The sequence below is a fragment of the Vineibacter terrae genome (genome assembly GCF_008039615.1).
Taxonomy (GTDB): Bacteria; Pseudomonadota; Alphaproteobacteria; order Reyranellales; family Reyranellaceae; genus Vineibacter; species Vineibacter terrae.
The window spans coordinates 56,082-147,147 of record NZ_VDUZ01000016.1 but is presented as its reverse complement, the minus strand read 5'-3'; the positions used below and the strand labels follow the sequence as shown (position 1 = coordinate 147,147).

Below are 91,066 nucleotides of genomic sequence, written 5' to 3'. Positions count from 1 at the left end.
CAACGGCGCGACCAGCCGCGAGAGCCGCTACTACCTGCTCAGCGCCGCCCTGGCGCCCGAGCAGTTCAACGCTGCCGTCCGCAGCCATTGGGGCATCGAGAATGGCCTGCACTGGACGCTTGATGTCGTCATGGGCGAAGACAATGCCAGGAACCGCAAGGACAATGGGCCCCAGAACCTCGCCCTGCTGCGCAAAACCGTCCTTAACCTCGCCAAGATCGAGCCCTCAAAGGGCTCCATGCGCGGCAAGCTCAAGCGTGCCGGCTGGGACAACCAATTCCTCGCCACCATGCTCGCTCAGTTCACAAATTTCCAAATGCGATAGCCCTGCGCCCGCGGCGTGCACGAAGGCAAGGTGCACGCGCGGCCCCGGCTTCAGTGCTTCATCTTGTCGTGATCGGGGGCGGGGCCGGACATCTTCTCGACGACGATGTCGACCGTGACCTCGCCAGCCTTCTCGAAAGTCAAGGTCATGGGAAAGCGATCCCCAGCCTTCAGCGGCGCCTTCAGGTCCATCAGCATGACGTGATAGCCGCCCGGCTTCAGCTCGACCTTCGATTTCGGGGCAAGATCGAGCGCCGACACCTCGCGCATGCGCATCACGTCGCCATCCTGGATGACGGTATGGACCTCGGTGCGCGCGGCGGCCGGCGACGAGGCCTTGAGCAGCTTGTCGGGTGTGCTGCCCGTATTCTCGATGGTCATGAAGGCACCACCGGCGCGCGCCATGCGGGCCGTCTCGCGGGCCCAGGGCTTGGCGATCTTCAGGTCGCCGCGCGTGACGTCCTGGGCCCAGGCGACGGTGGGGACGACGAGCAGCGCAGCCAGGCCAGCGGCGCGAAACCGGGACATGATGGACATTGGAACACCTGTCATCTGAAGCACGATAGAATGAACGAAACAGCTTCAGACGGCAGGCGGCCCTCTGGGTTGATTTGCAGACCACGATGCCGAGGCCGGTGACGCCACGGTCTGGACGGCAATCGTCGCGACGACAATCGAACGCATCGGCGCGACGACGCCGACGGGCGGCGTCACGTCGACAGCAGGCGCCGTCCCGCCCTGGCATAGCGGGCAGTCGACATACCTGATCGGTGGCGTGCTGTCGGTGTCCGCCGGCGCTTGAAGGTGGCTCGGCAGACAGAAGGCCGCGGCGTCGATGCGCTCGCCGGTCAGCGCCGCGTGCAGAACCTGCAGGCGGGCATGGACCAGCGGCGAGACGGCCTGCAGGAGCAATGCCAGCAGCACCAGGCCAACCACATGCACGCGCAACGCCCCCACGGGCTTGCGGTCGAACGATGCAGTGACGGAGCTGGCTGAGGGCATGACGCGGCAGGCTTAGTCCAGAGATCCGGCAACGGCAAGCGCAGCAGACCACGCCGGCAGGTTCGGCGCGCAAAAGCCAGCATCGCAGCTGCCGGTCACCGTGGCGCCATCCTTCATACGAAGGACGCCGCTTGCCGCCGCGCATGAGACGCCCGCTTTTCGCATAGACATCGGCACGGCCGGTCGGCCGAGCCCGTTTCCTCCTGTGGCGATCTGATCTACGCTGCCCGCCGGCGAGAGACACAAGCAACGCCAGGGAGAGCACCATGGTGAAAGCCGTCCGCATCCACGAGACCGGCGGTCCAGAGAAGATGGTCTACGAGGACGTCGATGTCGGCGATCCGGCTCCAGGCGAGGTGAAGGTCAAGCACACGGCCATCGGCCTGAACTTCATCGATATCTATACCCGCTCCGGCCTTTACCCGGTGCCGACCCCCAACGCGATCGGCCGCGAGGGGGCCGGAATCGTGCTCGCGGTCGGCAAGAGGGTCAAAGACTTCAAGAAGGGCGATCGTGTCGCCTATGCCGGCAGCGCGCCGGGCGCGTATTGCGAGGAGCGCAATGTGCCGGCGGAGATCCTCGTGAAGGTGCCCAAGGGCATCTCCGATCGTGATGCCGCGGCCATGATGCTCAAGGGCATGACGGCGGAATACCTCATCCGCCGCACCTACAAGTGCAAGAAGGGCGATATCGTGCTGTTCCATGCCGCAGCCGGCGGCGTCGGCCTGATCTTCGGCCAGTGGGCCAAGGCGCTGGGCGTCAAGGCGATCGGCACGGTGTCGTCGCCGGAGAAGGCGGCGCTGGCCAAGAAGAACGGCTACACCTGGGTGATCGACTACAGCAAGGAAGACGTCGCCGCCCGGGTGAAGGAGATCACCAAGGGCAAGGGCGTTCCGGTGGTCTATGACGGCGTCGGCAAGGACACCTGGGACACGTCGCTGAACTGCCTGTCGCCGCGCGGCTTGATGGTGTCGTTCGGCAACGCGTCGGGCGCGGTGCCGCCGATCGCGCCCGTCGTGCTGTCCGCCAAGGGATCGCTGTACCTCACGCGGCCCACGCTCGCGAGCTACACCGCCACGCGCAAGGATCTCGACGACTGCGCCAAGGCGCTGTTCAAGGTGGTGCGGAGCGGCAAGGTGAAGATCCGCATCGACCAGACCTACCCACTGCAGGATGCGGCCCAGGCCCACCGCGACCTGGAAAGCCGCAAGACCACGGGACAGACGGTGCTGCTGCCATAGGCCGGCTGCGTCCCGTCCCCGCAGGTCGATCGCCTATGCTGCCGTTCACCTCTCGCCCCGCGTCAGCGGGGCGAGAGGGGCCCATCGCGAAGCGATGGGAAGGTGAGATACAAGCGATCAGTCCCTATTTTTGCTGCATGGCTTGATCGTTCCTACCCCTCACCTTCCCATGCCTTCGGCATGGGCCCCTTCCTCTCCCCGCTGCCGCGGGGCGAGGGGACGGCGTCGGTGCTCCCGTATGCGAACCCCCTGCCGTCTACCGCGATGTCACAGCAAACGTCGATGATCCGTCTACCCCGCAGACCATCGCGGTGGAGGCAGGCTATGACACGGGTTCTGGTCATCGGCAGCGGATTTGCCGGCATGTGGGCTGCGCTCGGCGCGGCGCGGGCGCGGCGTGACCTGGGCGCGGCGGCATCGAGCATCGACATCGACGTCGTGGCGCCTTCATCGATGCTGTGCCTCAAGCCGCGGCTCTATCAACGCCACGAGTCGGTCTTCGAGGTCGACATTGCGCCGCTGCTGAGCGCCGTCGGCGTCGGCTTCAGCGCCGGCACCGTCGCGTCACTGGATGTCGCGGCCCATACGGCGCGCCTCGTCGGCAACGTCGCCGGGCTGTCCTATGACGCGCTGGTGGTGGCTGCCGGCAGCCACACCACCCCGCCGCCGCGCCCGTGGCGGCCGCATGTTCATGTTCTGGACAGCGCCACCGAAGCCTTCGCGCTGCGGCGGCATGTGGCCGGCCTGCCCCAGCGCCCGCCGTCACCTGGCCGCTACACGGCGGTGGTGATCGGCGCCGGGTTCACGGGGCTCGAGATCGCCACCGAGCTCGGCGGCTGGCTGCGCGACCTGGCGGCCGGATCCGGCGAGGCAGCGCGCGTCCTGATGCTCGACCGTGCCGACACGCCCGGCGCCAGCCTCGGCGCCGGGCCTCAGGCCACGATCCTGGAAGCATTGGCGAAGACCGGCGTGACGTTCCGGCCGTCAACCAGCGTCAGCGACATCACCGCAACGGACGGCGACAACGTCCTGACCTTGGCTGACGGCAGCCGGATCGACGCCGCGACCGTGGTCTGGGCGGCCGGCCTGCGCGCCAATCCGCTGGCGGGCCTCGCCGGGCCGGCAGCCGACGATGGCCGGTTGACGGTCGACTCCATGCTGCGGGTCGCGGGCCAGAATCGCATCTTCGCAGCCGGCGACAGCGCCCGTGCCAGCGCCGCGCCGCGCCACGACACGCTGATGTCGTGCCAGCACGCGATGCCGACCGGCCGCGTCGCCGGCCACAACGCGATGCGTGCGCTGGCCGGCGCGCCTCTGATCCCCTACACCCAGCCGGGGTATCAGACCTGCCTCGACCTGGGCGAGGCAGGCGGGATGCTCTCGCATGGATGGGACCGGGCCGTGGTCTGGAACGGCGCCAAGGCAAAGGCGGTGAAGCGCTTCATAAACGGGCCGGTGATTGCGCCGCCCGCCGCCGATCGGGCGCTGGAGCTGGCCCATGCCACACCGATGCCCGTCGCCACGGCTGAAGAGCTCGCCGCGCGCTGGCAGGCGCTGCTGGGCGACGCGGCGGCGTAGGCGTAGCACCAGCACCTGGAATGCCAGTCATCCCGAGCGCAGCGAGGGATCTCCTGCGGCGAAGGCTACGATGCGCCATCCGCGGGAGATCCCTCGCCTCGCTCGGGACGACAGTTATCCCCATTGATTCCATTGATTCTTTTTGGAATAATCGCATTTCCTTACACGGGAAGTAAGGAATGCGGGAAATCAGCCGACTTACCTCCAAGGGACAAATCACGATTCCCAAGGCAGTGCGCGATGCGCTCTCGCTGAGCGAAGGCGATCTGCTGGCTTTTGCCGTAGCCGACGGCCAGGCGACCATGCGCAAAATCGCCGTGAAGGCGGATGGCGGCGACCGCGACACACTCAACCTGCAGCTCGATGAATGGGGCGGCTCGGCCGACGAGGACGCCTATCGTGATCTGTGACCGGTTCGACGTCGTCGCCGTGCCTTTTCCTGTCGGCGCCGTGACGCCGACAGGCCGCCGGCCGGCATTGGCGCTGACCACGCGCACCCTGAACCTGGCGCAGGGACACACGGTCTTCGCCATGATCACCTCGGCCGAAACAGCCGGCTGGGCGACGGACATCACCGTCGCCGACCTGGGGGCGGCCGGCCTGCCGGCGCCGTCGGTGGTCCGCCTGAAGCTGTTCACGCTGGACAACGCCGTGCCGCTGGGCCGGCTGGGCACCTTGGCCAAGAAGGATGCCAAGGCGGTGCGCCGCGCGCTGCGCGAGGCCCTGGGGGAGGACGATTGATCGCATGTTGATCGTGGGACTGACCGGGTCGATCGGGATGGGCAAGTCGACGGCAACCAAGCTGCTGCGCCAGATGCGGGTGCCGGTCTATGACGCCGACGCCGCCGTGCATGCCGTCCAGGGGCCCGGTGGCGAGGCCCTGCCGGCCATCGAGGCGGCATTCCCGGGCAGCGTCCGCGACGGTGTTCTCGACCGGGCGGCGCTGGGCGCCAAGGTTTTCGCCGATTCGGCGGCCCTGCGGCGGCTCGAGGGCATCGTCCATCCGCTTGTCCAGGCGCGCCAGCGCGCGTTTCTCAAGCGACACGCCGCCCGGCGCACGCCGATCGTGGTCCTCGACATCCCGCTGCTGTTCGAAGGCAACGGCCACCGCCGGGTCGACGCCACCCTGGTGGTGAGCGCCCCCGCCTTCCTGCAGAAGCGGCGGGTGCTGGCGCGGCCGGGCATGACCGAGGCGAAGTTCGAGGACATCGTCCGGCGGCAAGTGCCGGACCAGATCAAGCGCCGGCTGGCCGACTTCGTGATCCTCAGCAATGGCGGCATCGCCCCGACGCGGCGGGCCCTGGTCGAGGCCTTGCGTGCGCTGTCACAGCAGCGCGGCCAGATCTGGCCACCCAAGCCGTGGCGCGAACGCTGGACGGCGGCGCTGGCCCGCCAACGCAAACGATAGGACGGCCATGCGCGAGATCGTGTTCGACACGGAAACGACCGGCCTGGACCCCCGGGCAGGCCATCGGCTGGTCGAAATCGGCTGTGTCGAGATGGTGAACGGCCTGCCGTCGGGCGAGACGTTCCACGTCTACCTGAACCCGCAGCGGGACATGCCCGACGAGGCCTTCCAGGTCCACGGGCTGTCCAGCGAGTTCCTGAGCGACAAGCCACTGTTCGCCGCGATCGCCGAGCATTTCGTGGCCTTCGTGGCCGATGCCCGCCTGGTGATCCACAACGCCCAGTTCGATATGGGCTTCATCAACGCCGAGCTCGACCGGCTGGGCCTGCCGCCGCTGAAGAACGACGTGGTCGATACGATCACCCTGGCGCGGCGCAAGTTCCCGGGCCAGCGCGTCAGCCTGGACGCCCTATGCGAGCGCATGGGCGTCGACAACACGCGCCGCACCAAGCACGGCGCCTTGCTCGATGCCGAGCTGCTGGCCGATGTCTACATCGAGCTGACCGGCGGCCGGCAACGCGGCTTCGACCTCATGGGCGCTGCGGCCGAGACGCAGACCGTCGTCGAAACGACCGCCGTGCGGCTCGTGGTCCGTCCACCGCGGCCGCACGCGGCCAGCGAGGCCGAGATCGCCGCGCATGTGGCGTTCCTGGCCAAGCTCAAGCAGCCGATCTGGCTTCTGGCCGCCGCCGAAGCTGCCAGCTGACGGACTTCATCTTCCTCTCCCCGTCCCGCCGCGGGGCGAGGGGTGAACGGCAGCGTATGATCAGGGGTCCTAGGCGGTGCCCACCTGCTGGCCGGCCTGCTCGAGCTGCTGGCGATAGAGGGCGGCGAAGTCGACCGGCGCGATCTGCAGCGGCGGGAACCCGGCCTCGCGCGTGGTATTGGCCACGACCGCGCGCGCGAAGGGAAACAGCAGCCGCGGACATTCGATCAGCAGCATCGGCCCGACGGCTTCCTGCGGAATCTCGCCCAGGGTGAAGACGCCGCCATAGACGAGCTCGAGCACGAACACGACCTCGCCCTTCTCGGTCTTGGCGTCGGCCTCGACGACCAGCGCGACCTCATAGGTGCTGCCCTCGAGCTGGCGCGTCTTGACCAGCACGTTGAGCCCGAGCTGCGGCTGGCCCTGCTCCATCAGGCTGTGCGGCGAGCGCGGATTCTCGAACGACAGATCCTTCACATATTGCGCGTGCACCGTCAGCGGCGGGAGCTGGGTGTCAGCGTTCTGGGTATCGCTCATGTGAAGTCCTGTCGGCCAAAGGGTGGCGGTCGGTAGCACGCGTCTCACAGCGGCACAAGCGACGCACGATGCGCTTGGCAGCGGCCTCCTGATATGGTGCGGGAAACCATGACAAGAGCAAAACCATGGTCGCGATCGGCAGATACGCCAGCATCGTCTTGCTGGTGTTGCTTGCCACCTGCGGCCGCCTGCCCAACACCGCCGTGCCCGACAGCATGGCCGAGCGATATTATGGCGCCGCCAACGCCGCGACCCCGATCGCAACCCTCATCAAGCAGCGCGACATAAACCCCTGGACCCGGGAGCACACCTGCCCTTGCTCGATCAGGCCGAGCGGGCACTGCGCCGGACCGATGCCGCAGGCCGCCATGCCGGCGTCACGTACAGCCTTTCCAAGGACAACGCGCTCGACGCCGGCTGGCTGGTGCGGACGCCGCGGCTCTGGGATCATGGCGCCGCCGACCTGCCATCCTATCCGCTCGACTGCGCCGGCTGCCTTCCGGACGTGAGCCTGCCGACCTGCCGCAGCGACTCCGACTGCGCTAACGGCGGCACCTGCCGCGCTGGCGAGCACGGCGACGCGCCCGGGAGAGGCCGCCCGCCAGGTCTGCGTGGGACATTCGGACGCTCTGCTGGACCGTATCTATGGCCTGGTTGCGCAGGCACGTCGCATCGTCGACATCACCCTCCTGCAGCCGCCGCCGGACGGCCGCTTCCTGGCTGCCTTGCGCAACGCGGTGACGACCCTCGGACGAAGCGGCCGATCGGTGCAGGTCCGGGTGGTGGTCGGCCATTAGCCGCCAACCGCCAGCCGGCGCCGAGCCCGGACCGCTGCTGACGGCGCTGGCTCGCGACCTGGCCGGGCTGCCGAGCGCGCGCATCACGCTCCAGGTCGCCGTGCTGCGCTCCTGCGCCGGCGAGTCGGGCTGCGGCAGCTTCTCGTGGAACCACGCCAAGATCGTCGCCGTCGACAGGCGCGCCGCCCTGGTGGGTGGCCACAACATGTGGACACGGGACTACCTGCTGGACCATCCGGTCCACGACCTGTCCATGCAGATACGCGGCCCGGCGGCAGCCAGCACGGCGCGCTTCATCGATGCCCTGTGGCAATTCGCCTGCGACAGCACCGGCAGGAGCAATGCCGTGTCGGTGCTGAGCTTGCCGGCAGGTCAGGCCCGGCCGACAAGCGGCTGCCTGCCGATGCCGGCACCGCCGCCATCCGCATCGGCGGGCAACGTGCCGGTCCTGGCCGTGGGCCGGCTGGCGTCGGGCATCACCACCGACTTCGCCAATCAGAGCGACCTGGCGCGCGCTGCTGGGAGCCGCGCGGCGCAGCATCCGCATCGTGCGGCAGGACCTGGCGTCCACCCTGGAGCGGGCCGATCCGCTCTATCCCGAGAGCACGCTGGAACGGCTCGCCGATTTCATCGTCGACTCGCCTGCGGCCGCCGCCGAGATCCTGCGTACGTTCTGGATGCCGCTGTGGCGGTGGTCGCGCCTATCGGCCGTTTCAGGCGAGAACGCGCCGCGCTGCGTGCTCGACACCACGGGCCGGTTGACCCGTCAAGACAGGGAGATCGCATATGACGTAACGCTGCGCTGCCGCCGTTCTGTCATCTCGAGCGCAGCGAGGGATCTCCCGCGAATAGCGCACCAAGCGCCTTGCCGCAGGAGATCCCTCGCTGCGCTCGGGATGACAGAAGGGCCATATGCGATCGCCCTGCGTCTCACGCCGGTGTGTCGTGTGCCATCGCCGCGAGGCCGATGAACGCCGGATCAGGCTTCAGGATCACCCATGCCGGGATGGCCGCAAGATAGCTGCCCATGCGTCCCTTGGCCTCGAACTGGGCACGGAACGTCGAGGCCGCCAAGTGATCGACGAAGCGCGGCACGATGCCGCCGGCGATGTAGACACCGCCGCGCGCGCCGAAGGTCAGCGCCAGGTCGCCGGCCACGGTGCCGAGGATGGCGCAGAACATGTCGAGCGTCTCGCGCGCCACCGGACAGGTGCCGGCACGTCCCGCTTCCGTGATCTGCGCCGGGTCGCGCGGCGGCACCTGCCGGCCATCGACGGCCGCGATCGCGCCGTAGAGGTTCACGAGGCCGTCACCCGACAGCACGCGCTCCGCCGACACGTGGGCAAAGCGCGTGCGCAGATGGGCGATGACACGATCCTGCCGGCCATCGCTCGCCGCCAGGGTCGCGTGACCGCCTTCCGTCGCCAGCGTGATCGGCGGCCGGCCCGGCACGAGGCAGGCCATGCCCAATCCGGTTCCCGCGCCCAGCGCCACGCGCGGCGCGTCGTCGCGGGCCGCCCCGCCGCCGATGCCGAACAGGTCGCCGGACCCCAGATGCGGCAGCGACCGGGCGGTCGCCTGGAAATCGTTGACCACCCGCACCTGCGGGAACCCGAACGCGGCCCGCAACTCGGCGGCATCGACCACCCACGGACTGTTGGTGAAATCCACCCGGCCATCCTCGACCGGCCCTGCCACACCGATCACCGCCCCGGCGATCGAGCCAACAGCACCGTGCCGATCCAGAAAGACCGCAACCGCATCGCCGGACCGGGCATGGTCGGCGACAGCCATGACCTCGATCGGTCCTACGGCACCTCCATCCATCAGGGCGAAGCGGGCATTGGTCCCGCCAATGTCGGCAAGCAGGTATCGGGTCAAGGGCGCGGCCTCATAAGGCGGAGTCCGGGAAATCGGAACCTTTCCAACAAGCTTCCGTTCGATCTACGACGCAATGAGGGCGTCACGAACCCTTGTACAACGGGATCGGACGGATATGGCGACCCATTCCCCGGACACGAACCGGCAGACGCCGCCGGCCACGCTGAGCCCCGATGAAGCCCGCTCCGGCGTCAAGCTGCATGCCATGCGCTACGTGCTGGCGATATCGTTCGCCGCGGTCGTCATCGGCATGATGCTGGCCTGGCTTTATTTCGGTCGATGAAATTCCAGAAAGCAGACGGAAACGGCGATTCAGCCGGCCGCCACGGCGAAGATGCCAACACCGTGATTCCACTCGCCTTTCCTGCAGAATACCTGCTGCGACATTATTTCTGTTCCTGACGTCAATCTGACGACAGGGGTATTGATAATTTTGGCCCTCTTGCCAATATGTGCGGCGATATTCTGGACACGGCGAGAACCCGTGCCGAGGAGGCTACGCATGGCACAATGGGATAACAACACGAACGCCTATGGCCAACAGCGGCCAGCCTATGGCGGCGCAACGACGATCGATCAGGCACAGTTCGATGCCGGTCTGCGCGCGCACATGCTGCGCGTCTACAACTATATGGCCTCCGGCCTGGCGCTGTCGGGCATCGTCGCCATCCTGGTGCACCAAGTCCCGGCGCTGAACGCGCTGTTCTTCACGCTCACGCAGACGGCCCGCGGGCCGGTGATGGGCCTCAGCATCCTGGGGTGGATCGCGGTGCTGGCGCCGATCGGGCTGATCCTGTGGGCCAGCTTCCGCGCCCAGGCGATGAGCGTCGGCACGGTGAAAGGGATCTACTGGGCCATCGTAGCGCTCAACGGCGTCGGCTTCACGATCCTGCTGTACCGCTACACCGGTGTCAGCATCGCCCGCACGTTCTTCATCACCGCGGCTGCTTTCGGCGCGCTGAGCCTCTACGGCTACACGACCAAGCGCAGCCTGTCGGGGATGGGGACGTTCCTGTTCATGGGCCTGATCGGCATCCTGATCGCCGGTGTGGTGAACATCTTCGTGCAGTCCTCGATGCTGCATTTCATCATCGCCTCGGCAGGCGTGCTGATCTTCGCGGGCTTCACCGCCTACGACACGCAGCAGATCAAGGAGCAGTATTCGGAGGCCTACGGGACGGACGTGCAGGAGAAGATCGCCATCTTCGGCGCGCTCAACCTGTACCTGGACTTCGTCAACATGTTCCAGCTGCTGCTCTCGCTGATCGGCGACCGCGAATAGCGCCCAGCAGCGACGCGGCTTCCGCGACGCCCGGACCGAAAGGTCCGGGCGTCTTGCTTTCCGGCATCATCTCCCCGTCCCGTTCGGACGACGCTTCAAGCAGAGGCCGGTTGCCCGTCATGCACCGCACCGTCTACCGATTCCTGCAGTCCGACGCCGCCCCCGGCATTGTGCTGATCGCCGTTGCCGCGCTGGCCATCATCCTGGCCAACACCGCGCTGGCGCCGGCGATCCAGGCCTTTCTCGGCACGAAGCTGAGCCTGAGCTTCGGCGCGCTGGGGCTGAGCAAGCCGCTGGTGCTGTGGATCAACGACGGCCTGATGGCGGTGTTCTTCCTGCTGGTCGGACTCGAGATCAAGCGCGAGGCGCTGGAGGGCGCGCTGTCGCAGCCGTCGCAGATCGCCATGCCGGTCGTGGCCGCGGCGGGGGGCATGATCGTGCCGGCGGCGATCTTCGCGGCGCTGAACTGGAACGACGCGACGGCCCTGCGCGGCTGGGCGATCCCGGCAGCCACCGACATCGCGTTCTCGATCGGGGTGCTGGCGGTCCTCGGCCGGCGTGTGCCGCTGGCGCTGAAGCTGTTCCTCACCACCCTGGCCATCGTCGATGACCTGGGCGCCATCGTCGTGATCGCGGCCTTCTACACCTCTGACCTGTCGGGGCTGGCGCTGGCGCTGGCCGGTGCCTGCATCACGGCCATGGTGGCGCTCAACCTGCTCGGCGTGCGGCGCGCCGGGCCCTACCTGCTGATCGGGATCGTGCTGTGGGTCTGCGTGCTGAAATCGGGGGTGCACGCCACCCTGGCCGGCGTCATCACGGCGTTCTGCCTGCCGCTGCGCGGCGGCCGCGAGGCGCATGACGATCGCCCGTTCATCCGGCTGGAGCACGCGCTGCAGCCCTGGGTCGCCTTCTTCATCATGCCGGCATTCGCGTTCGCCAACGCCGGCGTGTCGTTCGCCGGCCTGACGCCGGCCCATCTGGTCGAGCCGGTGTCGCTGGGCATCGCGGCCGGGCTGTTCGTCGGCAAGCAGATCGGCGTGTTCGGAGCTGCCGCGCTCTTCATCCGATCGGGCCTCGCCGCGATGCCGGCACAGGGCACCTGGGCCAAGCTCTACGGCGTATCGCTCTGCGCCGGCATCGGCTTCACCATGAGCCTGTTCATCGGCACCCTGGCCTGGGACGATCCGGCCTATGCCGCGCCGTTGCGCATCGGCGTGCTGGGCGGCTCGATCCTGTCGGCGGTGCTGGGCTACCTGGTGCTGCGCTGGGCACCCGACGCCAAGCCGGCGTGACCGTGGCGGGACGGCGGGCATCGCCGCCCGGCAGCGAGTCGACAAGCGGCGGGCCTTGCCCTAGTTTCCGCCGCCCATGAGCCGACCGAACCCCGTCTACTGCGCCGTCGACACTGTCGACCTGGCCGAAGCCGCAACCCTGATCCGCCGGATCGCGGGCGGGGCACGTCCGGCCGTGGGCGGCGTCAAGCTGGGACTGGAGTTCTTCCTCGCCCACGGCGCTCCCGGCGTGCGCTACGCCTTCCCCGATCCGGTGCGCCTGACCGGCATCGGCTTCTTCCTCGACCTGAAGCTGCACGACATTCCCAACACGGTGGCCGGCGGCATCCGGGCCGTGGTCGACCTGGCACCGACCTACATCACGCTGCACGCAGCCGGTGGCCGCGCGATGATGCGCGCCGCGGTCGAGGAGACCGGCGCCCAGGCGCTGAAGCGCGGCCTGCCGCGCCCCAGGCTGCTGGGCGTCACCGTGCTGACCTCGCTGGACGACGACGATCTTGCCGCGACCGGAGTCGGCGGCGCGCCCTCGGACCAGGTCAGGCGCCTGGCGCTGCTGGCGCGCGAGAGCGGACTCGACGGCGTCATCTGCTCGCCACACGAGATCGCGCCGCTGCGCCAGGAATGCGGTCCCGGCTTCGTGCTGATGGTGCCGGGCATCCGCCCGCAAGGCAGCGCCGCGGGCGATCAGAAGCGGGTGATGACGCCGCGCCAGGCCGTCGCGCTGGGCGCCTCGCACCTGGTGGTCGGCCGTCCGATCTCACAGGCCAGCGATCCGCGTGCCGCCGCCGAGGCGATCGCCCGCGACGTGGGAGTGAACGATGTCTGACACGCCAGCATTCCGATCGGCAGCCTGACATGGCCGTGGTCGCCAAGATATGCGGACTGCGGACCGAGGAGACGGTTCGCGCCGCCGTGGCCGGCGGCGCCCGCTATGTCGGTTTCGTGGCCTACCCGCCCTCGCCGCGCCATGTCGCGTTTCACGAGGCCGAAGCGCTGGCCGCGCTGGTGCCGCCCCATGTGCTGCGGGTCGGCCTGTTCGTCGACCCTGACGATGACCTGCTGGGCGAATGGCTGGAAGGCGGCGCGCTCGACATGCTGCAGCTGCACGGCACCGAGTCGGCCAAGCGCGTGGCGCGCATACGCGAGATGGCCGAGCTGCCGGTGATGAAGGCGATCCGGGTCGCCACGCGCGCGGATGTCGAGCAGGCGGTCGATGTCTACGGCGCCGTCGCGGACCGGCTGATGTTCGACGCCGCGCCGCTGACGGACAATCCGCAGGCGCTGCCTGGCGGCAACGGCGTGCCGTTCGACTGGCGCATCCTGGAAGGCGTCACCATGCCCAAGCCGTGGATGCTGTCCGGCGGGCTGACGCCGGAGAATGTCGCGGCGGCAGTGCAGGCGACCGGCGCCAGGATCGTCGATGTGTCGTCGGGCGTGGAAAGCGCCCGTGGCGTGAAGTCGGCCGAGCGCATTGCGGCGTTCCTGGCCGCGACGGCGCGCCTGTAATCGATGACAACAAGGGAGTGAACGCAGGATGAAGACCGAGCGACGCCTGAAGGCGCTGGGCATCGAGCTGCCGCCCGTCAGCAGCCCGGTGGCCAACTACGTCAACGCGGTGCGCACCGGCAATCTGCTGTTCCTGTCCGGCAAGGGCCCGGGCTATGGCGCCAACCAGGCGCGCGGCAAGGTCGGCGTCGACATGAGCTGGGAAGAAGCCAAGACGCATGCCCGCTCCACCGGACTGAACCTGATCGCGGTGATGAAGGACGAGCTGGGCGACCTCGACCGCGTGAAGCGCATCGTGAAGGTGCTGGGCATGGTCAATTGCACGCCCGATTTTGGCGATCAGCCCAAGGTCATCAACGGCTGCTCCGACCTGTTCGTGGAGGTGTTCGGCGACCGTGGGCGCCACGCGCGCTCGGCGGTCGGCATGACGGGGCTACCCAACGGCATCCCGGTCGAGATCGAATGCATCATCGAGGTGAGCGGCGCGGCGCCGGCGCGCGCGGCGCGGCCTGCCGCCCGGAAGAAGGCGGCGGCCAAGAAGAAGGTCGCGAAGAAGAAGCGCTGAGTCGCGGCGCAGGCGGCGCCCCGCGGCGCGGTGGAGCGGTACGCCGCCTCGTGCTAAGGCCGGCCCGGACAGGAACGGATGGTCATGAACGTCTTGAACAGCTACCGCGGCGGCCCCGACGAAAGGGGCCATTTCGGCATCTTCGGCGGCCGCTACGTCGCCGAGACGCTGATGCCGCTCATCCTCGAGCTGGACCAGGCCTATACGGCGGCGAAAGCCGATCCTGCGTTCAAGGCCGAGCTGGACAACCTGCTGGCGCACTATGCCGGCCGTCCCAGCCCGCTGTACCACGCGGCGCGGCTGACCGAGCAGCTGGGCGGCGCCAAGATCTATTTCAAGCGCGACGAGCTCAACCACACCGGCTCGCACAAGATCAACAATGTGCTGGGCCAGGTGCTGCTGGCCAAGCGCATGGGCAAGACGCGGGTGATCGCCGAAACAGGCGCCGGCCAGCACGGCGTGGCCACGGCCACCGCCTGCGCGCTGTTCAACCTGCCCTGCGTCGTGTTCATGGGCGCCGTCGATGTGGCGCGCCAGGCGCCCAACGTGTTCCGCATGAAGCTCCTGGGGGCCGAGGTGCGGCCCGTGACCGCTGGCTCGGCGACCCTGAAGGACGCCATGAACGAGGCCCTGCGCGACTGGGTCGCCACGGTGGAGACCACGTTCTACTGCATCGGCACGGTGGCCGGCCCGCATCCCTACCCGGCGATGGTGCGCGACTTCCAGTCGGTGATCGGCAACGAGACGCGCGAGCAGATGATGGCGGCCGAGGGCCGCTTGCCCGACACGCTGGTGGCCTGCATCGGCGGCGGCAGCAACGCCATGGGGCTGTTCCACCCCTTCCTCGACGACCCGGGCGTGCGCATCGTGGGCGTCGAGGCGGCCGGCAAGGGCATCGAGACCGGCGAGCACGCCGCCTCGCTGAGCGGCGGCCGCCCGGGCGTGCTGCACGGCAACCGCACCTACCTGCTGCAGGATTCGGATGGCCAGATCACCGAGGCGCATTCGATCTCGGCCGGGCTCGACTATCCCGGCATCGGCCCCGAGCATGCCTGGCTCAAGGAAGCGGGTCGCGTCGAGTATGTGGCGGCGACCGACGACGAGGCGCTGACCGCGTTCCAGCTCCTGTGCAAGCTCGAGGGCATCATCCCGGCGCTCGAGCCGGCGCATGCGCTGGCCCACGTGATGAAGCTGGCCCCGACGCTGCCCAAGGACAACCTGCTGGTGATGAATCTCTGCGGCCGCGGCGACAAGGATGTCTTCGCCGTCGCCGAGCGGCTGGGGGTGAAGCTGTGAGTCGTATCACCGCGCGTTTCGCGAAGCTGAAGGCCGAGAACCGCGCCGGTCTCGTCACCTATGTCACGGCCGGTGATCCCAATCCCGACGTCTCGTTCGAGATCCTCAAGGGACTGCCCAAGGCGGGCGCCGACCTGATCGAGCTCGGCATGCCGTTCACCGACCCGATGGCCGATGGCCCGTCGGTCCAGGCGGCGGGACAGCGGGCGCTGAAGGCCGGCATCACCATGGACAAGACGTTCGACCTGGTGCGCCGCTTCCGGGCCCAGACCGGCGACCAGGAAACGCCAGTGCTGCTGATGGGCTACTACAACATGATCTACCAGCGCGGCGCCGAGCGGTTCTGCAAGGATGCGGCCGCAGCCGGCGTCGACGGCTTCATCATCGTCGACCTGCCGCCGGAAGAAGCCGGCGAGCTCAAGCCGCATGCCGCCAAGGCCGGCCTCGACACGGTGCTGCTGACCGCGCCGACGACCGACGCCCAACGCCTGCCGGCGATCCTGGCTTACGCGTCCGGCTTCATCTACTTCGTCTCCATCCTGGGCATCACCGGCACCAAGTCGGCGAGCGAGGAGACGGTGAAGAGCCATGTCGCGCGGCTGCGGTCGCAGACGGCGCTGCCGATCGGCGTCGGCTTCGGCATCAAGACGCCGGACCAGGCCGCCGCCGTCGCACGCCATGCCGATGCCGCCGTGGTCGGCTCGGCCATCGTCGATCGCGTCAAGGCCGGCCTCGACGACAAGGGGCAGCCCAAGCCCGACCTGCTGCCCGGCGTCTTCGCCTATATCCGCGCGCTGGCCGACGGGGTGCGAGGGGCACGGGTGTAGCTCCGATGGACGTCATCCGACCATTGCGGTCAGTGTCGTTCAAGCTTATATCAGTGCTGACTTATCCAGACCTGAAGGTGCTGTGGTGAGTGACGCTCTGGCGGACTTCCAGCGGGGGGTGGCTGAGGCCATCCGTGATACGCACGCGCGCGGCTTGCCAGTTTTTCAGGCGCGCGATGGCTGGGTCTACGCAATCTATCCGGATGGTCGACGCGTTGCCGTGGAACGAGCCAAGCCGCCGATGAGCCCATCGCCGTCCAGTCCAGATGACACAGCCGACGCTGCTGGTGCTCGCCGGGCCTAATGGCGCCGGCAAGACCACCCTCGCCTACAGCCACCTCCAACATTTTGTCGCCGCCGGCCTGTTCCTCAACGCCGACGAGACCGCGCGCGACATCAGGCCTGAAAATGTCGAGACCGTAGCGGTGGCGGCGGGACGGCAGGTGCTCGAGCGCCGGCAAGTGTTGATCGCATCACGCGCCAGTCTTTGCATTGAGACCACACTCGCCACGCGAACGCTGGTTCACGCGGTTCATCGGGCGCGAGAGCAAGGGTATCGCTCATGCCTCTATTTCCTCTTCATCTCGTCGCCATCGCTGTGCCAGTTCCGGGTCAAGCTGCGTGTGATGAAGGGCGGGCACAATATTCCAGACGACGTCGTCCAGCGCCGCCACGCTCAAGGCCTTCGACTTCTCCAGACCTACGTGGCGGCGTGCGACGATGTGGAGATATTCCACGCTGACGAATCGCCACTGAAGATTCTCGAGCGCTCCGACAGCGTCTCAAATGTAGTCGATAGCGCGCGGTTTGACATGCTCCAAGCTGCAATCAGGATTGCCGGTGGTCCGCCGATCATCGTTTGATCGGGAAATTCGCTCGCCACCTCGGAAAGAGAAGAGCCATGGACCATCCCGCGCGCGGTGACGTGTCGGCCTACCAGCGCTACTTCGCCGGCATGGATGCGTCGATGGACCAGAAGGCGGCGTTCCTGGCGGCGCACCTGGTGACCGACCCGGGCGCGCGCATCCTCGATCTCGGTTGCGGCTCGGGCGCGTTGTCGGCGCGGCTGGCAGCGCTGGCGCCCGGCGCCGATGTCGTCGGCATCGACATCGACCCGCAGAGCGTGGCGTTGGCGCGCGAAAAATATCCGCTGCCCAACCTGTCGTTCGAGGTCGGCAACGCCACGTCCGTGCACGCAGCGGCCGATGCCGTCGTGTCGTGCTCGATGCTGCATCACGTCTACACCTACGCCGCGCGGCCTTACGACGAGGATGCCGCCGCCGCGGCCGTGCGCGCGCATGTCGACTCGCTGCGGCCGGGTGGGCTGCTGGTGCTGCGCGATTTCTGCGTCGACGGCGGCGCAGAGGAGACCTGCCTGCTCGACGTCGGCGCGGCCGCGGGCGCCGACGGGCGCTCCGATGTCGACATGCTGCGCGACTTCGCCGTGCGGGCGCGGCCGCTCGATCCGCTGGGCAGCGGCTTCCCGCTCGAGGATCTCGGCGCGGCCGGCGACGGCTTCCGCCGCTTCCGCCTGCCGCGGCGCTGGTCGGCGGAGTTTCTGCTGCGCAAGGACTACCGCACCGACTGGGAGATCGAGCTGCGCGAGCAGTACGCCTTCTGGACGGTGCGCCGGTTCGCGCGCATCGCCGAAGCGGCGGGCACGCGGGTGCTGCGCGCCGCGCCGGTGCACAACCCCTGGGTCGTGCAGCACCGTTTCGCCGGCCGCGTGCGGCGCTTCGACGAGCGCTTGCGCCCTCTGCCGTGGCCGGCCACCAACATGGTGCTGGTGGCGCAGCGCCTGTCGCCGGGACGGGCGCTGCGGCTGCGCGAGCAGCGGCTGGACGGGGCGGCGCCGGGCTATCTGCGGCAGACGAGCTGGTCGGCGGCCGGGCAGGTGCACGACCTCATCCAGCGGCCGACGGGCGCCGTCGATTTCCTGCCCTACGCCGTCGTCGACGGACGGCTGCGGGTGCTGGCGCGCAGCGCCTGGCCACGTCCGGCGATGGTGATGATGCGCCGCGGCGGCGATGTCAGCGAGGAGCTGCGGTCAGGACATGCCGTCGAGATGATCTCGCTGGCATCCGATGGCCGCGATCCGGCTGCCGACTTCCAGGCACGTTCCGGCATCGCCGCCCCGGATGCCGCCGATATCGAGCAGCTCCTGGAGTTCCTGCCGTCCGCCGCCATGGTCGACGAGGCAGCCAGGGGCTTCGCGGTCCGCCTCGGGACGCTGCCGCTGCGGCAGCCAGCCCCGTGTCCGCCCGGCCTCGACTTCGATGCCGGCACGCTGCAGTCCTTCGACGCGGCCGGCCTGCTGCGCGCCGCCGAGATCGGCATGCTGCCGGAGGGCCGGCTCGAATTGATGATCCGTGCCCTGTCGCATCGGCTGGGCCTGGTCACCGGCGGCTGGGTCGGCGAAAGCTTCACGCCACCCGCGGGCGACCTGCCGGCCGTGGACTGGAGCGACGTCGCGCGATGCGGCGCCACGCCGTTCATGCCGCATGACGGCGGCGCGGGGTTCCTGCGCCGGGTGCGCTCGGTCTTCAGCGAAGATCTCGCCGGCGCCGATGGGCCGCTGCCGGGCGCGCGGCAGACGCTGGAGATGGCGATCCCCGCACGCCACAGCACCTGGACCCTGTCGGTGCTGCCGGTAGGCCGCGATGCCGACGGCCGCATCCTGATCGGCATCGAGCGTCGTCTCCTGCCGGCGGCGCAGCTGCGTTTCGGCGATGCCGCTCTGCCCTGCGTGCCGGCCTGGCGGGTGGCCGTGCTGCCCGACGATGCCGACCCGCTGCTGGCCGCGGCAGCCCAGGCGGCGGCATGCGATCCCACGGCGCTGGTCCGGCTCGGCGCCCCCTACCACCCCAGCCTCGGCATCACGCCGGAGCGGGTGCAGCCCTTCGTCGTCGCGGCCTCGGCCCTGCCGGCGGCGCGACGCGATTCATTGGCCTTCGTCGCGCTCGACGGCGTCCTCGAGCGGGCCGCTCAGGTCCGTGACGGACACCTGCTGATCGCCGCCTTCCGCCTCGCCGGCATGCTCGCGGCGGCCTGACCGGCCGCGGTCATTCGTCGTCCTCGAAGAGCATGTCGCAGACGAACGGGTTGGTCTTGCGTTCCCACCCGAAGGTCGAGGTCTGCCCGTGACCCGGCACGAAGCTGATATCGTCGCCCAGCGGGAACAGCTTCTTGCGAATCGAATGGAAGAGCTGCTCCTGGTTGCCGCGCGGAAAGTCGCTGCGCCCGACCGAACCCCGGAACAGCACATCGCCCACGAACGCGATCTTGGCATCCTGGTGCACGAAGACGACATGCCCCGGCGTGTGACCCGGGCAATGCACGACGTCGAAGCTGACCTCGCCCAGGCCGACCGTATCGCCGTCCTTCAGCCAGCGGTTCGGGCGGAAGGGCTTGGGCACCGGAAAGCCGTATTTGCGGTTCGACTCGGGCAGCCCTTCGATCAGATACAGGTCATCCTCGTGCGGTCCCTCGATCTCGACGCCGTAGTGCTCGGCGATCGCGCCGGCCGCCGAGGCGTGGTCGACATGGCCATGGGTCAGCATCACCTTGGCGACGGTCATGCCGGTTTCGGCGATGGCCGCCTTCAGGCGCTCGACATCGCCGCCCGGGTCGACCAGCGCGCCCTGATTCGTGGCCTCGCACCAGACGAGCGAGCAGTTCTGCTGGAAAGGCGTGACCGGAAGGATGGCGATCTTGATCATGGCGACGGCGCGTGTGGGGAATGTAGCGTCCTTCCTAAGCCGTGACCCGGGGCTTGCAAAGCCTTTCCGGGCGCTCACCTGCAGACTGCATGCGTGGTTTGCGCTAGAATGACGCAATGCGTCGCCTGCGTTCATCCCTCGCCGCCGTCCTCGCTTTGTCCCTCGCGCTGCCGGTCCTGCCGGCAGCGGCGCAGATGTCGGCGATCCAGACGCCGACCGGCCCGCTGGTCGCCGGGCCGTCCATCGTGGTCGACGCGCAGACCGGCGAGGTGCTGCACCAGCGCGATGCGGGCGCCCCTTTCTACCCGGCGTCCGTCACCAAGCTGATGACGCTCTACCTTCTGTTCGAGGATCTCAAGGCCGGCCGGATCGGGCTGCAGGACAAGATCGGCTTCTCCGACTACGCCTACAACCAGCAGCCTTCGAAGCTGGTGCTGCCGCGCGGCTACGAGATCACCGCCGAGCAGGCCATCCTGGCGCTGATCCTGCGCTCGGCCAACGATGTGGCGGTTGCCGTGGGCGAACGCCTGGGCGGCTCCGAGAGCGCCTTCGCGCAGCGCATGACGAGCACCGCCCGCCGCCTGGGCATGACCGGCAGCGTCTTCAAGAACCCGAGCGGGTGGAAGGATCCCGAGCAGATGACGACGGCGCGCGACATGGCGCTGCTGGCCATCGCCCTGGTGCGCGACTTCCCGCAGTACTACACGTATTTCAGCGCGCACGACGTGGTCATCAACAACGTGCGCATCGGCCACAGCGTCAAGTTCCTGGACATGTATCCCGGCGCCGACGGGCTGAAGACCGGCTTCCTGTGCTCGTCGGGCTTCAACCTGGTCGCCTCGGCCGTGCGTGACGGCAGGCGCCTCGTCGGCGTCGTCGCCGGCTTCCGGCGCGCCGACCTGCGCGACGAGTACGCCGTGCGCATGTTCGACGAAGCGCTGCAGGCCCGCACCGGCGGCAACCGGCCCAAGGTATGGCAGCTCGACAACACAGGCGGCATGCCGACAACGGTGCTGACCGACGGCAGCTGCGTGCCGGCCCGCTACGATTACCCCGGCGAAGGCGCCTGGGTCGGCACCTTCCCGACCTTGCCGGCGGCGCGACAGGCGCATCAGGCGGCGCAGACGGCATTGGCCAAGGCCGGCCGCACCTGGCTCGGCCGCGAATGGATCGTCGATATCGTTGTCGGCAAGCAGCGCAAGTTCGCGACCGTGATCGCCGACCTCGGGGCTGCCGAAGCCGGCCAGCTCTGCGCCCTGTACCAGTCCGGCAAGCAGTTCTGCCAGGTGGTGCAGCCGCAGCAGCTGGTGCGTCCGTTCAACAACCTGTGGCGGTAGATCCGGGGGTCACGCGGCGTCGGGCGGCGGCAGGTCCATATCCGTGGGCGCCGCGTCGAGCGTCATGATGAAACGCGCGCCCCCTTCGGCGCGGTTCTCGGCCGTGATCGTGCCGCCCATCTGGCGCACGATCTGATAGCCCACCGACAGGCCAAGCCCGGTGCCTTTGCCGGTCGGCTTGGTCGTGAAGAACGGCTCGAACAGCCGCGGCAGAACGGCATCGGGGATACCCGGCCCATCGTCCTCCACCGTGATGACGACCTTCCCGGTCGAGGCCAGGTGCCGCGCGCCGATCCGGATCGTGCCGCTGCGCAGCGCCTCGCCGCCAGGCGCGCCGCGCTCGAGGATGGCGTCGCGCGAATTGAGGATGAGGTTGATGATCACCTGCTGCAATCGGCTGTCGTGGCCCAGCACCGGCGGACAGCCAGGCGCCAGGTCAAGCTCCTCCTCGATGCCCGACAGGCGCAGCTGCTCGCGCAGCAGCTGCGCCGCCGCGCTCAGCGTCGCGGGGACATCGAACGGCCGCGGTGCCGCATCCGGCTGCCGGGCAAAGCCTTTCAGCTCCTGGATGATCAGGGCCGCGCGCTCGGTCTGCGAGACGATCCGCGACAGCTTGGCATCGACCAGGCCGCTGACGCTGGCCAGCGGCACGTCCGGCGATGTGTCCTGCAGCTGCTCCAGCAGGCTCTCGGCCGCGAACCGGATGATGGTCAGCGGCTGGTTGATCTCGTGCGCCACGCCGGACGCCATCTCACCCACCGTGGCCAGCCGCGACGTGTCGAAGAGCTGAATCTCCGCTTCACGCCGCTCGGTCGCGTCGACAGCGAGGAAGACGATGTGCTGCACGAGGCCCGCCGTGTCGCGCACGGGATTGGCCGTGACGTGATAGATTCTTCTCCGCCCCTGACGGTCCGTCCGCGCGTTTTCGTACTCCAACCTTTCGACCGGGTCGGACGGCCCGGCAGCGAACCATGCATCGAAGACGCGCTGGTCACCCACGTTCTCGATGAGCGCGCGCAAGGGCTTGCCGATCACATCCTCCGCCGACCTTCCGGGCCACGCGTTGATGAAGCCATTGTTGGCCATGATGATGCGCATGTCGCGATCGACGAGAACGATCGCCGCGCCGGATGACTGCACCACCGAGTCCAGGCGCTGCAGCTCATAGCGCAGCCGCTCGGCCAGCTCGTGCTGGCGCTGCACGTCCCGCACCACGCCGGTGACCGCGAACTCGCCGCCGAGGCTGTCGGCCCGCTCGGTGGCCATCATGCGCACGTCGACCTGCCGGATGGTGCCGTCCTTGCAGAGCCCGCGATGCGCGAAGGCGATCGACACACCGCGGTTCTGGCGCAGCCTCTCGATGCAGGCCTCCAGCCCGGCATGGTCGTCGGGATGCGTGATATCGTGCGGCCGGCGGCCCAGGAGCTCGTCGGGCCGATAGCCCAGCAGCGGAAGCATGGCGCCGCTGACATAGCTGAACCGGCCGTCGCGATCCGTGGAGAAGACCGCGTCGGACAGCGAGTTGACCAGCACGTCGAACCGCTTCTGCGCCGCCAGCGCCTCCTGCTCGCGCTGCTTCAGATCGGAGACGTCCATGCGCATCAGGACCACGCCGCCGCTGGGGATCTGGATCTGGGCCAGCCGGACGACCCGCCCGTTCTCCCATTGCAGGTCGATGCTGGTGCGCGCGTGGAACCGCTTCAGGTACTCGGCCTTCCATGCCGAGAGGTCGCGATCCGGAAAGGCCGCCTTCATCTGTCCTTCGTAGTGGGTCAGCACCTGCTCGTAGGTGAGGCCGACCATGGTTCTGTCGATGCCGCCGATATGCCGGATCATCCGGTTGTAGGGCTCGTTGAAGGCGACCAGCCGTTCATGCCGGTCATAGAGGGCGAAGCCGATCGGGATGACGTTGAGCGCCTCTTCCAGCTTGCCGATATCGCGCATGGCGCCCGCTTCCGCGGCGGTGGCGCTTTCGGCGGCTTGCCGGGCAGCAGCAGCCCGTTCGGCACGCCATAGCAGGATCGTCGCACCGAAGAGGCCGATGGCGCAGATCGCAAGCGCAGCCAGCATCCAGGACTGGAGGCCAGCGGCGCGCGATCCCCCGGCGGCAACAGCGACGACGACGGTGGTGAGAAGGCCGAAACCGGCAAGGCTGCCCACGATGAGCGTGCCTGGGGTTCCGATCCATCCGGCTGTACTGCGCGCACCCAACGTTCGACCCGCCGAAACAGCACACGAAAGGGGCAGCAGGGTATCACGCCCGGCGGCGGCGGCAGAGCGAAACCAGTCGTCTGCGGACCGATGATCAAGCCATTGATTCAATTTCATGAATCGTCGCTTTGCCGGTGCCCTGAATTCGTGCCATACGGTCCGTTGCGGCTCCGCCAGGGGCCTGTCCGGAGCACAAAAGGGGCGCTATGAACTGGCTGACCAATTTCGTGCGGCCCAAATTGCGGGCCCTCGTGGCGCGCAAGGAAGCGCCGGAAAACCTGTGGCTGAAATGCCCGAGCTGCGAGCAGATGCTGTTTCACCGCGACCTGGAAGCCAACCAGCAGGTCTGCAACCACTGTGACCATCATCTGCGCATGCGGCCGGCGGCACGGCTGGCGGCGGTGTTCGATGACGGCAAGCACGACATCCATCCGCTGCCCAAGACCGTTCTCGACCCGCTGAAGTTCCGCGACCGCAAGCGCTACACGGACCGGCTGAAGGAGGCGCACGCCGAGAACGGCGCCAACGCCGAGGCGCTGGTGGTTGCCAGCGGCAAGCTGGGCGGCCACGACACCGTCGTCGGTGTCTGCGACTTCTCGTTCATGGGCGGCTCGATGGGCGTCGCCGTCGGCCAGGGGCTGCTGATGGCGGCCAATCTCGCGGTCGAGGCCAAGGCCCCCCTGATCGTGTTCTCGGCCTCGGGCGGCGCGCGGATGCAGGAGGCGATCCTGTCGCTGATGCAGATGCCGCGCACGACCATCGCCGTGCAGCGCGTCAAGGAAGCCGGCCTGCCCTACATCGTGGTGCTGACCGACCCGACGACCGGCGGCGTCACCGCGTCGTTCGCCATGCTGGGCGACATCCATATCGCCGAGCCGGGAGCGCTGATCGGGTTCTCCGGCCAGCGCGTCATCCAGGACACGATCCGTGAAACCCTGCCGCCCGGCTTCCAGCGCGCCGAGTATCAGTTCGACCATGGGATGGTCGACATGATCGTGCATCGCCACAAGATGCGCGAGACGTTGATCCGCATGACCGACCTGCTGCTGAAGCGCCCGCAGACCTCATCCACGCCGGCCGCGGCGTAGCCGGCCACACAGCCCAGCGGATGGCCCCATGAGCACCGACGCGATCCTGACGCGGCTGATGAGCCTGCATCCGCGCGTCATCGACCTGGAGCTGGGGCGCATCCAGCGTCTGCTGGACCTGCTGGGCAACCCAGAGCGCCAGCTGCCGCCGGCAGTGCATATCGCCGGCACCAACGGCAAGGGCTCGCTGGTGGCCTACACGCGCGCCATGGCCGAGGCGGCCGGGCTCAGGGTCCACACCTACATATCGCCGCACCTCGTGCGCTTCAACGAGCGCATCCGGCTCGCCGGCGCCTTGATCGACGACCTCGAGCTCGAGGCGACGCTGGAGGAATGCGAGCAGGTCAACGCAGGCGAGCCGATCACCTATTTCGAGATCACGACGGCCGCCGCCTTCCTGTCCTTCGCGCGCCATCCCGCCGACCTGATGGCCCTGGAGGTCGGCCTGGGCGGACGGTTCGATGCCACCAACGTGATCGCGGCGCCGGCCGTGACGGCGATCACGCCGATCGGCATCGACCACACGCAGTTCCTTGGCGACACGCTGCGGCGCATCGCGCACGAGAAGTCGGGCATCTTCAAGCCTGGCGTGCCGGCCGTGGTCGGCCGCCAGCGCGACGAGCCGGCGGCCCTGCTGGTCGAGGACGCGCAGGCGCTGTCCGTCCCGCTGTTCCGCATGGGACGGGAATGGCAGGTGACGCCGCGCGACGACGGCTTCCGCTACGAGAGCGCCACGCTGGCGCTTGACCTGCCGCGCCCCCGGCTTGTGGGCGCCCACCAGATCGACAATGCCGCCACGGCCGTGGCGGTGATGGAACGGCTGCGCGCCGCCGGACTGCGCATCGACGATGCGTCGATCCGCAAGGGCCTGGCCACGGTCGACTGGCCGGCGCGCCTGCAGCCGCTCGCCCGCGGCCCCCTGGTCGATGCCATGCCGCCCGGTTGCGAGCTATGGCTCGACGGCGGCCATAACGAGGATTGCGGCCTGGTGCTGGCCGAGCAGGCGCGCACCTGGGCCCGCGAGCCGGGCGCGTTGCCGCTGTACCTGATCTTCGGCATGCTCACGACCAAGGATGCGGGCGGCTTCCTGCGGCCGCTGGCGCGGCATGCCACCGGGGCGTGGGCCGTGCCGGTCGAAGGTCACGCCTGCTACGAGCCGGAGGAGGCCTGCCGCCGGGCCGACGATGTCGGGCTGCAGTGCCTGCCGGCGCCCAGCGTGGCGGATGCGCTGGAGGACCTGCTGGCCAACGTGCATCCGCCCTTCCGCGTGCTGATCTGCGGCTCGCTGTACCTGGCGGGCACCGTGCTGGCGAAGAACGGGTGAGCCCATCAAGTCGAAGCGCGCACCGGCTGGAGCCTGGTGCGCGCTTCGTGCCGACAAGCGAAGGTCGGTGGCCCTAGACCACCGAATTCAGCCACTGCGCCAGCTGCTGCTTGGGCGCCGCGCCGATCTTGGTGGCTGCAACCTGACCACCCTTGAAGACAAGCAGCGTCGGAATCGAGCGGACGCCGTACTTGTTCGGCGATAGCGGATTCTCGTCGATGTTGACCTTCACGACCTTGAGCTTGCCGGCCATCTCGTCGGAGATCTGCTCAAGCGACGGGCCGATTATCTTGCAGGGACCGCACCACTCTGCCCAGAAATCGACCAGAACGGGCGTATCGGACTTCAGCACCTCTTGCTCGAAGGTGCTGTCGGTCGCCTTCTGGGTTGCCATGGACTCTCTCCGTATCCGGGGCGGAATGCCCCTGTCTTGCGAGCCCGGAATCTAGGAATGGCGGGTTGGCGGGTCAAGGCAGCGCTGCCGATAGCCCTGCGTCGGGCAGGGACATCAGCAGCGGCGCATCGGTCCACAGCAGGAAGCAGCTTACGGCCTTGCCGGGGTAGATCTGGCTCAGCAGCGCCCGGTAGAGCGCCATCTGGCGGCGATAGACCAGAGGCACGCGCGCCGGATCACGCGGCGGCGGCCGGTTGGTCTTGAAGTCGACGATCAGCACGGCATCGCCGCTCACCGCCAGCCGGTCGATCTGGCCGCTCACGGCATAGGGGCCGCTACCCAGGGCGACCATGCCGACGACCGGCACCTCGGCACGCGAAGCGGGGCCGAACAGCGCCGCGGCCTCGGGCAATGCCAGCACGCCCAGAGTCTCGGCCAGCCAGGCGGCACGGGTGGCGTCGTCCTCATCGCCGGCGATGGACTGCAGCAGAAGCTGTCCTGCCACGGCGTGGTCCGGTGCCGGCAATTCCGGCAGCACCCGCAGCAGACGATGGATGGCATTGCCGCGGCGAAAGCGATTGGTGCGGTCGGGCGCGAACGGGCCCGGCGGCGGCGGCTCGAACACCGGCCGGCGGACCGCGTCGGGTTCGTCCTCGATAAAGGGCCGCGACGGCGCCAGTGGCGCCGGCGGCTGCGGCTCGGGCGGCGGCTGGCGACGTGCCCAGCCGGGCAGCGTCGACACATCCGGCAGCGGCAGCGGCGGCTGGTCCGGCGGCAACGGCCGCGTGCCGCTGGCCAACCGCCAGCCCTCGCCGGTCCAGCCGTCGGGCGCGTTCAGCAAGGACGTGAAGTCGAAGGTCTCGGCCTGGGGCATGGCCCGCGCCGACCGGCCATCGCCGGCGCCGCGCTTGCAGGCGGACGACACCAGCTCATGCCAGCAGCCACGGTCGGGCGCCCGCGCCCCTGCCCAGCCGGCGACGTAGAGGCGATCGGCAGCGCGCGTCATGGCGACATAGAGCAGGCGGTTCTGCTCCTGGCTCTCGCGGCGCTTGACGCTTGCCGCCAGGCTGCGGGCCGCGTCGCTGGCATCGTCGACGCGCGGCAGCCACAGCAGGGTGCTGCCGTCGTCGGACCACAGCAGCCGGTTGAGCGGCATCGGCACGCGGCAGGTATCGGGCAGGTACACGACAGGCGCCTGCAACCCCTTGGAGCCGTGCACCGTGAGGATGCGCACCTCGCGGCGGCGGTTCTCGTCGAGGTCGCGCTTGATGTCGCTGCCGCCCAGCTCCAGGGCGCGCAGGAAACCCTGCAGCGACGGCGTCTCGCTGCGCTGGTGCTGCAGGGCCGTCGACAGGAACTCATCGATGGGATCGGCGGCCTCGCGACCCAGGCGCTCCAGCAGCTTCTCGCGGCCGCGCCCCTCGCCCAGCACGCCGCCGAAGAACTCGAACGGCGGCGTGTAGTCGGCACGCGCCAGCCAGCCGGCCAGCAGGGCATGGCTTGCGGTGAAGCGCGGGTCGTTCGCCTCGGCCCTGGCCCGCAGCGAGGTCCATAGCCGCCGGCCCTGGCGATTCCAGGCCAGATCGAACAGGGCCTCCTCGTCGAGCCCGACCAGCGGCGACTTGAGCAGGCAGGCAAGGTTGAGGTCGTCCTGCGGCAGCAGGACGAACCGGCCCAGCGCGATCAGGTCCTGCACCGGCAGCTCATCGGCCAGCACCATGCGGTCGACGCCGGCGACAGGCAGCGCCTCGCGCTTGAAGGCACGCACCAGCGCCGTCACGAAGGGATTGCGTCGGCGCACCAGCACCATGATGTGGCCGGGATGGATCGGCTCGCCGGTATTGGCGAGGCGCTCGCGGCAGGCGATCAGATCCTTGGCATGCCGGGCGATGAGCGCCGCCAGCCGCTGGTCGGGCGGTGTGAGCGCATCCTGGCGCGCATCGACGTCGGTGGGATCGGCGTTGCCTTCGAGGGGACGCACCACCGGCCAGACCTCGACCAGCCCCGGCTCGCCGATGCGGATGGGCACGTGCCGCACCGGATGGTCGGCCGATGCGACGCCTTGCGCGGCCGGTTCCGATTCGAACACCAGGTCGACGGCATCGAGCACGGCGCCAACCGACCGATAGGAGCTGATCAGCTCGACATGCTCGAAGCGGCGCCCGGCCTCACCGGCGCGTGTGCCGAACCACTGCCGCATCTGCGCCAGCTTGGCCGGATCGGCGCGCTGAAAGCCGAAGATCGACTGCTTGGCGTCGCCCACCGCGAACACGGTGCGCTCGCGCTCGACGGCGCCGGCCCCGGCGAAGAACTCCTCCGTCAGACACCGCACCACATCCCACTGGTCGGGATTGGTGTCCTGCGCCTCGTCGACCAGCACGTGGTCGATGCCGCCATCGAGCTTGTAGAGGACCCAGGCCGCAATGCCGGCGCGGCCGAGCAGGGCACGGGCGCGCAGCACGAGATCCTCGTAGTCGAGCGCGCCGCGCGCGCGCTTGGCCGCTTCGTAGCGCCGCAGGATGTCGGCGCCGAGCTGCAGCAGCGCGGCCGTGAGCTCGATCAGCCGCAGGCTTCGCCAGCCATTGTTGAGCGCCCGCAGCCGCTCGGCCTCGGCGGTGAGGATCTCGACGATGCCGGGCGCTGCGTTGGCCACGGCAGCGGTCGCCAGCGGACTGCGCACCGAGCCCGAACCGGTGAAATAGAAGCCCAGATACGTCTCGAACGTATCGATGCGCTGCGATGCGTCCGCCAGCCATGCCGCCAGGACCGCGGACCGCGCGCGATCGGTCTTGGATCCCTTGGCCATGGCGTCGGCCGCGCGGCGCAGGCCGGCGTGATCGAACGCACCATCGGCGCAGCCCGCAGCGAGGAAGTCGTCGGCACAGCCTTCGGCCGGTGCATCGAGGGCGCGGCGCAGGCGCGCGGCATAGGCCGCCAGCGCCGCCGGATCGCCGGCCAGGCGTGCGATGCGGCCGCGCTCGCTCAGCAGCGCGCCCATGATGTCGACATACTCGGCTTCGGCGATGCGCGCCGCCACCGCCTTGAGCGCGGCGGCGAGATCCGGCGGCGCCTGCTCGCCCGCCAGCAGGGCAAGCTGCGCATCCTGCGCTTCCTGCAGCAGCGCGCCGGATTGCCGCTCGTCCAGCACCGCGAAGTTGGGCGCCACACCCGCTTCAAGCGGAAAGCGCTGCAGCAGCGCCTGGCAGAAGGAATGGATGGTCTGGATGCTGACGCCGCCGGGCGCATCCAGCACGCGCGCGAACAGGCGCCGGGCGGTCACCATGTCGGTGACGGTCGGCGCTCGTCCCATCAGGCCCGTGAGCGCCGCCGCGAGCGTATCGTCCGGCGCCAGCGTCCAGCTGCCCAGAAGCGTCGCCAGCCGGTTGCGCATCTCGGCGGCGGCGGCCTTGGTGAAGGTGAGGCACAGGATGCGCTGCGGCGCGGCGCCATCCAGCAGCAGGCGCACGATGCGGTCGGTCAGCACCTTGGTCTTGCCGGTGCCGGCATTGGCCTCGACCCAGGCCGAGGCGTGCGGGTCGCTGGCACGGCCTTGCCGGCGGCCGGCATCGATGCGCGGATCGATCGGCAGGGTGGAGACGCTCATGTGTCGTCGCCTTCCGTCGACCACTCCGCCACCCGCTCGAGATGACGATAGTCGTTGAAGAACGGACCGAACTCGGGCCACGGCAACGGCGCGTACGATTTCTCGACATCGTCGTAGCGATCGACCATCTGCTGCAGCAGCGCCAGCATGCGATCGGCAAGGGCCCCGCTGTCCTTGATGACGACGATCTTGCCGCCTTCGTCACGCCCGTGGATCTGCCAGTAGCTCAGCTCGACCGCCTCCGGCCTGGCGGCAGCGGCCTCGACGCTGCCGAACCGCGCGATCGCCGACTCCAGCAGCAGCTGCGGCGCGAACAACGCCTCCAGCTCGCGCGGTTGCGGCACGCGCCCGGTCTTGTAGTCGATGATCTCCCACAGATCGCCGGGCAGCAGGTCGATGCGGTCGGCGCGCGCCGTCACGGTGAACGCGCCATCACCGCGGCCGATCGTGAGCGTGCCTTTCACCTCGTGCGCCAGGGTACGCAGGCCGGCGGCGCGCCGCGCGCGCTCCTGGCGCACGATCCATCCGGCCAGGCGCTCGAAGCGCGACCACCAGAAGGCGCGCTCGGCCGGAGATTTCAGCAGCTCGGCCAGCTCCTCCTCGCCGATCGCCAGCAGCTGGCCGACGGCATCGGCCGGCAACGCATCGGGATGGCGTGCCAGGAACTTCTCGAGCGCCGCGTGCAGGGCGCTGCCGCGGTCGGCGGCGCCCAGCTTCGCCTCCAGCGGGTCGAGCGGTTCCAGCCTCAGGATGCGCCGCGCATAGAGCCCATAGGGGTCGCGCCGCCACTGCTCGACGCCCGAGACGGAGAGCTCGCGGGGACGCGCCTGCAACGGCGGCCGCGGTTGCGGCTGCGGCCAGGGGGCATAAGCCGCCGGCTGATCGAGCGCTTCGGCCCAGTCGACCCGCGCATCGCCGCGGCGAAGGTAGGCCGGGCGCGTGGCCGGCGCATCATGGCGGTACCCCAGCAGCGCATCCAGGCGCGCCAGCCAACGGCTGGGCACGGTAGGCGCGCCGCCGACGCGGCCGGCACGTGTGATCAGCACGCCGGGCGCGCCGAAAGCCTGGGCGAAGTCATGTGCCGCCAGACCCACACGCCGCTCGGGCTGCGGCAATCCCAGCGCCGCGCGCATGGGGCGGTTGAGCCACGGCCCGGTATCGACGGCCGGTGGCCAAGTCCCTTCGTTCAGACCGCCCAGCACGACCAGGTCGGCATGCTGCAGGCGGGCTTCCAGCGGACCGAGGATCGCCAGCCGCGGATGCGCGCCATGGCGCGGCCGCACCACGGCGCCGGCCAGCAAGGTGTCCAGCAGCGGCGGCAGATCACCCGCCGCCATGGGCGGCAGATCTTGCAGGTGGCGGCGCCAGTCGAGCACGGCCAGCGCCAGCGCCTCGCCGGCATCGCCACGCCAGAGCCGCTGGGCGCCATCCACGGCATCGGTGGTCGCAATCGTTTCGGCCACGCCCGCCAGCGCATCGAGCCACTGGGCAGCCGGCGTCGTATCGCCCAGCGCCAGGGGCTGGGCGACCTGTGTCTGCAGGCGCCCGACCAGATCCTCGAGCGCGACGCGATCCTCCGGGGCCGTGATGCGCGCATCCGCGACGCGACGCAGCAGGGCAGCGAGGCCGGCATCGGGCTTCGGCCCCCGCAGCACTTGCCGGTCGAGCCGTCGTGTCGCGCGCAGCAGCGCCGCCCGCGCCAGGCCGAAGCCGGCCAGCGGATGCTTGAGCAGGGCCAGCAGGTCCACCGGTGCGAAGCTGCTCGCCAGCGCCCGCGCCAGCAGGCGGACGAAAGCGCCCGGCGGAGTCTGCGCCAGCTCGGTGCCTGCCGAATCGTCGATCGTGATACCCCAGCGCTGCAGCTCGATCGCGACCCTGCGTGCAAGGTCGCGGTCAGGCGTGACCAGCGCCGCCGTGCGGCGCGGCGTCTCCAGGGCCTCGCGCAGCGCCAGGGCCGCGACCACCGCCTCGTGATGCGTCGTCGTGCAATCGACACGCACGACGTGCTCAAGCGCCGCCGGATCGAGCGGCTCGCCCTCGCTCCAGCCTTCGCTGGTCTCGGCCGGCCGCATGATGGTCGACAGCAGGCGCTGCGCCGGTGCCGCGCGCACCGACACGATCGGCCACACCGGCACGGCGGCACGCTCCAGGTTCAGCGCTGCCAGCAGCTCGCGCAGGCCGGCCTGGGGATGGGACGCATCGAGCGCATGCCAGCTCACGTCGTCCAGCACCTGATCGAGGCCGGGCAGGACCACGCATCCCGACGGCAGCGATGCGACCGCCGTCAGCAGCTCGCGCGTGGCGGGCTGCGTGCCGGTCGAGCCGGCCGCGATCACGGGATGATGCGGCGGCGCTGCCCGCCAGCGCGCGGCCTGCAGGCGCAGCAGCCGGTTGCGGCGGTCGACGGCGTCGATGCAGCCGCGCTCCGCCAGGATGGCCGGCCAATGCTCGCCGACGATGCGCAGGAAGGCGAGCGTGTGCTGCCAGTGCTCGGCGAAGTTGGCGGCGACCACGTCCGTCAGCCGATCGAACGGCACGCCCTCGATCCACAGCTCGTCGATCAGCCGGCCGAGCTCGCGCGCCAGGCCCAACGCCTGCGCCATCGACGTGGCGATCGGCTGACCGTCACTGTCACGGAACGCCAGGACCAGGCGGGTCAGCAGCGCGTCGCGCTGCAGCGCCTCGATCGCAGGCGGCACGGCGACGGATTCGCCGGAGGCCTCGCCCAGCGCCGTGACGGTGACGGACTCGTCGTCCTCGTCGACATCGCCGATCGGGCGCAGCCGCGGCAGCAGCAGCGGCCGGCCGTCGCTGGCGCGCAGGAACGCCTCGCGCAAGGCGCGCACGGCACGGCGCGTCGGCAGCAGCACCAGCGCATCGGCGAATGTCAGCGGATCGGCGCCGTAGGCCTCCAGCAAGCCATGCGCCAGGGCGTCGACAAAGCCGATGTCCGGCGGGACCGTGTAGACACCGCGCGGCGCGGCCACCATCTACTCCATGGTCCGGCGGCGACCGCCACCGCGCGCGAAATACGCTTCTGCGTCCTCCAGCGCTGCCGGCGTGCCGACATGGAAGAACTCGCCGTCATGGCGCAGGCCGAAGAGCCGCTCGCGCTCCTGCGCCTTGTTCCACAGCAGGAGCTGCGAGAAGGGTCCCTGCGGCGCCTGCGCATAGAGCCGGCGGTCGCACACGGTGACGCCTGCGAACATGAACGGCGCCACGCCGCTGCGGCCCCGCCAGCGGGCGCGGCCGTCCGGCGTCAGGTAGTAGTCGCCCATGCCGTCGGCATCATAGCCGTGCGCCGCCACTGTCGAGTGCAGCAGCAGCAGCGCATCCATGCGCGACGGCTCCCAATGCCGGGCCATGCGCGCCAGCATGGGCGACGGCCCATCGAGCCACAGCGCGTCGCTGTTGATGGTATAGAACGGCGCATCGCCAAAATGGGTCAGCGCGTTCTTCACGCCGCCGCCGGTATCGAGCAGCGTCGCTTCCGGCGACAGCACGATGCGGGGCGTTCTGCGCTGCGCGACATGCGCCTTGATCTGCTCGCCGAGATAGTGCGTGTTGATCACGCACAGCTCGACGCCGGCATCCGCGAGCGCGTCCAGCGCATGGTCGAGCAAGGCGTGGCCAACCACCTTCACCAGCGCCTTCGGCTGCGCGTCGGTGATCGGCCGCATGCGCTCACCGCGGCCGGCCGCCAGCACCATCGCCTGTCTGATGACCGCGCCGCTCATAATGCAAGAGCCCTCCTGGCTGGCGGGAGGTGACGATCCACCCAGCGCCGCAACGGCGTCAACGCCTCGTGGGCCAGCGATCGCTCGAACAACCGCCATACCCGCGGCAGATGCGGCAGGTACACCGGCTTGCCGTCGCGCAGCAGCAGCCGCACGAACAAGCCGATGACGCGGGCGTGGCGCTGCGCGCCCAGGATCGCAAACGCCGCTTCGAAGGCGCCGCGATCAGGCACGCCTGCTTCGACAATGTAGCGATCCAGCATGGCAGCGCGCAGCGACGGGTCGATGTCGCGCCGCGCATCCTCGATCAGCGACATCAGGTCATAGGCGGCATGGCCGCGCTGCGCATCCTGGAAATCGAGCAGGCCGCAGGCGCGAACCCCGGAGCGGGCGGGCAGCCACATCAGGTTGTCCTGATGATAGTCGCGCAGCAGCAGCGTCTGCGGCGTCGCCGGCATGGCACGCAGCACCGCGTGCCATGCCTCGCGGTAGGAGCCGATCTCTCCGGCATCGACGGCACGTTGCGCGGCGGCCGGGAGGTACCATTCCGGCAGCAGCATCGCGGCCTCGACGAGGACCTCGCCGTCATAGGCCGACAACCCGGCCGGCACGGCGCGTGGCCCATGGCCGTGCAGCGCCACCAGCACGTCGGTGGCCAACGCATAGAGCGCTGCCTCGTCGCCGCCCGCCGGGACCGGCCGGCGGCTCATGACCCGCGCATAGGTGTCGTCGCCCAGGTCCTCCAGCAGCAGAAAGCCGCCGGCCGGATCCTGCGCGAGGATCGCGGGCGCGCTGAAGCCCAGGTCATGCAGGTGCCGACCGATGGCGATGAACGGCCGCACATCCTCCTGCGGCGGCGGCGCGTCCATGACCACTGCCGTGTCGGCGCCGCGCCGCAGGCGATAGTAGCGGCGGAACGAGGCATCGCCGGCCAGCAGGGCTTCGGTGGCATCATGCCAGCCGGCGTGACGGATGAAGTCCCGTCGCTGCGCCGAGCGCTGCGCGTCAGCCATGGGCCAGCGCGCCCGCCAGCGCATCGATGCGGTCGGTCCAGGTCGAGCCGCCGGCCAGCGTCGCCTGCCGGGCATCGCCCTGCGCGATCCTGAGCGTGAGGTCCAGGCGCGGCGACGGCAGCAACCCAGCCAGCCGTTCCGGCCATTCGATCAGCGCCACGCCGTCGGCCAGCGCCTCCTCGAGGCCCAGCTCCCAGACCTGCTCCGGCGTGTCGATGCGGTAGAGGTCGAAATGCCACAGAACCGCGACCGGCGTGTCGTAGGTTTCGACCAGGGTGAAGGTCGGGCTGGGCACGATCAGGGCGTCATCGCCGGCGGCAGCGCGGATAAGGGCGCGTGCCAATTCTGTCTTGCCGGCACCCAGGTCGCCGTGCAGAGCGATCACGTCGCCGACACGGATGAGACGCGCCAGCGCGGCACCCAGACGGATCGTCGCGTCGAGATCGGGAAGTTCAAGGTCGCACGCGGCCATGGCTCGCAGCAAGACGGGAGGGGCGCCATCCATCGCCCCTCTCTAGCATCCCGCGAGTCCTGACCGGAAGCGGATACCCTCTCCGCCGGCGCAGCGGCGGAGAGGGGGTGCGGCTCAGTACCGGTAGTGGTCGGGCTTGAACGGACCGCTCTCGGGCACGCCGATATAGCTGGCCTGGTCCGGCCGCAGCTTGGTGAGCTTGACGCCGATCTTCTCGAGGTGCAGCGCCGCGACCTTCTCGTCGAGGTGCTTGGGCAGCGTGTAGACCTTCTTCTGGTACTTGCCCGGGTTGGCCCACAGCTCGATCTGGGCCAGCGTCTGATTGGAGAAGGACGACGACATCACGAAGCTGGGATGGCCGGTGGCGTTGCCGAGATTCACCAAGCGACCTTCGGACAGCAGGATCATGCGCTTGCCGTCGGGGAACTCGATCTCGTCGACCTGCGGCTTGACGTTCTCCCACTTGTAGTTGCGCAAGCCGGCAACCTGGATCTCGCTGTCGAAGTGGCCGATGTTGCAGACGATGGCGCGGTCCTTCATCTGCCGCATGTGCTCGACGGTGATGACGTCGACATTGCCGGTCGCCGTCACGAAGATGTCGGCGCGCGGCGCGGCATCTTCCATCGTCGTCACTTCGTAGCCTTCCATCGCCGCCTGCAGGGCGCAGATCGGATCGACTTCAGACACCATCACGCGGCAGCCGGCATTGCGCAGCGAGGCGGCCGAGCCCTTGCCGACGTCGCCGAAGCCCGCGACCATCGCCACCTTGCCGGCCATCATCACGTCGGTGCCGCGGCGGATGCCGTCGACCAGCGATTCGCGGCAACCGTAGAGATTGTCGAACTTCGACTTGGTCACCGAGTCGTTGACGTTGATCGCCGGCCACAACAGGCGGCCTTCCTTCTCCATGATGTAGAGGCGATGCACGCCGGTCGTGGTCTCCTCGGTGACGCCGCGGATGGCCTCGCCATTGCGGCTGTACCAGCCCGGCTGCGTCTTCAGGCGCTTGGCGATCGCCGCGTAGAGCACCTCTTCTTCCTCGTTGGTCGGCTTGGCGATCACCGACGGATCCTTCTCGGCGCGCATGCCGAGATGGATCAGCAAGGTCGCATCGCCGCCGTCGTCGAGGATCATGTTCGGCGTGCCGCCGTCGCCCCACTCGAAGATGCGGTGAGTGTACTCCCAGTAGTCGACCAGGGACTCGCCTTTGACGGCGAACACCGGCGTGCCGCTCTTGGCGATGGCGGCGGCGGCGTGGTCCTGCGTCGAATAGATGTTGCAGGACGCCCAACGCACATCGGCGCCGAGCGCCTTCAGCGTCTCGATCAGGACGGCGGTCTGGATGGTCATGTGCAGCGAGCCGGCGACGCGCGCGCCCTTCAGCGACTGCTGCTTGCCGTACTCGCTGCGGATCGCCATGAGGCCCGGCATCTCGGTCTCGGCGATGGCGATCTCCTTGCGGCCCCAGTCTGCGAGACCGATGTCTTTGACCACGTAGTCGGGCTTGTCCTTGGCCATGGGGAGTCCTGTCGGTGCAACCTGATGGGGAGCCGCGGCGATCGCGACGAGCGGGCCGGGCGACGCGTACATGCCCTGTCCCGGACGGAGCGCTCCTATACCAGCGGCCCCAACGCCCGACAACGCAGCCGATATAAAAGCATGCTTATGATCGCATATACCGCGTCAATCCTCGCCGAAGCGGCTCTCGACGAGCTTGCCGATCGCCTCGAGCGCCTCCGGCGCCTGGCGGCCGCTGGCCGAGACCTGGATCTGGGCGCCCAGCGCCGCCGACAGCATCATCAGGCCCATGATCGACAGGCCCGACACCTCCTGGCCGGCATGCGTCACCTTCACCGCGGCATCGTACTGCGCGACCAGGCGGACAAACTTCGCCGCGGCCCGGGCATGCAAGCCACGCTTGTTGGCGATGGTCAGCGTCAACGGTGCCGCGTCGGCCATGGGGCGATGTCCCGGTGCTAGCTGGCGTCCTTCGCCAGCAGGCGCGACGCGACGGTAATGTACTTGCGGCCTGCATCCTGACAGGCCGCGACGGTTTCCGCCATCGGCCGGTCGACACGCACGCTCGCCAGCTTGATCAACATCGGCAGGTTGACACCGGCGATCACCTCGACCCGGGCCCGATCCATGATCGAGATGGCGAGGTTGGACGGCGTGCCGCCGAACATGTCCGTCAGCACCACCACGCCCTGGCCTTCGTCGCACTCCGCGACGCGCTGCAGAATCTCGGCGCGGCGCTTCTCCATGTCATCGTCGGCCTCGATGCAGACTGCGGCAGCCTGCCGCTGAGGTCCCACGACATGCTCCAGTGCAGCGAGGAATTCGCGCGCGAGCTTGCCGTGCGTCACCAGCACGATGCCGATCATCGGCCTACCTCTTCTTTCCGCTTTCTTGCCCCGCGGCGGAAGCCGCCGGCGTGCTGTCGATGTCACGATGCGTAAGCACCAGTGGCCTGCCCTGCCGTCTGAGCCGATCGGCCAACTGTTCGGCCACCACCACGGATCGATGGCGCCCCCCGGTACAGCCGACCGCGACGGTCAGGTAACTCTTGCCCTCCCTTTCGAAGCGCGGCAAGAGGCTGTCGAGCAAGTTCTGCAGCCCCGTGACAAAACCAGTGTAGTCGGGATCACGCGCGACATAGCGCCGCACGGGCGGATCCTGGCCGCTGAAGCTGCGTAGCGCTGGATCCCAATAGGGATTGCGTAGGAACCTGGCATCAAATACCAGATCTGCCTCGCGCGGTAGACCGCGGCGATATGAGAAAGACATGATCGACACCAGCAGGCCCGGACTGGCCTGCCCGAAGCGGCCCTGCAGCAGCCGCTTCAGCTCGTGCGGGCCCAGCAGCGAGGTGTCGATGGTCATGTCGGCGTGGTCGCGCAGCCCGCCCAGGCGACGCCGTTCGTCGGTGATGCCGTCGAGCACCGGCCGGTCCTGGGCCAGCGGATGGCTGCGACGCGTCTCGGTGAAGCGCCGCAGCAGCACGTCGTTGTCGCAGTCGAGAAACAGCAGGCGCGCATCGAGATCGTCCCGTCGCCGCAGCTCATGCACGCATGCCAGCACGCGTGCGGCGTCGAAGCCGCGCGTGCGCACATCGATGCCGATGGCGACGGGATAGGACTCGTCCGGCGCGCCCGGCGCGGGCCGGAACAAGGCCGAGACCATCGGCAACGGCAGGTTGTCGACGGCGACGTAGCCTGAATCTTCGAGCGCCCGCAGGCATGTGGCACGGCCGGCGCCGGACAGTCCGGTGATCATCAGGACGGATCTGCGGTCGGCAGCGGGCGGCGCGGCCCGATGGCGAGCCCGCGCTGGCGACGAACGTAGTGTCACGGTGCGAGATCGGGCCACGCCGAATCATGTGATGCGTGATGCGCCAAGAGCAAGGCGAATTTTGATCGAAGCGGACGCATCGAACGCGGACAGACGAAGAAGCGGAACAGGGATGCCGAGGATCGCCTCGACCCTCGGCTCGGGCGTGCGCTCGACTTCTGCCGGCGCCACGAGATCAATCGCCAGCATCACCGGCGCCACCGCCAGCAAATGCTCGGGCGGCAGGCGCAGCACGCCGACACCGCGCGCTTCCACCAGTCCCGCGAGCGCCGCCGGCGGCCTGGCAACCAGCCGCCCGCCCTCGACCGTGAGGTCGGTACGGTCATCGGCAACCAGCCGCCCTCCGGTTTCGATCAGGCGCAGAGCCAGGTCGGATTTGCCGGCGCCCGACGGCCCCCGCAGCAATGCCGCCCGCCAACAGCCGCTGATTGACAAGGCAACGCAGGTGGCGTGGATGTTGATGAGCGGCAAGTTGTCAGCCATGCCGCAAGCTGGCCCGAGGGAAGGCTGGGCGTCAATGTCGCGCAGCGCCCTGGAGCACGGCAGGGCAGCCTGCTGACGTCGATTTGACGCCCGGTGCTACGGCGAGGGCGCATTCCGGTACCTATATTGGGCCGGAGTGAATAGCGGCGCTGCGGTCCGTTCTGGCGCTGGCGGAGGGGCAATCGAGTGGCCGGCTCACGAATCGATACGCCCGCGACGACAGCCCTGGCACCTGTCGATGCAACCGACGGCCCTGCCTTCCCTCCTGCTGTCACGCCTGACGTCGACGCGTCCCGCGCCGCGACGTTGCGCCGGGGCATCCGGCGGCTGCGCGTCCGGATCGTCACGGCGCTGGCCGCCGGCTTCCTGACGGTTGCAGTCATCGCCGGCGTTGCATTCGCGGTCACCGTGCTGGGCGCTTCCGAAAGCACCCAGCGCCTGATGCTCGACCGCAATCGGCGCACCGTCGAGGCGCAGGTGCAGTTCCTGCGCGACCGGCTCGACCCCGTGTCGGCGCAACTGCAGTTTGTCGCCTCGCTCGCCGCACGCGGCAGGCTCGACATCACCGTGCCGGACCAGGAGATCGACGCGCTGGCCACCGCCATGGAACGGCTGCCGCAGATTTCCGGGGCCGGATTCGTCTCCCTGGATCAGACAGTGCACCGGATCGAGCGAACGGGAAGCGGGCTGAAGCGGGACAGCGTGCCGCTGACGTCGATCCCGGGCGCATCCGAGCGCTTCCATCAGATGCAGACCGCGACTGCCCCCTTCTGGGGCGACCTGCTGTGGTTCGCGGGGCAGCGCCAGCCGGTCATCAATGTCCGGGTCCCGGTTCGTCGCAGCGACGGCACCTTCGTCGGCGGGCTGGTCGCCACGGTGGCGATGGGCGAGCTGTCGCGCCTGGTCGTGAGCCAGGACATCGATGGCGAGGGCAAATCGTTCATCCTGGTGGGCCGCGACCGGGTGCTGGCGCACCGCACGCTGACCGAGCCCCGCCATGTGGCGCTCACAGAAGCGCAACCGCTGCCCCGCCTGAACGAGGTTGGCGATCCGGTATTGGCTGCCATCTGGAAACCGGCGGTCCAGAACCGCGTCTTCGGCAGGGCGCTGGGCAAGCTCGGCCATATCGTCGATGTCGACGGCCGCCTCTGGGTCTTCGTCTACCGCCAGATCGACAGCTACGGGCCGGAGCCCTGGCTGATCGGTCAGTATTTTCCGTTCGAGGAAGCGACGCGCGACATCGAGCGGCTGCGCGAAGGCGTCTGGGCGGGCGCCGCCGCCCTGCTGCTGGCACTGGCGCTGGCCGCCGTGATGGGCGTGCGCATGGCCCGCGCCATCCGCCGGCTGGGCGCAGCCGCGGAGGCTCTGGAACGGTTCGATTTCGAAGGCAGCCCGGTCGCCCGTTCCACGCTCAAGGAGATCGACGATGCGGCCGAGGCCATGGAGAAGGCCCGCGCCACCCTGAAATGGTTCGGCCTCTACGTGCCGCACCGGCTGGTGGCACGCCTGATGGAGGAGGGCGAGGAGAGCCTGCTGTCCAAGCGCCGCACGGTGACCGTGATGTTCACCGACATCGTCGGCTTCACGCCGCAGGCCGAGAACATGGATGAGCGCAGCACGGCCGAGCTGCTCAACCATCATTTTGCGCTGCTGGGCGCGGTCATCGAGCGCGAGCAGGGCGTGATCGACAAGTATATCGGCGATTCGGTGATGGCGGTGTGGGGCGGCATCCGCAGGATGCCCGACCATGCCGACGCCGGCTGCCGCGCGGCGCTCGCGATCGCGCGCGTGCTGCGCGTGGACAACGCGGCGCGGCGCGCCCGAGGCCTGGCGCCGGTGCGCGTGCGCGTGGGATTGCACACCGGGGCGGTCGTCGTCGGCAATATCGGCGCGCCCGAGCGCATCAACTACACCGTCGTCGGCGACGCGGTGAACGTGGCCCAGCGCCTCGAGCAGCTGGGGAAGGAACATATGGCCGACGGCGACGATGTCATCGTGCTCACCAGCGGCGACACGATGGCAGCCTTGCAGGATCCGACCTCACTGGAGACCACGCCGGCCTTTGTCGGCGTGCAGACCATCCGCGGGCGGGTCGAGCCGGCGAAAATCTACCGTCTCGCCTGAGGGCGCGAAGTCCGCACGACGCTGCCGCTCACTCTGCCATGCGCGCCATCGCGCGGATGCCGACGCGCAAGGCGCTGTCGCGCCGCCAGACCTCGACCGCCACCCACAGTCCCAGCGCCGCCAGGGCGAAGCCGGCGACGACGTCCACGCCGTAGTGGTACCGCAGGTACACGGTCGACAGCCACAGCACCAGGCACGGGACCAGGCAGGCGCAGAACCATCGCCGCCGGTGCTTGAGGTCGAACAGCAGGATATAGGCCGACGCCGCCACATGCAGGCTGGGAAAGGCATCGCAGCCATTGGTGCCGACCGGGTAGAGCGTGGTCAGCAGATCGGTGATCCAGTAGCCGTCCAGCGGCGCGTCGAACTGATGGGCCATGGCGACATAGGGACCGACCGCCGGCAGCAGGGTGTAGCCGAGATAGCCGATGCCGTAGAGCGTGAAGAGGCCGCCGTAGAAAGCCCGCGCCGTGCGCAGGTCGCACATCGCATACTGCACCAGGGTCAGCATCAGCCCGGGAATGAACGCCGCGTAGGCGATGCTCATCACCTCGGTCAGAAGCGGCGTCGCCATCGGCGCGAACCACAGGTTCGGGCTGCCGCCGAACAGCGCCTGGTCCCAGCCCATCAGCAGGTCATCATACTTGCCGGGGTGGATCAGCGGGATCGCCCAGCGCATGTGGAGGAACAGACCGTTGAGCGCGATGATGTAGAAGACGAACTGCAGCCGCCACGCCCAGGGCTCGGGCCAACGCTGCGGCGCCCAGATCGCGAGCGCGTTGACCACGACGGCGGCGATGTAAACCATCGTCTCTTCGTGCGCCGGGCCAGCCACGACCAGCAGCCGGACCGTGGTGATCACCAGGAACAGGCCAAAGACGATCTCATGGGGCAGCAGGCGAACCATGTGGTCCAGGGATGGCAACGATCGCACGCGGGCAACGCTGTCAGCGTCCTCATGGCTGCGCCGCCAACCTTGCTTGTCATATTTCTATCATATCCGCGGACCAAGCGGAGCCTTGAAGCGGCGCGGCCTCAGGTCATCTTGACCATGACGTGCTTCTGGTACGCAGGGCGCGTCGCCAGCCGCTCGTACCAGGCGCGCAGATGCGGTGTCGGCGGCAGGCCGGCGCGCTCGAACGGCAGGTTGAGCCAACGGTAGGCCATGGCCCCGGCCGGGATGTCCCCCATGGTGAAACGGTCGCCGGCGACATAGGCCTTATCCGCCAGATGGCCGTCCAAGCGGCACCAGAGATCGGCAGTGGCGACCCGCGCCTTCTCCATGGCGTCAAGGTCACGCTTCTCCGGTGGCGTGCGGATCCACCCCCAGAACAACGTGGTCATGCCGCCCTGGACCACCGTCAGCTGCCAGTCCATCCAGCGTTCGGCATTGCCGCGCGCCTTGGGATCGGTGGGCCACAGGGTGCCGGCGGCATGCGTCGCCGCGAAATAGCGGATGATCGAGTTCGACTCCCACAGCGTGTAGCCGCCATCGTCGATGGTGGGCACCACGCCGTTGGGGTTCATCGCACGGTACCAGGGCTGGTCGTTGCCACCGAACGCGCCACCGACATCGATGCGCTCGTAGGCGAGGCCGCATTCGTCAGCGGCCCACAATGCCTTCTGGACGTTGATCGAGTTGGCCCGCCCATAGATCTTCAGCATTCGATCACTCCTTCCGGAACCCGTTCAGTGCGCATCAGCCCATGTCATGCCGCTGCCGATCTCGACCACCAGCGGAATGGACAGACGCGCGGCGCGCTGCATCGTGTCCTGGATCACGGCGGAAGCCCGCTTGATCTCGGCGTCAGGCGCTTCGAAGACGAGCTCGTCATGCACCTGCAGCAGCATGCGCGTCTCGAGCGAGGCGGCCTGCAGCGCCGACGGCAGGCGGATCATGGCACGCTTGATGATGTCGGCAGCGCCACCCTGCAGCGGCGCATTGATCGCGGCACGCTCATGGAAGCTGCGGCGCGCCGGGTTCTTGTCGTTGATCCAGGCCAGATGGACCTTGCGCCCGAACGGGGTCTGGACGTAGCCGGCCTTGCGGCAGAACGCCTTGGTGCGCTCCATGTAGTCCCGGATGCCGGGATAGCGCTTGAAGTACGTGTCGATATAGGTGCGCGCCTCGCCTTGCGGGATCCCGAGCTGAGCGGCCAGCCCGAACGGCGAGATGCCGTAGATGATGCCGAAATTGATCGCCTTGGCGCGCCGCCGCACCAGGGGATCCATGCCCTTGGCCGGAATGCCGAACACTTCTGACGCCGTGATGGCGTGGATGTCGTCGCCGCGCTCGAAAGCCTCCCTCAGCGACGGGATATCGGCGACATGCGCCAGCAGCCGCAGCTCGATTTGCGAGTAGTCGGCGCTCAGCAGCTTGTGGCCGGCTTCGGCGATGAACGCCCTGCGGATCTTGCGCCCATCCTCGGTGCGTACCGGGATGTTCTGCAGATTCGGATCGGTCGATGCCAGCCGGCCGGTCGACGCGCCGGTCATCTGATAGGAGGTATGCACCCGCTTCGTCCTGGGGTTGATCTCGGCAACGAGGGCATCGGTGTAGGTGCCCTTGAGCTTGGCGAGCTGGCGATGCTCCAGCAGCTTGCGCGGCAGCTCGTGACCTTGCTCGGCCAGCTCCTCCAGGACGGAGGCGTCGGTGCTCCAGGTCCCGCTCTTGTTGCGCTTGCCACCGGGCAGCTTCATCTCGTCGAACAGGATCTCGCCCAGCTGCTTGGGCGAGCCGACGTTGAATTGCCGCCCCGCCAACTTGTGCAGCTCGATCTCGAGGGCCGCCATGCGCCGCTCGAACTCGGCGCTCAGCCGCATCAGCTCGGGCGCGTCGATCTTCACGCCAGCGCCTTCCATGTCGGCCAGCACCGAGATCAGGGGCCTTTCGACGGTCTCGTACAGCGTCGCCATGCGCTCGGCAGCAAGCCGCGGCTTCAGCATCAGCCACAGCTGCATGGCGGCATCGGCGTCCTCCGCCGCGTAGTCGCGCGCCTTCTCCACGGCCACGCGGTCGAACGTGATCCGCTTGGCGCCCGTGCCCGTGAGGTCGCTGAGCTTGAGGGTCGCGACACCCAGGAAATGCTCGGCCAGCTCATCCATGCCGTGTCCGTGCAAGCCCCCTTCGAGCACGAAGGACAACAGCATCGCATCATCCACGGGCGCCAGGCTGATGCCGCAGCGGCCGAGCACCGTCAGATGGTGCTTGATGTTATGCCCGACCTTCAGCACGCCGGGATCCTCCAGCAGCGGCTTGAGCCGCGCCAGAACCTCGGCGACCGCCAGCTGGCCGGGGACGAGCTCCTTCTCGCCGCCTCCCGCCGCCGCGGCATCGCCGCCGGCAACGTCGCCGCCCAGGTCGAGGGCGCCCTGCGCCGCCGCGGCCGCGCCTGGCGGACGATGGCCCAGCGGCACGTAGACGGCACGACGACGGCCGATGCCGACATCGGCGATCGGTCCATCCGGCAACGCCATGGCGATGCCCACGAGGCCTTCCGAGGCGGCAAGCGCATTGGTATGGCAAGCCACCGCCACGACGCCGGCGGCATGGGCGGCGCTGATGAAACCGTCGAGCCCGTCCGGGCTGGTCACCAGCTCATAATCCGCCGCGGCGAAGGGCTTCTCGCGCGGCAGCCGCCAATCGAGCGCGGCCGCGGACGGCCACGTGCCGTCCTTGCCGTCGATCGCGTAGGCCGCGGCCAATGGATCTTCGCTGTCGATGGCAGCCGCGTCGCTGCCATCGCTGCCGCTGCGGGACGGTGCCGCGGCGGCTGCCGTCGCAGAAGCCGGCGGCGCCTCCCCGGCCGGCGGCGCTCCCGGCATTGCGCGGTACTTGGCCAGCAGCGCGCGGAAGCCCTGCTGCTCCAGCCAAGGCACGAGCTGCTGCAGGTCGGGCAGCTTCTTGTCGAAAGAATCCGGCTGCTCCGTCACCGGCACGTCATCCTTGAGCAGCACCAGCCGGCGCGAGATGCGCGCCTGCTCGGCGTTGACCTGCAGCGCCTCGCGCCGCTTGGGCTGCTTGATCTCGCCGGCGCGTGCCAGCAGCGTTTCCAGATCGCCGTACTCGGTGATGAGCTGGGCCGCGGTCTTCACGCCGATGCCGGGCACGCCCGGCACGTTGTCGGTGCTGTCGCCCGCCAGCGCCTGCACGTCCACGACCTTCTCGGGCGGCACGCCGAACTTGTCCATGACCGCTTCGGGGCCAAGCTTGATGAGCTTGATCGGGTCGAACATCGATACCCGATCGCCGACAAGCTGCATCAGGTCCTTGTCGGACGAAACGATCGTGACGTCCGCATCCGCCGCCACCGCCAGCCGGGCGTAGGTCGCGATCAGGTCGTCGGCCTCGTAGCCCTGCATCTCGACGCAGGGCAGGCCGAACATCCGGTTGGCTTCGCGCAGCAAGGGAAACTGCGGCACCAACGCCTCCGGCAGCTCCGGACGGTGCGCCTTGTACTTGGGATAGATCTCGTTGCGGAAGGTGCGCTCGCCGTAGTCATGGATGACGGCGATATGGTCGATCTCCGGCCGTTCCAGCAGGAACTTGGTGATCATGTTGCAGAAGCCGTAGACGGCATTGATCGGCGTGCCGTCGGGGCGATTCATCGGCGGCAGCGCATGGAAGGCACGGAAGATGTAGCCCGAGCCGTCGATCAGCCACAGGTGCTTCAGCGGCTTGTTGCCGCCGTTCGGCGCCGGAAGCGCGGTGGCAGCCGCGCTGCCGGCGTGAGCGGCGGCAGGCGGCGGAACGGCGGCAGGCTTGGCCGCGGCGGAAGGCTTGCGAGACATGGCGATTCGGTAGCACGGCGGGCGGCGGGCGTCAGCGGGGGAACACTGACGCTGGGGATCACGGTGAGCGGTTGCCCCGCCGGATCTTGCCCCGTCCCTGCCCGGCAGCGCAAATATGCGAACACGGCGGACGGACCTTCACGGGAGAGAAGATTGATCCGGGCGCTCATGATGGATGTCGACGGCGTGCTCGTGCGCGGACGTCCCGACGACGGCCGGCCCTGGTCGACGCGGCTGGAGGCTGATCTCGGCCTGCGCCCGGACGACCTGCAACGCCGGTTCTTCGCGCCGCATTGGGACGATATCGTTCTGGGCCGCGCCGGCCTGCTCGATCATCTGCCGCTCGTGCTGAAGGAGATTGCGCCGCATCTGACGCCGCAGCAGCTGACCGCCTACTGGTTCGAGCAGGATTCACGGCTGGATGACGCGCTCCTGCGCGACCTGGCGGGCTTCCGTGCGGCAGGGATGGCTGTCCACCTCGCCACCAACCAGGAGCATATGCGGGCGCAGCACCTGATGGAAAAGGTCGGCCTGGCCGATCATATCGACGGCTTCCACTACTCGGCGGCCCTCGGCTACCGCAAGCCGTCGCCCGATTTCTTCCGTTGCGTCACGGCGCGGGTCGGCCTCGCGCCCCGGAATCTTGTCCTCGTCGACGACACGATCGAGAACGTGCGCGCTGCCCGCGCCACCGGATGGCATGCGATCCACTGGACGGGCGAGCATCCTCTGGCGGCGCTGCTGAAGCCACATCTTGCCGGCCGGCCGGCGGCACGCCGGTCATAGCATCCGCTGCGCGAACTGCCGAAGAGCCGCCGATACGATGGCGGCAGGCGCCGCCCCGGCTTCGACATCGAGGCTCTGCCCCGAAGCGCCGGGCTGCGCCGCTGGATCCTTGAGAGCGTGCCCTGAGATCACGAGCACGATCGGACGCGGCAGGTCCTTGTCCGCCAGGTCACGCAGTGCGGCCAGCGGGGTCGCGGCGGCGGGCTCCGCCGCGATCCCCTCGCAGCGGCCAAGGTCGAGCATCGCGCGCTCGATCTGCGCGTCGGTGACGGCGACGGCATGCCCGCCGGCCGACCGCATGATCCGCAAGGTTCGCGTCCCGTCATCTGGGTAGCCGCGCAGGGGATCGTTGATAGAGCCGGCGATGCCGGATACCGGCGCGGCCCATGCCGCAACAACGTCCAGGCCTCGCGCGAACGCAGCCGCGATTGGCGCGCAGCCCGACGCCTGCACCCCGACCGGCCGCGGCAGCCGCTCCAGATACCCGTGCTCATGCAGCGTCTGGGCGCCCTGCATGATGCCATCGAGCATGGGGCCAGCGCCGATCGGCACGATCACGGTTCCCACCGCGCCGATTTCCGCGTGGAGTTCATACAGGATCGTTGCGTGCGCCGCCGTCATATAGGCGTTGACGTACGTCGACGTGAGATTGGCCCATCCCGGGACCGCGCGCTGGATCCGCTCCGCCTCGCGGTAGGCATCGCTGAAGTCGCCGGCTACCTCGAGCACGATCGCGCCATGCGCCTTGGCCTGGATGATCTTGTTGGCCGGCGTGCCCTTCGGCAGCGCCACGATGCAGGGCAGGCCGGCGCGGGCCGCAAAGGCGCTGACGGAAGCCGCGTTGTTGCCCGTGGACGCGCAGATGATGCCCTTGGCGCCCAGCGACATCGCGGCCGACATGGCGACGGCGGACCCGCGATCCTTGAACGAGCCGGTGGCATTGGTCCATTCCGCCTTGGCATAGACCTCGTCGTCCGGGAACAGGCGGTCGAGCTTCAGCAACGGCGTTCCGCCCTCGCCCAGGCTGACGCGATGGCGCGATACCGGAAGAAGATCGGCGAACTCCCAGAACCGACGACCGGCCGGCAAGCGCCCCGGCCACGACGTGCGGGCGATCATCGTGCCGCCGCAGGCCCGGCAGACGGGATGGAGATCGGGCGCCCGGACCGCGCCGCAGAAGAAGCACACGAGCCGCGTGTCGGACAGCCCTCCGCCCGGTTCGACCGGTAGCGTTTCACGAGCATCCTGATGCATTCGACGACCCTTTCCAGGCATCGACACCCGAGCTTTGACGCATAGTCACATCACCTATATAGAATATATATAATCAGGAACCAGGAACCTCCATGGCGCTGAGCATCAAGGATCCCGAGACCGAGCGGCTGGCTCGGACCCTGGCGGAGCGCACCGGTGAATCCATCACGGTGGCGACTCGGCGCGCGCTGGAGGAGCGGTTGCGCCGTGTCGGATCTGCCGTGCGCAAGGCGGCGCTGCTGGAGGATCTCGCGGCCAGCCGACGCCGCTGGAGCGCCTTGCCCGTTCTCGATGCACGCCCGGCCGACGACATCATCGGCTATGACGACAATGGACTTCCTCGCTGATGGTGATCGATACCTCGGCGATCATCGCGATCGCATTCAATGAACCCGAGGCCGCCGCTTTCGAGCAGCGCATCGCCGACGATCCGATCCGCCTGATATCTGCCGCTACCGTCCTCGAGGCCGCCATGGTGATCGAAACGCGTCTCGGCGAACCTGGAGGCAGCGAGCTCGATCTGTGGCTCCACAAGGCCGATGTCGAGATCGTCGCCGTGGAGGCCGAGCACGCCGATCAGGCCCGACGGGCTTGGCGCCGCTACGGCAAGGGACGCCACCCTGCCGGCCTCAATTTCGGTGACTGCTTCGCCTACGCCCTTGCGGCGCTGACTCAGCAGCCGCTGCTGTACAAGGGCGACGATTTCTCCAAGACCGATGTTCGGGCAGCCTGAGCCGGCGCCGAAGACCGGCGAGAGCCGCGGCATGAGCCGCGCTTGTCGAGTGAGCGAACCACGATGTGCCGCCGAGATGCCCATGCCCAACGACACCGCGAGGCGCTGGTGCCCGATGTGCTGGCGCCGGACCTGGATCTGGTGTTTTGCGGCACGGCGCCAAGCCCGGTCTCGTACCGCGAGCGCGCCTACTATGCCAACCCGGGCAACAGCTTCTGGCGTACCCTGCACACGGTCGGCGTGCTGCCGGAGCTGCTGGCGCCCAAACGCTACGCCGAGGTGCTGCGCCACGGCATCGGACTGACCGACCTCAACAAGACGGAGTACGGCAGCGACCACGAGCTCTCGCCGCTGGCGATGGACCGCGATGCGCTGCGCGCCAAGCTGCGCCGCTTCCGGCCGGCCGCGGTCGCGTTCACCAGCAAGAACGCCGGCGCCCTCTTCTTCGGTGCCAAAACGCTTGCCTACGGCCGGCAGGGCCAGGCCATCGTCGACGCGCTGGACGATCCGGTCCTGTCCGTGATCACCTATTTCGTGCTGTCCTCGCCATCGGGCCGGGCCCGGTCGTGGTGGACGCTGCAGCCCTGGGAGGAGGCCGCCGCCTTCGTGAAGGCACGACGCGAGGCGCGCCTGTCGCGCAGCCTGTCAGCCTGACGCACGATCAGCCCTGCGCGGCGCGCGCCTCGGCCTGCGCCTCGATGGCTTCCATGTCCTCGTCGCTGAGGCCGAAATGATGGCCGATCTCATGGATCAGCACGTGGCGCACCAAATGCGCCAGGTCCTCGCCCGATTCGATCCAGTAATCGAGGATCGGACGGCGATAGAGGAACACGCGGTCGATGTCGTTGGCGACATGGGCCGTGCTTTTCTCGGCCATCGACACGCCCTGATAGAGCCCGAGGAGATCGAACGGGCTTTCCAGCTCCATCGCCTTCTCGATCTCTTCGGTGGGGAACTCCTCGATATGGATCCGGACGTTGCCCGTGTGGCGGCGGAACTCGGGCGGAATCGATGCCAAAGCCTCGGCGGCGATCTGTTCGATCTCTTCGAGCGTCGGCGCGGAGGTGAACTCGCGCGGTGGCGTATCGTCGCGAAATGAAGCCATGCTCGACTCCTAGACCCGGCACGCACGACGCACAAGGGACGTGGGTCCATGGATGGTCGGATGGTGCAACGACCAGCGGTTCATCTGTCAAGAGGAGGATTTCGCATGCCAACCAAACTCACTGGCGCGCAAAGAACCCAGGCGCTGGCCGGCCTCAGCGGCTGGCGCGACGTCGAGGGCCGCGACGCGATCACCAAGGCCTATCGCTTCGCGGACTTCAACGCCGCCTTCGCCTTCATGACGCGCGCCGCGCTGATGGCCGAGAAGATGGATCATCATCCCGAGTGGCTCAACGTCTACAACCGGGTGGAGGTCACACTGTCGACACACGACGCCGGCGGACTTACGGAACTGGACGTGAAGCTGGCGGCGTTCATGGACAGTGTGGCAACCGGCGGATGAGCCGCAGCGGGTCCCGGGGCGCCTGATTCTTCGGGGCGCGCGGCAGAGAGGGTCCCGGCCCGCCCGCCTTGCGCGGCGGAACGGCAATTCTGTACGGCGGTTTTGACGCACATCCGGCACCCCGCAGGGCACGCACGGCACTTGCCTTTCCCGCCGCGGCGCGGAATCGTGCGCCATGAACGCGTCCGCGCCGTCGGAGCGCCGCCTGCTGGCCGTGCTCGGGCCGACCAACACCGGCAAGACCCATCTGGCGATGGAACGGCTGCTCGGCCACGAGTCGGGCATGATCGGCTTCCCGCTGCGCCTGCTGGCGCGCGAGAACTACGATCGCGCCGTGCGCCGGGCCGGTGCCGGCGCCGTCGCCCTGGTCACCGGCGAGGAGAAGATCCAGCCGCCCAACGCCCGCTATTACATCTGCACGGTGGAATCGATGCCGCTGGAGCGGCCCGTGCGGTTCCTGGCCGTGGACGAGATCCAGATGTGCGCCGATCCCGAGCGCGGGCACATCTTCACCGACCGCCTGCTGCGCGCGCGGGGCCTCGACGAGACCATGCTGCTGGGCGCCGATACCATGCGGCCGCTGCTACAGCGCCTGTTTCCGGATATCGAGATCATCGCCCGCCCGCGCTTCTCGACGCTGAGCTACGGCGGCAGCAAGAAGGTGACGCGCCTGCCGGCACGCTCGGCGATCGTCGGCTTCTCCGCCAGCGAGGTCTATGCGCTGGCCGAGCTGGTGCGCCGCCAGCGCGGCGGCGCGGCGGTGGTGATGGGCGCGCTCAGCCCGCGCACGCGCAACGCCCAGGTCGAGATGTTCCAGAACGGCGAGGTCGACTACCTGGTCGCCACCGACGCCATCGGCATGGGCCTCAACATGGACGTGGCGCATGTCTGGTTTGCAGGCGTGCACAAGTTTGACGGCCGCGGCATCCGGCCGTTGCGCAACGAGGAGCTGGCGCAGATCGCCGGACGTGCCGGGCGGCACATGACCGATGGCACGTTCGGCACCACGGCCGATGCCAGCCCGCTTTCCCAGGAGCAGGTCGAGGCGATCGAGCGGCACCGGTTCGATCCCGTGCGGGCCATCCAATGGCGCAGTGCCGATCTCGATTTCCGTTCGATCGCGGCGCTCATCGACTCGTTGAATGCGCCGCCATCGCTGCCCGGCCTGCAGCGCGCGCGCGAAGCGGACGATCAGCTCGCGCTCGCGGCGCTGATGCAGCGCGCCGAGATCGCCGACGCGGCAAGAAGCCATCAGCGCGTGCGGCTGCTGTGGGACATCTGCCAGGTCCCCGACTTTCGCAAGACCATGAGCGAGGAGCACACGGCGCTGCTCGCCCAGCTCTTCCGCTATCTGACATCGCCGCTCGAGCGGCTGCCCGAAGATTGGGTCGACGGCCACATCAAGCGCCTGGAGCGCTACGACGGTGATATCGATACCTTGATGAGCCGCATCGCGCACACGCGGACATGGACCTATATATCGCATCGGAGCGGCTGGCTGGAGCGCACGGCCCATTGGCAGGAGCGGACACGGGCCATCGAGGACCGGCTGTCCGACGCATTGCACCAGCGGCTGACGCAACGGTTTGTGGACCGGCGTACCGCCTTGCTGGTAAGGAAACTGAAGTTGCCGGAGGAATTGATGACTGGCGTCTCGGAAACGGGCGAAGTCACGGTCGAGGGCGAGCGGCTGGGTCGTATCGAAGGCTTCCGTTTCGCACCTGAGACCGCGCGTGACGAAGCCGACCAGCGGACCGTGCTGTCGGCCGCCTTGCGCGCGCTGCGCCAGGAATTGCCGGCGCGGCTCGAGAAGTTCGCGAACTCGCCGGATGCCGCGATCGGCATCGACGACAAGCTGCGCCTGACATGGGGCGGCGGCGCGATCGCCCGCCTGCTGCCGGGCCCTGATCCGCTGTCGCCCAAGGTCGAGCCGCTCAGCAGCGACCTGCTGGACGGGCCGGCGCGCGAAGCGGTGCGCAAGCGCTGCGCCGACTGGATCGAGGCCAGCATCCGCAAATCGCTGCCCGACCTGATGGCGGCGCGCGAAGCGGAGCTTTCCGGCGCCGCGCGCGGCGTGGTGTTCCAGCTCGGCGAGGCGCTGGGCGCGATGGCACGCGCACCGCTGGAAGAGCAGATCGCGGCGATGACCGATGCCGACCGCAAGGCGCTGGCGCGCGCCGGCATCCGGCTGGGGGTCTACACCGTCTTCATCCCCACCATGCTGAAGCCGGGTGCGATCCGCACCCGGGCGCTGCTGTGGACGATCTTCAGGGGCAAGGAATCGATCCCGCCGCTTCCCGCCGAGGGGCGGACATCGATCGTCGTCACCCCGGACATGGACCGCGACTTCCTGGCCGCGGTCGGCTACCTGCCGATGGGCGATCGCGCCATCCGCGCCGACATGGTCGAGCGCCTGGCATGGGTCGCGCGCAATGCCGTCCGCGCCTCGCGCGATGCGCACCGCGCCTGGCAGGAAGGATCGAAGGCGCCTCCGCCCGCTGCGCCGGCCACCGCCGGCGCGACATCGTCGGATGGCGTTGTCACGGAATGGATGATCGCCGCCGCCGCGCTGGGCGAGGCGGTCGAGCCGACGGCCGACACGCCGAGCGGTGGCGCTGCCGGCGCGACGCCCGCTGAACCGCCGGCCGAGACCGCTGCGCCGGCCGCGCCGCCGCCGATCTGGACGCGTGGCTCGCCGGAGACCGGCGGTGCCATTCCTGTGGCCGAGACCTTCTCCTCGGCCAGCCGCGTCTGGACGCTGGCTGAGGCGCCGAAGGCGGCGTCAGGAGCCACCATCTTGACGCCGGAACGGCCGACCCTGCCGCCCGGCCATTTCCGGGTCACACCGGAGATGCTGTCGCTGATCGGCTGCGGCGAAGCGGAGATGACCGTGATCTTGCGGGCGCTGGGCTATCGCGTGCACCAGCCGCCGGAGGATGCGGAGGGCCCGACGACCTTCTCGATACGGCCGCGCTTCCAGCGCGAGCGCGACGAGCAGCGCGGCCACGACCGCCGCGGCCCGCCGCCGGAGTGGAAGCGTCGGCGCCACGGCGAGCAGGGACCAGCGGAAGGACGCGATGGCCGTCGCCCGCGCCGCGAACGGCGCCACGACGGGCCAGCGCCGCAGGACGGCCCGCCGCCGGCCGCTGACGCGGCAGCGCCGGCGGGTGAGGATCGGCGGCCACCGCGGCGCGACCGTGGTCCGCGCGAGGAACGCCGTGACCGCCCCGAAGGCGGCGGCAAGTTCGGCGGCCCGCAGGGCGAGCGGCGCTTCGGCCCACGCCGCGATCGCGACCGCGAGTCGGGCCCGGAAGTCCGCCTTGTCGCGACCACCGAGAAGAAGGGCGACCGCCCGGCCGCGGATTCACCGTTTGCCAAGCTGCTTGAGTTGAAGCTGGGCAAGCAGTGACCGCGGCGACGCCGCAGCCCGGTGGCGGTTCCATCCGCCTCGACAAATGGCTGTGGCATGCGCGTTTCTTCCGGTCGCGCAGCGCGGCGGCGCGCGCCGTCGCCGGCACGCCGTTCCGCATCGACGGCCGCCCCACGGACAAGGCGCATGCGCTGGTGGCGCCGGGGATGGTCCTGACATTCACGCTAGGCCCCCAGGTACGGGTTGTGCGCGTGCTGGCTCCAGGCACGCGACGCGGCCCCGCCAGCGAAGCACGCACCCTCTATGAGGATATCGGCGAGGCAGCGGCCGGGGCCCAGGCGCAATCCGTGCCGCCGCGATGACAGCCGCGCCAGGAACGCAAGCATTGGGGCTGGTGGCGGCTGTGGCATACTGCGGCCATGACCACCGTCACAGCACGTGACGAAGACGCTGATATCAATGCGCCACCGGGTGGCTGGGCGCAGCTGCGCTTTTCGGATTCCACCTGCCGTTCGGCGGCGACCCAGATCGTGTGCCGGCCGGACAGGCCCTCACGCCTGCTGTCGGCAATGCCGGCCCCCGAGGGCCGCAGCCTCATCGCGCGCGGCAGCGGCCAAGGCCTGGGCGATGCCGCGCTCAACGACGGCGGCGCCGTAGCGCTGACCGTGCGGCTGGATCGCATGCTGTCATTCGACCCGGACGAGCACATGCTGGTCGCCGAGGCCGGTGTCACGATCGGTGACATCCTGCGTACCTTCCTGCCCCGCCGGCACATGCCGGCTGTCTATCCCGGCAGCCTTGGCGCCACGCTGGGCGGCGCCATCGCCGCCGACGCGCATGGTACGAACCACATGCGTGCCGGCTCGTTCGGCGACCACGTGATCTGGCTCGACCTGATCACGCCACGCGGTGGCCTGCGGCGCGTCTCGCCGCAGGAGGAGCCGGCCCTGTTCGCAGCGACCATCGGCGGCATGGGGCTCACGGGCCTCATCGCAAGGGCTGCGATCCGCATGGCGCCGATCACATCGACCGACGTCACCCTGCGCCGTCAGGCGATCGGCTCGCTCGACATGCTGCTCGACCAGCTCACCGCCGGCGCGCAGGCGCATGCCTACGCCGCAGCCTGGATCGACATGCGGGCGCCGGGCACGGCGCAGGAGCGCGGCGTGCTCGAGACAGCCGACATTGCATCCGGCGGTGGCCGCGCATGGTCGCCGGCCCGCCATCGGTCGCGGCCCTCCGGCGGGCTCGCAGACATGCTTCTGCCGCCGCGTCTGGCGCTGCGCGTCCGCAGCGAACGCCAGTACCGGCGGGCACGACACGGCCGTACCAGCACCATGGCCATCGACCGTTTTCTGCGCCAGCACGGCGTTGCGCCGGCATCACGACTGGCACAGCACGGCACGGTGCGCCTGCATTGCGTGCTGCCGCGCGACGGCGTCGCAGCAGCGATCCGGCGCCTGCTGGACATCGCGCGACGCGCCGGCGGCGCCGCCGGCGCCGCCGTCCAGGCGATCGGCAAGGACGGGCGCGGCATGCTGAGCTTCGCGCGGACGGGAATCGCCCTGGTGCTCGACCTGCCGATCAGTGTTGTCGAGGCGAACCTCATGCATCGGCTGGAGCGCGAGACGTTGGATCGCGGCGGCCGGGTCTTCCTGGCCAGCGACGCGCATCTCACGGATCACGGCTTTGCCGCGATGTATCCACGGCTGGCGGAGTTCCGCGCCGTGCTTGCCGACATCGACCCGGATATGCGCTTGCAGTCGGATCTCGCACGCCGACTGCGGCTGCGTGACTACATCGTGTAGGCTCGTGGCCGCTGACGCCGATACCTGGCTGGTCCTGGGCGCATCCGCGGCGCTGGCGCGTGCCTTCGCACGCCGCGCCGCCGACAAGGGCGCCCGCCTGCTGCTGGCCGGGCGCGACACGGCGGACCTGGCGGACGCCGCCGCCGATCTGCGCACACGCTTCGCGGCCGATGTCGATGTCATTGCTTTCGACGCGACGGCGCCGGAAACGCATGGCGCCGTCGCCACCCGGCTCGCAGGCGAGAAGCGCCCCAATGTGATGCTCGCCTTCGCCACCATGCCGGCGCAGCGCGAGATGGAGCACGATCCGGGACTGGCAGCGGCGACACTGAACGCCAACCTGGCAGGCGCCGCCGCCATCCTGCTGCATCTGCTGCCGGTGCTGGAAAGCCGGCGCGGCGCCCGGGTGGTGATCGTCGGATCGGTCGCTGGGGATCGCGGGCGCCGCCGCAACTATGTCTACGGCGCCAGCAAGGCGGGCTTGCACGCGCTGGCATCGGGCTGCCGCTCACGTCTGCACCGGGCCGGCGTCTCGGTGACGCTGGTGAAGGCGGGGCCTTTCGACAGCGCCATGACATTCACCCGCACGGGCCTGCGAGGAGTCGTCACCGTCGAGCGCGTGGCCGATGATTGCTGGCGCGCAGCCCAGCGCCGCCGGAGCGTCGTGTACAGCCCGGCGGCCTGGCGCTGGATCATGTGGGCCGTGAAGGCGATACCCGAACCACTGTTCAAGCGACTGGACATATAAGCGCGCAGCCGCGCGCCTTCGGGCGCGAGCCCGATCAGCCCTCCACGAGGTCGAGCAGCTGCCCACGCGCGTCCAGCAGCGCCGCCAGCAACGGGCCGCCGAAGCCGCAGCCCGCGTCGATGGTCAGGGTGAAAGCCTGGTCGACCACGCCGGGATGGTTCCTGTCGAAGCCGCGAACGAAGCGCTCGATGCCATTATACGGCTCGGCGATGGCCTCGAACGCCGTGCTGCCGCCCCACCAGAAGGAATCACCCTGCAGGTCGAGCGGCTTGGTCGTGTCGACACCGTGGTGCACCGCCAGCAGGCGACCGTCCTCGCTCAGCGCGGCCCGCCGAATCGCGGCCAGCCACTCGACATGGCCGGGCCGGGCCCGCAGCGCTCGCCGCAAGGTGGTGGTCCAGCGTGCGATTGCCATGGGACCGTCGCGCACGGCACGCTCCCCCTCGCTGACCGCGCCAGCGCCGCCATAGGCCGCGATCGTCCCCGCCAGCCCACGCTGCAGCATCCAGCGTAGAACCTGGCCCGGATTCTGCGCGAAATGCAGCTGTTCCAGCTTGGTCCACATTTCCTCCTGCGTGCCGCGCAGGAAGGCGACATCGCAGGCACGGGCGCCTGGCAAAGCCAGCGTGCGCCGGCGCAGGGCCAGCGCCAAATCCAGCGTTGCCGCCACATCGGCGGCCTCGTCGCCACCGACATCGCCGATCAGATTGCCCAGGAAGACCACGGCATCGCCGGGCTCGAGCCGGGCTGCGATCGCGTCCGCCACGGGCAGCAGCCGATGCACCAGCCCATGCACGGCAGGGATGGCCCATAGACGTTCTGGCTGCCGCATCATGGCAATGGCTGCCGATGGCTTCATGGCGAATCAACCATAGCCGACCCTTGTCGGTGCCTGTCAAAAACGACCGGGGAAAACCGGGTGGGACCACAGGGGCAAGCCCCAATGAAAAGGGCCGGTCCGTTGGACCGGCCCTTCAGGACGCTTGCTCGATCAGGCGATGGTCAGCCGCCGCGCCGCAGCACCTCGACAGTGTCGCCGGGGAACAGCGGCGTATCCGGCTTGGCGTCGCAGGACTGCCCGGGGCGGAAGATGACCGACCGCTCCGGGCTGGCACGCCGCTCCAGGCCGCCGGCGAGCGCCGTGGCGCCCCGAACATCAAGGCCGAACGAGTACGGATAGCGGCCCGGCTGGCGGACCTGGCCAAGCACCGTCACCGGGCGATAGCCCGACACCTGCACCGACACACGCGGATCGACCAGGATATTGGACTTCAGCTTCTGCGTGATCTCAGCCTGGATCTCGGACACTGTATGGTTGACGGCCAGCACCTCGCCGGCAAGGGCGATCACGAGCTTGCCGCCGGCGTCAACCTCGGCTTCGCTCCCCAGCTCCGGCTGGCCGATGACGGTGACCTTGACCCTGTCGCCGACGCCCAGCTTGTAGTCGAGGCCGCCGACCGGCGCCTTGGCGGTCGGGCACGGCACGCCGGTGCTGGTCGTGCCGCCTTCACACGCGGCCAGCCCCAGCGCACCGACGAGCACGAGGAGAGAAGCGGCACGGCCACCTCGCCGACAAGGCTGAAACACATTCATCATGCCAAACCTGCCATACTATGAATTGTCCGCCCCATGCCTCTTACAGCTGCGCGCCGATCGTGAACAGGAAGCGGTTGTCGTTATAGTTGCCCGCGCTCGGCCGCGCGGTGCGATGCTCGAAGAAATATCGCGGCCCGAGGTAGAAGTTCCTGTTGATGAAGTACTTCGCGCCAATGTCGACGAACCAGTAATCTTCCTTGAAGCCCTGACCGGGGTAGCGATATTGCGCGTATGCGACACCGCCGTCGATCAGCAGCGGATCGAAGGGCTCCCACCCGGCACGGATACCGAAATAGGTCTCGATGGCGTTGCCCACTGCGACAGCATTGCTGAGGTTCGTGCGGTACTGCGAGAATGAGCGCCGCGCCTCGGCTTCGATCGACACGTTGTCAAGCGGGTTCCAATACAGCCTGCCCAGGAACGAGAAGCCGGATTGGGGCTTGGTGTTGGGGTCGTCATAGGTGCGGCGATAGTAACCGCCGCCGAACTCGGCTGTAATGGTCCGGGTCACGTCATAGGACACACCGAGCCGAACGTCGAAGCCCTCGTTGTCCTGATCGATGCCGAAAGACCGCTTGTCGTAGCGAACCCACTCATAGCTCGGGTCCACGAAAACCGAGAACTCAGGCGTGATGCGATAGCCGATACGGCCGCTGATGTCGAAGACATTGAAGTTGTCTTGGCTCGAACCGCCTTGCACGTAATCGAAGCGGCGAAAGCGCGGACCGATGCGGCCGTAGAACGGATCGCCGTTGTAGGTCAGATCCGTGCCGCCGGTGATGACGTTGACGATCGTCCGCTCGGCGCTCGGCAGAGCGAACAGCGCGGGAGCGCCGCGCGATAGCGCGTTGCGTGAAAACTCGCCGTAGGTCGTCCATATCAGCTCGTCGGTGAGATCGACCCGGCCACGACCACCGACGGTAAAAGCCTCGTAGTTCTCGCTCGATAGATCGGCGTATCGCCCGATCTCACCCAGGGCGTAGAGATCAAGTCCGTGCTGATCCCAATCGCTGCTCAGCGTCAGGCCCGGCCGCACCCGGAAGATGAAATCGCTCTCCCGGTTGTTGCGCGTGCGGAACACGTTGTCGTCGTACTCGCCATCGACCTCGATACGAGGGAAGAGCACGAAGCTGCCGATGGGCACGCCATCGGGCGGGTCGGCGCGCGGACGCCGCAGGACAGAGGCGTCGCGGGCCGACAGGTCGTCCGGCGCCGGAGCGGCAGCCGGGCGACGGGGTGGCGTCGGCGTCGTCGCCGGCACCGAGTACTGGGCTGAAGCGGGCAGGCTATCGAGAGCACCAGCCATGCCGCCGCAAACAGCCAGGAAGACCGCGAAGGATCGTCCGGCCCTGAAGGTCGATGAAATACGCACTTGAACGCCCCGAAGAATGACGAGCCTAGCTGCGGCTCAGCGGTTGACAGGCGCCCTGGCACGGCGGCGGCGGCGGCTGGCACAGGCCACCCGGGCAGTTCCGCACGCCCGGCGGCTGATCCTGTGGCAGCTCGGCCAGGGCCCGGTCGATCCGGGACTCCTGCTCCAGACACCCGCTATTGGAAACCGGTCCCATCGACTGGGCCGTCGAATCAAGCACGAACCCGGACGGCTGGCCGGCCGGCTCGATCATCAGCGCGCCGACCTCAGCCGATTGCGGGAACTGCAGCAGCAGATCCCCGCCGCGGTGGTCGATATCGAACACGATCGCCGCGGCGCTGCCCGGCAGCACGTTGTTGGGCGCGAACACCTGCTCGGGCGACCCGTTGGCCAGCGCGCCGCGCGGCAGCCAGCGATCCGGCCCGGCCACCATCACCTCGATGCTGCGGCCGTTCGCCTGGATCGTCCGTCCGAACGGTGTCGACACCGCCTGGGCCAGCGGCCGCTTGCCGCTGACCAGCACCACACGGTACTTGCCCTCCGGCATCGGGGTCTTGAAGCCCGTCACGCCGATGATCGAATCGCCGGAGGCCGGATAGGCGTCGTTGTAGCGGACTCCCGTCAGGCTGCTGCCCGTGATCCGCGGATCTCCCGGGCTGACTGCCCGCATGCCGGGATAGACCGGCTGGCCGCTCGGCCCGAAGTCAAACGCCTGCGCTCCGCGCGGCACCGTGAACCGGCGCACGCAGACCGAGTCGATGATGTAGGCTGCACAGACCGAACCCTTTGAAATAAGGGCGATTTCGTTGAGCACGTTGGGCGGGCAGGTGCGGGAGGCCAAGCACTTGCTGTTGACCGACTTCAGGAGCTGGATGGCACGGTCGGTCGTGGCAACGCGGTCCGGATAGGCAGCCTGCAAATAGCTCCGAACCCGGTTGCGCCAGTCACCTTCGTTGCGGGCGATCGCGTCGGCAAGATCGTTGGCCTGTGCCACCAGCACCGTCGGTTCGACGCTTCGGGAGCCCCCGAGCTGCGGCGGGGCCGCAAAGGCTGATGTCAGAGCGCCCACACCAAGGACCAGGCCGGCGAGGGCAGGAACGAAGCGCGTGAACAGCATGATAGCGCGTCCTGCAAAATACAGTGTTTTCTGGTAGATGCACAAACCTACCTAATTTTTATAACATTTTCGATACCGAAAAAGTATCTCATTTCTCATGTCGTGCGCGACATGCGGGAACATACGGCGAATTCATAGCCGAATCACTGCAAGTTCGGTCCAATTGACGAGGGATTCTGGATTTTCGCTCAAACTGCGATCCGATATCCGCTCAGGCAGGTTCAAGAATATATTATAAGATATTGTAAAGAAATAGTATTTATGCACAATAATCAAGATCGACAGAATCCGAGCGGTGCGCCGCCGCAGACGCGATGCGATTTATTTCGTCTACACCGGCACGCCGACGACATGAGCAGGTTCCGGGCGGATGGCTCTCGACAGCCCGATTTTGGAAGATTCCGATAGCTTGGCAGCTGCACGGGCGGCCATGGGTCCCGCGCTCCTGACCGATCCGTCGGTCGCCGCGCCGTCGCGCTCGACCGACACGCTGGCGCGATGCTTTCTTCGCATCGCCGAGCTGCTTGGCCATCCGATGACCGAAGCCGAGCTGCGCGCCCTGGTGCCCATCGTCGACACGGGAATGGACGAGGGCCTTTTCCTCCTCGCCTGCGCCCGTGCCGGGTTCCACGCGATGCAGACTCGCGCGACGATCGCCAGCTTGCCCGGACTGCCGACACCGTTCGTGCTGGTCGGCCGCGACGGCCGGCCGGCGCACGTCGTCGCGGGCCGGGAGGGCGGCGCGTTCTCGGTGGTTGACGTCGCGACCGGCATCGTCCGGGCGGCCTCGGCCGACGACCTCGGGGCGCTCGGGGGCACGGCGATCCTTGTGCGCAAACAGCGCCCGGCCGAGGAGATCGACTGGAAGGACCAGTTGCGGAGCCGCGTCAGGCGGGTGCTGGGCGAGCTGCTGGCCGCCTCTTTCGTGATCAACACCCTGGCGCTGGCGACGCCGCTTTTCATGATGGCGGTCTTCAACCACGTCGTCGTCCAAGGCCGGCCCGAGGCGATGGGGGCGACACTGGCGGTGCTCGCGGGCGGCATGGCCATCGCCTATCTGTTTGATCTCGCCCTGCGGATCCTGCGCGGCTACGTGTCGAGCCATACCGGCGCGCGCATCGACGCGCTGCTGTCGAGCGAGGTGGTCCGCCATCTCATCCACCTGCCTTATCGGCATTTCGAGCGCACACCGTCGGGCGTCATCGCCGAGCGCCTGCGGCAGCTCGACACGCTGCGTGCCTTCTTCACCGGCCAGATGCCGTCGCTCATCATCGACCTGAGCTTCGCCGGACTCTATCTCGGGCTCCTCTGCCTGATCTGCTGGCCGGTCGGCGTTTTCGTGATCGCGATGCTGCCGCTCTTTGCCGGCATCTCGCTGCTCACCCACCGTGCCCAGAAGCGCCATATAGACGACAGCTTCCACGCCCTGGCGGCCAAGGGCTCGGCGCTCAACGAGACCGTGAGCAACGCCGGCACGATCAAGGCGCTGGGCTTGGAAGCGGAGATGGAGCGGCGCTGGGGCGCGCGCGTGGCTCAGTCAGCCTGGACGGGCTTCCGCGCCAACAACCTCGCCAACGTGGTGGCCTCGGCGACCGGCGTGCTGCAGCTGTTCGTACTGCTCGGGGTGGTCCTGCTCGGCGTCTGGGAGCTGCTCGGGCAGCGGCTGTCGATCGGTGGCCTGGTCGCCGTCAACATGCTGGCGGGCCGCGCCCTGACGCCGATGCGCCAGGTGGCGAGCGCCTGGCACACGGTCCAGTCCGTGCGAGCGGCGCTGGCGCATGTCGACGACATGATGCGCATGCCGACCGAAAGCCGCCCCGGCGGCTTCGTTCCCATGCCGCCGATCGAGGGCGAGGTCGCGCTGGAGCGCGCGTCCTTTCGCTATGACGACACCGCCGCGCCCGTCGTGCGCGACATCGACCTGCATATCGAAGCCGGCTCGATCGTCGGCATCATCGGGCCATCCGGCTCCGGCAAGACCACGGTCGCCAACCTCATCCAGGGCCTCTATGCGCCGACCTCGGGCCGCGTCCTGATGGATGGCACCGATATCGCCCATGTGTCGCCGGCGCAGCTGCGGGCGCAGATCGGTTGCGTCCCGCAAGAGGTTCAGCTCTTCGCCGGCACAGTGCGCGAGAACATCGCCATGGGCGCCGCCGACAAGGACACAGCCCGCATTGTCGCCGTCGCCAAATTCGTGGGCGCGCATCATTTCATCCAGCGCCTCACGCATGGCTACAACACGGTCCTTGGCGAGCGCGGCGGCGGCCTCTCGGCGGGGCAGAAGCAGCTGCTCTGCATCGCCCGGGCATTGATCCGCAACCCGCGCGTGATCGTGCTCGACGAGGCGACCAGCGCGCTGGACCCGGCAAGCGAGGAGCAGATCCTGCGGACGTTGCGTGCCAACGCGCGTGGCCGGACGATCATCATCATCACACACCGGCTGGCGCCGCTGGCTATTGCCGACAAGGTGGCGCTGATGATCGACGGCCGCATCGAGCGCTTCGGCCCGCCGACGGAGGTGATGGCCTATGCCCGTCTTCGCATGGCCGAGGCCAGCCGAGGGCAGAAAGCGCCGCCCGTGGCATTCGCCGGCCTCGGCGTCGACGCGCCCCTGAGCCCGGCCTGAGCGGAGCGGCAGCATGACCGATCTCACGGCAGCCAAGGTGACGGCGAAGCCGACGCCGACAGAGGCGGCGCTGACGCGGGCGCTCGCCGAAGGCCGCCTGCCCGGTGCCAGCGCCAGGTTCGCGGATTTCCTGCCGGATGCCGAAGCAATCGCCCAGCGGCGGCACTCGCCCTATGCGACCTGGCTGATCTATACCCTGGCGCTTCTGGTCGCTGCCGCCGTCGGCTGGATGCAGATCGCGCAGATCGAGGACGTGGTGACGATTCCAGGCGTGGTTCGCGCCGCTGCCGGCGACGGACACTTCGAGATCGAGGCCCGCGTCGCCAGCGACGATATCGGCGCCGTTGCCATGGGCCAGGACGCCATCGTCACGCTTCACCCGATCCGCCACGGCACGATCAAAGGCCGGGTGGTGGGCATCGCACCGGATACCTCCCCTACGGCCAGAACGCCATATCACCCTGATTTTGCACTCATCGTGCGAATCACCATCCCGCCTGAGCCGCCAGGCAGCGGTCCACGCCGCCACCACCTCCTTCCGGGAATGCCCGCCAAGGTCGATCTGCGTGTCGGCGAGCGCTCGGTCCTGGCCTTCTTCACCGCCGGCATCACGCGCAGCTTCTCTGACAGCTTGCACGCACAGGGCAATTAAAGTTCGTCCGTCACCAAATGCAAGTTGACGTGTGAACACTCATTTGCCAAATTGTCAGTACGCTGCAGGGTTTTGAGGAACGCAGGAAATCCACTCCAGAGTGGAGGAAACAGAATAGAATGTGCGTGCGTATTTCAATGATATGTGGCTGTTGAACAGCCGAACACAAGATGTTGTCGGTATCGTTGGGTACACATGAAGTATAATTCGGTTCCAATTTCCATTCCGCGAGAGTAATTTAGCAATCATTTTTCAAAGTCCAGGGCGTGCGGTCTGATGGGCCGCCTCTATGCGTGCGTGCGCAAGGAAGGGCGATGGCCAACGTCAGCCGTTTGCAGACTGGGTACAACAATCTGCCTGCCGAGACGCCACAGCCACTGCCGGCACCGCCCGGTGGCGGCGGTGGCGACGACGGTGGTTCGGGGATTTCGGCTCGCCAGATCCTCGGGACGCTGCGACGGCACAAGTTGCTGATCGGGGGCCTGGCCCTGGTCGGCACCACGATCGCGTGGCTTGTGGCCAATCAGCTGGCGCCCGTCTACCAGGCACAGGCTGACATGGTCGTCGAGCCCCAAAGCCGCGACATCATGCGACCCAGCATGGACTCGACGCAGCAGCCGATCGACTACCGGGTCATGGAGACCGAGGCGTCGAAGCTGCGCGGCGAACGGCTGGCGCGCCAGACCGTCCTGGCCCTGGGACTGGACAAGAGCCCGCTCTACAATCCGGAGCTGGCGCCTCCCGAGCAAAGCCGCCTGCGCGCGATCTTTCAGCCGGTGCTGCAGATCCTGCGGCTGAGCGATGCGCCGGCCAAGCCACAGGTCTCCCCCGACGAGGTGGAACGTCGCCTGGCGGCGATGACGCCGGAAGCACGCGAAAGGCTTGTCGCCCAGATCGCCGACGCCTGGCTGGGCGGGCTCTCGACCCAGACCAACCCGAACTCGCTCGTGCTGACGGTGCGTTTCCGCGCGGCCGACCCCCATATCGCCGCCGCCTCGGTCAATCAGGCGATCCGCACCTACATCGACGACCAGAAAAAGGAGAAGTCCGAAGGGCCGCTGGAGATGATGAAGTTCCTCAGCGGCCGTATCGACGACGCCCGAGCCAAGGTGGTCGAGGCCGAGCGGAACCTCGCGAAGTTCCGGGCCGACAACGCCATGTACGACACCAGCGACGCCTCGTCCCTGACCAAGACGCTGGCCGACGTGCGGGCGCAGCTGCTCGCCGCCGAGCAGGTGGCGACGCAGCGCGAGCTGGGCGTCAAGCAGGGTGTCTCGGCGGACGGAGCAGGCAGCGGCCTGCTGGCCGACGTGGCGAGCGCCGAGAAGGAGTTCCAGGCTGTCGCGTCCTATGCCGCGCCGGGCCATCCCGAATACATGAAGGCGGCGAAGCGTCTGGCCGCCGTCCGCGCTCGGTTGAACGAGGAACGTCAGCGCAGCGCCACCAACCTGCAGGCCGAAGCCAAGGCGGCGCGCGAGAACGCCAACAAGCTGAAGGCGGAGGTCGATCGGCTGGAGCGCGAGCTAAAGCGGCAGACTGAAGGCTCGGCGCAATTGCGGGCGCTGCAGACCGAGCTCGATACCGCCAAGCAGCTCTACTCGACCCTGCTGACCCGCCTGCAGGAAGTCAATGTGCTGGCCAGCGTCGACAAGAAGGGCGACGCCAAGCAGATCAACGAGGCGACGGCACCCGTCTTTCCGATCGCGCCGCGCAAGGAGCTGATCGTGCTGATGGCCTTCATGGCCTCGCTGGCCCTGGGCGTCGGCCTGTCGATCGGCATCGAGCTCATGGACTCCGGTTTCCGCTCGGTGCATCAGCTCGAGCAGCAGACCGGAGTCGCGGCGCTGGGCATGGTGCCTTACCAATCGGCCGGCCGGCTGCGACGCGGCCACAAGCCGTGGCTCAATGTCGTGGACAAGCCGAACTCGGCGTTCTCGGAGGCGCTGCGCACGATCCGCACCGGCATCGCGCTCAGCAGCGCCGACCACCCGCAACGCACGGTCGTGGTCACGTCCTCGGTGCCGGGCGAGGGCAAGACCACCACGGCGCTGTCGCTCGCTGCCGCCTCGGCTGCCTCGGGCGCGCGCACGCTGATCATCGACTGCGACATGCGCCAGCCGTCGCTGCACAAGAACCTGGCGGTCGAGAATGACGCCGGCCTCGCCGAATTCCTGTCCGGACAGCGCGACCTGGAGGATCTGGTGCAGGTCGAGCCTAAGACCGGGCTCTACTACGTCGTGGCTGGCAAGCGGCCGCCGTCTCCTACCGATCTGCTGGGCAGCCTGCGCATGCGCCGCCTGCTGCAGCAGCTGGGTGACGCTTTCGATCTGGTCGTGCTCGACAGCCCGCCGGTGCTGGCGGTGTCCGACGCGCTGCTGCTGGTGCGGCAGACCGATACCACGATCTTCGTGGTGCGCTGGGAGAAGACGCGGCGCGACGTGGCAACGACAGGCATCAAGATGGTCTACGAGGCTGGCGCGCGCCTGTCGGGCATCGTGCTGAGCCAGGTCGACCTGCGCCGCCATGCCCAGTACGACTACACCGATAGCGGCGCCTACTATTACCGCGGCTACAGGCGCTACTACGGCGACGGCTGATATCGTCGTCCGCACGGCGCATACATCGTATGGCGGGAACCTCTTCCAATCGGGTACGATCGGGAGAGAACCCAGCAACCGCGCCGCGTGATGAAGCTATCCTCGTCCCCACGGGACGCCGTGACCGAACCTGCAGAAAAGCCACATCCGGTGCTCGAGCGCTACTACGCACTCGATCCCGAGCGACGACGTCCGGCACGTCTGATCGTCGCGCTGATCGCCGTACTGGCTGGCGTGCTGCTCCTGTTGCTGGCCGTGCCGCGCCTGTTCGCGGCCATAGAGCTGCTCGACGCCCGCAGCACCGCGGAACGGGCCGAGGTTGACGGCGCCAAGCTGACTGCCGCGCAGCTCGAGAGCACTGCCGGAGCGCTGCAGCACGCATTGGAATGGCAGGATGATGCCGACCTGGCCGCCCTGCTGGCCGCCGTGCGCCTGGTGCAGGCAACGCGCGCCGACCCGCCGGAGCGGGCAACGGAACGCCTCATGCAAGCCTCCGATGCGGCGAAGCGCGCCGTCCGGTTGTCGCCCGCGCACCCTACTGCATGGACACTGCTGGCGATGGCGCAGCAGGATCTCGACCCGCGGCAACCGCTGTTCCACGATGCGCTGCAGCGCGCAATCGCCGTGGCGCCGTATGACCCGCGCTATCGCCTGCAGCGCGTCGAGATGGCATGCCGCTACTGGCACCAGATCGACGCCCCAACCCGGCAGCTCGCGTCAGCCGAGATCCGCATCCTGGCCGCTCGGGACCTGAATGCCTTGGCGGCGCTGGCCAAGCGCAGCTACGGGCTGCAGGCTGTACGCGACGCGCTTGCCAACGACGCAGCGCTGCTCGAGCGCTTCGACGCCGTCTATATCGCGCTGCCATAAGACGCTGCTCCCCGCGCGAAAGCGCGAGGAGCAGCGTTCAGGATCACGCCGCCGCGGCCTGTGGCGCGCTGGCGGCGTCGAGGCGCGCGATGGCGGCAGCGTCCAGCTTGACGTCCGCCGCCTTGAGGATGTCGGCAAGCTGCTGCGTGCTGGTGGCGCTGACGATGGGCGCCGCCACCGCCGGCCGTGCCATCGTCCAGGCCAGCGTCACCTGCGCCGGCGTCGCGCCCACCTGCGCCGCCACCTCGTCGAGCGCCTTCAGGATGCCGAAGCCGCGCGGGTTGAGGTACTTCTTCACGCCCGCGCCGCGCACGCTCTGGCCAAGGTCGCCGTCGGCACGGTACTTGCCGCTGAGGAAGCCGCTGGCCAGCGAATAATAACCGATGACGCCGATCTGCTCGGCGACGCACAGATCCTGCAGCGGTCCCTCGAACAAGGCGCGTTCGCAGAGATTGTAGTGGGGCTGCAGCGTCTCGTAGCGCGGCGCGCCCAGCCTGGCGCTGGTCTCCAGCGCCGCCTTCAGCCGCGCGGCATCGTAGTTCGACGCGCCGATGGCGCGCACTTTGCCCTGCTTCACGAGCTGGGCATAGGCCTCGAAGCGCTCTTCCATGGGCGCGTCGGGATCGTCGCGATGCGACTGGTAGAGGTCGATGTAGTCGGTCTGCAGCCGCTTCAGCGAGTCCTCGACCGAGCGCAGGATATAGTCCTTGGCCAGCCCCTTGCGGTCGGGCGCCATCTGCATGCCGACCTTGGTGGCGATCACGACCTTGTCGCGGCCGCCGCGACGCTTCAGCCAGTTGCCGATCACGGTCTCCGACTCGCCGCCCTTGTGGCCCGGTGCCCACACCGAATAGACGTCGGCGGTATCGATCAGGTTGAAGCCGGCATCGACGAAACCGTCGAGCACGGCGAAGGAGCGGGCCTCGTCCGCGGTCCAGCCGAACACATTGCCGCCCAGCGCCAGCGGCGCCACATCGATGCCCGATCGCCCAAGCTTGCGCTTCTGCATGTCCGTCTCCGTGCCTCGGGGTGAGGGCCGGAGCATAGGGCCGGAGGTCGACCCGCGCCCAGCCCAATTACGCGCCACGCCCGGCGATCATCGCCTCGGCATTGCCGACGATGGCGCGCAGCGCGGCATCGGCTGCCGCCAGGTCGGGCCTGTCCGCCGCCGGCTGTGTCGCCAGCCAGCGCTCGGCCGCGTCGATCTCGGCGCGGATGAAATCATCCAGGCACGGCACCCGCGGCCCGGTGCCCAGCTCGTGCGCCTGAGCCTTGAGGGCGAGCAGGTGGTCTATGGCCTGCGAGACCTCGGGATCGAGCCGCGCGCCGGCCCGCAGGCCCGGCAGATCCATCGGCAGCGCATCGTCAGGTTGCTGATGCAGCCAGCGCAGCGCCACCGCCGGCCGGATCGAGTAGAAGTATTTCTTCAGGCGCACCGAGTCGCGGCCATCGATGTCGCCCAGGAATTGGCGTCGCGCCAGGCCCAGATAATGGCGCCGGGCGGCCACCGGCCCCGGCCGCAGGCCGACGAAATGCTGCAGCGGCCCCACCAGGTCGACAGCCCAGCGATAGACCACCGGCGAACGCAGCCATTCCGGCAGGACGGGGTTGAACCGGCAGGCCAGCGCCAGCGCCTTGCGGATGTCCCAGCCCGAGACATCGAGGCCCTCGATGATCGGCTGCTCGATCACGTCGCGCGCCGGCTGCACCGACAGGTACCAGTCGCGCCGGTGGGCGTAGACGAAGCGTACGTCGAAATCGCTGTCGGGGGAGTGGAAGCCCCAGGCCCGGCTGCCCGACTCGACGGCGAACAGGATGGCGACGGCATGGGTCGTCTCGATATCCTCCAGCGCCGCAGCGATCCGGGCGAGGATCCGAGGCGGAATGACGTCAGGGTCGATGGGCATGGCTGGCAGCGAATCCCGGCAATTGCGGTGACCTACAAACTGCCCGAAAATACCGTGATTCAGCTCGTCGAGGTCTGCGCTCCAATGTCCCGCGCCTTGCGTCCGTTGATTGGCATCTCCGCCTGCCGCCGCACGATCACGGTCTGGACCGCGCACACGGTAGGCGACAAGTACGTCAAGGTGGTCACGGAAACGATCGGCGGCATGCCCCTGATCCTGCCCGCGATCGGCGCCGGCGAGGACGGCCTGGATGTCGACCGCGTGCTTGACCTGCTCGATGGTCTGCTGCTGACCGGCAGCCCCTCCAATGTCGAGCCCTCGCATTATGGCGGTCGGCCGGCGCGGCGCGGCGTGGCAGCCGACCCGGCGCGCGACATGACCACCCTGCCACTGATCCGCCGCGCGCTGGAGCGGGCCGTGCCGTTGTTCGCCATCTGCCGCGGCTTCCAGGAGCTGAACGTGGCGCTGGGCGGCACCCTGCACCAGCATGTCGAGGAGATACCCGGCCGCCTGGATCACCGCGCGCCGAAGGTCGACGCGCTGGCGCCCAAGCTCGAGCCGGCGCATCCGGTCGCGATCACGCCGGGCGGTCAGCTTCACCGCTTGCTGGGCTGCACCGAGGCGTCGGTGAACTCGCTGCACGGCCAGGGCATCGACCGGCTGGCGCCCGGCCTGCGTGTCGAAGCAGTGGCGCCGGACGGCCAGATCGAAGCCGCCAGCGTCGTCGACGCGCCCGGCTTCGTCTGCGGGGTGCAATGGCATCCCGAGCACCAGGCGCGCGAGAACCCGCTGTCGGCCAAGCTGTTCGACGCCTTCGCCGCCGCCTGCCGCGCGCGGGCACAGCAGCGTCTTGCGCCGGCCGTGCGCGCAGCCGCCGAGTAGCGCCGCGGTCGGTGGTCACGCCGGGCGTTGCGCTCGGCATGACGGTCGATCACGCCGCGAGCGCGGCGCGCAGCTTGACGACCACGATCTTCCAGACACCGTCAGGATCATTGTCCGGCAGGCTGTCCACCGGCACCCATCGGGCTTCCTTCACCTCGGCGTCCTGCGCCGCGAGCTTCTGGGTCGAATCGGCGGTGAACAGGTAGCGGAAATCGAAATGGTAGTGCTGGCGTTCGCCGCGCCGCGGATTGGCCGGGATCATGTGCGGGTCGATATCGAGCGGCAGCGCCGCATCGCCCGCCCAGTCGCTGGGCACGAAACGCTGCAGCCCGGTCTCCTCCCAGGCTTCGCGCGCAGCGCCGTCCTTGGGGCTCTCGCCGGCATCGACATGACCGCCAGGCTGGAACCAGCGGTCGAGCGTCGCGTGGTGCACCATCAGGATGACGTCGCGGCGCGGGTCGACCACGAAGGCGCTGCCCGTGACGTGGCCCGACATCGAGGTGCGCGCGAACAGGTCGGTCGGATCGGCCAAGCGGTCGAGCAGCGGCGCGAGGCGCGTCTTCTCGGCCGGAAAGCGCGCAAGATAGCGCTGCACCAGGGCCGGGATGCGGGCCGCCGGATCGTGCGAGCTGTCCGTCATGCCGGGCCGGCAGTCTTGTTGTACACGTCCTTCAGCGCCAGCCGCCCGTCCCGGAACGTATAGCGCTCGACGCCGATGCTCTCGAAGCTGCGGCCGGTCGCCTTGTCGGTACCGGTGAGGCGGAAGGTCATGAAGGTTGCGTCGGGCGCATGATGATAGACGACGTCGTGGAAGCGCAGGTTCTCGACCTGCTGCTTGCGCTCGGCGAAATAGGCCGCGATCGCCTCGCGCGAAGCCAGCTGCCGCGGCACCTCGGCCTGCACGTTCCACACGAAATCCGGCGTCACCACCTGGTACATCGCGTCGAGATCCTGCTTGAAGAAAGCACGGCCGAAAGCCTTGAAGAGCGTATCGCGCTCGGCGGTCGTCGGGGTCATAGGATCCTCTGTAGGTGCTAGCGGGCGACGAAAGCGAGGTAGTCGCGAGCCACTTCCTCAACCGCCATCTCGTAGATGCGCCTGCCGTGCGCCGCCGTCGACAGGTTGGGGTTGGAGCCGATGCGGCCGTCCGGAAACGTGCTGCGATAGTCGTCGGCATCGGAGAAGCTGCCGTTGGGCGCGACCTCCGGCTCCATCGGCACCTGCTTCTCCGTCTGCGGGTGCATGTAGAATGTGAGCGACACCTCGCTGGGCGTGGCGTGGCTGCCCTCCTGGTTGCCGTAGAGATCCCGCGACAGTGCCCGGCTGCCCGATCCCTCCCACCAGTTGCGCAGCTTGCACTTCACCGATGGCGCGTTGCTGCCGCGCTGCAGGGAGCGCTCGGCGTAGATTTCAGAGAAGGCGGCCGTCACGGTTGCAATATTGCCACCATGACCGTTGATGAAGAAGAATCGTGTGAAGCCATGTCGCATCAGGGACTGGATGTTGTCGCGGACCACGGCAATCAGGGTCGAGGGCCGCAGAGTGATGGAGCCAGGAAAGCCGAGGTGATGCTGGGCCATGCCGACCGAGATCGTCGGCGCCACCAGCGCGCCGGTCTTCTCGCCGACACCGTGCGCAATGAACTCGGCGGTCAGCGCGTCCGTGCCCACGAGGCCGTTGGGGCCGTGCTGCTCGGTCGAGCCGATCGGGATGATGATGCCGGTGCTGGTCTTGAGATACTGCTCGACGTCAGGCCAGGTGACGAGCTGCAGACGCATGAACCTCTCCGCCGATCTTGCCTCGCTGGGACGGGGAGCGTACTGTAGCGGCCATGCGGATGCACGCGCTCATCGGTCGGCGAATTAGCCGCCCGGTCCCTCATCGGGTCCGGGTCGAAGGCTGTTTCGTTCGTCCGTCCAAGGAGCGCATCCATGTCTGCCGCCGCGGCTGCTGAGCCCGCCACCTCCTCCGCTTCGTTCCGTCGTTTCACCGCACCTGAGGCCGTGCGCACGGTCATGCACGCCATCGAGGCGCCGATATGGTGCTACGGCGTGAGCGCCGATCCCTCGCCCGGCCTGCTGCCGCGCGTGCTTGAGTTCGTGGCCAAGCGCGGGCTGGTGCCGCTGTCCGTGCATGCCACGCGTTGCGTCGAGCGCGACGCGGGCGGCATCGAGGATACGCTGAGCGTCGACCTGCAGGTCGAGGGCCTGGATCCCGATGCCGCGCACCATGTCGGCAACTGCCTCGGCCAGATCGTGGGCGTGCGCCACGTCGCGATGAGCCGGCGCGGCTGACGTTCAGCCCGGGAAGTTGCGCCGCCACACGGCGGCCAGCTCCGGCACCGCATCGCCGCGCTGTGCGATCGCGCTCAGCTTCGGCGTGCTGGCCGCGAACCAGGCCCGTCGCGGCGTCCAGCGCGTCATGATCGTGACGAAGACGTCGAGCGCCGAGAAGCGCGCGCCGAGGAACCATGGCCCGTCGCCGGCCGCGCTCTCGACCTGCGTCCACAGCCGCTGGCGGTAGGCGTTCATGGCGTCGGCGAGCTCCTTCTGCGCACCTTTGTCCGACAGCCAGCGGCTGGTGTCGTCACCGATGGTGAAGGTGGGGTAGATGTTGGCCACCAGGAACACCAGCCAGCGCAGCACCGTGTCACGCTCGGCGCCGGGCGCCATCGGCACCAGCGACCGGTCGGCCGGTGCCGTGTCGGCAAAATGCAACGTGATGGCGACGCTTTCGGTCAGGATGCGGCCATCGGGCAGCACCAGCGTCGGCACCTGGGCCAGGGGATTGACCTTGGCCAGATGGGTGCGCGCCTCGGCGGACTTGAAGAGGTTGCCGACATCCTCGATCGTCAGCGCAAGGCCGTACCACGCGGCCTGCGCCTCGACGAGCGTCGAGCCCCAGCCGGGCTGCGCATAGAGCTTGTACATGGGCACCTCCATCTGCACTAACCGGCATGGTGGTTTGAAACCATGCCGGCGACAAATGAGGCTTTGTCACGCCATGGCTCAGAATCTCTAAGCCATGGCGCAGGTAGCTACGGCTTGGCGAGCGGCTGGATAAGGCTCGACGTGTCCCACCGCTTGCCGCCGCGGGCCTGGACGCGGGCATAGAACTGGTCGATCAGCGCGATCGCCGGCAGCTGAGCGCCGTTGCTCTTGGCCTCGTCCAGGCAGATGCCGAGATCCTTGCGCATCCAGTCGACTGCGAAGCCGAACTCGAACTTGCCCTCGACCATGGTCTTCCAGCGGTTCTCCATCTGCCAGCTTTGCGCGGCACCCTTGGAGATGGCGCCGATCACCTTCTCCATGTCGAGGCCGGCCTTCATGCCGAAGTTCACGCCTTCGGCCAGTCCCTGGACCAACCCGGCGATGCAGATCTGGTTCACCATCTTGGTGAGCTGGCCGGCGCCGGAGGACCCGATCAGGGAGCAGGCGCGCGCGAAGCTGTCGATGACGGGCTTGGCGCGGTCGAACGGCCCCTGGTCACCACCGCACATCACGGTCAGCACGCCGTTCTCGGCCCCGGCCTGGCCGCCGGACACCGGTGCGTCGATGAAGTCGATGCCCTGCTCGCGCGCAAGCGCGTAGAGCTCGCGCGCCACCTTGGCCGACGCCGTGGTGTGATCGACGAAGATGGTGCCGGCCTTCATGCCCGCCAGCGCGCCGTCCGGCCCGAGCACGACCGAGCGCAGGTCATCGTCGTTGCCGACGCAGCAGAGCACGATCTCGGCGCCTTCGGCTGCCTCGCGCGGCGTCTTGCACGCCTGTCCCTTGTGCTTCGTGGTCCACTGCTCGGCCTTGGCGAAGGTGCGGTTGTACACCGTCACGGTGTGCCCCTTGGCGGCGAGATGGCCCGCCATTGGAAAGCCCATCACCCCCAGGCCGAGAAAGGCGACTGTCGCCATGGCATGCTCCTTCGCTGTTTGGCGCGCACCCTAACGCCCTCGTCCCGGCGCGTCACCTGTTCTGCGGGAGACGCTAGCGCTGGGCCAGCAGCAGCCCGATTGCGCCGACTCCGACCAGGATCGGCGGCAGGGCCAGCTTCCATGCCGCGCGGTAGACGGCGCTGTCGCCGCCGGCCAGCGACAGGATGGCGGCGCCCATCGACACGCGAATCGGCGACAGCATGGTGAGGTTGGCTGTGACTGTGTTCTGGACCGCCGCCGCCCAGACCGGATCGATGCGGGCTTCGGCCGCGAGCGCCGTCTGCATCGGCATCAGCATGGCATTGGATGCCGCGCCGCTGCCGGTCAGGAAGCCGCCGATCGCGGCGAAGACGGGCGCCGCCAACGCCGCCGCCGGACCGGCGATTCCGTGCAAGGCATCGGCGATCGCCGCCGCCATGCCGGCGGCGACGTAGAATGCGGCCATGACCACGAAGAGCAAGGTGACCACGGACGGCCGCCACGCCGCGACGGCCGTCTCGCGCGCCACGCGGCCCGGCGCGGCGCGCGCTTTCAGGAGCGTCGCGACGCCGACCAGCAGCAGCCAGAAGCCGGGAGCATAGAAGGGCGCAAACGGCGGCTGGCCTTGCAGTGGCTGCCAGGCGCCCAGGGCCTTCAGCGCCGCCTGCAGCGGCGGCACCGTGCGCGTCAGGACGAGCGCCAGCGTCAGCACGGCGTAGGGCAAGGCGGCATGGACCGCACGGCGCAGCGCGGCGGCGTCCGGCCGTTGGTCGCGCAGCCAGCGCAATGCCACCAGCACGCCCAGCGGCGCGGCGCCGGCGATCTCGACGTCGACGACATCGTGCGCCAGCCACACCGCCACCGTGGTCAGCGCAGTCCAGGCGACATCATCCAGGCACTGGCGCAGCGCCAGCCGCTTGCCGGCGCTTCTCATGAAGAACCAGAACAGGACCAGGTAGGCGGCGTGCATCGGCATCTGCAGCAGCGCGCCGCTGGCGCCCAGCAGCGTCGGCGGGATGCCGGCGATCTGGGCGCCCAGGATCGTGCCGATGGCCAGCGCCCCCCACGGCACCAGGCATTGGCTGTAGAGCCCCAGCACCAGCGCCGGCACGCCCTGCATGCCCAGCTGCACGATCATCGCCAGCGCGATGATGTAGCCGACGCCAAAGCCGGTCACGGCTTCCGCGAACGGCCCGAGCAGGAAGCACACGAAATAGAGCCGCCGGTGCAGGTCAGCGCGGGTCCCGCCGGCCGCCGGCGATGCCACCGGCCGCGGGTCGGCCTGCTCGCGCGCCCGAACGCAGCGATAGAAGAAGATGCCGCCGATGACGATGGTGATCACCTGCCAGGCAAGCCAGCCGCCGACGGCCACCTGATGCAGCATGAACGGCGCCAGCCCGGTATCGGCAGGGGGTGTGGCAAGGACGACCAGGACGGTGGCGGCAAGGCCAGCCGCGCCCGCCGCGAGCGCGCTGACGCGGCCGCTGGCCAGCAGCACGATCACCAGCAGCAGCGGTGCGACGGCAAGGAAGACAGGCATGCGTGATCCGGCATGAGGGGCCGCCACGCTGGCACACGCCCGTCATGGGCGCGAAGGACAAACTTGTCTCGACTCAATCAGGCCGGGCGGCGACGCCCGGGCGCAAGCCGGCGCCGGCGGCCTCCAGCGCGACCCGGGTCTGCACGTCGATCCTGGGAAACAGCGGCGGCGGGACGCGGAAGCGACGGCCCGGGGGGAGCGCCGACAAGGCCTGTTCGCCATCCGTCACCCAGGCCGGCGTGTTGTCGCCTTCACCAAGATCCTGCAGCACGAGCGCAGCGGCATGGGGGATGAACGGCCACGCCGCCACCGCCGCTGTGTGCACAAGGTTGATCCCGGTTCTGACGGCCACGGCGGCCCGCGCCGGATCAGTCCTGATCGTCGACCATGGCGCCGTCTCGGCGAGATAGCCGTTCGCCAACCACCAGATCGCGCGAACCCCATCCGCCGCCTGCCGGAAGCTCAACGCCTCATGCCGCTCGCGCAGCCGGCGCAGACACGTCTCGAGATCCTGGGCCAGCCGGCGTTCGCGGGCGCCCGGCTCGCCACCGACCGGCACCGTGGCATCGAAACGCGCGGCGGCGAATGCCAGGCAGCGGTTGACCAGGTTGCCGAAGGTGTCGGCAAGGTCCTTGTCGACACCGTCGCAGAACCGCGCAGCCGTGAAATCGACATCGGCATTCTCGGGTGCGTTGGCGGCGAGCCACCAGCGCCAGGTGTCGGCAGGCAGGAGCGCCAGCGCCGTGTCGGCAAAAATGCCGCGGCGCGCGCTTGTCGAGAACTTGCCGCCCGCATGGGTGAGCCAGTTGAAGCCCTTGATGTGATCCGGCCGCTTCAACGGCAGGCCCGAGCCGATCACGGTCGCGGGAAAGCCGATGGTATGGAACGGAACGTTGTCCTTGGCCAGGAACTGGACGTAGCGCACGGCGTCGCCGCCCTCCCACCACGCCCGCCAATCCCGCCCCGGCGCTGCTGCGGCCCATTCCACGGCTGCCGCGATGTAGCCGATCGGCGCATCGAACCAGACATAGAACACCTTGTCCTCGAAGCCGGGCCGCGGCACCGGCACGCCCCATGACAGGTCACGCGTGATGCAGCGATCGCGCAATCCCTCGTCGAGCCACTTCAGGGCGATCGAGCGCACCAGCAGCGGCCAGTCGTGCCGGGCTTCGATCCAGGCCCGCAGCGGCGCCTCAAGCGCCGACTGGCGCAGGAACAGATGCCGCGTCTCGCGGAACACGATATCCGTCGCGCCGGAGAGCACCGATCGCGGCGTGATCAGATCGTCCGGGTCGAGCACGCGGGTGCAGTCCTCGCATTGATCGCCGCGGGCGTTGATGCTGCCGCAGTGGGGGCACGTGCCGACGATGTAGCGATCGGGCAGAAAGCGGCGATCGGTTGCCGACCACGCCTGGCGCACCGTGCGTTCGACGATCAGCCCGGCCGCGTCGAGGCGGCGGAACAGGTCCTGCGTCAATGCGCGGTTGGCCAGCCCCGAGCTGCGCGAGAAATGATCGAAGGCAAAGCCGAAGCGCCGGTAGATGTCGGCCTGGACCGCGTGCTGGCGCGTGCAGTACGCGGCGACGTCGAGGCCGGCGGCCTGGGCGGCAAGCTCAGCCGGCGTGCCATGCTCGTCGGTGCCGCACAGGAACAGGACCTCGTGCCCAAGCTGCCGGCAGAAACGGGCGTGGATGTCGGCCGGCAGCAGCGAGCCGGCGATGTTGCCCAGATGCTTGACGCCGTTGATGTACGGCAACGCGCTGGTGATCAGAATCCTCGTCATCGACCCCTCCGTCGTGTCCATGCGGACATGAAAAAGCCCTTCGCGAGGAAGGGCCGGAGGCGCCGGGGGCGATCGTTATCGCGCGCGCGTCACCATGCGGTCCCATCCCCGGCGTGGACGGGACGCATTCGCTGCGCGACGGCGCGATCGATATGGCTTGCGTCGACCATGGCGTGACTATGCCCGGCGGCCTGCCGAGGGTCAACCTGCGCCCTGGCGCAGGCGCCGCACGCTGCGCCACAGCAGCAGGCCCAGCAGCCATGCCACGAAGCCCAGCACCGGCATGGCGATCATGCCGGTCACCGCCGCCTCAGCACGCTGGGCCGGCGGCGTCGTGAGCTGCAGCAGCGGCGCGCCCGGCGCCGGCGTCAGGCCGAAGCGCGACGCCATTTCCATCATGCCGAGGCGATAGCGCCCGTCGCGGTCATCGACGCGGCGCACGGCATGGACCGGATAGCTCAGCGCCCGCCGGCACCAGGCCGGCTCGCCGCCGCTGCACACGCGCCATGCCGGCACCAGCGTGCCGCGCTGCCATCCCGTGGGCACCAGGGGCACCATGGCATGGTGCATTTCCGGCCCGCCCGACGGGGGGCTGGTCTTCCAGGTGACCGTGAACTCGGCGGCGACGCGCAGGTCGGTGAGGATCAGCACGTCCGCTTCCGCGTGCCGCGGGGCGTCGGCCACGGGGATCGTCACCTCGACCGTGCGCCGCGCCGCCTTGAAGTCATCGGCACCGCCCACCGCCAGGGCGGCCGGCAGCAGCGCCACGAACGTGGCGCCCAGCACCGAGAGAATCCCGGCGCGGTAGGCAAGCCACAAGCCGCACAGGGCCAGGGCCGTCAACGCGCTCAGGCCCAGCCCGTAGGAGACGAAGCCCAGGGCGGTTGGCACGACGCTCATCAGCACGAAGATGACGAGGCCCGACGCCGCCGCCTGCAGCAGCGGCAGCACCCGCTTCTCGCCCGGCTGAGGCTGCAGCATTTGTCGCAACATGGCAGGCGACCGTTGGCCGTGATATCGGCGGCGCCGACGGCGCGCCTATTGCTGCCCGATCCTCGGCACCTGCGCGGTCGCCCCGGACCAACCGCCGCCCAGCGCCTGATAGAGGCTGACCACGGCATTGATATGGGCAAGCTGCGACTGCGCCAGCGCATCCTCGGCCACGAGGACCGTGCGCTGCGCGTCGAGCACCGTCAGGAAGTCGATGGTGCCGGCACGGTAGCGCAGCTCGGCGAGCCGATAGGCCTCGCGCGACTCGGTGCGCGCCTGCAGATTGTAGGCATATTGCTGGCGGAACTGGTCGATGGCGCTCAGCGCCGTATCGACATCGCGGAAGCTCGACAGAATCGCCGTGCGGTAGGTTTCGATGAGCTCCTCGTAGCGCGCCTTGGTCAATTCCTCCTGGCCTTCGAGACGACCGCCCTGGAAGATCGGCGCGGTCAGGCTCACACCCACCGTGTAGAGCATGCTCGCCGGTGAGAACAGGCTCGCCAGCAGCGCGCTGGCAGTGCCGCCGCTTGCCGTGAGCGAGATGTTGGGAAAGCGCGCTGCGCGCGCGGCCTGGATGTCGAGATTGGCGGCGCGCAGATTGGCCTCGGCCGTGCGGATATCGGGCCGCCGCAACAGCAGCTCCGAGGGCATGCCCGAAATGACCGGCGGCAGCGTCAGTCCTTCGAGGTTGCGCGCCTGCAGCTCGAAGCCCTGCGGGTTGCGGCCCAGCAGCAGCGCCAGAGCAGCCAGGCTCTCACGCTCGGCCTGTATCAGGGCCGGCACGGCGGCCCGTTGTGTCGCCACCGAGGCCCGCTGCTGAGCGACTTCGAGATCGGATGTCGTGCCGATGCGGCGTTGCTCCTCGAGCAGCTGCAGCAGCCGAGTCGCGGTTGTCAGCGAATTGTTGGCGATGCGCACACGCTCGCGGAAGGTCAGGATCTGGAAATACGTCTGCGCCACGCCGGTGTTGATGGTGAGCGCCACTGTCTCGCGGTCGTAGCGGCTGGCTTCGACTCGTGTCGTCGCCGCCCGCGCCGTTGCGAAGTCGGCGCCGAACAGGTTCAGCTGGTAGCCCGCAGTCGGACCGATGCTGTAGGAGTTCACGGTCGCCCGACGACCGGTGAACGAGCTCGTCTGCGAGCTGCGTTGGAGTGATCCATCGAAGCCGATGGTCGGATACACGGCCGCGCCGGCGACCTTGGCCTGCGCCTCGGCCTGGGCGATACGCGCCACGGCCGCCTTCAGGTCGCGGTTGCCGGCCGCGGCCTCGCTCATCAGGCGGTCCAGCTCCGGGCTGCGGAAGACCTGCCACCAGGCGAGGTCCGGCCAGACGCCGGTGCCCTGATTGCTCCACTGCCAGTGCTCGGGAACGTCGACCTGCTCGGGCTGGTAATCGGGCCCCAGCGCGGAGCACCCGGCAAGCGTGCCGGCAAGGGCGATCGAGACAAGAAGGCGACGCATCACGACACTCACACCATCGGGCAGGGAAGTTGAGCTGAGGACGTCATCAGTCTGCGGCCAGGGCCACGACGGGATCGAGGTTGGCCGCCTTGCGTGCAGGCAGATAGCCGAAGAGCAGCCCGGTGGCAAAGGCGCAGGCAAAAGCCAGGATGACGGGCCCGGCCGAGAACATCACCGGGCGGCCGAGCTGGGCGAACGCCCAGGCAGCGCCCAGCCCGGCCACGACACCGATCAGGCCGCCGATGGCGCACACCACCAGCGCTTCGGTGTTGAACTGCAGCAGGATATTGAAACGCCGGGCGCCCGTGGCCATGCGGATGCCGATCTCGCGCGTGCGCTCGGTGACGCTGACCAGCATGACGTTCATCACGCCGATGCCGCCGACCAGCAGCGAGATCGCCGCGATCGAGCCGAGCAGGATGGTGAGCGTGTTCTGGGTCTCGGTCGCGGCCTCCAGGATCGAGGCCATGTTGCGGATCTGGAAATCCTCCGACTTGTGCCGCGCGATCAGCAGCTGGCGGATCGCCTCCTGGGTTTCGTCGATCCGGCTGACATCCTCGACCTGCACGGTGATCGACCGCACATAGCGCTGGCCGAACAGGCGCAAGGCGCCTGTCGTGATCGGGGTGAAGACGATGTCGTCCTGGTCGGCGCCGTACGGCGACGCGCCCTTGGCGCTCATCACGCCGATGACCTGGAACGGCACGTTGTTGACCAGCACGAAGGTGCCGATCGGATCGGTGCCGTCGACATAGAGCGCGCGCACCACCGTCTGGCCCAGCACGATCACGGGCGTGTAGCTCTTGACGTCGGTGTCGCTGAAGAAGGTGCCGCTGGCCACCGGCCAGTCGCGGGCCTGCGGGAAGAACTGCGAGGTCCCGTCCGCCTGGGTGACATAGTCGCGGCTCTGATAGCGCACGGTGACCTGGCCGGGATACTCGGGCACTGCCACCGCCACGTTCGGAAGATCGTCGATGGCATCGGCATCGGCCGGCACCAGCGTGGCCGTCAACGCACCTGCCATGCGCACATTGGGCGCGCCCGGCCGGATCAGCAGCAGGTTGGTGCCCATGGCGGTGATGCGGCTCAGCACCTGCTGCTTGGCGCCGTCACCGATCGCGAGCATGGCCACCACCGACGCGACGCCGATGATGATGCCCAGCAGGGTCAGCAATGTGCGCATCAGGTTGGCGCGCAGCGCGCGCAGCGCCATCTTGCCGGCTTCGATCGTGTCCGGGATCGCCGACGCGCGGTGCTCCGTGCGGCGCTGCAATGCCGCGGCCGCGCCCGGCGGCGGTGCGGTCGTGCCGCGATCGGTGACGATATGACCGTCCTTGATCTCGATGACGCGCCGCGCCTGCGCCGCCACCGCCGGGTCATGGGTGATCAGCAGCACGGTATGGCCGGCGGCATTGAGGTCGTGCAGCAGACGCATGACCTCCTCGCCGCTTTTGCTGTCGAGCGCGCCGGTCGGCTCGTCGGCCAGGATCACCGCGCCGCCGTTCATCAGCGCCCGGGCGATCGACACGCGCTGCTGCTGGCCGCCCGAAAGCTGGCTCGGCCGATGGTTCAGCCGCTCGCCCAGCCCCAGGGTGGTGAGGATCTCCTGGGCCCGCTGCACGCGCGCGCCATGCGGCACGCCGGCGTAGATCGCCGGCACCTCGACATTCTCGGTCGCCGTGGCGCTGGCCAGCAGGTTGTATTGCTGGAAGATGAAGCCGAAGGCCTCGCGGCGCAGCAGCGCGCGGCGATCGGCATCGAGTGAAGACACCTCCTCGCCGTCGAATCGATAGCTGCCCGAGGTCGGCCGATCGAGCAGGCCGATCAGGTTCATCAGCGTCGACTTGCCCGAGCCCGAGGCACCCATGATGGCGACGAACTCGCCGGGGTGGATGTCGAGCGAGATGCCGTGCAGCACCTCGGTCGCCACGTCGCCACGCATATAGGTCTTGGTGATGTCGCGCAGCTCGATCAACGGCGCGCCCGCAGCGGCCGGATCGACGCGCGGCGCGCCCGGTGAAGCCTCGTTCATGCGGGATCCGCCCGCGACCAGCCGGTGCTCATAGCCTCGGCATCCTCGTGCCGGCGGGCTTGGACGCCGGCTTCGCCGCCGGGGCACCAGCGTCGCTGATGACGACCTCGTCACCCGGCTTGAGGCCGGATCTGACCTCGGCCGAGACGCGATTCATCACGCCGACCTCGATGGTGCGCTCGACGATGCCGCCGTTCTCGGCCACGCGCACGCGATACATCTTCTTGCCGTCGGGCGCCGGGCCGCGGCCAGGCCGCAGCGCCGTCACCGGCACGAGCGGCACCTGCCTCGCCGCGCCGACGATGAAGAAGACCTGGGCGCTCATCTGCGGCAGCAGGTCGCCTTCGGGGTTCTCGACCTCGAACAGCGACGAATAGAGCACGACGTTGTTGACCACCTCGGGCGTCGGCAGGATCTGGCGCAGCTTGCCGAAGCGCTTGCGGTCAGGCTGCCCCAGCGTCGTGAAATAGGCCTGCATGCCGATCTTCAGCCGCGGCACGTCGGCCTCGGACACCTGGGTCCAGACGGTCATCGGATCGAGGTCGGCGATGCGCAGGATGATCGGCGCCTGCTGGTTGGCATTCAGCGTCTGGCCCTGCTTGGCGGTGATGTTGACGACGGTCCCCGACATGGGGGCATAGATCTTCGTGTAGTTGAGGTTGGCGCGGTCACCGTTCAAGGTCGATTCGGTCTGCTGGATCTGCGCCTCGATCATGGCGATCTGCGCCGCCGCGATCTTGAGGTTGGCGTCGGCGATGTCGTGCGCGTCCTGGCTGGTCGCCTTCGACGCCAGCAGATCCTTCTGCCGCTTCAGCTGCTGCTCGGCGAGCATCTTCTGCGCCTGCTTGTCGGCGAGCTGGGCCTTGAGGCTCTGGAGCTGCGCTTCGTCGGCGCTGACCTTGGCCTGGTATACGGTCGGGTCGATCTGGGCCAGCTGCTGGCCCTTTTCCACCTTGGCGCCGAAATCGACCGTGATCCGCTGCAGCTGGCCGGACACCTGGGTGCCGACATCGACGTACTCGCGCGGCTGCAGGGTGCCGACGGCCGATACCGTATCCTCGATGTCGCCCACCGTGACCTTCAGGGTGAGCGGCGCGCTGCCGGGCGTGCTGCCGCCGGACCACAGCAGCCACCCGCCGATCGTCGCAGCGGCAAGGACCGGCAGGGTGATCAGGGCGAACGTGGCGCGGCGCGGCATGGAGGGGAGCAAGGAGGAGGGCGTGGACATACCTGGGCCAACTATTCTGTCGGAATCCTGACACCGTACGGCCGCAGCGGCCCCGGCATCCCCCGGAGGACGGCTGGAAGGTGCCCAGTGACATGGCGGGAACAGGCGGCAGACCGCCCGTGAAACGCTCGCACGATCATAGCCGTTTACGGCGAAAGGCGGGCGTTGGTGTCTGGTGTTCGCCTCTCACCTCATTATGAGTGTACAATCATTCAACGTCCAACACCCCTGCAGCAAGTGCGCGAAGCTCGGGAAGGCAATTTCCCCAAAAATTCCAAACACTTGAGAACCATCAAACCTCACGGCGGGAAGCACCGCCAACTGCGCGAAGCCTGAGCCTGGACGAGAGGTCGCCCCCGCTGGGCGCCGATATGTGCGCCAGCCGAGCCGCGAGCAACGGTACGAAACGAGGCGTCGAAAATAAACTTCGGGCGGGCCCGGTCTGGCCGCTTTGCAGCTCCCGGCCTTGCGGCGCCGGCCCGTTTCCCGTATGACCGCGCCCGCGCCCCGATAGCTCAGCGGTAGAGCAACCGCTTCGTAAGCGGTAGGCCGTTGGTTCAAATCCGACTCGGGGCACCATTCTTCAAGGACTTAGGCCGGGGTCAGCCCGGCCTTTTCTTTGGAATTGCCCCGGGTAGGCGCGAGGTAGCGACCATCCCGGGGTAGCCTCTGCCGGCGCGAGAAAGCCGGTTGGGAAGAGGCAAGGAAATCTAATATCCTTCCTGCACACAGAATGCTCTTCGTTGACGCGTCCGCCACGGGCCCGACCGGGCGAGAGGTGACGTCATGCATCGCCGACTGCTCAGCATCATCCACGCGGCTGCGCAGGAGTCTCCTCGCCGTTATGCCGACGCGGAGCTGGTCAAGCGCATCTATGGCGAACGGAGGTTTACTGCGGGTCTGACCCGCCTGCTGGAAGACGGTTTTGTCGTGCGCGACGGTCCTGCCGGAACGATCTCCCTCACTGCTGCAGGCGAACACGCAGCGCTGATCGGGCCTGGTTCGAGGCGCTCCACGAAGCGAAGGCGATGAGGGGCCCGGCGCGCGGCCGGTCGATGGTGCGCCAACGATCGAGGAGATTGTCGAAGCTTCGATGGGGTATCCATGACAGGTGGTCCGCTCATGTGGACCTGGCGGATGGCGATCGTCGCCTTTGCGGCAGATGGCCTGGCCAGCGTCAGCGGTCTTCCACAGGTCGCCAGCGTAACCGTCATGCTGGCGATCTGGTGGACAGAACTGTCGCTGGCGGATTGGTTTCTCCGCAATCCCCTGGGCGACCTGCGGCGCGTGTTCGCGCTCATCCTCTTGCGGTTGGGCCAACCGGTGCTCTGGGTTCTAGCCATATTCGGGATCGTTGCCGCCTAACCGAACATGATCGTGGAGACGACCACCAGCTACGGACAGAGCTGCCGTATCGCGTCGTTCTGCTGGCGGAGCTCGGGCGAGCGCCGTTCGTCGCCCGAAAGCAACCTTTGCCGTGCAGCCTCGTTTGGGAATTGAGAGCTACAGCTTTGCCCCGGGCTTTTAGCGGTGCCACGGCCGGCTCAGCTTCCAATAAGGAGGAGCGTCTGGTCGCTGCACCTGGGCAGGCATAGCAATCCGCGCATTCGATGGCTCGTGTGGTGTCGTAGAGATGGATATCCGCCCACCGACGTCGAGCGTGCTGCGCTGCATTCTGAATGAAGCGCACGGCGAGCACATGACCCTGGCCAGCATGCTGGAGGCTCTGGGGGACCGCTCGTTCGGTGTGGTGATGCTGTTGCTGGGGCTGCTGGCGCTTGTGCCCAGTCTTTCGATCGTCACCGGGGTTTTGTTGATGTGGCCAGCGTTCCAAATGATCATGGCGCGCCGCGCACCCTCCTTGCCACGCTGGATATCACAGCGACCGTTGCTGACAGCACGGTTGACGAGGCTTGTTGATCGGGTCGTGCCTGTCCTGGTCTGGATGGAAAGGATGGTACGACCACGCTGGCGCACGCCGTTCGAGTCGACCAAGCGCGTCGTCGGCGCTGTGATCGTCCTCCTGGCTTTAACCATGCTTGGGCCCGTGCCGTTCAGCCACGTCTTGCCTGCGCTGGTTATTGTGCTCATAGCATTCGCCTACCTGGAGGAGGACGGCGCCCTGCTGACCATAGCACTCGGCGCAGCACTCCTGTCCCTGGCGATCACGGTGGCTACCGTGTGGGGGACCATTCTCGGAATTGAAGCCATTGATTGATTGATTGATGGACGAACCGGTCCGAGAACGAAAGCCTACCAGCCTAGCTGATGCGCGATCATCGTGGCCGTCAAACGGTTGCCGGCATCGTTCATGTGACCGCTGAAGTAGTATCGCCAAACGCCATCGGTGCGGACTGCGGCTTCCAGGCCAGGACGCGTATCGAGCGTCTGCAGCTGGTTCGCGCGGGCGCAAGCCAGCAAGTTCTCCGCGACTTGAACCTCATGCTGGAAGGCCGGGGCCTGCAGCCACGCGTTCGGCGTGTACTGCGCCACCACCAAGACCTGCATGCCATAGGTTTCGCCCAGCCGTCGCAGCCGGTCCATGAGCAGGCAAGCGACGCGCTCGCCCTGATCATGGGCAGGCTCGAAATACGAGGGCTGGTCGTACGACCAATAGGCTGTCAGCTTCAGGCGACGCATCACGGCGTCGACCAGGAAGGAGTAGCCCAGAACGCGGCGCACGGGATCCAGCCGTGCATCGACACGCGGCAGCTTCACGGGGACGTTGCGTAGCACCAGCGTGCCGCGTTCGATGTCGAAATACGGCTTGTCGACTCCCCATAGGATGCGCATGCGGGCGCGATTGACGTCATCGGCGATGAAGCTTACCAGCAGCACGCCGGGGCGGACGATTGGCACGAGCCGCTCTGCGCGTAGCACTGCCTGATCGATGCCGTAGCCGGACACGCCGCCGTTGAGCACACGACGGTCAATCATGCCTTCGAGATAGACCGGCCAGGTTTCGTCATCGGCTGCCTGTTCGCCCATGGCGTAGGAGTCGCCGACGGCCAGAACCGGTGATGTCTCATCCAGGGATTCCGAATGCAGGCGCCGATGCGCCCGCAGGCCGTTCTCGTCGAACGTCAGGACTTTGCCGCTCTCGCTGTCGACCTCGCTGTAGCCCGGGCGCGGCACGTAGCCGAGCCCCGTGTCGTGCTGCATCGTGCGCCAGCCGCGCGCCAGCAACCGCGGATTCTCGATGAAATTACCGAATTCCCATCGCCTCTCGCCGGAGCCCAGCAGCCTGACGGCAAACTCGGCGGCGAGCAGCGCAACGGTCAAACTGGCGAGGACCATCGCGGTGCCGATCGACGCCTGCGTCAGACGTGATCGGCGGGAGCGGGTATGCGCTTTCATTGCGACTCGATACAGGGCCGGGACTTCGGCACAGCACCATGCAAAGACTAGAGAAGCGGATCGCCTGGCGCGTGTGACCAACGCATGACGAAAAAGTCGGCGCGATCATCCCCACGCATGCCAGGCATTGCTAGCACGCTCCTGCCGTCACACCCGCCGCAACAGCTTGATCACGACCAGGACGATGATCGCGCCTGCCGCGGACGAGAAAATGGTGGAGATGACGCCCGCGCCGAGCGACACGCCAAGCCGGGGAAAGAGCCAGCCGGCGACAATCGCCCCGACGATACCCACAATGATGTCGCCGATCAGGCCGAAGCCGCGACCACTCACGACCAGGCCAGCAATCCAGCCCGCCAGGGCACCGACAATGATCCAGATGAGCAAAGACATCACAGCGCCTCCGTCTGGCGTTCCTGGCTTTCATCACTTCCCGTCTCTGGCGCCGGCGGACCGAATGCCCTGGGTACCTGGAAACATCAGGCCTGCTTGATACTGATGCCGCTCATATTACGACACATTGACCGATAGTGATCGCCAGGACTGCGACTCTGTCGAGAAGATGCGGCAGGTCAATACCCAGCCGGCCGGCGGCACGTCCGTGGCCCAGATTCGCAGGAGGCCGGCTCGCACCTACCGCCCGGGGATGCGGAGGTTGGACACCAAGGGGCCGATATAGGCTTCCGGCTTCGACACCGGCACGCGCAGCCAGTCCTCGCGCTCCTCGACGCAAGGCAGGGCCTGCTGGAACATATCGCGCCACGTGGCGGCGCCGGCGTCGTAGGCCTTGATCAGGCAGCGCTCGAAATTCAGGTGCCGTTCGGTCGTCGTGGCACCATAGGAGACCGTGGTCGGCGAGGCCGACGCCAGCACGATCCGCTTGGGGTGCCGGGTCATGGCAGTGGTGATCATCGCGCTGCTGTAGCAGCCCGACAGGATGAGCACCTGGGGGCGGCTACCGCACGACTCCGTGACGTAGCGGTCCAGCTCGCTGGCGGTCAGATACTGCTGGCTCTTGTCGAGCGCGAGGTAGATGCCGCGACGATTGGCGTGAGACGTTATGAAGAAGAGGCAGGCGGCAGTTTCCGGACGGGCAATTTGCGCGAAGGCGGCGCGGATCTCGTCGTGGGTCGTCAGCGACGCACCCGAGCGGTCGGCCTGCTCGGGTGTGGCCGTGAGCACGCGGATGTTGCTGACACCCACGCCGCGCAGGCGTTGAGCAATATCCTCCGTGGCGTAGTCGTAGTTCGCATTGTCATTGTGCCCTGCGGCCAGCAGGACACCCCAATGCACCGGCGTCAGGCCGACACCGAGCGACAGCTGCACAACCTCGCGCGTATCGGCACCGGCCATGCGCAACGGCAGCGCGCACAGAGCCAGAAGAACCGCCAAGCAGTAAAATGGACAAACGACACGGTGGCCCCCGCCGCCCACAGTATCGGGATGCGCATCTGACCTCTCCCCGACAGAGTTCAGATCTTTCCACTACTGCAACCAGGCGTGAGGATGCCTCAGCCGCGGGCCTGCGTCACCGGGCAATAATAGCCGATACTTGCATTTTTACTGGCCGGAGCCGGCGTTCCTGTCGCTATCGCTGGCGCTTTTCCCACGTCTGCACCTGCCGCTCGGCCTCCTCGCGCGACACGCCATAGCGCACCTGGATCTTGCCGATAAGCTGGTCACGCCGCCCCTCGATCTCGAGAAGGTCGTCGTCGGTCAGCTTGCCCCATTGCTCTTTCACGACACCTTTCGTGTCCGTCCAGCTCCCCTTGATCTTCTCCCAGACCGACGGCGGCACGGTCGTGGGTGGCGGATTGCCGGTTTGCGCCATCACCGGCACGGCTGCCAGCGACACGCAGCCCAGAGCCAACGCGAGCATGATCGAACGCACGATCGTTTCTCCAGCATCAATCAGCCGACCAACGTCCACAGCTCGCGTACGTTCCTTCGCGCGGCGGCGCACCGCCGCCGGCTCTGCTACCTCCAGCCGGTCTTCAGCACCTTCTCGACATAGGCCGGCACGACCTCGGTTGCCGGACCATAAATGCGCTCGCGAAACAGCGAATGGCCGTCCGACGGCTCAAGGTTCAATTCCGCCGTGTGGGCGCGCGGCACATGGCGGCGGACGTGCTGCACGAAGCCGGCGGCGGGGTAGACCATGCCCGAGGTGCCGACCGACAGGAACAGGGTGCAGCGATCGAGCGCGGCATAGATCTCGTCCATGCGCAGCGGCATCTCGCCAAACCATACGACGTGCGGCCGCAGCTGCCCCCGGGCGCCGCAATGGGCGCACAGCGTCTGCGTATCCAGCCTCATGTCGGAATCGATGACGGTGTCGCAGGCCATGCAGCGGATCTTCCCGGACTGGCCGTGCATGTGCAGCACGTTGCGTGAGCCGGCACCTTCGTGCAGCAGATCGATGTTCTGCGTCACGATCAGCACCTCGCCGGGCCACTCGCGCTCCAGCCGCGCCAGCGCGGCATGAGCGGCGTTGGGCCGGATGTTGGCGCCGCTGAACCAGGTGAGGCCTTCGTTGTAGAAATCGAGCACCTTCTGCTTGTTGCGGTGCCAGGCCTCGATGGTCGCGACCTCCTCGAGATCGTACCGGGTCCACAGCCCGTCCTCGTCGCGGAACGTGTCGATGCCGGACTCCTTCGAGATCCCGGCCCCAGTCAACACGACGATGCATGCCTGCCCGACGTCCTGGTGCATACGCTGCCTCCGTTTTGGGGTACAAGCATAACGCTTTCACGCCCCGGAGAGGCAGAGGCACATGATCGGCGTCCTGTTCATCTGCACCGGCAATATCTGCCGCTCGCCCACGGCCGAAGGCGTGTTCCGCGCCATGGTCGCCCGGGCCGGGCTCGAAAGCGGCTTCGTGATCGATTCGGCCGGCACCTATGACGGCCATGTCGGCCAGCCGCCGAGCCGCGAGGCGGTGCGCGCCGCAGCCCGGCGCGGCTACGACCTCGCCGCGTTGCGGGCCCGACAGCTCGTGGCCGACGATTTGCGCCGCTTCGACCATGTGCTGGCGATGGACCGCGGCCATTTGCGGGCGCTGCGCGCCATGGCGCCACCGGACCTGAAGGACAAGCCGCGGCTCTTCCTCGACACGGCACCGCATCTGGGCCTGCAGGAGGTGGACGACCCCTGGTACGGCACCACCGCGGACTACGAGCGCGCCCTTGACACGATCGAGGCCGGCTGCGCGGCCCTGCTCGAGCATCTGCGCGCCACGTCGTTGACGGCGTGACGATCGTCGATCACTTGGAGGCGGCGCTGGGCCGGCGGCCCGTGGCAGTGGCGCCGCTGGCGGATGGCGGCCATGGCGCGCAGGTGTGGCGCGTCGATCTCGGCAGCGACCGGCTGATCGCCAAGACCGCGGCGCGGCACCTGGCAAGCGAAGGCCGCATGCTGCGAGACCTGGCCGCCGCCGGCTGGCCAGTGCCCGCGGTGCATGCCAGCGACGATCGGCTCCTGGTGATGGACTGGGTCGATCATGACGGCAGCGGCCTTTCCGACGACGGCGCCGCGGCTTTCGCCGAACGCCTGGCGGCGCTGCATCAGGCGCCCGTTCCGGCCGACGGCCAGGCGCCGTTCGGCTACCGCTATGACGTGATGATCGGCGGCATGCCGCAGATCAACGAGCGCTGGGACACCTGGGTGGCGTTCTTCCGCTGGAAGCGCCTATGGACCGCGGCGTGGCTGGCCAGCCGCAGCGGCAGGCTGCCGGCCGGGCTGATGCAGCGCATCGAGCATCTTGGCACGCGCCTGGAAGACTGGCTGCAGGAGCCGGCCCAGCCGGCGCTGATCCACGGCGATCTCTGGGCCGGCAACGTGCTCTGCCGGCGTGGACATGTGGTGGCGGTGATCGATCCCGCCATCTCATGGAGCCATCCCGAGATCGAGATCGCCTTCACAACCCTGTTCGGCGGCTTCCCGAAGGCATTCTACGAGCGCTACGGCGCGCTGGCACCGCTGGCGCCCGGCTTCGGCACGCAGCGCCGTGCCCTCTACAACCTGTATCCCCTCCTGGTGCACGCGGCGCTGTTCGGCGAGCCCTATCCGGCACAGATCGCGCGCACGCTGGACCGCTACCTGCCCGCATGATCAAGTGACGTGAACAGCAAGGGACACAGAGAGGCCACATGCTCCGTTCCATATCGCGACGCCGCGCGCTGATCGCCGGCAGCACGCTGCTTGCCGCGCCCATGATCGCGCGCGGCGGCCTGGCGCAGGGCGGCTACCCGAACAAGCCGATCCGCATCGTCGTCGGCTTCGCGCCGGGCGGCGCCACCGACATCCTGGGGCGGGTCGTGGCCAGCCACCTGCAGACGGCATGGAGCACGCAGGTGATCGTCGAGAACCGTCCCGGCGCCGGCGGCAATGTCGGCGCCGACGTCGTCGCCAAGGCGCCACCCGACGGCTACACGCTGCTGCTGGGCACGGTCGGCTCGGCCGTCACCAACCAGTTCCTGTACAAGAGCATGCCGTACGACACCGCCACGGCATTCGCGCCGGTGGCGCTGGTCGGCGAGGTCGCCAATGTGCTGGCGGTGCACCCCGACGTACCAGCCAAGACCGTGCAGGAATACATCGCGTTGGCCAAAGCCAAGCCGGGGCAGCTCAACTACGGCTCGCCAGCCGTCGGCGGCACCGGCCATCTCGCGATGGAGTATTTCAAGTCGCTGACCGGCATCGAGGTCGAGCACATCGTCTACAAAGGCAGCGCGCTGGTCATCCAGGACCTGCTGCCCGGCCGCATCCCGTCGGTCATGGACAACCTGCCGGTCTACCTGCCGCATATCCGCTCGGGCGCCATCCGCGCCCTGGCGGTGACGTCGTCCAAGCGCTGGTTCAACCTGCCCGACGTGCCCACCATCGCCGAGTCGGGCGTGCCCGGCTATGACGCGGCCCCGTGGTGGTATGTATCGGCGCCGGCCGGCACGCCGGCGGACATCGTCAAGAAGCTCAGCGACGAGATCGGCCGCGGCATCCGGCTGCCCGATATCGAGAAGAAGATTCGCGACGCCGGCGCGGCGCCGCTGCC

At 68.4% G+C, this 91,066-nt stretch carries 87 protein-coding genes, 1 tRNA gene and 1 pseudogene (1 of these 89 running past the window's edge); 45 read left to right on the top strand and 44 right to left on the bottom strand.

Annotated elements, in window-relative coordinates; translation table 11 throughout:
* Positions 1–325: ISAs1 family transposase (locus tag FHP25_RS15955; protein ID WP_147847939.1), on the top strand; the 325-nt coding region annotated here is incomplete at its 5' end.
* A 50-nt stretch (positions 326–375) separates the two neighbouring features.
* On the opposite strand, the gene FHP25_RS15950 is transcribed toward FHP25_RS15955, so the two are convergent.
* Together FHP25_RS15950 and FHP25_RS15945 are read right to left on the bottom strand one after the other, a co-directional pair.
* Positions 376–852, bottom strand: a complete 477-nt coding sequence (locus FHP25_RS15950; RefSeq protein WP_218578405.1) for a copper chaperone PCu(A)C — start codon at positions 850–852, stop codon at positions 376–378.
* 54 nt (positions 853–906) lie between these two features.
* Positions 907–1,326, bottom strand: a complete 420-nt coding sequence (locus FHP25_RS15945) for a hypothetical protein (protein ID WP_147847937.1) — start codon at positions 1,324–1,326, stop codon at positions 907–909.
* Between the two features lie 266 nt (positions 1,327–1,592).
* Here FHP25_RS15945 and FHP25_RS15940 point away from each other — a divergent pair, with 266 nt between their 5' ends.
* The 6 genes from FHP25_RS15940 to dnaQ all read left to right on the top strand — a co-directional run bounded on the left by FHP25_RS15940 (position 1,593) and on the right by dnaQ (position 6,259).
* Positions 1,593–2,567: a quinone oxidoreductase family protein gene (locus FHP25_RS15940; protein ID WP_147847936.1), complete on the top strand. Its 975-nt coding sequence runs from the start codon at positions 1,593–1,595 to the stop codon at positions 2,565–2,567.
* Between the two features lie 324 nt (positions 2,568–2,891).
* Entirely contained in the window at positions 2,892–4,145 is a 1,254-nt protein-coding gene (locus tag FHP25_RS15935) for an NAD(P)/FAD-dependent oxidoreductase (RefSeq protein WP_178133560.1), read from the top strand.
* Positions 4,146–4,324: 179 nt separating this feature from the next.
* Entirely contained in the window at positions 4,325–4,555 is a 231-nt protein-coding gene (locus tag FHP25_RS15930; RefSeq protein WP_147847934.1) for an AbrB/MazE/SpoVT family DNA-binding domain-containing protein, read from the top strand.
* Positions 4,545–4,886 (top strand): type II toxin-antitoxin system PemK/MazF family toxin, encoded by a 342-nt coding sequence (locus FHP25_RS15925; protein ID WP_147847933.1) that lies wholly within the window; start codon positions 4,545–4,547, stop codon positions 4,884–4,886. Before FHP25_RS15930 ends, FHP25_RS15925 begins: the two co-directional genes overlap by 11 nt.
* 4 nt (positions 4,887–4,890) lie before the next feature.
* Positions 4,891–5,553, top strand: coding sequence for a dephospho-CoA kinase (coaE, locus tag FHP25_RS15920; RefSeq protein ID WP_147847932.1), 663 nt, complete (start codon positions 4,891–4,893; stop codon positions 5,551–5,553).
* 7 nt (positions 5,554–5,560) lie between these two features.
* Positions 5,561–6,259: a DNA polymerase III subunit epsilon gene (gene dnaQ / locus FHP25_RS15915; protein ID WP_147847931.1), complete on the top strand. Its 699-nt coding sequence runs from the start codon at positions 5,561–5,563 to the stop codon at positions 6,257–6,259.
* 69 nt (positions 6,260–6,328) lie between these two features.
* On the opposite strand, the gene secB is transcribed toward dnaQ, so the two are convergent.
* Entirely contained in the window at positions 6,329–6,796 is a 468-nt protein-coding gene (secB, locus tag FHP25_RS15910; RefSeq protein ID WP_147847930.1) for a protein-export chaperone SecB, read from the bottom strand.
* A gap of 611 nt (positions 6,797–7,407) precedes the next feature.
* Between secB and FHP25_RS15905 the strand changes: the two genes are divergently transcribed.
* Together FHP25_RS15905 and FHP25_RS15900 are read left to right on the top strand one after the other, a co-directional pair.
* Entirely contained in the window at positions 7,408–7,593 is a 186-nt protein-coding gene (locus tag FHP25_RS15905; RefSeq protein ID WP_147847929.1) for a hypothetical protein, read from the top strand.
* 100 nt (positions 7,594–7,693) lie between these two features.
* A complete protein-coding gene (locus FHP25_RS15900) occupies positions 7,694–8,383 on the top strand; it encodes a phospholipase D-like domain-containing protein (protein ID WP_147847928.1) in 690 nt (229 codons plus the stop codon).
* A 140-nt stretch (positions 8,384–8,523) separates the two neighbouring features.
* Here FHP25_RS15900 and glk read toward each other — a convergent pair whose 3' ends face one another.
* Positions 8,524–9,474, bottom strand: a complete 951-nt coding sequence (gene glk, locus FHP25_RS15895) for a glucokinase (RefSeq protein WP_147847927.1) — start codon at positions 9,472–9,474, stop codon at positions 8,524–8,526.
* A gap of 115 nt (positions 9,475–9,589) precedes the next feature.
* Here glk and FHP25_RS40815 point away from each other — a divergent pair, with 115 nt between their 5' ends.
* The 10 genes from FHP25_RS40815 (at position 9,590) to FHP25_RS15855 (ending at position 19,294) form a co-directional block, all read left to right on the top strand.
* A complete protein-coding gene (locus tag FHP25_RS40815; protein WP_178133559.1) occupies positions 9,590–9,757 on the top strand; it encodes a hypothetical protein in 168 nt (55 codons plus the stop codon).
* A gap of 219 nt (positions 9,758–9,976) precedes the next feature.
* Positions 9,977–10,756 carry a Bax inhibitor-1/YccA family protein gene (locus FHP25_RS15890; protein WP_147847926.1) on the top strand — a complete coding sequence of 260 codons (780 nt, stop codon included), beginning with the start codon at positions 9,977–9,979 and terminating at the stop codon, positions 10,754–10,756.
* Positions 10,757–10,875: 119 nt separating this feature from the next.
* Positions 10,876–12,048, top strand: coding sequence for a Na+/H+ antiporter NhaA (gene nhaA / locus FHP25_RS15885; RefSeq protein ID WP_147847925.1), 1,173 nt, complete (start codon positions 10,876–10,878; stop codon positions 12,046–12,048).
* 76 nt (positions 12,049–12,124) lie between these two features.
* Positions 12,125–12,874, top strand: coding sequence for an orotidine-5'-phosphate decarboxylase (gene pyrF / locus FHP25_RS15880; protein WP_147847924.1), 750 nt, complete (start codon positions 12,125–12,127; stop codon positions 12,872–12,874).
* Between the two features lie 29 nt (positions 12,875–12,903).
* On the top strand, positions 12,904–13,554 hold the full coding sequence (locus FHP25_RS15875) for a phosphoribosylanthranilate isomerase (RefSeq protein WP_147847923.1): 651 nt from the start codon (positions 12,904–12,906) through the stop codon (positions 13,552–13,554).
* Between the two features lie 28 nt (positions 13,555–13,582).
* Positions 13,583–14,119, top strand: coding sequence for a RidA family protein (locus FHP25_RS15870; protein ID WP_147847922.1), 537 nt, complete (start codon positions 13,583–13,585; stop codon positions 14,117–14,119).
* An 84-nt stretch (positions 14,120–14,203) separates the two neighbouring features.
* Positions 14,204–15,415, top strand: a complete 1,212-nt coding sequence (trpB, locus tag FHP25_RS41410; protein ID WP_218578403.1) for a tryptophan synthase subunit beta — start codon at positions 14,204–14,206, stop codon at positions 15,413–15,415.
* Positions 15,412–16,242: a tryptophan synthase subunit alpha gene (gene trpA / locus FHP25_RS41405; RefSeq protein WP_218578402.1), complete on the top strand. Its 831-nt coding sequence runs from the start codon at positions 15,412–15,414 to the stop codon at positions 16,240–16,242. Before trpB ends, trpA begins: the two co-directional genes overlap by 4 nt.
* A gap of 266 nt (positions 16,243–16,508) precedes the next feature.
* Positions 16,509–17,105: a zeta toxin family protein gene (locus tag FHP25_RS15860; RefSeq protein WP_147847921.1), complete on the top strand. Its 597-nt coding sequence runs from the start codon at positions 16,509–16,511 to the stop codon at positions 17,103–17,105.
* 38 nt (positions 17,106–17,143) lie between these two features.
* Positions 17,144–19,294: a class I SAM-dependent methyltransferase gene (locus FHP25_RS15855; protein ID WP_147847920.1), complete on the top strand. Its 2,151-nt coding sequence runs from the start codon at positions 17,144–17,146 to the stop codon at positions 19,292–19,294.
* A gap of 10 nt (positions 19,295–19,304) precedes the next feature.
* Here the strand turns inward: FHP25_RS15855 and FHP25_RS15850 are convergent, their stop codons facing one another.
* Positions 19,305–19,961, bottom strand: coding sequence for an MBL fold metallo-hydrolase (locus FHP25_RS15850; RefSeq protein ID WP_147847919.1), 657 nt, complete (start codon positions 19,959–19,961; stop codon positions 19,305–19,307).
* 116 nt (positions 19,962–20,077) lie between these two features.
* Between FHP25_RS15850 and FHP25_RS15845 the strand changes: the two genes are divergently transcribed.
* Positions 20,078–21,298 carry a D-alanyl-D-alanine carboxypeptidase family protein gene (locus FHP25_RS15845; RefSeq protein WP_147847918.1) on the top strand — a complete coding sequence of 407 codons (1,221 nt, stop codon included), beginning with the start codon at positions 20,078–20,080 and terminating at the stop codon, positions 21,296–21,298.
* Between the two features lie 9 nt (positions 21,299–21,307).
* On the opposite strand, the gene FHP25_RS15840 is transcribed toward FHP25_RS15845, so the two are convergent.
* Entirely contained in the window at positions 21,308–23,458 is a 2,151-nt protein-coding gene (locus FHP25_RS15840; RefSeq protein ID WP_178133557.1) for a PAS domain-containing sensor histidine kinase, read from the bottom strand.
* Between the two features lie 257 nt (positions 23,459–23,715).
* Between FHP25_RS15840 and accD the strand changes: the two genes are divergently transcribed.
* Both accD and FHP25_RS15830 read left to right on the top strand, forming a co-directional pair.
* Positions 23,716–24,597, top strand: a complete 882-nt coding sequence (gene accD / locus FHP25_RS15835) for an acetyl-CoA carboxylase, carboxyltransferase subunit beta (protein ID WP_147847916.1) — start codon at positions 23,716–23,718, stop codon at positions 24,595–24,597.
* A 28-nt stretch (positions 24,598–24,625) separates the two neighbouring features.
* Complete coding sequence (locus FHP25_RS15830) at positions 24,626–25,921, top strand: bifunctional folylpolyglutamate synthase/dihydrofolate synthase (protein WP_147847915.1); 1,296 nt, start codon at positions 24,626–24,628, stop codon at positions 25,919–25,921.
* Positions 25,922–25,994: 73 nt separating this feature from the next.
* Here FHP25_RS15830 and trxA read toward each other — a convergent pair whose 3' ends face one another.
* The 11 genes from trxA to FHP25_RS15775 form a co-directional block, all read right to left on the bottom strand.
* Positions 25,995–26,315 carry a thioredoxin gene (gene trxA / locus FHP25_RS15825; protein WP_147847914.1) on the bottom strand — a complete coding sequence of 107 codons (321 nt, stop codon included), beginning with the start codon at positions 26,313–26,315 and terminating at the stop codon, positions 25,995–25,997.
* A gap of 73 nt (positions 26,316–26,388) precedes the next feature.
* On the bottom strand, positions 26,389–29,919 hold the full coding sequence (addA, locus tag FHP25_RS15820) for a double-strand break repair helicase AddA (RefSeq protein ID WP_147847913.1): 3,531 nt from the start codon (positions 29,917–29,919) through the stop codon (positions 26,389–26,391).
* On the bottom strand, positions 29,916–32,909 hold the full coding sequence (addB, locus tag FHP25_RS15815; RefSeq protein ID WP_147847912.1) for a double-strand break repair protein AddB: 2,994 nt from the start codon (positions 32,907–32,909) through the stop codon (positions 29,916–29,918). The genes addA and addB overlap by 4 nt, the downstream gene beginning before the upstream one ends.
* Complete coding sequence (locus FHP25_RS15810; protein ID WP_147847911.1) at positions 32,910–33,656, bottom strand: nucleotidyltransferase family protein; 747 nt, start codon at positions 33,654–33,656, stop codon at positions 32,910–32,912.
* Positions 33,653–34,669, bottom strand: coding sequence for an aminoglycoside phosphotransferase family protein (locus FHP25_RS15805; protein WP_147847910.1), 1,017 nt, complete (start codon positions 34,667–34,669; stop codon positions 33,653–33,655). The genes FHP25_RS15810 and FHP25_RS15805 overlap by 4 nt, the downstream gene beginning before the upstream one ends.
* Positions 34,662–35,141, bottom strand: a complete 480-nt coding sequence (tsaE, locus tag FHP25_RS15800; RefSeq protein WP_147847909.1) for a tRNA (adenosine(37)-N6)-threonylcarbamoyltransferase complex ATPase subunit type 1 TsaE — start codon at positions 35,139–35,141, stop codon at positions 34,662–34,664. Before tsaE ends, FHP25_RS15805 begins: the two co-directional genes overlap by 8 nt.
* Positions 35,142–35,255: 114 nt before the next feature.
* A complete protein-coding gene (ahcY, locus tag FHP25_RS15795; protein WP_147847908.1) occupies positions 35,256–36,659 on the bottom strand; it encodes an adenosylhomocysteinase in 1,404 nt (467 codons plus the stop codon).
* Positions 36,660–36,824: 165 nt separating this feature from the next.
* A complete protein-coding gene (locus tag FHP25_RS15790) occupies positions 36,825–37,100 on the bottom strand; it encodes an HPr family phosphocarrier protein (protein WP_147847907.1) in 276 nt (91 codons plus the stop codon).
* A gap of 17 nt (positions 37,101–37,117) precedes the next feature.
* Positions 37,118–37,525 (bottom strand): PTS sugar transporter subunit IIA, encoded by a 408-nt coding sequence (locus FHP25_RS15785; RefSeq protein WP_147847906.1) that lies wholly within the window; start codon positions 37,523–37,525, stop codon positions 37,118–37,120.
* A 4-nt stretch (positions 37,526–37,529) separates the two neighbouring features.
* A complete protein-coding gene (gene rapZ, locus FHP25_RS15780) occupies positions 37,530–38,417 on the bottom strand; it encodes an RNase adapter RapZ (RefSeq protein WP_147847905.1) in 888 nt (295 codons plus the stop codon).
* Positions 38,418–38,516: 99 nt separating this feature from the next.
* Positions 38,517–38,975, bottom strand: coding sequence for an HPr kinase/phosphorylase (locus tag FHP25_RS15775; protein ID WP_147847904.1), 459 nt, complete (start codon positions 38,973–38,975; stop codon positions 38,517–38,519).
* Positions 38,976–39,161: 186 nt separating this feature from the next.
* Here FHP25_RS15775 and FHP25_RS15770 point away from each other — a divergent pair, with 186 nt between their 5' ends.
* Entirely contained in the window at positions 39,162–41,099 is a 1,938-nt protein-coding gene (locus FHP25_RS15770) for an adenylate/guanylate cyclase domain-containing protein (protein WP_147847903.1), read from the top strand.
* 28 nt (positions 41,100–41,127) lie between these two features.
* On the opposite strand, the gene FHP25_RS15765 is transcribed toward FHP25_RS15770, so the two are convergent.
* The 3 genes from FHP25_RS15765 to polA form a co-directional block, all read right to left on the bottom strand.
* Positions 41,128–42,006, bottom strand: coding sequence for a phosphatase PAP2 family protein (locus tag FHP25_RS15765; RefSeq protein ID WP_147847902.1), 879 nt, complete (start codon positions 42,004–42,006; stop codon positions 41,128–41,130).
* A 128-nt stretch (positions 42,007–42,134) separates the two neighbouring features.
* Positions 42,135–42,764: a glutathione S-transferase family protein gene (locus FHP25_RS15760; RefSeq protein ID WP_147847901.1), complete on the bottom strand. Its 630-nt coding sequence runs from the start codon at positions 42,762–42,764 to the stop codon at positions 42,135–42,137.
* Positions 42,765–42,788: 24 nt separating this feature from the next.
* The gene (polA, locus tag FHP25_RS15755; protein ID WP_147847900.1) at positions 42,789–45,890 is read right to left on the bottom strand and encodes a DNA polymerase I; all 3,102 of its coding nucleotides are present in this window, start codon (positions 45,888–45,890) and stop codon (positions 42,789–42,791) included.
* Positions 45,891–46,046: 156 nt separating this feature from the next.
* Here polA and FHP25_RS15750 point away from each other — a divergent pair, with 156 nt between their 5' ends.
* Positions 46,047–46,676, top strand: coding sequence for an HAD-IA family hydrolase (locus tag FHP25_RS15750; RefSeq protein ID WP_147847945.1), 630 nt, complete (start codon positions 46,047–46,049; stop codon positions 46,674–46,676).
* On the opposite strand, the gene FHP25_RS15745 is transcribed toward FHP25_RS15750, so the two are convergent.
* Positions 46,671–47,951, bottom strand: coding sequence for a pyridoxal-phosphate dependent enzyme (locus FHP25_RS15745; protein WP_147847899.1), 1,281 nt, complete (start codon positions 47,949–47,951; stop codon positions 46,671–46,673). The genes FHP25_RS15750 and FHP25_RS15745 overlap by 6 nt on opposite strands.
* Before the next feature lie 71 nt (positions 47,952–48,022).
* Here FHP25_RS15745 and FHP25_RS15740 point away from each other — a divergent pair, with 71 nt between their 5' ends.
* The 3 genes from FHP25_RS15740 to FHP25_RS15730 are packed head-to-tail and all read left to right on the top strand — an operon-like array spanning position 48,023 to position 49,317.
* Complete coding sequence (locus FHP25_RS15740; RefSeq protein ID WP_147847898.1) at positions 48,023–48,277, top strand: type II toxin-antitoxin system VapB family antitoxin; 255 nt, start codon at positions 48,023–48,025, stop codon at positions 48,275–48,277.
* Positions 48,277–48,663, top strand: a complete 387-nt coding sequence (locus FHP25_RS15735; protein ID WP_147847897.1) for a type II toxin-antitoxin system VapC family toxin — start codon at positions 48,277–48,279, stop codon at positions 48,661–48,663. Before FHP25_RS15740 ends, FHP25_RS15735 begins: the two co-directional genes overlap by 1 nt.
* 42 nt (positions 48,664–48,705) lie before the next feature.
* The gene (locus FHP25_RS15730; RefSeq protein WP_231712341.1) at positions 48,706–49,317 is read left to right on the top strand and encodes a mismatch-specific DNA-glycosylase; all 612 of its coding nucleotides are present in this window, start codon (positions 48,706–48,708) and stop codon (positions 49,315–49,317) included.
* 7 nt (positions 49,318–49,324) lie between these two features.
* On the opposite strand, the gene FHP25_RS15725 is transcribed toward FHP25_RS15730, so the two are convergent.
* Positions 49,325–49,768, bottom strand: a complete 444-nt coding sequence (locus FHP25_RS15725) for a metallopeptidase family protein (protein WP_147847896.1) — start codon at positions 49,766–49,768, stop codon at positions 49,325–49,327.
* A 105-nt stretch (positions 49,769–49,873) separates the two neighbouring features.
* Between FHP25_RS15725 and FHP25_RS15720 the strand changes: the two genes are divergently transcribed.
* From FHP25_RS15720 to FHP25_RS15700, 5 genes are all read left to right on the top strand, one after another.
* The gene (locus FHP25_RS15720; RefSeq protein ID WP_147847895.1) at positions 49,874–50,170 is read left to right on the top strand and encodes a 4a-hydroxytetrahydrobiopterin dehydratase; all 297 of its coding nucleotides are present in this window, start codon (positions 49,874–49,876) and stop codon (positions 50,168–50,170) included.
* A 175-nt stretch (positions 50,171–50,345) separates the two neighbouring features.
* On the top strand, positions 50,346–53,579 hold the full coding sequence (locus FHP25_RS15715; protein WP_147847894.1) for a helicase-related protein: 3,234 nt from the start codon (positions 50,346–50,348) through the stop codon (positions 53,577–53,579).
* A complete protein-coding gene (locus tag FHP25_RS15710; protein WP_147847893.1) occupies positions 53,576–53,902 on the top strand; it encodes a S4 domain-containing protein in 327 nt (108 codons plus the stop codon). The genes FHP25_RS15715 and FHP25_RS15710 overlap by 4 nt, the downstream gene beginning before the upstream one ends.
* Positions 53,903–53,959: 57 nt before the next feature.
* Positions 53,960–55,348 carry an FAD-binding oxidoreductase gene (locus FHP25_RS15705; RefSeq protein ID WP_147847892.1) on the top strand — a complete coding sequence of 463 codons (1,389 nt, stop codon included), beginning with the start codon at positions 53,960–53,962 and terminating at the stop codon, positions 55,346–55,348.
* 4 nt (positions 55,349–55,352) lie between these two features.
* On the top strand, positions 55,353–56,096 hold the full coding sequence (locus FHP25_RS15700) for an SDR family NAD(P)-dependent oxidoreductase (RefSeq protein ID WP_178133555.1): 744 nt from the start codon (positions 55,353–55,355) through the stop codon (positions 56,094–56,096).
* Positions 56,097–56,130: 34 nt separating this feature from the next.
* On the opposite strand, the gene FHP25_RS15695 is transcribed toward FHP25_RS15700, so the two are convergent.
* The 4 genes from FHP25_RS15695 to FHP25_RS15680 form a co-directional block, all read right to left on the bottom strand.
* Positions 56,131–56,955, bottom strand: coding sequence for a hypothetical protein (locus FHP25_RS15695; RefSeq protein ID WP_147847890.1), 825 nt, complete (start codon positions 56,953–56,955; stop codon positions 56,131–56,133).
* A gap of 143 nt (positions 56,956–57,098) precedes the next feature.
* Entirely contained in the window at positions 57,099–57,692 is a 594-nt protein-coding gene (locus FHP25_RS15690; protein ID WP_147847889.1) for a polysaccharide biosynthesis/export family protein, read from the bottom strand.
* A 40-nt stretch (positions 57,693–57,732) separates the two neighbouring features.
* Positions 57,733–59,064: an outer membrane beta-barrel protein gene (locus tag FHP25_RS15685; protein ID WP_178133554.1), complete on the bottom strand. Its 1,332-nt coding sequence runs from the start codon at positions 59,062–59,064 to the stop codon at positions 57,733–57,735.
* A gap of 25 nt (positions 59,065–59,089) precedes the next feature.
* On the bottom strand, positions 59,090–60,181 hold the full coding sequence (locus tag FHP25_RS15680; protein ID WP_147847887.1) for a hypothetical protein: 1,092 nt from the start codon (positions 60,179–60,181) through the stop codon (positions 59,090–59,092).
* A 430-nt stretch (positions 60,182–60,611) separates the two neighbouring features.
* Between FHP25_RS15680 and FHP25_RS15675 the strand changes: the two genes are divergently transcribed.
* From FHP25_RS15675 to FHP25_RS15660, 4 genes are all read left to right on the top strand, one after another.
* Positions 60,612–62,810 (top strand): peptidase domain-containing ABC transporter, encoded by a 2,199-nt coding sequence (locus FHP25_RS15675; RefSeq protein ID WP_147847886.1) that lies wholly within the window; start codon positions 60,612–60,614, stop codon positions 62,808–62,810.
* A 13-nt stretch (positions 62,811–62,823) separates the two neighbouring features.
* Entirely contained in the window at positions 62,824–63,462 is a 639-nt protein-coding gene (locus FHP25_RS15670) for an HlyD family efflux transporter periplasmic adaptor subunit (RefSeq protein WP_147847885.1), read from the top strand.
* Between the two features lie 314 nt (positions 63,463–63,776).
* Positions 63,777–66,059 carry a GumC family protein gene (locus tag FHP25_RS15665; RefSeq protein ID WP_147847884.1) on the top strand — a complete coding sequence of 761 codons (2,283 nt, stop codon included), beginning with the start codon at positions 63,777–63,779 and terminating at the stop codon, positions 66,057–66,059.
* Between the two features lie 120 nt (positions 66,060–66,179).
* Positions 66,180–66,929, top strand: coding sequence for a hypothetical protein (locus FHP25_RS15660; RefSeq protein WP_147847883.1), 750 nt, complete (start codon positions 66,180–66,182; stop codon positions 66,927–66,929).
* Positions 66,930–66,972: 43 nt separating this feature from the next.
* Here FHP25_RS15660 and FHP25_RS15655 read toward each other — a convergent pair whose 3' ends face one another.
* Both FHP25_RS15655 and FHP25_RS15650 read right to left on the bottom strand, forming a co-directional pair.
* Positions 66,973–67,938 carry an aldo/keto reductase gene (locus tag FHP25_RS15655; RefSeq protein WP_147847882.1) on the bottom strand — a complete coding sequence of 322 codons (966 nt, stop codon included), beginning with the start codon at positions 67,936–67,938 and terminating at the stop codon, positions 66,973–66,975.
* 67 nt (positions 67,939–68,005) lie between these two features.
* A complete protein-coding gene (locus tag FHP25_RS15650; protein ID WP_147847881.1) occupies positions 68,006–68,836 on the bottom strand; it encodes a nucleotidyltransferase domain-containing protein in 831 nt (276 codons plus the stop codon).
* Positions 68,837–68,863: 27 nt separating this feature from the next.
* Here FHP25_RS15650 and FHP25_RS15645 point away from each other — a divergent pair, with 27 nt between their 5' ends.
* The gene (locus tag FHP25_RS15645) at positions 68,864–69,718 is read left to right on the top strand and encodes a gamma-glutamyl-gamma-aminobutyrate hydrolase family protein (RefSeq protein WP_231712339.1); all 855 of its coding nucleotides are present in this window, start codon (positions 68,864–68,866) and stop codon (positions 69,716–69,718) included.
* 49 nt (positions 69,719–69,767) lie between these two features.
* Here the strand turns inward: FHP25_RS15645 and FHP25_RS15640 are convergent, their stop codons facing one another.
* The 3 genes from FHP25_RS15640 to FHP25_RS15630 are packed head-to-tail and all read right to left on the bottom strand — an operon-like array spanning position 69,768 to position 71,496.
* Positions 69,768–70,358 (bottom strand): NUDIX hydrolase, encoded by a 591-nt coding sequence (locus FHP25_RS15640; RefSeq protein ID WP_147847879.1) that lies wholly within the window; start codon positions 70,356–70,358, stop codon positions 69,768–69,770.
* Positions 70,355–70,735: a nuclear transport factor 2 family protein gene (locus tag FHP25_RS15635; RefSeq protein ID WP_147847878.1), complete on the bottom strand. Its 381-nt coding sequence runs from the start codon at positions 70,733–70,735 to the stop codon at positions 70,355–70,357. Before FHP25_RS15635 ends, FHP25_RS15640 begins: the two co-directional genes overlap by 4 nt.
* Before the next feature lie 17 nt (positions 70,736–70,752).
* On the bottom strand, positions 70,753–71,496 hold the full coding sequence (locus FHP25_RS15630) for a creatininase family protein (protein WP_147847877.1): 744 nt from the start codon (positions 71,494–71,496) through the stop codon (positions 70,753–70,755).
* Positions 71,497–71,649: 153 nt separating this feature from the next.
* On the opposite strand from FHP25_RS15630, the gene FHP25_RS15625 reads away from it, so the two are divergent.
* A complete protein-coding gene (locus FHP25_RS15625) occupies positions 71,650–72,012 on the top strand; it encodes a hypothetical protein (RefSeq protein WP_147847876.1) in 363 nt (120 codons plus the stop codon).
* A gap of 3 nt (positions 72,013–72,015) precedes the next feature.
* On the opposite strand, the gene FHP25_RS15620 is transcribed toward FHP25_RS15625, so the two are convergent.
* The 8 genes and pseudogenes from FHP25_RS15620 to FHP25_RS15585 all read right to left on the bottom strand — a co-directional run bounded on the left by FHP25_RS15620 (position 72,016) and on the right by FHP25_RS15585 (position 82,629).
* Positions 72,016–72,648, bottom strand: coding sequence for a glutathione S-transferase family protein (locus tag FHP25_RS15620; RefSeq protein ID WP_231712338.1), 633 nt, complete (start codon positions 72,646–72,648; stop codon positions 72,016–72,018).
* 107 nt (positions 72,649–72,755) lie between these two features.
* Positions 72,756–73,640, bottom strand: a pseudogene (locus tag FHP25_RS15615) (NAD(P)-dependent oxidoreductase); the annotation flags it as partial.
* Positions 73,641–73,698: 58 nt separating this feature from the next.
* A complete protein-coding gene (locus FHP25_RS15610; protein ID WP_147847873.1) occupies positions 73,699–75,165 on the bottom strand; it encodes an L-lactate permease in 1,467 nt (488 codons plus the stop codon).
* A gap of 73 nt (positions 75,166–75,238) precedes the next feature.
* Positions 75,239–76,948: a methionine--tRNA ligase gene (gene metG / locus FHP25_RS15605; RefSeq protein WP_218578400.1), complete on the bottom strand. Its 1,710-nt coding sequence runs from the start codon at positions 76,946–76,948 to the stop codon at positions 75,239–75,241.
* Positions 76,949–77,149: 201 nt separating this feature from the next.
* A complete protein-coding gene (locus tag FHP25_RS15600) occupies positions 77,150–77,929 on the bottom strand; it encodes a hypothetical protein (RefSeq protein ID WP_147847871.1) in 780 nt (259 codons plus the stop codon).
* Between the two features lie 57 nt (positions 77,930–77,986).
* Positions 77,987–79,399, bottom strand: coding sequence for an efflux transporter outer membrane subunit (locus FHP25_RS15595; RefSeq protein WP_147847870.1), 1,413 nt, complete (start codon positions 79,397–79,399; stop codon positions 77,987–77,989).
* A 46-nt stretch (positions 79,400–79,445) separates the two neighbouring features.
* Entirely contained in the window at positions 79,446–81,431 is a 1,986-nt protein-coding gene (locus FHP25_RS15590) for a MacB family efflux pump subunit (protein WP_147847869.1), read from the bottom strand.
* A 28-nt stretch (positions 81,432–81,459) separates the two neighbouring features.
* Positions 81,460–82,629, bottom strand: a complete 1,170-nt coding sequence (locus tag FHP25_RS15585) for an efflux RND transporter periplasmic adaptor subunit (RefSeq protein WP_218578399.1) — start codon at positions 82,627–82,629, stop codon at positions 81,460–81,462.
* A gap of 534 nt (positions 82,630–83,163) precedes the next feature.
* Between FHP25_RS15585 and FHP25_RS15580 the strand changes: the two genes are divergently transcribed.
* The 4 genes from FHP25_RS15580 (at position 83,164) to FHP25_RS15565 (ending at position 84,877) form a co-directional block, all read left to right on the top strand.
* Positions 83,164–83,238: transfer RNA gene (locus FHP25_RS15580), tRNA-Thr, on the top strand.
* Positions 83,239–83,445: 207 nt separating this feature from the next.
* Positions 83,446–83,691: a hypothetical protein gene (locus FHP25_RS15575; protein WP_147847867.1), complete on the top strand. Its 246-nt coding sequence runs from the start codon at positions 83,446–83,448 to the stop codon at positions 83,689–83,691.
* Between the two features lie 105 nt (positions 83,692–83,796).
* A complete protein-coding gene (locus FHP25_RS15570) occupies positions 83,797–84,024 on the top strand; it encodes a hypothetical protein (protein WP_147847866.1) in 228 nt (75 codons plus the stop codon).
* Between the two features lie 268 nt (positions 84,025–84,292).
* Complete coding sequence (locus FHP25_RS15565) at positions 84,293–84,877, top strand: exopolysaccharide biosynthesis protein (protein ID WP_147847865.1); 585 nt, start codon at positions 84,293–84,295, stop codon at positions 84,875–84,877.
* A gap of 35 nt (positions 84,878–84,912) precedes the next feature.
* On the opposite strand, the gene FHP25_RS15560 is transcribed toward FHP25_RS15565, so the two are convergent.
* From FHP25_RS15560 to FHP25_RS15540, 5 genes are all read right to left on the bottom strand, one after another.
* Positions 84,913–86,016, bottom strand: a complete 1,104-nt coding sequence (locus FHP25_RS15560; protein WP_147847864.1) for an SGNH/GDSL hydrolase family protein — start codon at positions 86,014–86,016, stop codon at positions 84,913–84,915.
* 147 nt (positions 86,017–86,163) lie between these two features.
* On the bottom strand, positions 86,164–86,409 hold the full coding sequence (locus FHP25_RS15555) for a GlsB/YeaQ/YmgE family stress response membrane protein (RefSeq protein WP_147847863.1): 246 nt from the start codon (positions 86,407–86,409) through the stop codon (positions 86,164–86,166).
* A gap of 240 nt (positions 86,410–86,649) precedes the next feature.
* Positions 86,650–87,369, bottom strand: coding sequence for a C13 family peptidase (locus FHP25_RS15550; RefSeq protein WP_147847862.1), 720 nt, complete (start codon positions 87,367–87,369; stop codon positions 86,650–86,652).
* A gap of 235 nt (positions 87,370–87,604) precedes the next feature.
* The gene (locus tag FHP25_RS15545) at positions 87,605–87,847 is read right to left on the bottom strand and encodes a CsbD family protein (RefSeq protein ID WP_147847943.1); all 243 of its coding nucleotides are present in this window, start codon (positions 87,845–87,847) and stop codon (positions 87,605–87,607) included.
* A gap of 146 nt (positions 87,848–87,993) precedes the next feature.
* Positions 87,994–88,728: an NAD-dependent deacylase gene (locus FHP25_RS15540; RefSeq protein WP_147847861.1), complete on the bottom strand. Its 735-nt coding sequence runs from the start codon at positions 88,726–88,728 to the stop codon at positions 87,994–87,996.
* A gap of 61 nt (positions 88,729–88,789) precedes the next feature.
* Between FHP25_RS15540 and FHP25_RS15535 the strand changes: the two genes are divergently transcribed.
* The 3 genes in view from FHP25_RS15535 to FHP25_RS15525 are tightly spaced (at most 38 nt apart) and all read left to right on the top strand, a layout consistent with a single transcriptional unit that may run on beyond the window.
* A complete protein-coding gene (locus FHP25_RS15535; RefSeq protein ID WP_147847860.1) occupies positions 88,790–89,269 on the top strand; it encodes a low molecular weight protein-tyrosine-phosphatase in 480 nt (159 codons plus the stop codon).
* The gene (locus FHP25_RS15530; protein WP_178133553.1) at positions 89,266–90,126 is read left to right on the top strand and encodes a fructosamine kinase family protein; all 861 of its coding nucleotides are present in this window, start codon (positions 89,266–89,268) and stop codon (positions 90,124–90,126) included. The genes FHP25_RS15535 and FHP25_RS15530 overlap by 4 nt, the downstream gene beginning before the upstream one ends.
* Before the next feature lie 38 nt (positions 90,127–90,164).
* On the top strand, positions 90,165–91,066 hold the 5' portion of the coding sequence (locus FHP25_RS15525) for a Bug family tripartite tricarboxylate transporter substrate binding protein (protein ID WP_147847858.1). The gene runs 91 nt beyond the window's last position; the window shows 902 of its 993 coding nt (coding positions 1–902); it begins with the start codon at positions 90,165–90,167; its stop codon lies beyond the right edge, outside the window.

Excerpts from the sequence above, each read along its gene's own strand:
- FHP25_RS15860 (WP_147847921.1), top strand. The coding sequence starts at position 16,509 with ATGACACAGCCGACGCTGCTGGTGCTCGCCGGGCCTAATGGCGCCGGC.
- addB (WP_147847912.1), bottom strand. The coding sequence starts at position 32,909 with ATGGTGGCCGCGCCGCGCGGTGTCTACACGGTCCCGCCGGACATCGGC.
- FHP25_RS15540 (WP_147847861.1), bottom strand. The coding sequence starts at position 88,728 with ATGCACCAGGACGTCGGGCAGGCATGCATCGTCGTGTTGACTGGGGCC.
- FHP25_RS15625 (WP_147847876.1), top strand. The coding sequence starts at position 71,650 with ATGTCTGCCGCCGCGGCTGCTGAGCCCGCCACCTCCTCCGCTTCGTTC.
- FHP25_RS15745 (WP_147847899.1), bottom strand. The coding sequence starts at position 47,951 with ATGCCTGGAAAGGGTCGTCGAATGCATCAGGATGCTCGTGAAACGCTA.
- tsaE (WP_147847909.1), bottom strand. The coding sequence starts at position 35,141 with ATGGCCGCGTGCGACCTTGAACTTCCCGATCTCGACGCGACGATCCGT.
- FHP25_RS15715 (WP_147847894.1), top strand. The coding sequence starts at position 50,346 with ATGAACGCGTCCGCGCCGTCGGAGCGCCGCCTGCTGGCCGTGCTCGGG.
- FHP25_RS15935 (WP_178133560.1), top strand. The coding sequence starts at position 2,892 with ATGACACGGGTTCTGGTCATCGGCAGCGGATTTGCCGGCATGTGGGCT.
- FHP25_RS15950 (WP_218578405.1), bottom strand. The coding sequence starts at position 852 with ATGTCCCGGTTTCGCGCCGCTGGCCTGGCTGCGCTGCTCGTCGTCCCC.
- rapZ (WP_147847905.1), bottom strand. The coding sequence starts at position 38,417 with ATGATCACCGGACTGTCCGGCGCCGGCCGTGCCACATGCCTGCGGGCG.
- FHP25_RS15725 (WP_147847896.1), bottom strand. The coding sequence starts at position 49,768 with ATGGCTTCATTTCGCGACGATACGCCACCGCGCGAGTTCACCTCCGCG.
- FHP25_RS15805 (WP_147847910.1), bottom strand. The coding sequence starts at position 34,669 with ATGGCTGACGCGCAGCGCTCGGCGCAGCGACGGGACTTCATCCGTCAC.
- FHP25_RS15550 (WP_147847862.1), bottom strand. The coding sequence starts at position 87,369 with ATGGCCGGTGCCGATACGCGCGAGGTTGTGCAGCTGTCGCTCGGTGTC.
- FHP25_RS15845 (WP_147847918.1), top strand. The coding sequence starts at position 20,078 with ATGCGTCGCCTGCGTTCATCCCTCGCCGCCGTCCTCGCTTTGTCCCTC.
- FHP25_RS15610 (WP_147847873.1), bottom strand. The coding sequence starts at position 75,165 with ATGCCTGTCTTCCTTGCCGTCGCACCGCTGCTGCTGGTGATCGTGCTG.
- FHP25_RS15930 (WP_147847934.1), top strand. The coding sequence starts at position 4,325 with ATGCGGGAAATCAGCCGACTTACCTCCAAGGGACAAATCACGATTCCC.
- FHP25_RS15875 (WP_147847923.1), top strand. The coding sequence starts at position 12,904 with ATGGCCGTGGTCGCCAAGATATGCGGACTGCGGACCGAGGAGACGGTT.
- FHP25_RS15735 (WP_147847897.1), top strand. The coding sequence starts at position 48,277 with ATGGTGATCGATACCTCGGCGATCATCGCGATCGCATTCAATGAACCC.
- ahcY (WP_147847908.1), bottom strand. The coding sequence starts at position 36,659 with ATGGCCAAGGACAAGCCCGACTACGTGGTCAAAGACATCGGTCTCGCA.
- FHP25_RS15670 (WP_147847885.1), top strand. The coding sequence starts at position 62,824 with ATGACCGATCTCACGGCAGCCAAGGTGACGGCGAAGCCGACGCCGACA.
- FHP25_RS15870 (WP_147847922.1), top strand. The coding sequence starts at position 13,583 with ATGAAGACCGAGCGACGCCTGAAGGCGCTGGGCATCGAGCTGCCGCCC.
- FHP25_RS15945 (WP_147847937.1), bottom strand. The coding sequence starts at position 1,326 with ATGCCCTCAGCCAGCTCCGTCACTGCATCGTTCGACCGCAAGCCCGTG.
- FHP25_RS15595 (WP_147847870.1), bottom strand. The coding sequence starts at position 79,399 with ATGCGTCGCCTTCTTGTCTCGATCGCCCTTGCCGGCACGCTTGCCGGG.
- FHP25_RS15785 (WP_147847906.1), bottom strand. The coding sequence starts at position 37,525 with ATGATCGGCATCGTGCTGGTGACGCACGGCAAGCTCGCGCGCGAATTC.
- FHP25_RS15570 (WP_147847866.1), top strand. The coding sequence starts at position 83,797 with ATGGCGATCGTCGCCTTTGCGGCAGATGGCCTGGCCAGCGTCAGCGGT.
- FHP25_RS15690 (WP_147847889.1), bottom strand. The coding sequence starts at position 57,692 with ATGATGAATGTGTTTCAGCCTTGTCGGCGAGGTGGCCGTGCCGCTTCT.
- FHP25_RS15585 (WP_218578399.1), bottom strand. The coding sequence starts at position 82,629 with ATGCCGCGCCGCGCCACGTTCGCCCTGATCACCCTGCCGGTCCTTGCC.
- FHP25_RS15600 (WP_147847871.1), bottom strand. The coding sequence starts at position 77,929 with ATGCTGCAGCCTCAGCCGGGCGAGAAGCGGGTGCTGCCGCTGCTGCAG.
- FHP25_RS15680 (WP_147847887.1), bottom strand. The coding sequence starts at position 60,181 with ATGCTGTTCACGCGCTTCGTTCCTGCCCTCGCCGGCCTGGTCCTTGGT.
- FHP25_RS15855 (WP_147847920.1), top strand. The coding sequence starts at position 17,144 with ATGGACCATCCCGCGCGCGGTGACGTGTCGGCCTACCAGCGCTACTTC.
- FHP25_RS15740 (WP_147847898.1), top strand. The coding sequence starts at position 48,023 with ATGGCGCTGAGCATCAAGGATCCCGAGACCGAGCGGCTGGCTCGGACC.
- accD (WP_147847916.1), top strand. The coding sequence starts at position 23,716 with ATGAACTGGCTGACCAATTTCGTGCGGCCCAAATTGCGGGCCCTCGTG.
- FHP25_RS15675 (WP_147847886.1), top strand. The coding sequence starts at position 60,612 with ATGGGTCCCGCGCTCCTGACCGATCCGTCGGTCGCCGCGCCGTCGCGC.
- FHP25_RS15565 (WP_147847865.1), top strand. The coding sequence starts at position 84,293 with ATGGATATCCGCCCACCGACGTCGAGCGTGCTGCGCTGCATTCTGAAT.
- FHP25_RS15830 (WP_147847915.1), top strand. The coding sequence starts at position 24,626 with ATGAGCACCGACGCGATCCTGACGCGGCTGATGAGCCTGCATCCGCGC.
- nhaA (WP_147847925.1), top strand. The coding sequence starts at position 10,876 with ATGCACCGCACCGTCTACCGATTCCTGCAGTCCGACGCCGCCCCCGGC.
- FHP25_RS15620 (WP_231712338.1), bottom strand. The coding sequence starts at position 72,648 with ATGTACAAGCTCTATGCGCAGCCCGGCTGGGGCTCGACGCTCGTCGAG.
- dnaQ (WP_147847931.1), top strand. The coding sequence starts at position 5,561 with ATGCGCGAGATCGTGTTCGACACGGAAACGACCGGCCTGGACCCCCGG.
- FHP25_RS15890 (WP_147847926.1), top strand. The coding sequence starts at position 9,977 with ATGGCACAATGGGATAACAACACGAACGCCTATGGCCAACAGCGGCCA.
- FHP25_RS15775 (WP_147847904.1), bottom strand. The coding sequence starts at position 38,975 with ATGGCTGACAACTTGCCGCTCATCAACATCCACGCCACCTGCGTTGCC.
- FHP25_RS15635 (WP_147847878.1), bottom strand. The coding sequence starts at position 70,735 with ATGACCCCGACGACCGCCGAGCGCGATACGCTCTTCAAGGCTTTCGGC.
- trxA (WP_147847914.1), bottom strand. The coding sequence starts at position 26,315 with ATGGCAACCCAGAAGGCGACCGACAGCACCTTCGAGCAAGAGGTGCTG.
- FHP25_RS15765 (WP_147847902.1), bottom strand. The coding sequence starts at position 42,006 with ATGGTTCGCCTGCTGCCCCATGAGATCGTCTTTGGCCTGTTCCTGGTG.
- trpB (WP_218578403.1), top strand. The coding sequence starts at position 14,204 with ATGAACGTCTTGAACAGCTACCGCGGCGGCCCCGACGAAAGGGGCCAT.
- polA (WP_147847900.1), bottom strand. The coding sequence starts at position 45,890 with ATGTCTCGCAAGCCTTCCGCCGCGGCCAAGCCTGCCGCCGTTCCGCCG.
- FHP25_RS40815 (WP_178133559.1), top strand. The coding sequence starts at position 9,590 with ATGGCGACCCATTCCCCGGACACGAACCGGCAGACGCCGCCGGCCACG.
- FHP25_RS15790 (WP_147847907.1), bottom strand. The coding sequence starts at position 37,100 with ATGGCCGACGCGGCACCGTTGACGCTGACCATCGCCAACAAGCGTGGC.
- FHP25_RS15940 (WP_147847936.1), top strand. The coding sequence starts at position 1,593 with ATGGTGAAAGCCGTCCGCATCCACGAGACCGGCGGTCCAGAGAAGATG.
- FHP25_RS15850 (WP_147847919.1), bottom strand. The coding sequence starts at position 19,961 with ATGATCAAGATCGCCATCCTTCCGGTCACGCCTTTCCAGCAGAACTGC.
- FHP25_RS15650 (WP_147847881.1), bottom strand. The coding sequence starts at position 68,836 with ATGCCCATCGACCCTGACGTCATTCCGCCTCGGATCCTCGCCCGGATC.
- FHP25_RS15810 (WP_147847911.1), bottom strand. The coding sequence starts at position 33,656 with ATGAGCGGCGCGGTCATCAGACAGGCGATGGTGCTGGCGGCCGGCCGC.
- coaE (WP_147847932.1), top strand. The coding sequence starts at position 4,891 with ATGTTGATCGTGGGACTGACCGGGTCGATCGGGATGGGCAAGTCGACG.
- pyrF (WP_147847924.1), top strand. The coding sequence starts at position 12,125 with ATGAGCCGACCGAACCCCGTCTACTGCGCCGTCGACACTGTCGACCTG.
- FHP25_RS15720 (WP_147847895.1), top strand. The coding sequence starts at position 49,874 with ATGCCAACCAAACTCACTGGCGCGCAAAGAACCCAGGCGCTGGCCGGC.
- FHP25_RS15535 (WP_147847860.1), top strand. The coding sequence starts at position 88,790 with ATGATCGGCGTCCTGTTCATCTGCACCGGCAATATCTGCCGCTCGCCC.
- addA (WP_147847913.1), bottom strand. The coding sequence starts at position 29,919 with ATGAGCGTCTCCACCCTGCCGATCGATCCGCGCATCGATGCCGGCCGC.
- FHP25_RS15545 (WP_147847943.1), bottom strand. The coding sequence starts at position 87,847 with ATGGCGCAAACCGGCAATCCGCCACCCACGACCGTGCCGCCGTCGGTC.
- metG (WP_218578400.1), bottom strand. The coding sequence starts at position 76,948 with ATGACGAGGATTCTGATCACCAGCGCGTTGCCGTACATCAACGGCGTC.
- FHP25_RS15705 (WP_147847892.1), top strand. The coding sequence starts at position 53,960 with ATGACCACCGTCACAGCACGTGACGAAGACGCTGATATCAATGCGCCA.
- FHP25_RS15630 (WP_147847877.1), bottom strand. The coding sequence starts at position 71,496 with ATGCGTCTGCAGCTCGTCACCTGGCCTGACGTCGAGCAGTATCTCAAG.
- secB (WP_147847930.1), bottom strand. The coding sequence starts at position 6,796 with ATGAGCGATACCCAGAACGCTGACACCCAGCTCCCGCCGCTGACGGTG.
- FHP25_RS15555 (WP_147847863.1), bottom strand. The coding sequence starts at position 86,409 with ATGTCTTTGCTCATCTGGATCATTGTCGGTGCCCTGGCGGGCTGGATT.
- FHP25_RS15640 (WP_147847879.1), bottom strand. The coding sequence starts at position 70,358 with ATGACGGACAGCTCGCACGATCCGGCGGCCCGCATCCCGGCCCTGGTG.
- FHP25_RS15760 (WP_147847901.1), bottom strand. The coding sequence starts at position 42,764 with ATGCTGAAGATCTATGGGCGGGCCAACTCGATCAACGTCCAGAAGGCA.
- FHP25_RS15665 (WP_147847884.1), top strand. The coding sequence starts at position 63,777 with ATGGCCAACGTCAGCCGTTTGCAGACTGGGTACAACAATCTGCCTGCC.
- FHP25_RS15590 (WP_147847869.1), bottom strand. The coding sequence starts at position 81,431 with ATGAACGAGGCTTCACCGGGCGCGCCGCGCGTCGATCCGGCCGCTGCG.
- FHP25_RS15575 (WP_147847867.1), top strand. The coding sequence starts at position 83,446 with ATGCATCGCCGACTGCTCAGCATCATCCACGCGGCTGCGCAGGAGTCT.
- FHP25_RS15560 (WP_147847864.1), bottom strand. The coding sequence starts at position 86,016 with ATGAAAGCGCATACCCGCTCCCGCCGATCACGTCTGACGCAGGCGTCG.
- FHP25_RS15655 (WP_147847882.1), bottom strand. The coding sequence starts at position 67,938 with ATGCAGAAGCGCAAGCTTGGGCGATCGGGCATCGATGTGGCGCCGCTG.
- FHP25_RS15695 (WP_147847890.1), bottom strand. The coding sequence starts at position 56,955 with ATGAAGCCATCGGCAGCCATTGCCATGATGCGGCAGCCAGAACGTCTA.